Here is a 106,742-nt window from a genome sequence, read left to right as displayed (position 1 = left end):
ATTTCTGTTTGGCGGCTTTGACCCGCATAATGGAAGTTGGCGCATCGCGTAGCTAAAGTCTGCTTTGAGCCCAGAGTAACGGATGCTGCACCGTGCACGAATGTCTGCACTCGATGGTCAATCAGATTGGAACGGGCTAGCGTCGCGCAATGGCTAGCAGCTCTCACACTCACCGTCCCGACAACGTGCCTTTGGGTGTCGCCACGATCATCGGGACCGTGCTGGCATTGTCTTTGGGCGATGCTCTTATCAAGTCGCTCGGTGGCGCTGGAGGAATGGGTCTGTGGCAGCTGTTTGCCGTTCGTTCGCTGCTGGCTTTTCCCGTACTACTGGGCGGTGCGATTGTTTTTCTTAACAGAACCCGTTTGGCACCTCAGTCGGTTGGCTGGATCATCCTGCGGTCCCTTTTGCTGACCGCAATGTGGATCGCATATTATTTGGCATTGCCACTACTCCCCTTGGCCGTCGCCGCTGCTGCTTACTACACTCTGCCACTTTTCATTGTGGCGTTTGCCGCGTTGTTTGGTGGCGAGTCTGTTGGGCGCCCTCAATGGGTCGGTGTTGCGCTGGGATTCGTTGGTATTCTGCTTGTTTTGAGGCCGGGAGGAGAGGCCTTTGTCTGGGCTGCGTTGCTGCCCATCTTGTCGGCCATTCTCTATGCGTTGGCGATGATCCTGACCCGCACCAAGTGCCGTAATGAACATCCCGCAACACTCGCGCTTGGCTTGAATGCGACCTTTATTGTTGTGGGTGTCGCCGGGCTCGTTATCGGCTGGACCCTTTCCTTAGAAGCACCCGGATTCCTTTCACCAGAGTGGACTGCTATGGGGGCGGCGGAATGGCAAACGACGGCAATTCTGGCAAGCTTGATCCTCGTCGCCTCGGTCGGAACGGCTGTAGCCTACCAAGCTGCGCCCGCTTCGACCGTCGGCACTTTCGATTTTGCCTATGTAGGGTTTGCCTTGATCTGGGGAGCGTTGTTTTTCGCAGAGCGTCCCGACACCGTGGCGCTTTTTGGGATCATGCTCATCGTAGTTGCCGGGGTGCTAGCCGTTCGACGGACCTGAGATCAAATCGTTAGCAGACATTCGATTGAACAAAGGAAACGGCGGCTTCGTCCCACATAGCGGACCTACCCCGCTGCTTTTTCCTCAAGCTCCATCCATTCTTCTTCCGCCGCGTCCAGTTTCGCCTGACGGTCCAGCAACGCATCCGTCGCCTTCTGGAATTTCACCGGATGGTCGGTGAACAATGCGGGGTCGGCCATCAGCTCCCCCAATTTGCCAATCTCGGCCTCAAGGCGGGCAATCACGGCGGGCAATTCGTCAAGGCGGTGCTTTTCGGTGAAACTCAATTCCCCCGACGCGGCCTCTTTGACGGCCTCAACCTTGCCCTTTGATTTGGATTTCTTCGCCGCCACAGGTTCATCAATCGCCCGTTGGTTCTGATAATCCGTCCACCCGCCCGCGTAGGTCACGCAGCGCCCGTTGCCTTCCATCGCGATGGTCGTAGTCGCCACGCGGTCGATGAAATCACGGTCGTGGCTGACCAACAGCACCGTGCCCGGATAATCCCCCAACAGATCCTGCAACAAATCCATCGTTTCAATGTCCAAATCGTTGGTCGGTTCGTCCAGCACCAGCACATTGGATTCGCGCGCCATCAGTCGGGCCAACAACAGACGCGCCTTTTCACCACCCGACAAAGACCGCACGGGGGCACGCACCTGCGCCTCATCGAACAGAAATTCCTTGAGGTATCCAACCACGTGTTTGGGCTGGCCGCGCACCATGATCTGGTCGGCCTTGCCGCTCACCGCCATGCTCGGGTCCGTCGTCAGATTGTCCCACAACGTCGTGTGCGGGTTCAACTGCGCACGGGCCTGATCGAACACGGCGACATTCAGATTGGTGCCGGTCTTGATCGATCCATCGTCAGGTTCAACTTCGCCCAGCAACATCTTGATAAGTGTCGTTTTTCCCACGCCATTGGGGCCAACAAACGCAATGCGATCACCGCGATTTACCGTCAGATCAAACCCGCGCACGATGGTCTTGTCTTCGAATTCTTTGGTCAGCCCGAAGGCCTCAATCACCCGTTTGCCAGACGATTGCCCCGCATCCAACGCCATCGCCGCCGTGCCTTGGCGTTTGATCTGGCTCGACTTTTCGGCCCGCAAATCCTGCAGCGCGCGCAGGCGCCCCTGGTTGCGCGTGCGCCGTGCAGAAATGCCTTCAACCGCCCACCGCGCCTCTTCTTTGATTTTGCGATTCAGCTTGTGGCGCTGCATGTCTTCGTCTTCCCAGGTCTTGTCGCGCCATTCTTCAAAATGGGCGAATCCCTGTTCCTGACGGCGCACTTTGCCGCGATCAATCCACAGCGTCGCACGGGTCAACGCGTTCAAAAACGCGCGGTCGTGGGAAATCAGCACGAATCCGGTTTTCGTCTGGGACAATTCACGTTCCAGCCAGCGGATCGCCTCGATGTCCATGTGGTTCGTCGGCTCGTCCAGCAGCATCAGGCCCGGGGCCTCTGCCATTAGTTTGGCCAATGCGGCGCGGCGCCGTTCCCCGCCTGACGCGACGTTCACATCACGGGCGGGGTCAAATTTCAGCCCCTCGGCCACGGATTCAACGCGCCACATGTCGGATGCGTCCATATCGCTGGACGCATAATCGCCCAGTGTCGCAAACCCTTCCATGGTTGGGTCTTGTTCCATGTAACCCACGGACATGCCGGGCGCGACGGTCACACCACCGGTGTCGACCTCAACCAAACCGGCCATCACCTTGAGCAATGTCGATTTTCCCGATCCATTGCGCCCCACCAACGCGACACGGTCGCCCGGCTGAACGACCAAAGACAGGTCTTCGAAAACAGGATCACCGCCAAACGTCAGGGCGATATCGGTAAGTTGTAAAAGGGGTGCGCGTGCCATGGGGTCTGCTAACTTCGCACGCCGCGTTGTGCAAGTCCCTAGACGGACCTCAGCGCCTTTGCCCGCGCTGCCGGAATGGCCGAAATCTCGAGCCCTGTGAAAACATGCAGTGTGTTCATATCACGATCAATCACTGCATGGTCGCTGACCCAGCCCCCCATGCTCAGATATGTGCGCAGCAGCGATGGCAATTGGCCCAAGGCCGCAGCGTGATCGCGCACAGGTTTCGCCGCACGGCCAAACGCCACAACGTCGGGCGCACGCACGTCTGGCATCCAGGCATCCGGTGCCAAATGGCGCGCCGCCAGCAGATCAAACGCATCGCCGTAATGCGCCGCCTGCGTGCCTTCGAAGGATGCACACCCAAACAACAACCCCGCCGCTTGCGCATCCACATAGGCCGCCAACATCCCCCACGCGATGCGCAGTACATCACCGTCTTTCACATCCGGATGCACACAAAACCGCCCCAACTCGATCATCGGGTCGCGGTAGGACAAAAGTCGTTCTAAATCATAATATTGCGCGGAATAGCTCATGTTCAGTTCCGCACCGGACGCAAGGGCAAGAACGCGAAAACAGCACAGCACCCGCCCGCTGCTGTCTTCGACCAGAACATGATCACAGCGACCGTCAAACTGGTCGGTATCCAGCCCATCCGCCAGCGCAGGCCGCCCCGCAGATTCGACAAAACACAAATGACGCAACGCAGCCGCCGCCGCCAGATCCTCTGCCCCTTGGGCAAAGCGCGCGACATAGCCGCCACGATGCAGCGCGTCCGGCAGGTTGGGTTGGTTGTCTTTGGCCATGCGATCAGGCCTCAATCAAAAGGGTCAGGCCCCTCACCCGTCGCCCAAAAGATCACCGGCATTGATCTGGCCGATAGACCCGAACAACTGGCGAATGAACGTGGTGTCACGAATGTTGTCTTGCGTCACACGGCGCGACAGCGCGACAACATTGCCGTTCTCCAGCCCGAAACGTTCGACGTTTTCAACAACCCCGTCCGCGTCAAACGTAATCGCAACGACTTCGCGGTCGATTTCCTTGGGCTCAAGCGGGCCCAGCAGGCGGAACCGGCTTTGCACATAAAAGAACCCGCCCCCGTTTGACGCACCCCCCGCCGTGGGCGGCCCGACAACATCGGCAACAGTGTCACGCGTGTCCACGCCCACCAGCACTTCGGCCAGTTGATCATCCGTCGGGGCATACCCGTGATTGCGGTAAAGGGTCGTGCAACCGACCGACATCAATAAAACGCATCCTGCAAGAATGGCGCGTGATTTGCAGCCTGTGAACGTCATCCGTGTCCTCAACATCTTTTCTTGCCTTATTGCGTGGCGGCTTTAACGCATTTACAGCCATTGTGAGACGTTATTCAAGGGTGCCCGCACATGGCCGATCTGCCGACCCATCCCATCCGCCTTGCCGACCTCAACAATCGCAAGCGCGCACATTTCACGATTGAACCGGACAGCGACGGGCGCAAAGCCATCGCAACCGCGCTCGACGTGCTGCAAATCAAGAAGCTGAAATTCGACGGCGCGCTGATCCCCACGGGCCGGCGCGACTGGCGGATTGAGGCGCGACTGGGCGCCACCGTGTCCCAGGCCTGCGTTGTCACGCTCGATCCCGTCACCACCCGCATCGACGAAGACATCATGCGCAGCTACGTGTCCGATTGGGACGTTCCCGATGACGAAGAAGTCGAAATCGAAGCCGAAGACACCGACGATCCCCTCCCCGATACTCTTGATCTGATCGAAGTCATCATCGAGGCCCTCGCGCTGGCCCTGCCCGCCTATCCACGCAAAGACGGCATAGAGGCCACCGTGGTCGGCGTCACGGAACCGGGCAAAGCGGTGATGACAGATGAGGACGCACGCCCCTTTGCGGGTCTGGCTGCCCTGCGCGCAAACCTAGAAAACAAAGGCGACAGCGACGACTAAACCCTCGTCTGGAAAAAGGTTGCCAATCAGCAAAATCGCAGTATGTTCGCGCCTTCTCTGGAATGAGGTCTCGACAGGCTGGCGGTTATGTCCTACAGCCCCCCAAGAGCTCTGAGAGAGCACGAAATTCACACGGCCCGCGACGCACCGATGGGCCCACTATCCGAGGTTGTCACAATGGCTGTCCCACAGAATAAAATCTCCAAATCCCGCCGGAACAACCGTCGGTCCCATCACGCGCTTGGTGATGCGAACCCGAACGAATGCACATCCTGCGGTGAGCTGAAGCGCCCACACCACGTATGCCCGTCTTGCGGCAACTACGCGGACCGCGAAGTGATCGCACAGGCCGACGAAATCGATCTGGACGACGACGCAGCGTAAGCCGTAGGGTACGGTTATGACATCGTCTGACACCGCCCCTTCTTCGCTCGTATTATCTGTCGATGCCATGGGCGGCGACGAAGGACCCGCGCCAATTGTCGCGGGTCTTGCGCGTTTCCTGGCCAAGAATGCGGGCGCCCATGTGCTTCTCCACGGGCCCGAGGCTGAACTTAAGCCTCTGATCGAAAAGCGCAAAATCACCAAATCTGTCACAATCGTTGATGCGCCCGACGTCGTCGCGATGACAGACAAGCCATCGCACGTGATGCGCCACGGCAAATCCACATCCATGTGGTCCGCCATTGAATCAGTGCGCGCCAAAGACGCATCCGTCTGCGTGTCATGTGGCAACACAGGCGCGCTGATGGCCGTGTCCATGATCCGCCTGCGCAAAGCAGAAGGCGTGAACCGCCCCGCCATCGCCTGCCTTTGGCCGTCCCGGAACGCCGCAGGCTTCAACGTGATGCTCGATGCGGGCGCTGACATCCGCGCTGACGAAGAAGACCTTTTGACCTATGCTCTCATGGGCGCATCCTACGCGCGCAACGGTCTGGGCCTCGCTCATCCGCGTGTTGGTTTGCTCAATGTCGGGGTCGAAGAACACAAAGGCCGCGCCGAACTCAAGGTTGCCCATGACATGATCGCAAAGGCCGCCCCGCGCGGTGATTTCGATTATGTGGGATTCGTTGAAGGCGGCGATCTACCCTCCGCGCGCGTTGATGTGATCGTCACAGATGGTTTTACCGGCAATGTCGCGCTGAAAACCGGCGAAGGCACCGCGAACTTTATTTCAGAATCACTGCGCGCCGCCTTCAAGGCGACCCCGTTTTCACGCATCGCGGCCCTTCTTGCCGCGACGTCCCTTGGCCGTTTGAAGAAAAAGATCGACCCCCGCCGCGTCAACGGCGGCGTTTTTCTGGGCCTCAACGGCACCGTCATCAAAAGCCACGGCAGCGCGGATGCCACAGGCGTAGAAGCCGCGTTGGTGCTGGCCGCCCAGCTGGGCCGTTCCGGCTTTAGTGACAAGCTCGCCGCGCGGGTTGCATCAGCCGCCGTGCTTGCCCAAGATGGCGAAAATGACGCGACGGACCAAAACGGCGCGAACGACAAGGACGAGAAGAACACATGACCCTGCGCGCAATCGTTCGTGGCGTCGGCCACTACCTGCCCGACCGCGTCGTTCCCAATTCAGAATTCGAAGCCACGCTCGACACGACAGATGAATGGATCAAAACAAGATCCGGCATCGAACGCCGCCATTTTGCCGCCGATGATGAATTTACATCTGACCTCGGCACGAAGGCCGCGCAGGCCGCCTTGGACATGGCAGGCCTAACCGCGAATGACATCGATGCCGTCATCGTCGCGACCTCAACACCGGATATGACGTTCCCCTCGGCTGCGACGATGATCCAGCAAAAACTGGGGATGGAACGTGGTTTCGCCTATGACGTTCAGGCCGTGTGCGCCGGATTTGTCTACGCGCTGGCCAACGCCAACGGCATGATCCTGTCAGGTCAGGCCAACCGCGTGCTGGTGATCGGCGCCGAAACATTCAGCCGCATCCTTGATATGACAGACCGCGGCACCTGCGTTTTGTTCGGCGACGGCGCGGGCGCGCTGATCCTCGAAGGCCAAGACACAGACGATGATCGCGGCATCCTCGGCGTTGATCTGAATTCCGACGGACGCTACCGCGATATGCTTTATGTGGATGGCGGTATGACCAGCGGCCAGACCGGTTTCATCAAGATGCAAGGCAACGCATTGTTCCGCCAAGCCGTTGAAAAACTTGCCTCAACCGCCGACACCGCCCTGATAAAGGCCGGAAAATCCCACGACGACGTCGATTGGATCGTGCCCCATCAGGCCAACATCCGCATCATTCAAGGCACCGCCAAAAAGCTCGGCGTGAGCATGGATAAGGTCGTTGTCACCGTTCAGGACCACGGCAACACCTCCGCCGCCTCTATTCCGCTGGCTCTGTCTGTCGGCGTGGCACGCGGCCAGATCAAACGCGGCGATCTGCTCGTCACCGAGGCCATCGGCGGCGGGCTCGCATGGGGTGCCGTCGTTCTGCGTTGGTAAGCCCAAACAACGCCCGACAACCCCTTGTTATTGACTCTGTTTTTACCCATCGCCTAAGGTTGGTCCAATCAAGGGGGACACGATGACCAATAAGACACTGACGCGCATGGATTTGGCAGACGCCGTACACGAAGAAGTAGGCCTGTCGCGCAACGAAAGCGCCGACCTCGTCGAAAGCGTACTGGGGCAAATGTCCGATGCTCTCGCGGATGGCGACAGCGTTAAGATTTCGTCCTTCGGCACGTTCAGCATCCGTGACAAAGCGGCCCGCATCGGCCGCAACCCCAAGACAGGCGAAGAAGTGCCAATCACGCCCCGCCGCGTGCTGTCCTTCCGCCCAAGCCATCTGATGAAAGACCGCGTCGCTGCGGGCAACAAGGGCTAAGCGCCCGAAGGGTAAGGCCAAATGTCCAAATCACGCGACGCGTTTCGAACAATTTCCGAAGTCTCCGACGTACTGGACACGCCCGCACACGTGCTGCGGTTCTGGGAAAGCAAGTTCACACAAGTCAAACCCGTGAAACGCGCAGGCGGGCGGCGCTATTACCGCCCCGCCGATGTTGACCTGCTCGCCGGGATCAAACAGCTGTTGCACGACGACGGAATGACCATCAAAGGCGCGCAAAAACTGCTGCGCGAACAAGGCGTTAAACACGTATCGGCCCTTGGCGCGGAACACCTCAGCAATGACGCAGCCGATGCCCCCGTGGTCGAAGCCGCGCCCACGCCCCCAACACCTGAACCCGAATCCGCACCCGACGCTGACGTCGGCATCACAAACATCGTGCCGTTGCCCGCATCCCCTGCGCCGGGCCCGAAATTGTCGCTCAATCTAGGCGCAAAGCCGGAAACCGACACACCGCAACCCGCCGCCGCGTCCCATTCCGACATCCCCGCCGATCCATCCGATGCCGACAGCAAAGCCAACGCGCGCCTGTTTCATCTGTTGCACAAAACCCCGCACGACAAACTGGCCGCGCAGGCCGGCGCAATCGCCCCCCTTCTTCAGCGGATGCAGGTTTTGCGCGACCGGATCGACACCCGCTAACCCCGTGGGCGCAAAGATGCGTTTTACGCCTTGCCCCGCGCCCGATTTGCGGTATGACGTCCACCAAGTCGGGCCATGGCGCAGCCTGGTAGCGCGTCCGTCTGGGGGACGGAAGGTCGCAGGTTCGAGTCCTGCTGGCCCGACCATTTCAAAACCGCCCGCCGCGCACCTGCGCACGCGGGCGTTTTTGCATCTAAGACCAGAGGCATAACATGAAAAACGGCGTTCTTTCCGACACCCAGATCTCTGATTTGATCGAAGGCGGGGCCATCACCGCATCCCGCCCGTTTGATGCGGGTCAGGTGCAACCGGCCTCGCTTGATTTGCGATTGAGCCACCGCGCCTACCGGGTCCGTGCCTCGTTTCTGGCAGGGCGCGGGCAAACCGTGCGCGCCCGCCTCGATCAATTCACCATGCATGAAATTGACCTTAGCGATGGTGCTGTTCTCGAAAAGGGCTGCGTTTACGTCGTCCCCGTGATGGAACATCTGTCCCTGCCAGCGGGCATGACTGCGGCGGCCAGCGCAAAATCATCCATCGGGCGGCTGGATATGTTGACCCGCATCATCACCGACAACGGCGTTGAATTTGACCGCGTGCCAGACGGTTACGATGGGCCTTTGTTCGTGGAAATCTGCCCACGCTCCTTCTCGGTTCTGGTGCGGCCGGGCTTGATGCTGAACCAGATTATTTTTCGCCACGGCAAGACCTTCATCAATGATGACGACCTGACAGCCCTGCACGCCAAAACGCCGATTGTGAACGGGCCCGCCGTTATTTCCGACGGGCTTGGCTTTTCGGTTGATCTCAAACCTCAGGACGGTGATTTGGTCGGGTATCGTGCGAAACCCCACACAGGCGTGATCGATCTGTCCCAGATCGGTCATTACGATCCGGCCGATTTCTGGGAAGAAGTGCGCACAACAGACGGTCGTATCATCCTTGATCCGGGCGCGTTCTACATCCTCGTCAGCCGCGAAGCGATTGCGATCCCACCCGATTGTGCCGCCGAAATGGCCCCCTATCTTGCGATGGTGGGTGAATTTCGGGTGCATTACGCCGGTTTCTTTGATCCCGGCTTTGGTTGGGACAGCGCAGGCGGGTCCGGTTCTCGCGGTGTGTTAGAAGTCCGCTGCCACGAAGCCCCCTTTGTCCTTGAACATGGGCAAATCGTGGGGCGATTGGTCTATGAACATATGTCACAAACACCTGCTGCATTGTACGGACAAGACATCAAATCAAACTATCAGGGCCAAGGGTTGAAGCTGTCCAAACACTTCAAAGGTTAAGCCGCGATTTCATCCTTTTGGTCGCCCTCCTCCAGATCATCAAACAGCATCGGCCCCCGTTCATCGCCAAGCTCGTATTGGATCGGTGCCTGATCATGACCAGAGTTTTTGGTGATATGCAGCGCCATATCCGCGCGGGTCATCATCTCTGCGGGGCCGCGATCTTCTGATTGCATCTGCGCCATTCCAAACGGCGCAATGATATCCATAGGTTCGCCGTCCAGTCCCGCCGCAAAGGGGCTGTTGGCATCCTGAAGCGCTGCGCGCAAACGCCCCGCCACAACGTCCAGATCAGACCGCTCCTTGATCTTGAGAAGAATGATAAACTCCTCCCCGTTCCACCGGCCCAACGCGTCATGATCACGCAATTGCGGCTGGATCGTCGCGGCCACCCGTTCAAGCACGTTTTCGGCGGGGTCATGGCCAAAGGTCTCGTTGATGCGCAGGAAATACTCCACATCCAGCAGCAGTATCCCGAACATTGTGCCGGAACTTTTGAATTCCACCCACGAACTGTCCAACATTTCAGAAAGGCCAAACCGGTTCAGCGCCTTGGTTTGCGGATCAATCCGCGCAAGCATCGCAACTTCGCGTTCCGCCCGCCGCCGCGCAACATCCGTACTTTCAAGGTGGGACGCCGTGACCAACAAGATCATCAACATTGACCAGGAAATGATCGACACCATCCCGGCCTCATAGGGAATTGATGTCGCGCTGATGTTGCGCACGCTGTGCAAGAAAAACCCGCACGCCCACGGAACAGCAATGGCCGCCAACGCCATGATGCGGGTTTGATGGCCTATATTTCCCGCTAAAAAGCAAACCCGAACAAGCGGGCGGTGAATGTACAACGTAATCATACAAACCGCCGCGCACGTCAGCCCCAACAGCGTAAACGCACCAACATCACCGTTGAAAAACGTCAGCCCGTAACTGATTTCCAGCAAAGTGTTGAACACCGTCGCACAGCCAACCAGCAAAATCACGATGCCCCATCGCCCCAACCCCTGCCGTAAAACGGTCGCCAACCCGAACGCGCCCAATGCCAGGGCCGCTTCGACACTGAAACGCCCACTAAACCCGCCAATGGGCCCGAATATATCAAGCGACGGCGCGCCCGCAGCATAGGACACTTCGGCCTGCATCAATCGCGTCGCACACACAGCGATAACAACCGCCCCCAACATATGCCGCCATATCGGCGTGTGCCCGAACCTATCCATTTTCAGAACACCAAACCCGATCGCGAACAAACACAGCGCTGTAACGGGGTGCGTCGCCGATCTGTCGCCAAGCGGGCGCAGCAGCGGATCAACGCCAAAGTAATTGGCCGCAAGCCCCAACACCGCAAGGCACATGGTCGCCGCCGCCAAAGGCACGCGCAAACGCAGCACGAACCGAATATAGTTGAATTGGCCGTTGGCCCGCATGTTCGACTTCACAAATGCCATTCTCAACCTCCGCTTTGGGTTGGAACGACTTATCGCGCGCACGCCTTAACAAAAGCTGTAGTGCCGTGCCTCAGAACTTGCTGATACGGCGCAACATGCGGGTCGCTTGGCGCAATCCCTTACCATTTTGCTGCCCCTGTCGGTTCATCTTGCGCGCCTCGGGGCTTTCATCGCGGGTCTTACCGCCACGGTTTGTCGCCGCCTTGATGCCAGAGTTTACGCCCTTATTAACAAGGCGTCTCAGGATCATGCTCAACAGTCGTTCCATGGGGTAACCCTCCGGTTGGTTAGGCCATTATATAGGATGCATCGGCCTTAACCCAAGGATTACAGGCAAATTCTGACAAATTGAGGGCACATTTGCGAAAATCCCTCAGGTTTCGTCAAACATCTCGGACTGATCGCCGTCATCCTCGTCACCATCGTCGTCCTCAACCAGCGCACCGACACCGGGTGCGGGGCGGCTTTCAAGAAGTCCAGCAGAGCGCAATTCCTTCAGCCCCGGCAGATCGCGCGCGCCCTCAAGCCCGAAGTGATCAAGGAAATTCTGCGTCACCACGAACGTCACAGGGCGCCCGGGCGTCATGCGGCGGCGGCCAAATCGCACCCATTCCAGCTCAATCAGTTGATCAATCGTGCCGCGGCTCACGCTCACGCCGCGGATTTCTTCGATCTCGGCGCGGGTAACGGGCTGGTGATAGGCCACAATCGCCAAGGTCTCGACAGCCGCACGCGACAGTTTGCGCGTCTCAACCGTTTCTTTTTGCATCAAAAACCCAAGGTCAGGCGCTGTGCGCAACGCCCATGCATCCCCGACCTTCACCAAGGCCACGCCGCGCCCCTCGTAGCGTTTGCGCAGATACACCAGCGCCTCTGCGGGGTCGCACCCATGGGGCATCCGGCCCGCCAATTCGGCCACTGTTACGGGGTCTGCGGTGGCAAACAAAATCGCCTCGACCATGCGTTCCTGTTCCCCCATGGGGGGCGCTTCGAACAGGCTTTCTTCTTGTTCGATCTTGTCTGGCGCGTCGCTCATCGGTCTTTCTTTCTGATTTGTATGGGCGCGAAAACGTCGCCTTGGCGCAGCTCGATCTTACCCTCCTTGGCAAGTTCGAGCGAGGCTGCGAATGTCGATGCCGTCGCAGATCGCCGCTTTACGGGGTCCAGTTCCCAGCCTTCGGGCAGATAAGATAAAATATCCGTCCACTCACCTGCAAACCCGATCAGCCCGCGCAAACGGCCCAATGCTTCTTCCATGGTGAACACCTTTTCGCGGTCCATCACGAAGGGGCGGAATTCATCCTTGGTGCGGATGCGCGCATAGCCCTGCATCAGGTCCAGCAGCGTCGCCGTATAGGTGACACGCCGTGTGCGGGTGACGTCCTCGGTGATGCCACGGGCAAAGAAATCGCGCCCCAACTGGTCGCGCGCCATCAGTTTCGCCGCAGATTCCCGCATCGCCGACAACCGTTCCAGCTGAAACGCAAGATGCGCGGCAAGCTCCTCACCCGACGGCCCCTCTTCGGTGGGATCAGGGGGCAGCAGCAAACGCGATTTCAAAAACGCCAGCCATGCGGCCATCACCAGATAATCCGCCGCCAGTTCCAGCCGCAAATCACGGGCTTTGTGGATAAAGGCCAAATACTGCTCGGCCAGCGCCAACACGCTGATCTGGCGCAGATCAACCTTTTGGGTGCGCGACAGCGTCAGCAACAAATCCAACGGCCCTTCGAACCCGTCCACATCAACGATCAACGCTTCCGCGGCAAGGCGGTCGTTTACGTCACTTTGGAAACTCTCAAGATCAGACATCGCACCCTTCGTGGGGCGCGATTACGGGGCCGCCCTCATTAGGTCGTCAAATTCCTCTGACAGCGCGCCAATGTCAACGGGCGTAGGCGGTTTGCGCCAGCTCAGCGCGGCCTCTGCGCGGGCCTGTGCCGCGTCACTCATCACGCCGACAGCCTGCGCCACGGCAATGATTTCGCCCGGCTTGCCGTTAGAATGCAAAATCACATCACATCCGGCGGCAATCGATGCACGGCTGCGCTGCGCCACATCACCCGACAGCGCCTCCATTGAAATGTCGTCGGTCATCAAAAGCCCACCAAACCCGATGTCATTGCGGATCACATCCATCATGATGCGGCTGGTGGTGGCGGGGTTCTGATCGTCAATATCTTCAAACACAATATGCGCGGTCATCCCCATCGGCATATCTGCCAGCGCCTTATAGGGCACGAAATCCTGTTCATCGAGGAACGCCCGCGTCGCGCCGACCCGTGGCAAATCCTTGTGGCTGTCCACGCTCGCCAATCCGTGCCCAGGGATATGTTTGACGACGGGCAAAACACCCCCCGCCAAATGCGCCTGCGCCACCGTGCGCGCCGCGTCCATCACCGTAACCGCCGTGTCACCATAACAGCGATTGCGCAAAAACGGATGCGTCACCCGCCCCGCAATATCACCACAAGGCGCGCAGTTCGCATCAATCCCGACAGCGCGCAGTTCCGCCGCAATCAGGCGATACCGCAGCCACATGGCGCGGATCGGATCATCGGCCTGCGCCATCTGCTCCATCGGGGGCAGCCATTCGCGCCAATGCGGGCCGCGCATCCGCTGCACCCGCCCGCCTTCTTGATCAATCAAAATCGGCGCATCATGACCCGCCGCCGCACGCAGATCATCGCACAAACGGCGCACCTGATCGGGCGTGTCGATGTTGCGCGAAAACAGGATAAATCCGAACGGCGCAAATTCACGAAAATATGCGCGTTCCCAGTCGGTTATGTGGTGCCCTTCAGGCCCAAGAATGGCCGCGCCGAACCGCATTTAACGCACAACCACCGGAATACAATCAGACCCTTCGGCAGACAGCGCGGCACAGAACCGGCGCGCATCGCTCAGGTCTTCGAACCCCATGGCGCGCAGGCGAAAGAACGTGCGCCCGCCCGATGTGGCCTGCTGGATCACCTGATCCTTACCATCAAAGAAATCCGGGAAACGGGCGGTGAAACGCACCCATTCGGTCGCCGCAATATCAGGGCTGTCAAACGCACCCAATTGCACCAGCTTCGTGCCAACCGGAATAGCCGCCGTGGTCACTTCGCCCGTCACAGGCGTTGCAGCCGCCGTGGTAGTCGCCGCCACAGCAACAGGCACCGCGCGATTGGCAGGGCGCCCCGCAGGACGAATTGAGCGGCGCACACCGGGCACCGCATCAGGAATAATATCAGGATTAACGCTTACGCCGTTCACTGCGACCTCAATCGGGGCGGTCTCGCCCTCGGCCAGATCAGCCATCGGGGCCGCCCCTGCCGCAATCTGGTCCGCCAACGCCAAAACGTCTTCGGCCGTCAGCGGCGTGGATGGATCAACGGGCGTCGTCGTGGCGGCAGCCAAAACAGGCGCTTCGTCTGTGGTGTCCAATGTCGTGGCAACAGCCTCGGCAATCGCTTCGTTGGGGGTGGGCGCGACTTCGTTCGCCTCGGCCATGGACACAGTCGGTTCAACCTCCATGTCCTCGGCCTGCAAATTCACACTGCTCGGCGCCAGCACAAGGCGGTCCTCGGGTTCAGCGGCACCGCCATCTGCGGGCACGGAATTGACGGACAATCCAACATGGGTCGCGATCTCTCCACCGGGGTTTTCCGGCGCGATCCGCATTTCGCCTTCCATGGCGCGCACAACAGGCACCCCCGTCACATCGCGCATCAAAAGCTTGTACCCCCAAACTCCGACGCCCCCGATCAGCACAACTGAAATCGCGGCCGCTGCGATGTTTACGAATTTCCCTGCCCCGACTCCTGCTGGAATCCCTGCGTTGCCCGTGTTCGGGCCTGCGGTAAAGTCTGCCATGTGTCTGCCTCACTGGACGAAGTTTACCCCCGTCCCTGTTTTAACGCCTCTTGGCCCCAGACACGTGCGCTTTAGCGCATCTCTTCCGCTGGGGTTACGCCCAAAATACCCAAACCGTGGGAAATTACAACGCTTGCAGCACGGATAAGGGCGATTTTCGCCTGTGATGCCGGGATGTTGTCGTCTTGCAAGAACCGCAACGACGCATCGTCATTGCCACGGTTCCAAAGGCTGTGCACCTCTGACGCCAGATCATAAAGATACTGTGCCACGCGGTGGGGCTCATTGCTGCGCGCCGCGACTTCCACGACGCGCGGCCATTCGGCCATCTTCGCCGCCAGCGCATTTTCAGGTTCGGTTGCCGCCAGCGACATATCTGCCCCCGCAAGATCAGACAGATCAATTCCCGCATCCGCCGCCTTGCGCAACACGGAATGAACCCGCGCATGGGCGTATTGGACATAGAACACAGGGTTGTCTTTGGACTGCTCTGTGACCTTGTCGAAATCAAAATCAAACGGCGTGTCGTTCTTGCGCATCAGCATGATAAAACGCGCCACATCTTTGCCGACCTGATCCACCAGATCCTGCACGGTGATAAACGTGCCCGCCCGTTTGGACATCTTGAATTCGGACCCGTCTTTGAACAACCGCACGATCTGCGCCAGCTTGACGTCCAGCGGCACAGTGCCCCCGGACAAGGCCGCAACAGCCGCCTTCATCCGTTTGACATAGCCCGTGTGATCAGCCCCGAACACATCAACTAAGGCGTCGAAGCCTCTGGAAACCTTATCAAAATGATACGCGATGTCAGGCGCGAAATAGGTCCATGCCCCATCACCCTTTTGCACGGCCCGGTCTTCATCGTCGCCAAAATCTGTTGACTTGAACAACCATTGTTCGCGCGGCTGCCAATCATCTGGCATCTTCCCTTTGGGCGGCTTCAAGGTGCCCCAATAGATCAGGTCCTTGGATTTAAGATCGGCAATCGCTTCTTCGATCCGGCCCGTCCCGTACAAAGATTTCTCAGAGAAAAAATTGTCCATCTTGATGCCAAGGGACGCCAGATCTTCGCGCACAAGGTCCATCATGGCATCCGTGGCAAAGACGCGAACGTCGGCCAGCCAGACGTCTTCGGGTTGATCGACATAGGCATCACCAACCTTGTCTTTCAATGCCTCACCCGCCGCGATCAGATAGTGACCGGGATAGGTGCCATCCTCGAACGTCACCTCTTGGCCGTGGGCCTCAAGGTAGCGCAAATAAACAGACCGCGCGACAACATCGACCTGCCCGCCGCCATCATTGATGTAGTATTCCCGCGTGACATCAAAGCCCGCGTAATCCAACAAAGACGCCAAAGCATCGCCAAAAATCGCGCCGCGCGTGTGCCCTACATGCAACGGACCCGTCGGGTTGGCGGACACATATTCGACGTTTATCTTCTTGCCTGCGCCCAAATCGGACGTGCCGAAATCAGGTTGCGTCAGCGCGGCCTTCACGACACCCGCCCACACAGACGCATCCAGCCGCAGGTTCAAGAACCCCGGTCCCGCCACCTCTGCCGACACGATCCGCGCATCGCCCATCAGCTTGGCGGCCAGTGCATCCGCAATATCGCGTGGCTTTGATCCCGCAGGTTTGGCCAGAACCATCGCCGCATTGGTCGCCATATCGCCATGGCTCGCATCGCGCGGAGGTTCCACTGTCACGTTGTCAAAACCCAGCCCGTCGGGCAAAACGCCCTCGGTCGTCAGGTCAGTCAAACAATCGATCACAAGCGCGCGGATATCGGCGAACAGGTTCATAAGGCTTCCTTTCGGTGAATGGTCCGTTTAGCACCCCCATATCCCACGTCAACGAGGCTTGCATGACCCGCACCCTGTTCTTTTGCACCGCCATCATGGCATGTCTGGCCACCGTGGCCGCCGCGATGATCCGCTATGAACTGGCGTTCCCCGGCGTATCTGCATTGTTCATGGGCGCGAACGACGTGCCAGACGGTCGGAAATTCAACCTCGTCGCCAGCTTTCATGGTCTGTTTTCCTACCTCACCGTGATGTTGCTGGGCACCACCATGGCCGCCGCCGCCCGCGACAAAGGCGCCTTTTTCGCAGGGCCAATGGTGGCGATCGGCCTTGTGTTCGTCACCCTCCCCGCGCTCGTTTTCGCCGCCGCCTTCCTGCCCGCCTTTCCCGACGCATCCGGCACGGCCCTCAGCGTGACACTGTACCAATCGCCCGCGCCTGTGTCCCTTCTTGACCAGCTGTTGGGTTACGCGCCCGCTACATCATGGCTCACCATCCAGATGCACCAGTTGTTCCTGCTGCCTGCGGCGGGCCTTCTTTTCCTCGGGGCGTTCGCAATGCTGTCAACGCAACCGCGTTTCAAGTGGGTCGGGTTTGTGTGCCTCATCGCCATGGCCGGCACGTTCGGCTTTGTCGCCCCGGGTTTTCTAGACCTCAGATATCCTTTCGCCAGCGCGATGATCATTTTCGCCGCCCTGCCCCTGCTGATCTGCTGCGTGGTGTGCCTTTTCTTTGCACGCCCACCGTGGCTGGTCGTGATGACGATCGGCAACGCCGCGACCATCGCCGCCCTGTCCAGCTTTGCGTTTCGAACCGATCTTGGCGGATTGGCTGACACGATGTTTCAGGCCGCGGTCCTGTATGTCTTCCCCCTTGGCCTTACGTGGTTCGCCCTGCCCGCCGTGATGCTGTTCACCCACCCGACCCGCCTGCCCACATGGTCCATCTGGGCCATGCCTGTCGTGATCGCCGCAAACCTCAGCCTTTGGATTCTTCCGATGATGCAATTGGGCCGCATGGGGATGCCACGGCAGTATTCAGACTATCCAAGCGCCTTTGCAGCCCTGAACCTCACCATGTCGCTGGCCGTCGGCGTTTTCATCGCCCTTTACCTCGCGATCCTCATCACGATCCGCCGCGCACGCGCCTAACCAATCAGCCGCCCGTGGGTTTCCAGCGCAAACCGGTCCGTCATGCCCGAAATGTAATCCGACACAATCCGCGCCAGAGCCACTTCGCCGTGCGCCTGTTCAACGTCACGGCGCCACTGCTTTGGCAAATGTTCGGGCCGTGCCATGAACAACGGGAACAAATCATCGACAACCTGCGTCACATCTGCGCGCATCTTCACCACCGACGGCGCACGATACATCTGCGAAAACAAGAACTTGCGCACAACCTTCAGGTCCGTCCACAGGCTTGGCGAAAACTGCACCATCATGCGCCCCGCGACGCGAATATCACCGCAGCTTTGCGCATCAAGGCCCGCCAGATTCGCGCGGCTCACCGCGATCACATCTTCGACCAAGACCCCAAAGAACCGGCGCAACGCCTCATGACGGCGGCGATATTTATCAAGGTCGGGGTACTTCGCATCCACCTCGCGAAAACAATCGCCAACAATCGGCAGCGCCAGCAAATCATCGGTGCTGAACAATTCCGCGCGCAACCCGTCGTGGATGTCATGGTGGTTGTAGGCAATATCATCGGCCAATGCGGCAACCTGCGCCTCGCCGCTCGCATGGGTAGATAATTCCAGATCGTGGCGCGCGTTGTAGTCTTCTAACGCATAAGGCACGGGCGCACCCACGGGGCCATTGTGCTTGGCGATCCCTTCAAGCGTTTCCCACGTCAGGTTCAACCCGTCCCACTGCGCGTAATGCCGCTCAAGCGATGTCACAATCCGGATCGCCTGCGCATTATGATCAAACCCGCCAAACGGCGCCATCAGTTCGGCCAATGCCTCCTCGCCCGTGTGCCCGAACGGTGTGTGGCCAAGATCATGGGCCAGCGCCACGGCCTCCGTCAATTCGGCGTTCAGCCCCAAAACACCTGAAATCGTGCGCGCCACTTGCGCCACCTCAATCGAATGCGTCAGCCTCGTGCGAAAATAATCTCCCTCATGTTCCACGAACACTTGGGTTTTGTGTTTCAGACGGCGAAACGCGGACGAATGGATAATCCTGTCGCGGTCCCGCTGAAACGGCGATCTGAACTCGCTTTCGTCCTCTGCAAAAAGCCGCCCGCGCGTCTGCACGGGGCTGCACGCATAAACCGCTGCCATATCTGTCCCAATCATACTGTCGCGACTGCCTTGTCGCGTCTGCCCACCCCACCTATATTGAACCTGTCAGACAACCTAAAGGCTCCAATCATGTTGACCCTGCCCCCCAAAGTGACCCCACGCGCATTTGAACGCCTGTCAGAAATCGGCGCGAACGCGGATGGCAAAGCCCTGCGCGTCGGCGTGAAGGGCGGCGGCTGTTCGGGCTTTGAATATGAAATCGATCTGGACGCCCCCAAAGACGACGATCTTGTCCTCGAAGGTGCGGGCGAAAAAGTGATCATCGACACCGTGTCTCTGCCGTTTCTGGCCGACGCGACAATCGATTTCACCGAAGAACTGATCGGCGCGCGGTTCGTCATCGAAAACCCGAACGCAAGCTCATCCTGTGGCTGCGGCGTCAGCTTTTCGATGTAAATTCGGCCCTGTTTCGGCCAAATCAGCGATTTATTGATATCTGTCAACGGCTTGGCGTATTTTTGCACGTCTGGCCATATTTGCGCCCATACCAAACCCATACCGGACCCATACCAGAACCATACGCTTGTTTTTCCCGTCCAACCCCGCCAAAACGGATGTGATACATCCGGGGGCACATCATGAAAATCGCGACATTCAACATCAACGGCGTCAAGGCCCGCATCGGCGCGCTCACCGAATGGTTAGAGGGCTCAAACCCCGACGTCGCCCTGTTGCAAGAAATCAAATCCGTCGACGAAGGGTTCCCGCGCGAACACTTTGAAAACCTCGGCTATACCGTTGAAACCCATGGACAAAAAGGGTTCAACGGCGTCGCGATCCTGTCCAAACTCCCGCTTGAGGATGTCACGCGCGGCCTGCCCGGCGCGACAGGCACAGGCCGCGATGGCGAAGACGACATCGAAGCCCGCTACATCGAAGCCACCGTGATGGGTGAAAAAGCCATTAGAATCTGTGGCTTATACCTGCCCAACGGCAATCCAGCACCGGGGCCGAAGTACGACTACAAACTGCGCTGGATGGACCGCCTCAAGACCCGCGCTAAGGAACTGATGGCACTTGAAGAACCCTTCCTAATGGCCGGAGATTACAACATAATTCCCCAGCCCGAAGACGCCGCGCGCCCCAACGTGTGGACCGACGACGCCCTGTTTCGCCCCGACAGCCGCGCCGCCTTCCGCCGTCTTCTCAACCTCGGCCTGACAGAAGCCTTCCGCGCCTGTCACAGCGGCGCGGGCCACTATTCGTTCTGGGACTACCAAGCAGGCGCATGGGACAAAAACGACGGCATCCGCATCGATCATTTTTTGCTGTCAAATCAATGCGCCGACCTGCTCAAAGACTGCTGGATCGAATCCGAAGTCCGCGGCCGTGAAAAGCCGTCAGACCACGTGCCTGTCTGGGTTGAACTGGACGCGTAACCTATTCGGTGACGTCCAAACCATACAGCCAATCCATACGCTCCAGAAAGGCGTTTGGCGCAACATATCCGATTGTCTTCAATCCCGTATGCGCCACAGTTCGTGCAATCCCTGACAGGTGATATTTGCGTGCGTTGGCATTGGCCGCGGCAATCGCACGTTTCACACGCGGCTGGCGTTCGGCTTGATATTGGACCAACCCGGCATCAAGGTCGTGTTCACAACAGGCCGCCAGAACCCAGGCATCTTCAATCGCCAAATTCGCGCCCTGCGCCAGAAACGGCAACGTCGGATGTGCCGCATCGCCCAAGATACAAAGGCGATCCTTCGCCCAAACCTGCGCAACCGGATGGCGGAACAGCCCCCACAAATGCACCGTATCGACCTGCTGCAAAAGCCCGCTCAGCGGGGCGCCCACATCACGAAAGGCCTGCCGTAGATTTCCAGCATCATCGGTGTGATTCCAGCCCTCGCCCGCCCATTGCTGACGTTCTTGCACGGCGACGATGTTCATGCGCCCACCGGTCAGGGGATAGGTCACGATATGGCGGCGCGGGGCCATCCAGATTCGCGCCACAGGATCGGCGTCCGGCGCATCGACAATCGCGCGCCATGCCACTTGGCCCGTAAAAAAAGGATCCTCAGTACCATTTAGCACCGTGCGGGTTGGGGAATGTATCCCCTCGGCCCCGACGACAAGATCAGCGTCCATATCGGCGGCATCCACCTTAGAACCCAAGTGAATACTGACACCCGCCGCACCACAGGCGTCAGCCAAAATCGCGATCAAATCGGCGCGGTGCAAAAATCTGTAGGGCGGGCCATCCAGCTGGGACAGATCAAACCGCGTCACGCGACGCCCGGTCAGCGCATCCATTGGTTCGACCGCCTGTCCGCGAATGCCTGCACCCTCCAGCGCGGCCCCCAGCCCCAAGGCATCCAGCACCCGTGCACCGTTGGGCGTGATCTGTATCCCCGCCCCGACTTCGGTCAGTGCCGGAGCCTGTTCGTGGACGTCCACATCAAAACTGCGCTGCGCAAAGGCCAACGCGGCCGTCAGCCCACCAATACCGCCCCCCACGATACAAATACGGCGGCCCCTGTCAGGGCCGCCGCTTGTCGAATTCACGCTGTCAGACATCTCAGTCATCGCGGTGGATTTTCTCGCGCCGCTCATGACGTTCCTGTGCTTCAAGGCTCATGGTGGCGATGGGACGGGCGTCCAGACGTTTCAGGGAAATAGGTTCCCCCGTGACGCTGCAATACCCGAATTCGCCCTCATCGATGCGGCGCAGCGCGGCATCAATCTTGGACACCAGTTTGCGTTCGCGGTCCCGCGTGCGCAACTCCAGCGAACGATCCGTTTCTTCGGACGCACGGTCGGCCACATCAGGGATGTTGCGCGTGCCATCTTTCATGGCTTCGATGGTGTCGCGGCTGTCCTCAAGAATGTCAGAGCGCCAAGCGATCAACTTGCGACGAAAATACTCCGTCTGCATGTCATTCATAAAGGGTTCGTCTTCGGCCGGCGTGTAGTCATCCGGCAAGAAAGTTTCGGCTTTCATCTCTGCTCCCCTAGAGGCGGGCGATAAAGAAGTATCAGTAGAATTTGTCAGTGTCTTGGCCCCCGTTGCGCCTCCTTTAAACCGATCTTTCATCGCTGTCACCCCCTGTTCACAGTCAATTTTACAAGGTCGGATCACCCGCCTATCAGGGCTTGAAGGTGGATTTGCGCGTGATAGCGTGGCCCTCGAAATCGACCCAATAAGAAGGCAACGCACCCCATGCGATTTGAAGGCACTGATACTTATGTAGCAACTGATGATCTGACCGTGGCGGTGAACGCCGCCGTAACGCTGGAGCGTCCATTGCTTGTCAAAGGCGAACCCGGAACCGGCAAAACCGAGCTTGCGCGACAAGTCAGCGCAGCGCTGGGGCTGCCGATGATCGAATGGCACATCAAATCGACGACCAAGGCACAACAAGGCCTGTATGAATATGATGCCGTCAGCCGTTTGCGCGACAGCCAGCTGGGCGATGAAAAGGTCAACGATGTCGCCAACTACATCAAACGCGGCAAACTGTGGCAGGCGTTTGAGGCGGAGGGCCGTGTGGTGCTGCTGATCGACGAGATCGACAAAGCCGATATCGAATTCCCCAACGATCTGCTGCAAGAGCTCGATAAGATGGAATTCCACGTCTACGAGACTGGCGAAACCGTGCGTGCCAAGCAGCGCCCGATCATGATCATCACATCCAACAACGAAAAAGAACTGCCAGACGCGTTCCTGCGCCGCTGCTTTTTCCACTACATCCGGTTCCCCGACATCGACACGATGCGAAAAATCGTTGAGGTCCACCACCCCGGCATCAAAGACGCGCTGCTGACCACCGCACTGACGCAATTTTATGAGGTCCGCGAACAACAAGGCCTGAAGAAAAAGCCGAGCACGTCCGAAGTGCTGGATTGGCTGAAACTACTACTCGCCGAAGACCTCACGGCGGAAGACCTCAAACGCGACGGGGCGTCTGCGCTGCCCAAGCTGCATGGCGCATTGCTCAAGAACGAACAGGACGTGCATTTGTTTGAACGATTGGCGTTTATGGCCCGCAGCCAGCGCTGATGGACGATGTGACCCAAGACAAGCGATGGCAACAAATCGAAGGCGCTTTGGCCTGCATCGCGGGTATCGGGTTTTACCTTGCGGTCATCGCGATCTTTCCGTGGTGGGCGGCAATTGTTTTGTTCTTCGCCCCTGACCTGAGCTTTCTGGGTTACCTGTTCGGCCCACGGATCGGCGCGGTATGTTATAACACGGTGCACATCTACGGCTTTGGCGCGGTGCTGGCCTTGGCGGGCTACGTGATGGGCTGGCCTGTGGTGTTTGCTTTGGGTCTTTTGTGGGCCGCCCATTGCGGGTTTGACCGGATGCTTGGCTATGGGTTGAAACGCAGCACTGCATTTACCTCCACTCATATGGGCGAAATTGGTAAAAAATAGGCACCTGTTGCGGGCGCGGATCAGCCCCCACCACATCTAGTAGCCACCTTAACGACACCCACTAACCTATTGAGTCTTTTGGCACACACACCGCCGCGCATTCCATGACGCGTGAAGATTTTCGGTGAAATGACACCTCTATCTCCCCTTTAACTAAAGAGCCCGAGTGCTTGGTCGCGGAATTGCCCAATTTCGCACCAACTCGGGCCTCAGTCCGCTGGCAGGTACAGGGCTGAGTTTATAGGAGAGCAGAGTTGACCAAGGCAAAAATGCCGGTCGCAAAGCATCACACGTCACGGGCGAATAATGCTCGGGCGGGACAGGTGTGGACCGAAGAACTGACCTTTATCAAGGCCAGCGCAGATTGCGTTGACCCGTCTGGCTGTGATCCTTATGCGCCATCTGGCCGCAGATCGCGGGGGACGACATGAACCGCACGTTCCGTCGCCTTCTGGCCTTGTCGATCATGTTCATGACGGCCTGTACCCCTGTGCCCCAATCAAACCTTGGCCCGACCTTGCCGACCCGCACCATGGGTCTGACGACAGGCCTTGCCGATGCCCTGCCCCCAATGCGGTCCTTTGCTGGCAGCCGCGTGACCACACCGACACGGTCCAACCGCGAAATCGGCAAAGATTTCATGGATCTTGCGTTTCGTATGGAAAGCGGGCGCGCCGTTGCCCGCCTGACCCGATTTGAGGCCCCGATTTCTGTACGCGTCACAGGGGACCTTCCCCCCAGCCTGACCCCCGATCTGCGCGCCCTTCTTGGACGTCTGCGCAACGAGGCCGGCATCGATATCTTTATGACGGGTGCTGAATCCGCGTCCATCACCGTTGAGGCGATCCCGCGCAGTGTGCTGAACGCCGCTGTGCCACGTGCCGCGTGTTTCGTGGTGCCCCGCGTGTCGTCATGGGATGAATTCAAGGCCGTGCGCCGCACCCCGACCGTTGATTGGACAACCCTGCAACGCCGCGACCGCGCGGCGGTGTTTGTGCCATCCGACGTCGCCCCACAAGAAATCCGCGATTGTTTGCACGAAGAACTGGCACAGGCACTTGGCCCATTAAACGATCTGTACCGCTTGTCGGACTCCGTGTTCAACGATGACAACATCCATGCAGTATTGACGTCGTTCGATATGCTGATCCTGCGCGCCTACTACGATCCAGCCCTGCGCAATGGCATGTCGCGCGGCGAAGTGGCGGCGCGTCTTGGCCCGGTATTGTCCCGCCTGAACCCAGCCGGGGACACGCGTTCGGCCCGTCCACAAAACGACACGAGCCGCGATTGGATCAACAACATTGAAACGGCCCTGACCGCAGGATCATCCGCGACGCGCCGCCGCTCTGCTGCGTTGCAGGCTGTATCGATGGCCGGTGCTATGAACTGGAATGGCCCGCGCGATGGGTTTGCGCATTACGCGTTTGGCCGCCTGAACGTGGGCTACGACAGCGACATCGCGCTGGCGTCGTTCCGCGAAGCGATCAACATCTATAACCGATCACCTGAAACAAGACTGCACGCCGCGCACGTCTCTGTTCAACTGGCCGCCTTTGCGTTGTCGGCGGGTGACGGACAGGCCGTGCTGAACCTTGTCGAAGGGGCCCTGCCCGTCGCGGCTGCGCATGAAAACGCGGCCCTTCTGGCGACCTTGATGATGTTCAAAGCCGAAGCGCTGGACATGCTGGGCCGCGACGCTCAGGCGCAGTTGGTGCGTATGGACAGTCTGGGCTGGGCACGCTACGGATTTGGCGATGACAGAAACGTACGGGCGCGTTTGCGGGAAATCGCATCGCTCAACCCACTCAAAGGGATCTAACCCATGATTTACCCTCTCGGCGGTTTGTTTTTAGGAGCAGTGCTGGGGGCGTTTCGGGCGAAATCACGCGATGGTAAAATCGCCGACATGGCCCAATGGGCCGCCGTGTTCGCCATGATCTTTGGGATCATCGGCCTGTTCATCGCAGTGATCATCACCCGCAACACGATCTGATGTTTCTTCCGTTCTTCGATCAACTTCGAAGGGGCGGCGTTCCGGTATCATTGCGCGAATTTCTGACATTCCTTGAGGCGATGGACGCAGGCATCGCCACCTATGACATCGACGCATTCTATTTTCTGGCCCGCACCTGCATGGTCAAAGACGAACGCAACATCGACAAGTTCGATCGCGCCTTTGCCACCACCTTTGAGGGGTTAGAAGGCATCAGCGCTGATGACGTCCTAGAGGCCGTCGACATCCCGCAAGAGTGGCTTGAAAAGATGGCCGAAAAGCATCTAAGCGCGGAAGAAAAGGCCGAGATTGACGCGCTTGGCGGGTTCGACAAGCTGATGGAAACCCTGAAAAAGCGGCTTGAGGAACAAAAGGGACGCCACCAGGGCGGGTCCAAATGGGTCGGCACTGCGGGCACCTCGCCGTTTGGGGCCTACGGGTATAACCCCGAAGGTGTGCGCATTGGCCAAAACGAAAGCCGCCACCAGCGCGCCGTCAAAGTCTGGGACAAACGTGAATTCCGCAATTTGGATGACAGCGTTGAACTGGGCACCCGCAACATAAAAATCGCGCTGAAACGCCTGCGTAATTGGGCACGCGACGGGGCCGCAGAAGAACTTGATCTGGATGGAACGATCCGCGCGACGGCTGAAACCGGATATATTGACGTCAAAACCCGACCAGAACGGCGCAATGCCGTGAAGGTATTGCTGTTTTTAGACGTTGGCGGATCGATGGACCCGCATATCAAACTGGTCGAAGAACTGTTCAGCGCCGCAAAATCCGAATTTAAACATTTCGAACATTTCTATTTCCACAACTGCCTGTATGAAGGCGTGTGGCGCGACAACCGCCGCCGCTGGGACGCGCAGACGCCAACATGGGACGTGCTGCGCACCTATGGGCCGGACTACAAATGCATCTTTGTGGGTGACGCATCCATGTCCCCCTATGAGGTCGCCTACCCCGGTGGGGCCAACGAACATTGGAACGCAGAAAGCGGGCAAACCTGGCTGGAACGGGCGCGCGATCAATGGCCAAACCACATCTGGCTGAACCCGCTGGATGAAAGATATTGGAAATTCACGCAATCTGTTCAAATGATCGACGGAATTTTTGGCACCGGACGTATGGTACCCATGACACTCGACGGAATAACGCGAGGAATGAAGCTGCTGACATGATTAGACACCTTTGGCATAGCCATCGCATCGCGCTGATGGCTTTTTCTGTTGCCCTGTGCGCACTTGGATATTTTGGTTTCAAAACAATTTCTTCGACGATCTATTGGATGGACCCGGCCCATCAGGAACAACCCTTGGCGGGCTGGATGACACCGCGTTATGTAGGCCAATCCTACAAGCTCCCCCGCGAGATCGTGCTTGAGGCGTTGATGATGGACCCGTCGGCACCCCCGCGACGCATTTCAGTTGATGCGATTGCGGCGAAAAACAATGTCACGCTAGACACCCTGCAAGACCGCGTCGATGCCGCCGCCGCCATCTGGAGCGCACGTCGCAATGACTGATATTGTCCTAACACTTGTAACCGATTACGGCGTCATGATCGTGTTCTGCGTCACCTTCTTAAGCTGTCTGGCGTTGCCGGTTCCGTCGTCATTGCTGATGATCACGTCGGGCGGGTTTGCGGCGACGGGTGATCTTGTCTTGACCTCCGTCCTCGCTGCGGCGTTTTTGGGCGCGGTTTTGGGGGACAACACGGGCTACTGGATTGCGCGGGCCTTGGGCGACAAGTTGGGCGATTGGCTGGACAAACATCCCAAACGGTCAGCGTTAAAGGCAAAAGGCACGGCCTTTATGGAAAAACGCGGCGGATCATCTGTGTTTTTCTCGTGCTGGCTTGTGGCGCCGCTTGGCCCCTACATCAATTACATCAGTGGGATCACCAAATTCACCTGGCTGCGTTTTGCGATGTGGGGCGTGTTGGGCGAAATTGTCTGGGTCGGGCTTTATGTTGGTCTTGGTCATACCTTCGCGGACAATATTTCAGGCTTGGCCAGCGTTATGGGTAATGCCAGCGGGTTCATCACGGCCCTTGTCGCGGTTATCGCCTTGGGGTGGTGGTTGATGCGTGCGGCAAAGAAGTCCGCCGCGCAGACCGCCTAAACCTTGCCCGCACGCCCCTAACGCCCCATATCTAGGGTATGTTAAAATTCCTCCCTATTCTGCTGGCGATTGGGTACGGCGTCGTCATGTTCCGTTTGTCTGCATGGCGGCTCGCGCGTGAACTCGACAGTAAATCAACCGAACTGGCGGACCCTAAACTGCGCGCCCTAACGGCCGAGATGGCAAAGGTCGTCGATCTGCCCCGCATCAAAGTTCATATCTACGAAATCGAGCCTGTGAACGGGCTGGCCGCACCGGATGGCCGCATCTTCATCACCCGTGGTTTTTTCAACAAATACAAAGAGGGCGACGTCACCGCAGAAGAATTGGCCTCCGTGATTGCCCATGAACTTGGCCATGTCGCGCTAGGCCATTCGCGCCGCCGGATGATTGATTTTTCCGGCCAGAACGCGTTACGCACTGCCCTTGCGATGGTGTTGTCGCGGTTCATTCCCGGCATTGGCCCCCTTATCGCGAATGCCGCGATGAGCATGTTGATGGCGCGCCTGTCACGGTCCGACGAATACGAGGCAGACGCATACGCCAGCGCGTTGATGATCAAGGCGGGGATCGGAACCGACCCGCAAAAGACCTTGTTCACGAAACTGGAACACCTGACGGGTGCACGTGGTGCCAAACAACCTGCGTGGTTGCTAAGCCACCCCAAAACCCCCGAACGGATCGCCGCGATTGAAGCCAATGAAGTAAAGTGGAACGCCTAAGCCAGCAGTTTTCCAAGGCGTGGAAGACGGGCTTTGCGCATCAGTTTGCGCATCTCCCACGGCTCCCCCGACAGGCGCCGGGCCTCGTTCAACACGGCCTCCCCAACGGATTGCACAGCATCCGGGTGCCGCTGGGCCAGATCGATCAGAAATCCATCCGGATCAACACGTTGCAGGCCTTCATCGGCCAGCTCATTGCGGGGGAAATCCTTGGCGTTGACTGTCATGATCGCATCCGCAGAACAGCCCACGGCGGCGGCCAGAACGTGGATATCGTTGGGGTCAGGCAACCATAGACGCGCCTCGACCCCTTGCGGGATTTGAACCTCGGCGCGTGGAAACCTTGCCTGGATAGCTGCGATTTCGCCGCGTGCAATCGTTTCGCCTTCTGGCCCAATTTTGCGGGCAGCCCGCGCCCATTCTTCCAAGATACGCGGCGACCAGCGCGGATCGAACAGGCCATGCGCTGCGACGCCCAGCACGACTTCGCGCATCACCGTCGGATACAGAACACAGGCGTCGATCAGAACCCTCACAGGCGGAACACGAGCGCCTTGAGGTATCCGCTTTCAGCGAGTTGTGGCAGAAGTGGATGATCCGGCCCAGCTTGACCCGTATAAACCAACTGGCTGCGCCGTCCGCCACGGCCAATCCCGCGCGCTGACGCATCGCGGAACCGCTTTAGATCAGCGGCGTGCGAACACGAACACAGCACCAGATAGCCGCCGTCTTTGACCAACGGGGCCGCAAGGCGTGCAACACGTTCATAGGCGCGCAGGCCCTTTTCTGCGGTCGGTTTAGACGGCGCAAACGCGGGCGGATCACACACGACCACATCAAATGTTTCCCCTGCCTCGCCCAAGGATTCGAGCACATCGAACGCGTCCCCCTTGCGGGTTTCGAATTTGTCCGCGACGCCTGTCGCCTCAGCGCCCGCACGGGCAAGTTCTAACGCGGCTTCGGATCCGTCAACCGCCAAGGATGACGAAGCACCAGCGGCCAGCGCGGCCAAAGAAAACCCGCCGACGTGGCTGAACACATCCAGCATCCGGCCACCTTTTGCCAAACCAGCGGCAAACGCATGGTTAGGCCGCTGATCAAGGAACAATCCTGTTTTCTGCCCGCCCATCACATCAGCCATGTAGGTGGCATTATTCATTTTCACAGGCACTGGACCTTTCGGCGCTTCGCCGTGCACGACGATCATTTCCTCGTCCAACCCTTCAAGGCTGCGCGCGCGTCCTGTGCCGTTCTTGATGACTGTGCTGACGCCTGTCACATCAATCAGGGCCGCAACCAACATGTCCAACATAGCCTCAGCGTAGGCAGCATTGGGTTGGATCACGGCCACATCGCCAAAGCGGTCAATGATCACACCAGGCAATCCGTCTGCTTCTGCGTGGATCAAACGGTAGAACGGCTCAGAATAGATCGCGTCACGGTGCTGCAAGGCACGGGCGATCTTGGTCCTGAACCACGCCTCATCGATCACGGCATCGGGATCGAAATCCAGCATACGCACGGCGATCTTGGACGCAGGGTTGATGGTGCCAAGCCCAAGCGGGCGGCGCTCTGCATCTTCGAGCACCACAAGGCTGCCAGCGGTGGCGCCTTTGGTGCGCCGGTCTAATACCAATTCATTGGAAAAGACCCACGGAAACCCGTGGCGAATGACTTGCGGTTTTGCTTTGGGAAGCAGGCGAACAACGGAATAAGGGGACTGTGTCATAACAGCCCCCTTAAACGGTTCATCCTAGGTTGGAAAGGCGATCAGGTGCCTGCAGCAACAATCGTTTCCAGACCGCTGGTTCCAGTCAGTTCGCGAAAGAACAGCTGCGTCAGGTGCGAAGTAATACGAACCTTTTGTGTCTGCCCTTCGTTGTCAGCGGCCAAAGCGGCATATCCACCAAGCGCTGCGAAATCACCATTGATGCGGCGGCGCTCCTCAAGAACCTCACCCGTCAGCGCATTGCGCACTGTCAGGTCAAACTTGATCGAATGAACGCCACCCACGGAATAACGTGTGCGTTCTGTCAGCGAATGAAAGCGCGCCAGTTCAACATCAACCGTCACAGGAACAGACCCGGTCAGGCCCTCGCCTGCTGATTGGATCGCTGTCTGGAAAATGGATGAAATCTGCTGTGCACGATTGCCCAGCGGATCACCGCGCCAAACGATATCGGCGATCGGGTAATAAGAATTGGCCTCTGACACGGTCATGTCGGCAGGCACGGCAAAGCGCACGGAATGCAATTGATAATCACGCACGACTTGTGGTGCGGCTTGCACACCGATGCGCGGGGTTTCCAAAGGCGCGTTTCGCGACACCACGTCGGCGGCGGAACAGGCTGTCAGGGCGGCTGCGATTGCGCCGAATGCAACGATCTTAAGTAGTTTCATTATATCCTCCGGGGCTTTGCCCAGTTATCTGCCCCCCCACGAGGCACGTTTGATATGGCCTACAACTTGGGGCAGAAATGTGGTTAACAAGAGGTTATTGCGGGGAAGTTGCGTGTTAAGATTTTGCCGAACATCGCGACACTTCACCCGTTGTTAGCGCTAACCCTTTCTGGTAGGTACGCGTGACCCCGACACAAATAGGTGCATCATGGCCCTCAATCCGACCATCCAACGCGTAACCGACCGCATCATCGCAAGGTCCGAAGGTCCGCGCAGCCAATACCTTGAACGGATGGCCCGCGCCGCCGCAGAAGGCCCGCGCCGCGCCCACCTGACCTGCGGCAATCAGGCCCACGCCTATGCCCCGATGGGCGACGACAAGGCCGCATTGGTTGCGGAAAAGTCGGCCAATATCGGGATCATTACGGCCTACAACGATATGCTGTCAGCCCACCAACCGTTTGAAACATACCCCGACAAGATCCGCGCCGCGGCCCGCACGTTTGGCGGCACAGCCCAAGTGGCAGGCGGTGTCCCCGCGATGTGTGACGGTGTCACCCAAGGCCAAACCGGGATGGAACTGTCGCTGTTTTCGCGTGACGTGATCGCATTGGCCGCTGGTGTCGGCCTGTCCCACAACGTGTTTGACGCCGCCCTGTATCTCGGTGTGTGCGACAAGATCGTTCCGGGCTTAATTATGGCCGCCGCGACGTTTGGCTATATTCCCGGCCTGTTCGTGCCCGCAGGGCCCATGGTGTCTGGTCTGCCCAATGATGAAAAGGCCAAGGTCCGTCAGGAATTTGCCAAGGGCAACATCACCCGCGCCGAACTGATGAAGGCCGAAATGGCATCCTATCACGGTCCGGGCACATGCACATTTTACGGCACGGCCAACACCAACCAGATGCTGATGGAATTTATGGGCCTGCACCTGCCGGGCGCGTCTTTCGTCAACCCGCACACCGATCTGCGCGAAGAACTGACCATTCAGGCCACCAAACGCGCTCTGGAAATCACCGCCCTTGGCAACGATTACACACCGGTTTCCGACATCTTGGACGAAAAGGCGTTTGTGAACGGTCTTGTAGGTTTGATGGCGACAGGCGGGTCCACGAACCTCGTGCTGCACTTGCCCGCCATGGCGCGCGCAGCTGGTGTGATCCTTGATCTTGAGGATTTCAGCGATATTTCCGCTGTCACCCCGCTGATGGCTAAGGTCTATCCAAACGGTCTGGCTGATGTGAACCACTTCCACGCAGCGGGTGGTCTGCAATTCATGATCAACAACCTGCTGGATTCGGGGCTGATGCACGAAGACGTCAAAACTGTCGCCGGTGGCGGCATGGATAAATATGCCCAAGAACCGGTGATGACCGACGCGGGCTTTGCCTATCGCGATGGTCCGAAAACCACCCACAATGACCGTATCCTGCGCCCCGCATCTGATCCGTTTGCGCCCCAAGGCGGGCTGGTCCAGCTGAACGGCAACCTCGGGCGCGGCGTGATCAAAGTGTCGGCAGTCGCCCCCGAGCGTCACATCATCGAAGCACCTGTGCGCATTTTCCACGAACAACACGACTGCAAAGCGGCCTTTCAGGCGGGTGAGCTGACGCAAGACACGATTATCGTCGTCCGCTTCCAAGGCCCCAAATCCAACGGCATGCCTGAACTGCATTCCCTGACGCCAACCTTGGCCGTATTGCAAGATCGTGGTCTAAAAGTCGCGCTTGTCACGGATGGGCGCATGTCCGGCGCATCCGGTAAAGTGCCTGCCGCCATCCACGTCGCACCAGAGGCCGCAGATGGCGGCCCGATCAGCCTGCTGCGCGACGGCGACATCGTGCGCCTTGATGCCAAGAACGGCACCCTGGAATGTCTGACCGATTTGACGGACCGCACCCCTGCAATCGCTGACCTTACCGGCAATGGCACAGGCGTCGGGCGCGAATTATTCGAAATGTTCCGCCGAACGGTAGGCCCATCTACAGAAGGTGCGGGCGTAGTGCTCTAACCTTCATCTAGGCCAAAAAACTCCCGCCGGAGGCTCCCAAACGTGCCGCCGCCACACCATCCAAGGAAATGACTATGACACCCGAACATGCTTCTGAACTCGCCGCCAAGGTCTGCGCCCTCGCCCCTGTTGTCCCCGTTTTGGTGGTGGATGATGCAGATGTGGCTGGCGCGCTGGCAACAGCTTTGGTCGCAGGTGGTTTGCCCGCGCTCGAGGTCACGTTGCGCACGCCAGCGGCGCTGGATGTGATCCGCGAAATGGCAAAAATCGAAGGCGGAGTTGTTGGCGCAGGCACGTTGCTGACATCTAAAGACGTGGAAAACGCCAAAGCAGCGGGTGCAACATTCGGTGTATCACCAGGCGCAACGGATCGTTTGCTCGATGCATGCGAAGCCAACGATCTACCGCTGTTGCCCGGTGCGGCGACGTCCACTGAATCCATGGCGCTGCTTGAACGCGGCTACACGGTACAAAAATTCTTTCCAGCCGAGGCCAACGGCGGCGCATCTGCACTGAAGGGCATCGGCGGACCCTTGATGGCCGTAAAATGGTGCCCGACTGGCGGCGTGAGCCTTGCCAACGCGCCAACTTACCTCAGCCTGTCCAACACGCTGTGTGTGGGTGGATCATGGGTCGCACCGAAAAACCTTGTCGATGCACAGGACTGGGCCGGTATCACCGCACTTGCAGCGCAAGCGGCGGCATTGCCACGCTAAACCCCACAACACTGCGTCTTGTGATTCAATTATTCTGGAACCCGGGCGCGGCGGCCACCGCGCCGCTTCGGGGCATCTGGCACGGCCAATCCATCGCGCAAAGTCACGCTCATTGGGTGGTCTGCGGGTTGGTCAGTGTGGCGCGCCAGAAGTGCCGCAATGCCGATGGCCGCAACGCCTTGATAGCTCAACGCCCAATCCAGAAAGATCGAGCGACACTCAGGCGCTGCGATGCCTTCGATCTTGTAGGCCTCCTCGATCAACCCTTTGGGGTCCAGATCGTCACCCTTCGCCATGGCTCTCTCCTACCAATTGCGTGATGACAGCGTTTGCGGCACTGCACACCTTGTTCATTTCTGCGGCCAGCGCATCCAAGCCCTCAACGCCGGTTTCGCGCGCCATAAAACGCCGCCCACCTTCGCCCAAGACCGCATCACCGATACCCGCCCCGACCAGCAATTGTGCCGCTGCCTGCACGGACCAACACAGATCAGCCGCCACCATAAGCGCCTCGCCGTCCGCGACGCCTATTGCCCCACCAGCGACCCCGGCGGCAATTTGATCCGCGGTTGTGCGCCCGGTGTGGCCTGCCCGCAGCGCCATCGTCTGCCCGGCCAGTTCAATATCCTGTAGGCGACCCGCCCCGATTTTGGCATCCCACAGACCGTCCGGCTGTTTGGCCTGGCCAATCCGGCGGCGCATGTCGGACACGTCTGCGAGCACAGAAGCCCCCGTTGATTTGGCGTCCAGAACCCGTGCGCGGATCGTTTCAACGTCCCGCGCGAGGCTGTCGTCCCCCGCCACGACTTTGGCGCGCGTGAGGGCCAGATGTTCCCACGTCCATGCGTCCGCCATCTGGTAGCCTTCGAAACCGGAAAATGCTGTCGCCACCGGGCCCTTGCCACCAGACGGGCGCAGCCGCATGTCGACTTCGTACAACCGTCCTTCGGCCATGGGCGCGGTCACTGCTGTCACAAGGGCCTGCGTCAGGCGGGCGTAATAGGCGCGGGTTTGCAACGGGCGCGGGCCCGTGGATGCGTCTTGGTCCTGACCATCATAGATCACGATCAAATCCAGATCGGACGCCGCATGAAGCCGCCCTGCCCCAAGGCTGCCCATCGCCACGACAACTGCGCCGCGCCCCGGCGGCGGGCCATGTTTGCTGCTAAAGTGATCTGTAACGACAGGAAACAACGCCGCCAAAACGGCCTGCGGAAGGTCGCCATATTGCCGCCCTGCTTGCTGGGCATCAACAAGGCCGCGCAGGTGATGCACACCGATGCGAAAATGCCATTCCTTCATCCAGCGCCGCGCCGCATCAAGGCGCGTTTCATAATCTGACGCCCGTGCCAAAACGCCCGCCAGATCAGCGCGCAAGGCATCAGCACCCGGCCAATCCGCAAAGAAATCCCCGCCGATCACCGCGTCGAACACCGCCGAATTTCGCCCTAAATACTGCGCCAACGCCGGCGCGGTTGCGGCGATATCGACGATCAGTTGCGTCAATGGCGGGTTGGCTTCGAACAAGGAAAACACCTGCACCCCCGCCGGAAGCCCCGACAAGAACCCGTCAAACGCCAGCAGCGCCTCTTCGGGTTTGGCGGCGTCCTGCATCGCCTCAAGAAGGCGCGGTTTAAGGCGGTTAAAAATCTCAACCGCGCGGTCTGACCGCAGGGCCGGATAGGTCAACCAACGCGCAGTCACATCGTCGCCAAAACCCGCAGACACGTTAGACGATGCCCCGGCCCCGTCAGGTGCAAAAAAGCCCTCTGTCAGCGCATGAACGTCTTCGAGGCGTGCGTGCAAATCAGCGCGCAAGGTTGCATCTTCGATCCCCATTAACGCGGCCAGTCGCGCTATTCCTTCGTCCGAGGTGGGCAAATCGTGGGTTTGGGCGTCGTTGATCATCTGCAAGCGGTGCTCAACCTCGCGGTGATGGCGGTAATGATCCGTCAGAACGGCAGCATCCGTCGCGGGGACCCAGCCCGCTGCAGCAAGGGCGGCCAGCCCATCGACCGTACCACTGCACCGAAGGGCCGGATCGCGCCCACCGGCAATCAGCTGGCGGGTTTGCGTGAAAAATTCGATCTCGCGGATGCCACCACGCCCCAGTTTCATGTTGTGCCCGGGCAGGGAAATCTTGCCACCCAGGCCTTTGTGTTCGCGAATGCGAAGCCGCATGTCGTGGGCGTCCTGAATGGCCACAAAATCCAGATGCTTGCGCCACACAAACGGGGTGAGCGTCTTTAAAAATCGCTCCCCGGCGGCAATATCACCCGCCGATGCACGCGCCTTGATGTAGGCCGCACGTTCCCATGTGCGCCCGACACTTTCGTAATATCGCTCTGCCGCTTCCATGGACAGGCAGACAGGCGTCACGCTGGGATCGGGCCGCAGCCGCAGGTCCGTGCGAAACACATATCCATCCGCCGTCAAATCGCTCAGCAATGCGGCCATTTTCCGCGTGACCCGCACAAAGGACGACCGCGCGTCGTGGAAATCATCCGCGTCAAAACGGGTTTCGTCGAACAGGCAGATCAAGTCGATGTCGCTTGAATAGTTCAGTTCGAGCGCGCCGCCCTTTCCCATGGCGATGCTGACCATTCCGGCGGCGGTTTCTGCATCGTCCACCGTTTGCCCCGGTACTTTGCCGCGGGAAATCTCGGCGCCGACAAGACGTTTCAGCGCAACATCCACCGCCACATCCGCGAGCCGCGACAGGGCCATTGTCACATCCTCTAGCGCCCAGACGCCGCCGACGTCCGCGATCCCCGTCAGCAACGCGATGCGGCGTTTTGCCTGACGCAGCCCCGCTGCAAGATCGGGTAAATCCAAACGTGTCAGGCCTGATAGTTCGGCCTCAATCGCATCTTCGGGCGTGTCCAGAACACTGCGCAGCCATGCCCCGTCGCGCGCCAAAAGGCCGTTAAGATAGGGGCTGCACCCGGCCGCGCCCGCAATCACATTACGGACATCGGTGCTAAAATCACCGAAACGGTCTGCCGCTTCTGCCCCGCGTGCGGGATCAAAGGGAATAGGTGTTCTTGTCAGGCGGCTGGCAAATGTCATGATCCGACTTTGGGCCGTGCCTTGGGGCTGGTCAATGCAGCAATCCCTTGGCACCATCACGCCATGAGCAAGAGTTTAAAACGAGTCGTGCGCGCCCTGTCTGATGCGGGCCTGTCGATCACCCCGTTAGAGATGCCCGATCTGACACGCACAGCCGCGCAAGCCGCTGAGGCCGCAGGTTGCGCGTTGGATCAAATCGCCAAATCCATCATTTTTCACGGTGAAACATCAGGCACAGCGCTGTTGTTCATCACGGCGGGCGGCAATCAGGTTGATCCCACCAAGGCGAGCGACGTGGCCGGTGAACCCTTAGGCAAAGCCGACGCCGCGCTGATCCGCGCCCAAACCGGTTTCGCCATTGGCGGTGTGTCCCCCATCGGGCATCTTAACCCGATCCGCGCCTTCTGGGATCCGCGCCTGTCGGATTTTGACGAAGTCTTTGCTGCCGCTGGCACGCCGCGCCATATCTTCCCGATTGCGCCTGATGTCCTTCAAAATCTATCCGGTGCCGCCACTGCGACGTTCACCGCATGATCCGCCTTCTTGCAGTCCTCGGGTTTCTTGCGGGGCCTGCCTTTGCACAGGGTGCAGTTCTGCCGGACAGTGCCGCAATCCTTGCCATGCCAAATGTCGATCTATCCGATCCACCGCCCCAAACAGTGCGCGATGCGATTTTGGCGTCACAGGACATTAATTTCCTGTCAAATCCGCCGTCCTCGTCCACGATGGCGCAGCAAATCGTCAGAACCTATCTTAATCGCGCGGGTGATCCTGTGCCCGCGCAAGTTAACGATTTGCGCTTTGTCGCGCCGTTCGCGCTTGATCTGTCCCACACCGACATCATCACGATTTACAGCCAAAGCGTTGATTTAGGCGCGGGATGTTATGGTTTTGGCAGTGCCCTGTTTCATCGCATGGGCATTGACCTGAATGACGCGACGCTGAAACATGCCGCGACCATGGCCGCCCTGATCAACACACCTGAGGGGTTCTGGCAAAACCCTGAAGACGTCATCCCCAGATATGACCGCGTCGCGATGACCGGAGAGAACGCAGGACTTTGGGATAAAGACACCGCAAGTCTGCTGATTGCCGATGGTCCGGCGATGATTTTAGCCAATTCCACCTGCCCGCCCGACAGCTGATCACTCAATTTTCACAGTTTTTTCTATGCAATTTCAATGCGGTATAAAGTAAATGTAAAATACATTCACATTATATCTTGCGCAGCCCGCACTAACGCCCCATCTTGGTAATGTGAAAAGCATTCACATACACATAAACCAAATGGAGCACCCAGATGACCACCTCGTCCACCAACATTGACTACAACGCGCCGTATGCCCGTCCCGTTCATAACGGAAACTGGTTTCAACGCTCTGAGGCATGGCTTGACGAGCGCGGCAAAGGCGCATGGATCGCCGCCATGGTTCTCGGCTTTGTGTTCGTCTGGCCCGTTGGCCTTGCCCTTTTGGGCTACATGATTTGGAGCAAACGCATGTTTTCAGGAAACTGCGCATCAAAGCGCACCCGCCATTCCCACCGCCGCCACGCAATGCGCACGGCTATGTCATCTTCCGGCAACGCAGCCTTTGACGCCTATAAGGCCGACACACTGCGCCGCCTTGAAGAAGAACAGGGCAACTTCGAAGAGTTCCTGAAGCGTCTGCGCGATGCCAAGGACAAGGCAGAGTTCGACCAGTTCATGGACGATCGTGCCAGCCGCACAAGTGACGATGACGGCGACGATTCTTACGACGAGCCGACAAAAAACTAAGACCCTCAAGGCGTCCCCTAACTGGGGGCGCCTCAAGACATATAAACCGCGATAGGGACACAAAAGATGACCAACGACGACACTTCAAATAACCACCACCACCCCGCCCCCATGCCTGTTGCTGTGCAGGTGTTGTCGACACTCCTTTTTGCGGCTTTTGCGATCCCTGTGACCATCGTCGCGCTGAATGTTTTTTGGCCCGCTGGTGTGGTGATTGCCATTATCCTTGCATGGCGCGGCGGGTTTGCCCCCACGGGCCGCCCATCCCCCGCGCCGCGCGACATGGATGAGGCGCTGAAATCCCTCGTGCCGACGACCGCCCAACGCACCAGTGGCAACGCGAGCTTTGATGCCTATCGCCACGACATGATGGAACGTCTTGAGGTTGAACAGCAAAATTTCGAAGGCTTCCTGGCGCGTTTGCGCGCTGCCAAAGACCAGACCGAATTTGACACGTTTCTAGATGATCGCGCCGCTGATGCGGACCGCCCGTCCGACGCATAAACTCCGTTTGCCTTAGCCAAAGGATACCGCAATGTCCGCGACATACAGCCACCCGAACCCTGACACGCACTATGACTTTTACGAAGGCGTGCCCCCCAAACGCCTGATCGCATGGCTGATCGATATCTCCATAACCGCCGTGATCGCCCTGCCCTTGATGTTGCCTTTCTTGGCGACGGCCTTTCTGGTGGTGCCGCTTTTGGCGATCCCGATCATCTGGGCATTGGTCGGTTTCTTTTATCGCTGGAACACATTGGCCAACCGATCGGCGACGTGGGGCATGCGTCTTATGGCGATTGAGCTGCGCGACGCGCAAGGGGCCCGCCTGTCCGGTGGCATGGCGTTTATGCACACCCTGGGCACGACGCTCAGCTTTGCGTTTCCGCTGGTCCAGGCGATTTCTATTCTGTTCATGATGACCAGTGACCGCGGACAAGGCATAACTGACCTGGTGTTGAACACAGCCATGTTGAACAGAAGCATCTGATAATGTTTGATCCCACCGACATGCCGGTATTGGTGTGCGATTGGGGCTGGTCATCATGTTGATCGGCGCCCTTACAGCCGGACGGGGCCGTAGTTAACCTACTATTATTGCGGGGTTGTGGCGTCTTACCTCCTCTTGTTAAGCTGGGGGGAAGTCATCAACGCGAGTTTTCATGCGTCACACCCTGCCCATCGCTCCGCAGTTCTATGTGACTGCGCCACAGCCGTGCCCTTATCTTGAGGGCAGGATGGAAAGAAAGCTGTTCACGGCCCTGCAAGGCGATGGGGCCGAAAAGCTGAACAACGCATTGTCCAAACAGGGCTTTCGTCGATCCCAAAACGTGTTGTACCGCCCGTCATGTGCCGATTGCTCTGCGTGTTTAAGCGCGCGTATCCGTGTCGCCGATTTCGCCCCCTCCAAAAGCCAGAAACGGGTGATCAAGAAGAACGCGAACCTTGTACGCTCCGCGTCGTCCCCTTGGGCCACCGAAAGCCAATACGCCCTGTTTCGCGACTACCTTGATAGCCGCCACGCGACGGGTGGCATGGCGGATATGGATCTGTTCGAATTTGCCGCGATGGTCGAAGAAACACCGATCCGCACCCGCCTGATTGAATACCGTGACAAAGAACAGCCCGCGATTGCCGATCCTTATGACGGGTTGCGCGCGGTGTGTTTGACCGATGTCCTCGATGACGGGCTGTCGATGGTCTATTCGTTCTTTGCGCCCGAGTTGATGAAAAACTCGCTCGGGACGTACCTGATCCTCGATCATGTCCAAATCGCGCGCGAACTGGACCTTCCCTATGTCTATCTGGGGTACTGGGTGCCGGGGTCCGAAAAGATGGGCTATAAGGCCAACTTCAAAGGTGTTGAAATTTTCCGCGATGGCGCTTGGGAGGCCTTATCCCATCCTGATGACTACACGTCGGAAATTAACCCCCTGACAGTCTCCCCCATCGCCGAACAGGTTTCCCGGATCAAACTGCCCGAGAGCTAACCGCGCGCGCCAAACAAAACATCAAGCAAAAAGGGCGCCCCGCTTTGGGGCGCCCTTTTTTCAATGTCTTAACAATGCCGATCAGTTCAGCAGGTTCGGCACGATTGTCACGATCACGGGGAACATCGCAAGAATGCCGATGCCAACCACCTGGATCAACACGAACGGGATAACACCGCGATAGATGTGCCCTGTCGTGACTTCCTTGGGCGCCACACCGCGCAAGTAGAACAACGCGAAGCCGAATGGTGGTGTCAGGAACGACGTTTGCAGGTTTACCGCGATCATGATGGTCACCCATTTGGGGTCGAACGTGCCGCCGTAAATAACCGGCCCCACAATCGGGATCACGATGTAGATGATTTCAAGGAAATCGAGAACAAAGCCCAGCACGAACAGCACCAGCATCACGATCAGGAACACGGTCCATTCTTCGTCAAAGCTGCGCAGGAATTGCTGGATGTAATGTTCACCACCGAACGAGATCACGACGAGGTTCAACAACTGCGATCCGATCAGGATCGTGAACACCATCGACGTCACCTTAGCCGTTTCGCGCACGACCGGCGTCAGCACGCCGCCCAGCCACAACACCGAACAGGCGTAAAACAGGCCGAACATCGAAAACAGGAACATCGACAGTGCAAAGGCATAGGCAAGGTAGTCTTCGAAGGCGACGTTTTCCTGCCCGATCCGCATGTCAAAGTTCACGCCCACAATCAGCATCAAGCCGACGGCGGCCGTGGCAAGCAAAATGATCTTGCCCGATTTTTCCTGATCCGCGAGCTTACGATAGGCCGCAAGCATGATCGCGCCACCCGCACCAAGCGCCGCCGCAGGGGTCGGATTGGTGATACCACCCAGGATCGACCCCAGAACCGCGACGATCAGAACCAGCGGCGGAAAGACCACACGCAGCAGATCGTTTTTGGCCAACCGGGCAAAGGCATCGCGCATGGTCCATGCCACCAGCAACAGCGGCAGAATAATAACAAGCGTTGTCACGCCGGGGCTGGTCAGTGGCCCGATCAATGCGATGTCTGCCAGCAACATCAACCCGATGCCGACCCCACCGATGATCAACGGCATCGGAGTTGCAGAGGGTGCAACACCGCGTGCTGTCGTCAGGATCAGTGCCAGCAGAAGTGCCAGAATACCGATGCCCGTGCCAATCATGGGCGCTGCATCGACCTTTTCCATCACCAGTTCTGCGCGTTCTTCGTCAGACAATGCGCGGGCTGCGGTGACGCCACCCGCCTCATCGATCGCGGCCTGTTCCGCAAGGGCCGTTGCCCATGCTTCTTCGCCGTGCAGTTCCTGCATCGCGATGGCACATTCATCGGATACGTTGGTGCGCAGGCTCGATGTTTGGCCCGCGTCGGTAAAGCTGTCCACGATCACAGACTGGCTGCCCACAACGCCGAGGTTCATCAGGAACACCAACAGGATGATCAAACCACCCGGCACAGCCAAGAACCATGTCAGGCCTTCGTTGCGCGTGATTGGTTCTGAATTTGCAGCGCCCATTTCGACCGCAGGGGCCTTGGATGGGTTGAGCAAGGCAAATCCAAAAGCATAGGCCGCATATAGAAACGCCAACATGATACCGGGCAACAATGCCGCCTGAAACAAGGTGCCAACGGACACAACCGCGGGTTCACCCAAGTAGGTCAAAGCGTCCGAACATCCGACAAGTTGCGCACGTTCTTCTTGCGCGGCGGAATACAGATCTCCGGCCAGAGTACCGAGCAGAACGATCACGATTGAGGGAGGGATAATCTGCCCAAGCGTGCCTGACGCGGCGATAACACCCGTCGCCAGTTCTTTGGAATATCCAGCGCGCAACATTGTTGGCAGGGACAAAAGGCCCATGGTGACAACAGTTGCGCCCACGATCCCCGTCGACGCCGCCAAGAATGCGCCAACAACAACAACCGACACGGCCAGACCGCCCGGAAGGCCGCCAAACACGCGTGACATCGTTGTCAGTAAATCGTCCGCGATTTTGGATCGTTCCAGCGTGATGCCCATCAAGACAAACATCGCAACCGCCAGCAGCGTTTCGATAGACTGACCCGCCAATACACGTTCGTTCATGCGGTTCACAACAAAGGACAGGTTGCGATCAATCGCCGTTTCCCACCCACCGACAAACACGCTTTCGCCGATGCGCGGTAAGTCTGGGAAGCGGAAGATCGATATCGCATCAACCCTAACCCCTTCCGCAATCAATGCCGCATATTCAGCCGAGGATTTGTCAATCGCTTGGTGGATCAGGTAACCGCCCGAATCCAGCGCTGCGATGATCGTAAAGGAAATGATCGCCGATCCACCGATGGCAAACGCCACCGGAAAGCCCGACAAGATACCTGCGAACAAGCACAGGAATACAATGATGAGGCCAACCTCAACGCCGTCTAAACCGAAAAACATCAGTGTGTCCCCTCGTATGCTTCTTCGCCTTCACCGAGGCTGTCCTTGTCGAGGTTCTTGCCCACGCTGTCTTCGCCCTCAACCAATTCGAGGTAGGAGCGATAGAAGAACGCGACCGCCTGCAACAGCACCAATGCGGTGAACAAAACCAACAGGATTTTGAATAGGAAATAGGCGTTGAACCCGTTTGGGCTGAACCCGATGGTTTCAACATTCCAACGCAAGGCACGTGCCTTTGTGATCAACCGATCAAGGCTGTCGGATGCAGATGGTTTGGGAACGACCAGATGGCGCCACAAGAAGTACCAGCCATACATCCAAGTCAGGATCGCCGCTGGCACCATGAAGATGATCGATCCAACCATATCAATGATGCGTTTCGTGCGGTGGCCAACGGCCGAATAGACAAGATCAACACGCACGTGGCCGCCTTGTACGAACGTATAGGTAACGCACATACACACGATCATTGCGTTATATAATTTAAGGGATTCCGCCCACCAGCTGACATCATGGGTGACGACAATACCGAACCCCAGCGACAGTTCGGACACGGCAAACACACGCTGCATAAAGATGATCACAATTTGCAGCATGACCATCGCAAGACCAGCCCAAGCGAACGTGCGGCCCACCTTGTTGGCGATGCCTTCAAACACAATCACGCAGCCCCACATAAACGGGCGGTGCAAAAAGGCGATGATCGTCACAATCAAAAACAGGGTGAACACCGCAAAGAACAGCTCAACCGATCCGCCGTAATAAATCACGCGCATCAGGGATTCTTTGTCTTCGGTTGTGTTCGCCCAGCTAAGCCAATCAAGCCAGATGTTGGGATGGGACAGCGCAAAGATGATGTTGTAAAAGGCCTCAATGATATTGGACAAAACCCAGACAAGGCTGTTCCAAAGACCACCAAGGAAACTTTCGGCGGGTGCGATGGGATCGGCTCCTTCGGGCGCATTGCCCTGTAGCCGCTCAAACCAGCGCGTAAATCCGTTTTCGTAACTGGACCAGAAACCAACTGCGTCTGCCGCGTCTTCTTCCATGGTGCCTCGCCCCCTAGTATCTGAAAAGTAGGCCGCCCGTCTCCCATGAGGGCGGTGTCATAGGGCCCAACCTAACAAGGCTGGACCCTATTTTTATTGATCTGGATCAATGGCTTCCAGATAAACGGGCTTAGCCGCCCATTACGCGGTCACGCTGTGCACGGTACGCGCCTTCGGACTTGGAAATCCAAGAAGAAGAAGCCGCCATGGATGTGTTGTAGGACGAACGGATTTTGTCGTACATTTCGTCGCCGTTGTACTGATCCATGGTCTCAGAGGCAGCAACGCCCATCGCATCCCAAACCGTGTCAGGGAATTCCAGAACCTTAACACCACCGGCTTGCAGACGCTCAAGCGCTGCACCGTTGTTGTTCATGAACTGTGCAAGGTTCCACTGGTGTGCTTCGCCAGATGCGATCTCGATGATCTTCTGGTGCGCTGGGGACAGCTCGTTGAACACATCGAGGTTCGTCGCGAGGGACAGGCCTGCGCCCGGCTCGTGCATACCCGCTGTGTAGTAGAACTTCGTGATTTCCTGGAAACCGGCCTTCTCGTCAGCCCATGGGCCGATCCACTCTGTGCCGTCGATGGCGCCAGATGCGAGGGCTTGGTACACTTCAGCACCGGGAAGGTTCTGAATGGATGCACCCATGTTACCGAGCGCTTGGCCACCAAGGCCAGGCATACGGAACTTGAGACCCTGGAAGTCCTCTGGGCCTGTGATCTCCTGAGAGAACCAACCGCCAGCCTGTGGGCCAGTGTTACCCGCGAGGAAGGATTTGAGACCGAAGATCTCGCCCAGCTCGTTGTGCAGCTCGTTGCCGCCGCCGTGGTAGTACCAGTTGGACAGTTCCTGTGGGGACATGCCGAACGGTACGGATGTGAAGAACGCATAACCCGGGTGCTGACCAACAAAGTAGTAGTCTGCGCCGTGGTACATGTCAGCCTGACCGGATGTGACCGCGTCAAACACTTCGAACGCACCGACGAGTTCGCCAGCGGCCTTTAGATCGATTGTCAGCGTGCCATCAGACATTGCTGTGATTGTGTCAGCAGCGCGCTGTGCGGCGTCATGCACACCAGCAAGGCCGCGGCCCCACGTGGTCACAAGCGTCAGAGTGCGGTTGCCCTGTGCGTATGCAGGTGCTGCAAGAGTTGTTGCTGCGGCGGCTGTACCACCAAGTGCGGAATTCTTTAGAAAAGAACGACGATCCATATGTTATTTCCTCCCATGGAATTAGACGTCCTCCCCTCTCCCAAGGGTCGGACGGATCGTTTCAAGTATGCAGACGTTACATATTCGTTACCGCTTGCGAAATACCCACTGCCCCTTAGTTTTGGCTGTTTTGTCAGCAAACCTTACCAATACGGCGCATATGTTAGCGATCACAGGACGCACCTTGGCCCGTTTACGCAGAATCACGGACTAGGAAACCTACTGATTCCCCTTTATCGATTCGCAGTATGGGAGACTTCTGGCGAAAACTGACAATACAGCTGCGCCTGACGTATGGCCAAAAGCTGTTCCTGCTGGCGACGGTGCCTTTGTTGCTGTCGGTCGGCATCATCACGTTGATCGTGGCCAATCAGTCACGTCAGCTGGCCGACCGTGAAATTCGCGCGCTGGAAACCCAGTTGATCGACGCCAAGCGGGACGAGCTGCGCAATTACCTGTCGATCGCCAAAACCGCGTTTGTAAACATTTATGGCCGCGCCGCGCCGGATGACGAAAACGCGAAACTAGAGGTCACCCGCCTTCTTGCCGCGATGTTGTATGGTCAGGACGGATATTTCTTTGTGTTTGATTACGAAGGCACGAACCTTGTGGCGCCGCGTCAAACCAATCTGATCGGGCAAGACTGGTCCGGCCTTCAGGATCGCAATGGCATTCCCATAACGGATGAAATCATCCGCCTTGCGCGATCGGGTGGTGGCTATCACGAATTTGACTGGCTCAAACCCTCCACCCGCGAAACCGCGCCAATGATCATATTTGTCAATGGGTTACAGGATTGGCGGTGGGCCATCGGTACGGGTATTTTCATTGACGACGTGCTCGCCACCGTGGCCGCCGCGCGCGCTGACGTTGAGGCACGGATTCAGCAAACCACGTTCTACATCCTGCTGATCACGATCGCCGCTCTGATTGCTGTTTTCGCCACGGGCATTGTGCTGAACATCCGTGAACGCCGCCTTGCGGATGCCAAGCTCAAGGAACTGACCGAGCGCATTATTGACACCCAAGAAGAAGAACGCGGGCGTGTGGCGCGTGAACTTCATGATGGAATTAGCCAGATCCTTGTGTCTGTGCGTTACGCGCTTGAACTAGCCCGCCGCCGTCTCAGCACGGGTGATGCACGTGCAGGGCAAAGCCTTGATAAAGGTATCGACAGTCTGGGAACGGCCATCGGCGAAGTGCGCCGCATCAGCCGTGATCTGCGCCCCGGTGTGCTTGATGACCTCGGCCTCGCCCCTGCCATTCAAACCCTGATCGACGATTTCAGCCTGCGCACGGGAATCGTTGTCGATTTTGAAACCGTGGTGTTTCGCGGCCGATTGGACGAAGACGCCCGCATCGCGCTGTACCGCATCGCCCAAGAGGCGTTTACCAATATCGAACGCCATTCCGGCGCGACGGCCGTGACTGTGACGCTTAAGGGCAGCCGTTCCGGTGGGATATTGCGCATTGCCGACAATGGCAGCGGCATCAAACAGGGCCGATCCATCAACAGCGGCCTTGGCCTGCGCAATATGGCTGAACGGCTTGAACAGCTCGACGGGACGTTCCGTGTTATGTCCCAGCGTTCGGGGGCCAAATCCGGCACCGTTATCGAAGCACAGATACCGCTCAGCCATATGCTGCCACCAGAAGACACAGCCCCGCGCAAAAACGCACCATCCCAAAAGGAAAGCGCATGACAGCCACACGCATCGTCATCGTCGATGATCACCCCATGGTCGCAGAAGGCATTGAGGCCATTCTGGAAACCTACGACGATCTAGACATCGTCGCCGTTCTGACCAACGGGCAAGAAGTCATTGATCAGGTCGAAACCCTACAGCCCGACGTGATCCTGCTGGATTTGAACATGCCCGGCGTCAGCGGCTTATCAGCCACAGAAATCATCCTTGAGCGTCGCCCCGAAACCCGCATTCTGATCCTGTCGATGCACGACAGCCCTGAATATATCTCAACCGCGCTAAACCACGGTGCGAAGGGATACATTTTGAAAGACGTGCCCACGGAAGAAATCAAAACCGCCATCGACACGGTGATGACGGGCGGTGAATACCTGTGTACTGGCGCGCGCCGATCGCTGAAACCGCGCACAACGGACGGGCGCGAACCGCTGACGTCGCGTGAACAACAAATCCTGCTGCAACTGGCCCAAGGCAAATCCAACAAAGACGTGGGCGCGGCATTGGAAATATCTGTTCGTACGGTCGAAACGCACCGCAAGAACATCAAACGAAAGCTCGGTATTTCCAGCACGGCAGGCCTGACGCGCTACGCCATGGAACACGGGGTCCTGCAAGGCACCGGGCGAGTCGGTTAAAGGATAAAGTCGTCCGCGTCTAAATCTTCCGCATCGACGTTTTCCAACCGGATCACCGCATCGCCTGCACTGATCACCGCGGCACTGTCATCTTGGCTCAAGAACAGGTCGTCAAATTCAAGACTACCGAACGCGATCAGTTCGATCACATCCTTGCCCGAGGTAAAATCAGTCACGACGTCCGTGCTGCCGTCATTGCCAAAGCCGAAGGTGTCATCGCCCTCGTCCCCTGTCAGGACATCGTCGTCGTGACCGCCACGGATAAAATCATCGCCACGCCCGCCAAAAACCACATCGCGCCCGTCGCCACCGTTCAGGCTGTCGTTGTTCTGACCACCGTCCAAAACATCGTTACCCGATCCGCCGTCAACTATGTCATCCCCGCGCCCAGCGCTGAGGGTGTCATTGCCCTTACCGCCAAAAAGGTGGTCAGTGGTGCGCCCGCCGTCCAATACATCGCGGCCAGAACCACCATAGGCAGTGCCCCCGTCATCATCGCTGCCAAAGTCGTCTTCGTTGGTGTGCAGGTAGTCATTGCCGTTGCCGCCGAACAACGTATCAAGCCCACGACCACCCAAAAGCGTGTCGCGCCCGTCCCCACCGAGAATTTCGTCGTTATCCAGACCGCCCTTGGCTGTGTCGTTGCCTGATCCGCCGCGGATCGTATCATCACCGGTCCAGCCACGCAGTTCATCGCTGCCGGTTCCGCCGAAAAGGTAATCCCCGGCGGACCCGCCGCTTACGAAATCATCACTTTTGCCGCCATACAGGTAATCCCCGTCCGCGGTATCGGACGCGCTGCGCCAGCTGCCAGATAGGCTGTCTGCACCATCCCCACCAAACAGGGTCGATTCAAATTTATCTGCGTTTAACCGGTCCTCACCGCGACCACCGTAGGCCTCACCGCCGCCGATCTCGATACGATCATTGCCTTGCCCGCCACGTGCGATGCCCAGCTCACCAAGGATAATTTTGTCGTCCCCGGTTCCGCCATCGACGTTGTCAAAACCTTTGCCAGAATACAGCTGATCATCGTTCTGGTTGCCAAAAAGGACATCGTTGCCGCTGTGCGTCTGAATGATGTCGTCGCCCGACCCCCCGTAAATCGTGGCCGCCTCGCGCGACAAGATGGTGTCTTCGCCCTTAAAACCGCGATAGGTTCCGACATTGTCCAGTTCAACCTTGTCAACGCCGGGCGTGCCTTGGGGGTCAGTGACGTCTTCTTGAATGACGATGATGTCATTGGCGTGGACTTCGTCACGTGGCCCGCCGCGATAATCGGTCACGTTGGACCCGACGCTGGTGTAAATCGACAGCTCTTGGGTGCCATCATTGCTTTCGAAAATCATCTTGAACGACTTGTCATAACCCAGACCAAAGACGTTCTTTGACGCCTCTGTTTGAACAGTGTCGAGGGTGCCCGCAATCGCATTGCTGCTTAATTCAACGGGGCCGATTTTCTGATAGGGGCTGTATTGCTGCGCGGCCTCATAACTGGCGCTGACGACATACAGGTCCCAGGTCGCAATCCCGGCCTCGTTTGTTGTTTCGAGGAGGTAATGATCACCGCTCAGAAAGTAACCTTCGGGCTTTTCCAAAAAAACATGGTCGGTCGCACCTGTCGTTTCGAGCAAGGTGGCAAGTGCATCTGCGCGGGCTTCTTCACGGGTATCAAACAACAAAACAACTCTTCCTTACAAAAAGGGGGCGGAGGTTTCCCCCCACCCCAGATCGATTTTTTACATCAAGAATGATGCTTCTTCGATGTCTTCCACATCAGTATTTTCCAAACGGATTGTGACGTCGCCCGCTTCGATTACAGCGGCGCTTTCGTCTTGGCTCAGGAAGATGTCGTCGAATTCAAGCTCCATCGAGGACAGATCGATGATGTCCGCGCCATTGCCAAAGTCCTTGATCACGTCAGACCCGTCACCAGCGTCAAAGGCGAACGTATCCGCGCCCTCCCCACCCTTAAGCGCATCCGCATCCACACCGCCTTTTATGTAGTCGTCACCGGTGCCGCCATAGATGCGATCATCGTCATCCGCGCCAAACAGGCTGTCATTGCCGCTGTTGCCATAAATGATGTCATCACCGTTGTCGGTCACAGGATCGCCCTGATCGTCAGGCACGTTCAGTGTATCGGGGAACGACGGATCGAGCCCACCATACACAACATCATCGCCGCTTCCGCCGTTAATGCTGTCGTTGCCTTCGCCGGCATAGATCGTGTCGTCGCCCTGATTTCCCCAGATGCTGTCATCATCAAAGCCACCATTGATGATGTCATTGCCGCGACCCGCATAGATCACGTCATTGTCGTCACCTGTGGTGATGTTGTCGTTGCCACGTCCGCCGTACACAGTGTCCGTATCATCGGACGGATCGGCATCCGCGGGAAGGAACGGAGGCACCGCGCGGTCCGTGCCGCCAGAAATGCCGGTGACATCATCGATGTTGCCGGACGTGTTGATGGTGTCATTGCCCCATCCACCCCAAGCAGTATCGGACCCGTCACCGCCATAAATGTGGTCCCAACCGCCGTCACCGCGCAATTCGTCGTCACCTGTGTCGCCGTACATGGTGTCGCCGTCATTGCCGCCACGCATTGTGTCGTCGCGCTCTCCGCCATACATCAGGTCCTTGCCGGTGCCGCCATACATGCGGTCCTCGCCGTCGTCCCCGTGCATCTCGTCGTTGGATTTGCCACCGTAAAGAACATCAGCGCCCTTATTGCCGTGCAATTCATCACTGCCATCGCCGCCATACAGCTTATCGCGCCCGTCGCCGCCATGCAGCGTGTCTTCGCCACGAAAGCCGCGCAGGATGTCGTTGTTCTTGTCGCCGTAGATTTCGTCGTTGCCGTAACCGCCATCAAGGAAATCATTGCCCTCGCCGCCTTGCAGGTAATCGTCCTGCGCGCCGCCGCGGATCATGTCATCGCCCTTGTTGCCAAAGATGCTGTCCGCGCCTGTGTTGCCGCGCAGCGCATCGCCGCCCGCACCACCACGGATCACATCCGCACCAGAGCCACCGGAAATGAAATCATGGCCATCTTTGCCATAGATTTCATCGTTACCGTCACGGCCATAGATCGTGTCTTTGAAATTCGTCCCAACGATCAATTCAAAATCGGGATCTTCATCGTCGGGGATATCATCCTCGATCACCTCTTCGTCTTCGCTAAAGGCATCAATGGACAGAACACTGATATCAACCAGTACGCCCGCGTCCACACCAATGACCAAGCGTTCAAGCCCGCCATCCGCGCTTGCGTATTCCACCGCAACGCCCGCAGGATCATCAATGACGTCATCCGCCACATAATTAACAAAGCGCAATTCGCTATCGATCGTGCTGCCCGGGCCTGCGGCATTGAAATCCATACCGTTTTGCGGAACGATATGCCCGTCTTCGCCGACAATCGCGACGTTGATATCATAGGTTTGCGGCATCGCCGCGTTCTGTTCTTGCCAGACGAACACCATTGTTCCGTCAGCCGTTTCCACCAGCGAGGACGCTCCAAGTTGCGCAATCGCGGCACGAGATTCGACAAAATCTGCGAGTAAAGTCATTGGTCAGCCCCCCCAGGCTTCTAATTTGCGTGTCATTTCCCCGTCAAATATGGGGCAATCTGGTGTTATGGTGCACGTTTCACCCTAAAGTAACAAGCCCATCCGACTTGGCCTTTAGGTTAGGTGCGGCACTGTTTCCCGAATGGAAACAACGAGGTACTTGAAAAAGATGATGCCATCTTCGGCCAATTCGTCTGCCGTGACGCCGTTCAAGTGGATCGTCGTGTCGCCCATTTTGTTGATGGCGATGCTATCCCGACATCTTAGTCAATTGTCCGTTAACATCACCAGAACGCATGCAGATCGGACCATCCCCCGCATCGCTGACTTTCACATGTCGCGATCCAGCAGCGTTGATCATGTTACTGCCACCAAAGCTGGTTAATTGTTTCGTCCGATGAAACAACGACAACCATAGTCGGCCGCGCTGTTAACCAAGCCCCAGGCGACCCCAGAAAGAAAGTTGCGAAAAAACACCTCCAAACGACATTTTCGCGATTCTGACTGTTGACCCCTTCGACCCGTCTAGGCATAAACCCTTCAACGCTAAAGGAGCCATGAGATGCTACGCATTCTTGTACTTGTAGGAAGACCGCGCATGGGCCTGTAAAGGTTGACCATATTGGTTCCCATGCGCCTCCGAAACTTCGGGGGCTTTTTTATGCGACAGAACAACGACGAAACAAACACTTGCTGACACACACGTAGAACTAGGGAAAAAACAATGTCTGCTAAAACGATGACCGGCGCGAAAATGGTGGTTCAGGCTCTGATTGATCAGGGCGTGGACACAGTCTTTGGCTATCCCGGTGGTGCGGTCCTCCCGATCTATGATGAGATTTTTCAGCAAAATTCGATCAAGCATATTCTGGTGCGCCACGAACAGGGCGCGGTTCACGCCGCCGAAGGATATGCGCGCAGCACAGGTAAACCCGGTGTTGCCCTTGTGACATCCGGCCCCGGCGCGACAAACGCCGTGACAGGCCTGACGGATGCCTTGATGGACAGCATCCCGATTATCGTTTTCACCGGTCAGGTTCCGACCTTCATGATTGGTTCTGATGCGTTCCAAGAAGCCGACACAGTGGGCATCACGCGCCCGTGCACGAAACATAACTGGCTGGTGAAAGAGACCGACAAACTGTCCGGCGTCATTCATGAGGCGTTCCACGTTGCAATGTCCGGTCGCCCCGGCCCCGTTCTGGTGGACATCCCTAAGGACGTTCAGTTTGCATCCGGCACCTACACCAAGGCGCAGCCGTCCAAATCGTATTACCAGCCACAAGTCAAAGGCGACATCGAAGGTATCAACGATCTGGTGTCCGCCATCGAAAAGGCTAAAAAACCGCTGTTTTACACAGGTGGCGGTGTGATCAATTCCGGCCCTGCGGCGTCCCAGCTGTTGCGCGAATTGGTTGAGGCCACTGGCTTTCCGATCACATCAACCCTGATGGGTCTTGGCGCCTATCCTGCATCTGGCGAAAAATGGATCGGGATGCTGGGAATGCATGGTCTTTATGAGGCCAACATGGCGATGCACGACTGCGATCTGATGATCAACATCGGTGCCCGTTTTGACGACCGCATCACCGGCATTCTGGATAAATTCGCGCCCCATTCGATCAAGGCGCACATCGACATTGATCCGTCTTCCATCAACAAAGTCATCCAGACAGATATCCCGATCATCGGCGACGTGGCCCATGTTCTCGAAGATATACTGAAAGTCTGGAAATCACGTGGTCGCAAGACCAGTGCGGACAACGTCACCAAGTGGTGGGGCGAGATCAATGATTGGAAGAAGATCAACTGCTTGGCCTACACACAAGAAGGCAAAACGATCAAACCCCAGCACGCCCTGACCCGTCTTGAGGAACTGACCAAACACCGCAAGACGGACCGCTACATCACCACCGAGGTCGGCCAGCACCAGATGTGGGCGGCGCAGTACCTCGGGTTTGAAAACCCCAACCAGTGGATGACGTCCGGCGGTTTGGGCACGATGGGCTATGGTCATCCGGCATCTATCGGCGTGCAAATGGCGCACCCTGACGCGCTGGTCATCAACATCGCCGGCGAAGCGAGCTGGCTGATGAACATGCAGGAAATGGGAACAGCCGTTCAATACCGCCTGCCCGTCAAACAGTTCATCCTGAACAACGAACGCCTTGGCATGGTGCGCCAGTGGCAGGAATTGCTGCACGGCGAACGCTATTCAAGCAGTTGGTCTGAATCCCTGCCCGATTTTGTAAAGTTGGCAGAGGCGTTTGGCGCGAAGGGCATCTTGTGTTCTGATCCTGCCGATCTGGACGACGCGATCATGGAAATGCTGAACCACGACGGCCCCGTCTTGTTCGATTGTCTGGTCGAAAAGCACGAAAACTGTTTCCCCATGATCCCGTCAGGCAAAGCCCACAACGACATGCTGCTGGGCGATGCGGATACGCAAGGTGTGATTGATGCGAAAGGAAGTGTGCTGGTGTAAATTCCTGCCAAAGGAATTTGCCCAAACTCTTTGAAAGAGTTTGCCCCACAGCCCTATAGGAAAATCAAAATGTCCCCACTCAAGATCAAACAAGGCTCCACGAGCCATTCTGCCTACAACCTTCGCCCCAACTTTAGCGATGTCGAAGAACGCCACACGCTGGCTGTTCTTGTCGAAAACGAACCAGGGGTTCTGGCCCGTGTCATCGGACTGTTTGCAGGGCGCGGCTACAACATCGAAAGCCTGACCGTCGCTGAGGTGGATCATACCGGCCACCAGTCGCGCATTACAGTTGTAACCATCGGCACGCCGCAGACGATCAACCAGATTTGCGCCCAGCTGGGTCGAATCGTGACGGTCCACGAAGTCCATGACCTGACGGTCGAAGGCCGCGCGGTGGAACGCGAACTGGCTTTGTTCAAGGTCGCAGGAAAAGGCGATGACCGCATGGAAATGCTGCGCCTTGCTGATGTGTTTCGCGCCAACGTGGTCGACAGCACGCTTGAATCCTTCACGTTCGAGATCACGGGCACGAGCGAGAAAATCGATGCTTTCGCAGACCTCATGCGCCCCATCGGACTGGTTGAAATGGCCCGCACAGGTGTTGCGGCCCTGTCACGCGGCGAAGTCTAGGCCAATCACCCAACACCGCCATACCGGAAATATGTGCCCCGCCAGATCGCTGGTGGGGCCATGTACGTTACCCTGCGTCAAATGCGCATTTGCTTAACCTGTGGTTTGCTATAGCAACATCGCAATGAACAAACGGCAGGCCCTTTACATTATATGACACACATCATCAGCCCCCCCGACACGCCCAACACCAACATGGCCGCGCGGGACTGGGTCCGTATCCTTGCCAAATACCGGGAACCGAATGCGGCGCGTTCAAACTTCGAACTCGCCGTGAGTGCCATTCCGTTTATCGGCCTTTGGGTCGTTGCCTGCTGGGTTGCACAATACAGCTACCTCGGCGCATTCGCGATTTCTGTGGTGAACGGCATGTTTCTGCTGCGTCTGTTTTGCATCCAACACGATTGCGGGCACGGATCGTTTTATGACAATCGAAACGTATCAGATTGGGTTGGCCGCGTTTTGGGCGTAGTTACCCTGACACCTTATGACGTGTGGCGACGGACCCATTCGATCCATCACAGCCACGCCGGAGACCTTGGTTTTCGCGGCATCGGCGATGTGATGACCCTTACAATCGAAGAATACCACCAGCGCACACCGTTTGGCCGCCTTCTTTATCGCGCTTATCGCCACCCGCTGGTGATGTTCGGCCTTGGCCCGACCTATTTGTTTTTGCTGCAACACCGCCTGCCTTTGTCGTGCATGGATCAGGGACGCAAATACTGGGTGTCGGCCATGGGCACGAATGCCGCGCTTTTGGCATTGCTTACAATCATCGTCTATTTAGGTGACTGGTCCGCGCTGTTCTTGGTGTTTTTGCCCTCTACCCTGATCGCGGCGTCCGTGGGCGTATGGCTGTTTTACGTCCAGCACCAGTTTGAACAGACCCAATGGGACGAAACCGAAGACTGGCAGCTTCATGATGCGGCTTTGCACGGGTCATCCCACTATGACCTCCCCCCGATCCTGCGGTGGTTTTCGGCCAATATCGGCATCCATCATGTGCATCACCTGTATTCGCGTATTCCGTTCTATCGTCTGAAGGACGTGCTGGACGATCACGAGGAACTGATCGATTGCGGACGCATGACATTGGGCGAGTCGTTCAAATGCGCACGCCTGAACCTGTGGGACACGACATCACGTACATTGGTGTCGTTCAAAACGGCCCGATCCCTCAAGACAGCCTGAATTTAGAAACCCTCAAACAAAAAAGCCCCCCGATCCTGTAACGGACCGGGGGAACAGCACCCCATACGCTTGGGGGACGCATAAGGTGCGCAGAACGGCAGAGTGAAGGCCATCCTGATTCTAGGGAGTGGTCGTAGGGGTCTTCTTGGGAGGTATTATTCAGCCGCAGGCATCATGCCCGCATCCTGCGCAGCGGCCACTTCGGCCATATCCAGCAGGCCATCGCCTGTGCTGTCCATCGCCGTGAAATCTGCATCTGTCAGGTCAGGGTAAATTGTGCTCACCTCGGGAAAGCTATAAAACCCGTCCCCGTTCACATCAATGTTCGGATCGGCCTCTTGCGCCGAAGCGGCTCCTGCAATGAGGATGAACGCAAGGGTGCTCAGTTTGGTCAATTTCAACATTTGTTAGTGTCTCCTTTGGGCATGAAGGGGTGCGCATCGGCACCCCGTGAAACAGATTTAGAACGCCTGATAGCAACCTGCGACAGCGACGAGCCGCACCGCCGATTTTGCGCGAAGGAATGCGCGATACCTCGGGTTGGTTCGGCGGACCAACGCCACTACTTGGCGATGGGCAAATCCCAGCGCACGCAGATCCTGTGATCGGGCAAGCCGCCGCCAACATGGTGCCAGAAAGCAGCGCGCCATGTCGTGGTGAGAAACGTGAATGTCGCGCACGGCCCTCACACACGACGGACTGACCACTTAGACTTTGTACATCTCAGGAAAGGATTGGTCATGGCCAAGGATCACACAGACAGCGACCTGACATCGGTACGCAACCCTGTCGCGACAGCCAATGGCCTGCCCAACGCCCACTATATAGACGACGCCACATTCAAGGCCGAGGCGAAGGCCGTTTTGCACACATCATGGGCGGGGCTTGCCGTGGGGGCGGATGTGCCGGATGCGGGTGACGCCAAGCCGATCGATTTCATGGGTATTCCCCTATTGCTGCTGTGCGATAAAGACGGTGATGTGAGGGTATTCCAAAATATCTGCCGTCACCGTGGCATGATCCTTGTGGATGCACCCCGAAAGATCGAAGGCGCGATCCGCTGCCCCTACCATTCATGGTGCTATTCCACCAAAGGCGCGCTGGTTTCGACCCCGCATGTGGGCGGCGCGGGCCACAACACGCATGACGCCATCGTCAAAGACGACCTTGGCCTGATTGAGGTACGCAGCCACATCTGGCGCGATATCGTGTTTATCAATCTGGACGGCACCGCAGACCCGTTTGAGGTTGTTCATGCAGACCTGTTGCAGCGTTGGAAAGAACACGACGCCCCGCTACACCACGGCGGAGCGACCTCTGCCTTTACGTTGAATGTGAAGACCAACTGGAAACTGGCCGTCGAAAATTACTGTGAAAGCTATCATTTGCCGTGGGTTCATCCGGGCCTGAACAGCTATTCACGACTGGAAGATCATTATCACATTGAACAGCCCGGCCAGTTTTCCGGCCAAGGGACGTTGGTTTATCGACAGCTCAAAGGGGCCGACGGGCAAACATTCCCGGATTTTGCAGGTTTGGGACCGTTCTGGGATGAAGGCGCGGAATACATTTCCCTTTATCCAAATGTCCTTTTGGGTGCGCAGCGTGATCATGCCTTTGCCATCATCCTGCAACCCTTGGCCACCGACCAAACGGCAGAACATATCCACCTTTACTACGCGACCCCGACAACTGACCAAACCATGCGGGACGAAAACGCGGTGCTGTGGAAGGGCGTGTTCGAAGAAGACATCGGCGTGGTTGAAGGCATGCAAAAGGGGCGCAATGCACCGGGGTTTGATGGCGGGCGGTTTTCACCTGCTATGGATAGCCCCACCCATTGTTTTCACGATTGGGTCGCAGGCAAGATGGGCGCGCCTGCCGCGTCATGACGACGCTCGATGATGATTTGATCGCCGCCCATGCCGTTGGGGATCGTGCGGCCCTTGTGCGGCTTTATACATATGCCGCAGACCAAACCGACACCACAGACGCCGCGTGTTTTTATCTGACACATGCCTATATCTTTGCGCTGGAACTTGGCCATGAAGATACAGCAAAACTGCACGCACGGCTTGCGCGCCATGGCCGTGTCTGAAACTCTTTTCTTTGCCTTCATCGTTAGGGCGGCTAACCTATTACAGCGGGATGAACCTGCGCTAGATGCAGGACCCCCATGACCCGAAATATCATTATCGATACTGACCCCGGCCAAGACGACGCCGTTGCCATACTGCTCGCCCTCTCCTCGCCCGAGGTAAACGTGCTGGGCATTACTGCCGTGGCAGGCAACGTCCCACTTGCCCTGACCCAGAAAAACGCGCGCATCGTGTGTGAATTGGCGGGCAGGCCCGATACGTTGGTGTTTGCAGGCTGCGATGCCCCGCTCAACCGGCCATTGGTCACTGCGGAACACGTGCATGGCAAAACCGGGCTTGATGGCCCCCAACTTGCGGCCCCGACCATGCCGCTGCAAGACCAGCACGCGGTCGACTGGATTATTGAAACCCTGCGCGCAGCCCCTGCCAATTCCGTCACGCTCTGTCCTCTAGGTCCGCTGACCAACATCGCCACGGCCATCACCCGCGCGCCAGACATCAAATCCGCGATCGAGGAAATCGTCTTGATGGGCGGTGGTTTTTTTGAAGGCGGGAACATTACCCCCACGGCTGAATTTAACATCTACGTTGATCCCGACGCCGCAGACATCGTTTTCACATCCGGCCTGCCGCTGACTGTGATGCCGCTTGATGTGACGCATAAGGCTCTCACCACCAAACCACGCATTGACGCCTTTCGCGCCATGGGCACCGAAGTGGGCCACATGACCGCTGAGTGGACCGACTTTTTCGAACGCTTCGATATGGAAAAATATGGATCGGAAGGCGCGCCATTGCATGACCCCTGCGTCATCGCCTACCTGATCCGCCCGGACCTGTTCACAGGCCGCCACATCAATGTGGAGATCGAAACGAAATCCGAACTGACCCTCGGTATGACCGTCGCGGATTGGTGGCGCGTTACCGATCGTGCCCCCAACTGCACCTTCATGGGGGACATCGACGCCGACGGCTTTTTCGCCCTACTGGCCGAACGGCTGGCGCGACTAGGATAAGTCCGTCAATGCAGACAAATCCTATGCGCGCCAACCAAGATCAAATCGTCTAGCACGTCCAGATTGAACGCAACGACTGGTTTCAGCCGTTGTCAGGCGGTGGGGTTGGGCCCCCGCGCCCACCTATGAAATCGCTCGACACCGTTCCTTTGAAACAACGTGGAAAGAACGGGAAGGTATCGGTTGCGAAATAGACATATTCCCCGTCCAGCATTGTCCCGTTGCATTCATCCAAGGTGCCGGACCCTTCGACAAATTCATAATCCTGCACATAGGTGCCGTCATGCGCGCCACCAGGCCCGCTTTCGCGCTCTCCACTTTTCAACTGCCACGACGATTGCATCTGATCGCCAACATAGCGGATTTCAAACCCGTCTGCGGCGTAGGCAAACAGCGCGTCATCAAGGTCACTGACCACCTCTGAGGGGATACCGTGATAGTGATACATGCCGCTGCCATCCACATGGCCGCTTTGTGCGTCCATGATCAGCCCGCCCATGCCTTCAACATTCCAACCTGACGCGCGATCACGTGAATACCCGCGTTCGGTTGACCCGTCATAGTATTCAGCCGTGCCCGGACGCAGTGGAATCCCTGTCATCGTGATGCCGGATACATGGACGTTACGGGTAACGGTGTCCGTAATTTCTGGTGTCGCGTCCATGCAAAACGCATGGTCCTGTTCCTCAACGGTGGCACCTTCCCGCCATGGACCGGTTTCGTGTTCGGGCACGCCATCGGACGTGATACAGCGCTGGTCATTTTCCACGACCATGGTGATGTGTGCTTGAACCGCACTGCCGGTCAAAAGCGTAAGAGCGAGAGTGGTGACGAGTGTCTTCATTGGTCCTGTCCTCTAAATACTTGATACTTGATCGTTAGTATAACGGGTGGGAATGATATTTCCGTCGTTTTTGGTCAACGATGAAGACACGCCAGGCCCAAAAACGGCGATTATTGGCTGTTGTCCGCATTTACAGGGCCAGATCTTGAAACCTATCCCTGCTGCCCAACAATGCCCTCACATCATTTGTTCTTTCCCGTCCAACTCCCTATGTACGGCCCAACCCCAGATCAAAGGCCGCGCCATGACCACTGCAATTCACCTCGCTACGCCCGAAGATGCACCGCGCGTTCTGCCCCTTATCAAAGCATTCCACGAAGAATACGGGTTGGAGCGTAATGACGCCGAACGGGAAGCGGCATTGATGCCCTTGCTGCAAGGCTCCCCTCTTGGGGCAGTGTGGTTATTGGGTTTGGCCAAGGCACCAACTGGATATGTGATCATTACCTTCGGCTGGTCCATGGAGTTGGGCGGCATGGACGCCTTTGTCGATGAGCTTTATATTCGGCCGAAAGTGCGCAAACGCGGCATCGCGAGCGAGGCGTTGATGACAATCGCCCACAGCCTTTCAGATGTCGGGGTAAAAGCGCTGCACCTCGAAGTCGACCGCGCCGACCTTGACACGCAACGGCTGTATACCCGCGCGCGATTTGAACTTCGCGACCGCTACAGCCTTATGACACGGATGCTTTGATATGCCGCTGACCCTATCGTTTGACACAACTTACCTGTCCTTGCCGGATCGGTTCTATTCCAGACAACCTGCTGACCCCGTCAGCGCGCCCCAGCTGATTGTTTTCAATCACGCATTGGCCGCAGACCTCGGCCTCGACACATCCGGGATGAGCGACGAGGAAGCCGCAAGCATCTTTTCAGGCAATGATATCCCCGACGGCGCCGACCCATTTGCGCAAGTCTATGCAGGCCATCAGTTTGGCGGGTTTTCTGCCCAGCTTGGCGATGGCCGCGCATTGCATCTGGGCGAAGTGAGTGGCCCCACAGGGCGGTACGATATTCAGCTCAAGGGATCCGGTCCGACGCCGTATTCGCGAAATGGTGACGGGCGCGCTTGGGTCGGTCCGGTCTTGCGCGAATACCTGATGAGCTGCGCAATGGACGCGCTTGATATCCCCACCACCAAAGCACTGGCCGCCGTGACGACGGGCGACAAAATTTTACGCGAACAAGGCCTATTGCCCGGTGCAATCGTTACCCGCGTGGCGGCGTCCCACATCCGTGTGGGAACATTTCAGTATTTTGCCGCCCGCGCAGACGTCGAAGCCCTGCAAAAGCTGACCGATTACGTCATCGCCCGCCATTATCCAGACGCCAAAGACCCGCTTGAGCTGTTTGAAATGGTCATGCAGCGCCACGCGACGCTGGTCGCGAAATGGATGGCCGTCGGGTTTATTCACGGTGTGATGAACACTGATAACGTGCAGATTGCGGGCGAAACTATTGATTACGGCCCTTGCGCATTCATGGATACCTATCACCCCGACACGGTGTTCAGTTCAATTGATCGGCAGGGGCGCTATGCCTATTCCAATCAAGGCCCGATCACCCATTGGAACCTTGCGCAGTTTGCAACCGCATTGGTGGCAATCATGCCCGACACCGACAAAGCCATTGCGGATTTCACGGCTATTCTAAACCGCTTTCCCGCGCTTTATGACGCAGAATGGGCCAAAGCATTCGCGCCGAAACTTGGCCTTGCGCATAGCGACGACGCAACCGCCCTCGCCAAAGATTTGCTGGCACAGATGGCCAACATCCCTATGGATTTCACCAACACCTTCGCCGATCTTGATCGCGCAACCGCGCAATTCCTGCCGGACTGGCATGCAAAATGGTGCGCCCTTGGTCCTGATGATGATATGTGGCGGCAGACCAACCCGCTGGTGATCCCGCGCACCCATAAGATCGAAGACGTTATCACCGCTGCAACAGGCGGCGATTACGCGCCGTTTCACGCGATGCTTGCCGCTATCAGCGCACCGTTTGAAATGTCGCCAGATTTCATGCTTCCACCAGATGACGATCAGAAAGTCTTGCAAACGTTCTGCGGAACCTAGCGCGCAATCATCCACGCCCCGTCAGGCCAGAACGCATGGAACGCAAATGCAAACATGACATCATGCGCAAGGTTGTTGCCATCTGCATCGCGCACGCGCACGGTACCGACATCCCTGCCCTCCCCGATGGTGTTCGTATCAAGCGCTGAGGCCTGCCCTGCGGCCCATGTGAATATCACGCCATTTTCGGTGATTTCTCCGGCTTCGGCGATCCGTATCATCGGCCATGCGGCATCCCCAACCCGCACCACGCGGGCCAGTGCGGGAATATCGTGAGGCGGCAATTCACCGGAATACAGAAACGGGCGGTTTGAACTGTCATAGCGCACGTACGGATTGGCCCCGTAATTGCGCGAAAACGGCGGTTGATCCATCACCAGCCCGTCAGGATTGCGCGCCTGAAATTCAGACCAGCTTTCCATCCATGACGGCAGAGTAACCAATTCAAATGACGTCAATTCGCCAACAATCGCCTCGCCTATGGCCTGTTGCCACCAGCTTTGGGTTTCGCGATCAAACATGATCATATCCGAATTGCGCAGCTTTCCCGACACACCGAACGTCAACACCCCGTAGGCCGTGCGTCGGCTGAACGTGATGCCTGAATTGCACAAAGGGCAGAACGTCACTGCGACGGGAAAACCGTTCACCTCATCGTTCACGATTTCATGCCACATCAGGTAGCGGATCGGGTATGCGCGCGGAATTTCCCCCGCTAATTCCAGCGTAATGACAGGTTCACGCGGGGTTAAACGATCCTCATCGGATACATTCAAAAATGTCGGATCATCAATTGCGGGAATGCCATCTTTGGGTGGGCCACCGGATAGGATTTCCACCCAATTGTCGACGGTCGTGACAGTGAAATCCGTGTCAGGCCATTCAAATTTCCAGAAATCCGGATCGGCAAAGGCCGTGTTGGCCATAAGGGCGAAGGCAGCGGCGAGGCGTAGCATATCAAGGCTCCTGCAAAGATACCCAAACGCTAAGGGGGCCACGCATCGCTGCATAGCCCCCCTACTAAGTTGTGATCAGGACGAACCTTATTCAGTTACGCGCACTGCACTCATGACATCAGCATCGCCAATGACGGCACCGTTTGCGCCTTCGCCAAGTTTGATCGCATCAACCACATCCATGCCGTCGGTCACTTCGCCAACAATGGTGTATTGGCCATCCAGAAACGGGCCATCCTGGAACATGATGAAAAACTGGCTATTGGCCGAATTCGGGTTCTGGGACCGCGCCATGCCGACCATGCCACGCGTAAAAGAGATTTCGCTGCTTGCCTCGAGCGGAATATCACCCAAAGAGGACCCGCCCGTACCAGCGCGACGCATATCGAACTGACCATCAGACGTGTCGCCAAATTCAACGTCACCTGTTTGCGCCATAAAGCCATCAATCACGCGGTGAAAGACAACACCATCATAAGACCCGTCCGCGGCAAGCGCGCTGATCTGGGCTGCGTGCAGCGGCGCGATATCTTCGAATAGATCGATGGTGATCGTGCCATTGGCCTGACCTTCGACGTCAATCTCGATCCCACCGGCAGAGGCTGTGCCCGCCGCCAAAATCGCAGCAATCGCCAGCTTACGCATCTGCGGCCACTTTCATGGAAATCATACGATCCGGGTTCATCGGCGGTTCACCACGGGTAATCGCATCAACGTGTTCCATGCCAGAAGAAACCATGCCGTAAACGGTATATTGGCCATTCAGGAAATCATTGTCGTTGAAGTTGATGAAGAACTGGCTGTTGGCCGAATTCGGGTTGGCGGAACGTGCAGCGCCGATGGACCCACGCGCGTGCGGGATTTTTGAAAATTCGGACGGCAGATCAGGCATGTCAGACCCGCCTGTACCAGCGCGGCCAATATTGAAATCTTTTTCCATGTTGCCGTTGGCCACATCACCCGTCTGGGCCATGAACCCGTCGATCACGCGGTGGAACGCCACGTTGTCATAGGCACCCGCCCGCACGAGCTCTTTCATGCGCTCAACGTGCTTTGGGGCAACGTCTGGCAGCAGTTCAATGGTGACGGTCCCGTCCTTGAGTTCCATCAGGATCGTGTTTTCTGGGTCTTTGATATCAGCCATCTGTCGGCTCCTTGATTGAATACGTTGCGGTTTACCTAATCTGCGCACGCGGGAATTCCAAGACGCGGTTGACCGGATGGGCGGGATTGCCCATGAACGGACCAACAAACAGGAGAAGATCATGGGCTGGAACACACTCGACGATATGGATTTGGCGGGCAAAGTGGTGCTGACACGGGTTGATATCAACGTCCCCGTTGAAGTTGGCGTCGTGACAGATGCCACACGGATTGAACGCATCAAACCGACGATCCTGGATATTGTCGCGGCGGGCGGCAAACCTGTGATGCTGGCCCACTTTGGCCGCCCCAAGGGGGAATATGTGCCAGAAATGTCTTTGAAGGTAACCGTTCCGACCCTCGAAAAGGTGCTGGGACGTCCGGTGACGTTTATCGAACGGCCAGACCGCGCCACGATTGATGCCGCCCCCGCCGATGCCGTGATCCTGATCGAAAACACACGGTTTTCCGCAATGGAAGAAGCCAACGATCCCAAAATGGCGGGTTTCCTCGCGTCCCTTGGCGATGTGTTTTGCAATGATGCCTTTTCTGCGGCCCACCGCGCCCATGCGTCCACCACGGGCGTGGCCGAGTTGCTGCCAAACTGTGCAGGCCGTCTGATGGCAGAAGAACTCGGCGCGCTGGAAAAGGCGCTGGGTGCGCCGCAGCGGCCTGTTATGGCCGTGGTTGGCGGCGCAAAGGTTTCAACGAAACTGGATTTGCTGGGCAACCTGATCGAAAAGGTCGATGCGATTGTAATCGGTGGCGGTATGGCCAACACATTCCTCGCGGCGCAAGGCATCAACGTTGGCAAATCGCTGTGTGAACACGATCTGGCGGACACAGCCCGTGACATCATGGCCAAGGCAGACGCGGCCAAGTGTGAATTGATCCTGCCGGTCGATATTGTCGTTGCGCGCGAATTCAAGGCCAATGCAGCCAACGAAACCCTGCCCGTCGACGCCTGCCCTGACGATGCAATGATATTCGACGTCGGCCCTGAAACGATCGCAAAGATCAAAGCAGCGATTGAACCTGCCAAGACCTTGATCATGAACGGTCCTCTCGGGGTGTTCGAACTTGAACCGTTCAATGCCGGCACCTTCGCCCTTCTGGGTGAGATCGCCGCGCAGACCAATGCGGGCACATTGATTTCTGTTGGCGGTGGTGGTGATACCGTTGCCGCGATCAATCAATCGGGCCACGATGACGATTTCACCTACATCTCATCCGCGGGCGGCGCATTTCTGGAATGGATGGAGGGCAAAACCCTGCCCGGTGTCGCCGCACTCGGTGGATAAGCCACATCAAAAAAACTGTTAGCGCCACCCGTTAGCGTAACCAGAATTGTCGCCCCGCCGGGCGTCCCGTAAGACGCGGATAACTTCGCATCGAAAGGACGCCCCAGATGAGCAATGCCAAGACAGCGATGGCCGAACAAATCCGCAACGGCCAAGGTTTTATCGCAGCGCTGGATCAATCGGGGGGATCAACACCCAAAGCACTCAAGGCCTACGGCGTGTCCGAAGATGCCTATGCTAACGATGATCAAATGTTCGACCTAATCCATGACATGCGTGCGCGCATCGTCAACGCGCCTACATTCAGCGGTGAAAAGGTTATCGGCGCAATCCTGTTTGAAATGACGATGGAACGCCAGATCGGTGGTAAACCTTCGGCAGCCGCGCTGTGGGATGACAATGGCGTCGTGCCATTTTTGAAGATCGATAAGGGCCTTGAGGATGAAGCGAACGGCGTTCAATTGCTGAAATCTATCCCGGCGCTTGATAACCTTCTTGAACGGGCCGTGGCGCATGGCATTTTCGGGACAAAGGAACGTTCGGTCATTCATGCCGCAAATCAGACAGGCATTGATGCCGTCGTCGCACAGCAATTTGAACTTGGCGCGCAGGTCACAGCCCACGGCCTGATGCCGATCCTGGAGCCCGAGATCAACATCACCATCGCGGACAAAGCGCAGGCCGAAGACATGCTGCGCGACGCCCTGCTGCGCCACCTTGATGCACTGCCAGATGGCACACAGGTGATGTTGAAACTGTCCCTGCCCGAGGTCGCAGGCCAGTACCAAACCCTCGTGGATCATCCAAAGTGTCTGAAAGTTGTCGCCCTGTCGGGTGGATATGACCGCGACGAGGCCAACGAACGCCTGTCCAAGAACGCAGGCATCGTGGCAAGTTTCAGCCGCGCGCTGACCGAAGGGTTATTCGCCCATCAGTCCGACACCGAGTTCAACGCGACCCTTGGGCGGACCATCGATGCAATCCACGCAGCGTCCATCGCATAAACCTCGTGTTCGCGAATGTGGTGCCCCCTAAATAAAGGGGATTCCCAAGACGAATCAGATGTGCGATTCTAAGGATCAGCGGTTCACAAGAAATCGCGCGATGAGGCACAGACATGATCCGAAGCAAACGCGCGCCTATGGGCGTCCTTCTATATTTTGCAGGCACCTTGATGCTTGGCCTCTATTTTACGTTTGCTGCCGTGCAAGGCGATTACGGTGTGTTCAAACGCGCCGAAATTGATGCAGAAAGCCGCGCGTTGACGCAGGAACTGGCCGTGCTTCAGGCCGAGGTGGACCGGATGGAAAACCTCACCCGCCGTTTGTCCGACACCTATCTTGATCTGGATTTACTGGATGAACAGGCCCGCGATGTCCTTGGCATGGTGCGCGCAGACGAGATCGTTATTCGCTGAACGCCGAATGGAATGTAGCGTCGCCTGACGGCGTGTCTTCAAAACCAAGGATCTGGAGGTGTTTGGACGGCTTGCCATTGTACGTGGTGCCACCTTCCGAAACGAAGCCCAAACGTCCATAGAACGCCGGATCGCCCATTAGCACTACGCCACCACGGCCATAGGCCCCTGCGACCGCAACCGCGTGATTGACCAACGCCGATCCGATCCCCTTCCCCTGCACGTCCGGCTTTACGGACACAGGCCCAAGACCAAGGCATTTGGTTCCACCGATGCGCGCGGGCGACAGTGCCACATGGCCGATCACCTTCGTCCCTTGAACCGCGACAAGCGACAGCACCAACGCACCTGTGTCTCGCAGTTTGGCGGGCAATTCATCCTCATCGCCGTCTGCATAGGCTTTGCCTGCGAACGCCGCGCGGGTGACTTCGGCAATCGCGGCCTCATCCCCCGCCTTTTCCTGTCTGATATTCCATTTCATCGTCGCAGTCTTGCGCCCCTATGCGCCCAGTGCAAGGCAGGAATTCATACACCAACTGACCTCACGTCACATTGCGTGTCGATTTTTACTGTGTAGTGTTGTAGGAGATAGTTTAACACTAAACTATATTTTCGAAGCCCCTAGGGAGGACTCATGGCCGCCAAGAAAACGTCAAAGAAACCAAACGTTTCTGCAGAAGAATTGCTCGGGTATTACCGTGAAATGCTTCTTATTCGTCGATTCGAAGAGAAAGCCGGCCAGTTATACGGCATGGGCCTCATCGGCGGTTTCTGTCACCTTTATATCGGCCAAGAGGCCGTTGTTGTCGGCCTAGAAGCCGCGACAAAAGAAGGCGACAAGCGCATCACATCATACCGCGACCACGGCCACATGCTGGCCTGCGGGATGGACCCAAAGGGCGTGATGGCAGAATTGACGGGCCGCGAGGGCGGTTATTCGGGCGGCAAAGGCGGCTCAATGCACATGTTTTCCGCGGAAAAGCATTTTTATGGCGGTCACGGCATCGTCGCGGCACAGGTCCCCCTTGGTGCGGGCCTCGCGTTTAGTGACAAATACAAAGGCAATGACAATGTGACGTTCGCCTACTTCGGCGACGGTGCTGCAAACCAGGGCCAGATCTACGAGACATTCAACATGGCCGCCCTTTGGGATCTGCCCGTGATCTTCGTGATCGAGAACAACCAATACGCCATGGGCACATCCCAAGCGCGATCCACCTCAACCCCCGATCTTTACACCCGCGGCGAAGCCTTCGGCATCCCCGGTGAAATCGTTGACGGGATGAACGTGCTGGCCGTCAAAGAAGCATCTGAAAAGGCCGTCGCACACTGCCGTGCGGGCAACGGACCATATGTTTTGGAGGTCAAAACATATCGCTACCGTGGGCATTCAATGTCGGACCCTGCGAAATATCGCACCCGCGAAGAAGTGCAGAAAATGCGTGAGGAACGTGATCCGATTGAACAGGTCCGCGCCATGCTGCTCACCGGGAAGCACGCCACAGAAGACGATCTGAAGGCCATCGACAAAGACATCAAAGCGACCGTTAACGAGTCCGCCGAATTCGCCAAAGAAAGCCCGGAACCCAATCTGGACGAGCTTTGGACAGACATTTACGCAGAAACACTTCCGCAGGAGACAGCATAATGGCTACTGAACTTCTTATGCCCGCGCTTTCCCCGACGATGGAAGAAGGCACGCTTGCAAAATGGCTCGTTAAAGAAGGTGACACCGTTAAATCCGGCGACATCATCGCAGAGATTGAAACTGACAAAGCCACGATGGAATTTGAAGCCGTCGACGAAGGCATCATCGGTAAAATTCTGATCGAAGAAGGCACCGAAGGCGTCAAAGTGAACACCGCCATCGCCATCATCGGTGAAGAAGGCGAAGACATGTCCGCCGCCCCTGCACCCGTCGCGACCGCAGAGGCATCCCCAACCGCAGAGGCACCCGCAGCCCCTGCCGTTACAGCATCCGCTGTTGAATTCACCCCATCCGATACCTCCCCTGACTGGCCCGCTGGCACAGAGATGAAATCGATGACGGTGCGTGAAGCGCTGAACGAAGCCATGATCGAAGAGATGGAACGCGATGAAAACGTGTTCCTGATGGGTGAGGAAGTTGGCGAATATCAAGGTGCCTATAAGATTTCCCAAGGGATGCTGGAGAAATTCGGCGAAAAGCGTGTGATTGACACGCCGATTACCGAACACGGCTTTACGGGTATCGCCGTCGGTGCTGCCTTTGGTGGCCTGCGCCCTATTGTGGAATTCATGACGTTCAACTTCGCTATGCAGGCGATTGACCAGATCATCAACTCGGCGGCGAAGACATTGTATATGTCTGGCGGTCAGATGGGCGCGCCCATGGTATTTCGTGGTGCCAACGGTGCCGCCGCCCGCGTCGGTGCCCAGCACTCTCAGGATTACGCGGCGTGGTACGCGATGGTGCCCGGCCTTAAGGTTGTGATGCCCTATTCCGCGGCTGACGCCAAAGGTCTGTTGAAAACCGCCATCCGCGACAACAACCCGATCATCTTCCTGGAAAACGAAATCATGTATGGCCGTTCGTTCGACGTGCCTGTCATGGACGATTTCACCATTCCGTTCGGCAAGGCCAAGATCGAGGTTGAAGGCAGCGATGTGACCATCGTCTCTTTCGGCATCGGCATGACATACGCCATGCAAGCCGCTGAAAAGTTGGCCGAGGACGGCATTTCAGCCGAGGTCATCAACCTGCGCACATTGCGCCCGATCGACTATGCCACGATCCTAGAAAGCGTAAAGAAAACAAATCGTTGCGTGACCGTCGAAGAAGGCTGGCCTGTCGGATCAATCGGCAATCACCTTGGTGCCACGATCATGCAAGAAGCGTTTGATTACCTCGACGCGCCGGTGATCAATTGCGCAGGCAAAGACGTGCCGATGCCCTATGCCGCGAACCTTGAAAAACACGCACTGATCACCACCGACGAAGTGATCGCCGCCGTGAAAAAAGTCACCTACCGTTAAGGAGAACAGACAATGGCTATCGAAATCTTAATGCCCGCGCTGTCCCCCACGATGGAGGAAGGCACGCTGGCAAAATGGCTCGTCAAGGAGGGCGACACCGTTCAATCGGGCGACCTGTTGGCTGAAATTGAAACCGACAAGGCAACGATGGAATTTGAGGCCGTGGACGAAGGCGTCATCGGCAAAATTCTGGTGGCTGAGGGCACGGAAGGTGTGAAAGTAAACACCGCCATCGCCGTGATCGGTGAAGAAGGCGAAGACATGTCCGCACCAGCTGCGGCCCCTGCATCGCCAGAACCTGCCGCCAAGGCGGAAGCAGGCACACCCGCCGCCACAGCTGCGGCGGCCCCTGCCCCTACAGCAGCACCTTCAAAGGACGGGTCGCGCTTATTTGCGACGCCATTGGCGCGCCGCATCGCAAGAGACAAAGGCCTCGATCTGGCTTCCATCACAGGCTCAGGCCCGCATGGTCGCATCATCAAGGCTGACGTGGAAAATGCTACGGCCCAACCTGCCGCCGCAGCCGCCCCGGCCACGGCCACGTCAGATACACCTGCCGCGGCATTGGCCACTGGCCCAAGCACCGCACAGGTCACGGCCATGTATGAAGGTCGCACGTTCGAAGAGGTCAAGCTTGACGGGATGCGCAAAATCATCGCCGCCCGCCTGACAGAAGCCAAACAAACCGTGCCGCACTTCTACCTACGCCGCGATATCCAGTTGGATGCTTTGTTGAAATTCCGCAGCCAGTTGAACAAAACGTTGGAACCGCGTGGCGTTAAGCTCTCGGTCAACGATTTCATCATCAAGGCCTGCGCATTGGCATTGCAAGAAGTGCCTGACGCCAACGCCGTCTGGGCTGGTGATCGTGTGCTCAAGATGAAGGCATCCGATGTGGCCGTCGCTGTGGCCATCGAGGGTGGATTGTTCACACCCGTGCTGCAAGACGCTGATATGAAATCGCTTTCTGCATTGTCAACGCAGATGAAGGACCTGGCCAGCCGCGCCCGTGACCGCAAACTTGCGCCGCAGGAATATCAAGGTGGCAGTTTCGCGATCTCCAACCTCGGCATGTTCGGGATCGACAATTTCGACGCGATCATCAATCCACCCCACTCCGGCATCCTTGCCGTCGGCGCGGGCGCGAAAAAGCCGACTGTCGGTGCGGACGGTGAATTGGCCGTGGCAACAGTGATGTCTGTCACCTTGTCTGTTGATCACCGCGTGATCGATGGTGCAATGGGCGCGGACCTGCTCAACGCAATCAAAGCAAACCTCGAAAACCCGATGGGAATGCTTGCCTAACCAGAAACGTCACTAACGAAACTAAAAAGGGCCGCCGGATCACACCGCGCGGCCCCTTTTTCGTTCCAATTTCACCTGGCCAATAAACTCTAGGGGGTCTGGGGGGACTAGTCCCCCAGACGATCGGATTTACGCAGTAAATTCGATCCTACCCGTGGGTGCGCAACAACTGGTCCATGGTGCGCGACGGTTGCGAACAGCCTGCTTCACCGACGACCTTGGCCGGAACCCCTGCCACCGTCTTCATCGGTTCGATGTCCTCAAGAACAACAGACCCCGCAGCAATGCGCGAACAATGCCCGACCTTGATGTTGCCCAGCACCTTCGCACCGGCCCCGATCAGCACACCGTCGCCAATCTTGGGGTGACGGTCTTCTTCTTCCTTACCCGTTCCGCCCAGTGTCACGGAATGCAGCATCGACACGTTGTCACCGACAACTGCCGTTTCACCGATCACAATCGAATGGGCGTGATCAATCATCAGACCTTTACCGATGGTCGCACCGGGGTGGACGTCGACACCGAAAATTTCGGACACGCGCATTTGCACATAGTAGGCGAGATCACGGCGGCCCTCTTTCCACAAGAAATTGCCCAAACGGAACGCCTGAATGGCTTGGAATCCTTTGAAAAACAACAAGGGTTGCAAGAAACGTAGGCAGGCTGGATCGCGGTCAAAAATCGCCACGATGTCCGCGCGGGCTGCATCGGCCAGCGATGGATCAGCGCTGTAGGCGCGATCTGCGATCTCGCGCAGCATTTGGTCCGACATCTCTGACGTGGCCAGCTTCATTGAAATCCGGTAGGCCAACGCGTTTTCAAGCGATGTGTGGTGCAAGACGGAGCTGTGCACAAAGCCACCGATAAGTGGTTCTTCACGGATTGCGGCCTCTGCCTCATCGCAAATGCGCTGCCAAACGGGATCAACAGTTGTTAATTTTGGATTGGTCTGGGCCATGGCGCACCTCTCTTTCGGGATTGTCCTACCTTACATAGGCATGATTTTCCAAGAACAAACCCGTGAAATGTATCATCACAATTAGAGATTGGTCCGCCCGCGCCATACCAGAAGGGCCTCCAACAAGACCGACAACGCTGCACAATATCGCGCACTGCACATCGACGTCGCAGCGCGAGGATAAAGCGCGGCCTGCGCATAAAGTGACCCGGTGCCACCGCCCGGATGTGCCACTCCATGCCGTTTACGCCAAAGATCAGCGGCATGTGCATCAACAATAAGGCTGGACGCAAAGACCGCCCAAGTATCGCGAGGCACCGCCAACAGCGCGCGCGTCGCAAGATCCAGATCACTCAACCCGACTTCGCGCATTTATGCCACGAGCGTAACGGATGACGCCGGGCCTTCGCCATAAACGTCAGACACCTGCGCCACATCAATGCGTGTTTCACCCGCGCCATCCGCAGATTGCATTGCGCTTGTGTAACTCCAGTTTGGGGATGACACGCTGACTTGACGTACCTGAACGTCGTCTTTGAAAACGCGCACGGCGTAACGCTCAAAGCTCTCGGACAAGGGCACATCTTCACCGTCCCAGCTGTCGCCGCCCATGCGCGCACGTCGTATCCACGTAACATCCAGATCAGAACCTGCGGGCGATGCGCGAAGATGTGCAACCGAATAGGGCCGCAATCCGACACCTGAAAATGCATCTGTGCGATATTGATAGCTTGGGTCGGTCAGTGGACGGGTGCCCGGACCGTAGCGATAATGCTGTGTGACGCCACGCGCAGAACTGGCAAGGTCAATCTGTTGGGGTTGACCATCAAGCAGCACAAAGATTGATCCCTCAGGCCACTGCGACGGCGTCACACCATCAGATCCCGCCTGTCCGCGTAGCCGCATGCTGATCTCGAATGTGTCCTCGCTCACGATTTCTGCATCGGCAAACTGGAAGACTTCCCAATTTTCCGCAGATCCATCCCCGATAACCGCGAGGTTCGCGCCGCCCAAGACCTGATCAACCGAAACGCTTTGCAGATCACCGCGAATAAGCTGCACACGCAGCGCGGGGCCACGATCAAACAGACCCGCGCAGGCCTTTGGCAACACAGTTTGCGTCTGGCCAATCATCGATGCCGACGTCAGCAACCGGTTCAGCCCATAACCCGCGTCCTGCCCTGATGAATACAGCGCAACACTGCCAGGCCACGGCACACCGGACGCCGCCACATAAGGCGCGACAGGGTCCTCGTCACCGGTGAACAACGGCAGATCCATCAACATCAATTCAACCGGAACAGGGGGGGGGAAACTGCGCAAACCAAATGTCTTTTCGGTCACATCTTGAGGCTCGTAAATCGCTGGCTCTATGCGCACCGCTTCTAGCGCTTGGCGATCGGTTTGTTCGGATTGATCAATGCGGAACAATCCGTCGCCGTGCAGATCGGGCAGCCTGATTACATCCCCCGCCCCGACATTCATCAATGACGGAGGTAGCGTAAAGCGTGCGCTATCACGGGCCACACGGGCTTCTGCCAGCCAGCGTTCCGCAATGCGTTGGCCTTCGGCACTGGTGAGGACCAAGGGCAATTCAGACGCAGATGTCGTTTGCCCTCGATCATCGGGGAAAATCGCCTCAGAGGTGCGCACTTCGTAATCCGCATCCGCCTCCACGAAGCCCACCCGATGTCACGTCTGAGCTGCTCGAAATCGATGTCCCCATCGCCGAGCCCGTCTCCGTATTTCCCGTCAAAATCAGCCTCCCTTTTCTGGCTCTCGGCAATGACGGCATTCAGCTGCGCCATTTGTTTGGGCAGCAAAGCGACGTCCTTGAAATCCCCGGACTCGACAAGCTCGAGAACCGTTTTGAGAGTCTGGTTAATGTTTCTGTAAAGCTGCCTAGCCTCCTCGATACGTTCGGCAGCCGGTTTCTGCTCGGTGGTCTTCCCACCGCTTTGGTTGATCATTGCGAAATCCCCTCTCTGGGGTTGCTCCGACCGATTGCGAAACGAAAAAGGGCCTCGGGATTACGCCCAAGACCCTTCAACAGGTTTCGCCCAGCGTGGGACATGTTTACGCCTACGGCCAGATTTCTCCAAATCTTACCAGTAGGTTAGCGCGCGGCACTTGCACGTTTCGTTAACGCCTCAGTTGTCCTGAGACGCCGCAGCCTCCGCTTCGAGACGGCGATAAATCGCCACATTCGCGTTGTGCTCATCCAGTGTCACCGCAAAATTGTGCCCGTCGCGCGGGTCCAGCGTTTTGGCAACAAAAAAGATGAAATCGGTGTCAGCAGGGTTCAGCGCCGCTTCGATCGTGGCAGCACCAGGGTTGGCAATCGGCGTCGCAGGCAATCCGGAAATCACATAAGTATTCCAAGGGTTTTCAGCGCGAAGTTCACTCTGGCGCAGCCCACGCCCCAACACGCCTTGGCCCTGCGTAACGCCATAGATCACCGTGGGGTCCGTTTGAAGACGCATCCCTTGGTTCAAGCGGTTCACAAACACCGAAGCGACGTCATACCGCTCGTCGCTCGTGGATGCCTCTTTCTCAATGATCGACGCCAGAATCAGCGCTTCTTCGGGGGACGCCAAAGGCAGCCCATCGGCCCGCTCCGCCCATGCACGCGCCAAAATCCGTTCCTGCGCGCTTTGCATATCCGCCAGCAATTCCGCCACCGAATCCTGCGGGCGTACCTCATACGAATTGGGGGCCAGCATCCCCTCGGGTGGAATATCCGTCACTTCGCCCGACATAAACTCAAGCGAATTGAGCGCTTGGACAACCTGCCAGCTGGTCACACCTTCGGCCATCACAACACGGTACTGCGTGTCCTCGGCCTCGCGTTTTTCCTGATAGGCCTCGGGTGGGTCGACTTCGGCGGGATTAAAACTCGCCAATTCGATGAAACGGCCAGACGCAGGTTCAAGCTCGCGCACCTGCGCGACAACACGGGCAACGCCAATGCGATACACGATCTCTGTGCCGCAGGTCGATTGCCCGCCGCGCGTGACGATATCGGCAATATCTTCCATCGACGTGCCCGCAGGCACCAGAAAACTGCCCGCCTTAAGCTGCGACGCAAGATTGGCATAATCGACCCCGATACGGAAAATCGACGCCGACGAAATCGCGTTCTGCGCGGCCAGATCTTCACTGACGATACGCATATTGCTGCCCGGGCGCACCTGAACACAGATCGCCTGATCCAATGGCCCTTCGGCGCTATATTCCTTGGTTCCCCAAACAACAACACCGCCCAAAAGGAACATTGCGACAATCAGAAATGTCAGCGCATTGGCCGCAATGTGTTTCCACATTTACTTAACTTTCCCGAACAACACAGACGCATTCGTGCCACCAAATCCAAACGAATTGGACAGCGCGACATCGATCTTACGCTCGACCTTGGCATTCGCGGCCAGATCGACCTTCGTTTCAACCGCAGGATTATCAAGATTGATCGTTGGCGGGGCCACCTGATCGCGGATCGCCAGAACCGAGAAAATCGCCTCAATCGCGCCAGCGGCCCCCAAAAGGTGCCCTGTCGCAGACTTCGTGGACGACATCGTTACCTTAGATGCCGCATCCCCCATCATCCGCTCAACCGCGCCCAGTTCGATGGTGTCTGCCATTGTCGATGTGCCGTGCGCGTTGATGTAATCGATGTCCGCAGGCTCAAGCCCCGCATCCTTCAACGCCATCCGCATGGACCGCTCACCGCCCTCACCGTTCTCGGACGGGGCCGTGATGTGGTAGGCATCGCCCGTCAGGCCATAGCCCAGCACTTCGGCGTAAATCTTGGCGCCACGCGCAATCGCGTGATCATAGTCCTCAAGCACCACCATGCCCGCGCCTTCGCCCATCACGAACCCGTCGCGGTCCGCATCATAGGGTCGGCTCGCCGCCTTTGGGTCATCCGCACGCTTGGTCGACAGCGCTTTACAGGCGTTGAAACCCGCGATGCCGATTTCACAGATCGTGGCCTCTGCGCCGCCTGCAATCATCACATCCGCACGGCCCGATTTGATCAGCTGTGTCGCATCACCAATCGCGTGCGCACCCGTAGAACAGGCCGTCACAACCGCATGGTTGGGGCCCTTGAACCCGTATTTGATCGCGATCTGGCCTGAAATCAGGTTGATCAACGCCCCCGGCACAAAGAACGGGGAAACCCGCTTGGGGCCCTTTTCTTTCATCATAACAGCCGTTTCGGCGATGGAATTCAGCCCCCCGATGCCCGATCCGGTCAACACGCCCGTCCGCTCAAGGGCCTCTTGGTCCTCAGGCTGCCAATCTGCGTCTTCAACGGCCTGCTTTGCGGCGGCCATAGCGAACAGAATAAACGTGTCGACCTTCCGGCGGTCTTTCGCAGCCATGTAGGTATCAGGGTTGAACGTCCCGTCGCTGCCATCACCATATGGCACTTCGCAGGCGTAGGTCGTCCCGAACCCTTCAGGGTCAAAATGCGTGATCGGCCCCGCGCCAGATTGCGCATCCAAAATCCGTTCCCAGCTTTTTTCGACCCCATCGGCGAGCGGGGTGACCAACCCCAGTCCGGTTACAACTACTCGACGCATGCCTCAGCCCTTTTCATTCAATTCCTTAGGTTCCATGTACCGCGCATTCCCTAGGAGGGGCAAGCCTTGTAGCAAAGGCCGAATTGGCATGAAAACGCCCATTAACCATTCCGCAATTTCGCTACCGGATAAGCGGCCTGCAAAAGGAATGGAAAATATCGTGTCTGGGATCTTACGAACGTGCTGGTACGTTCTCAACATTGTAATGATGATGTCTGCGGCGCCTGTAATGGCAAGCGTATGTTCCCAGATTTATGACCTGGAACGCCTCGAGGCACGGGCAGGTCTGCTTATCGAAAGGCTTTCATCCACCCAAGCCGCCCCCAACGTCCAAGCCACGCTTGATGATATCTTCGCACGCACACGCGCCTTGCAGGCCACATCGTTTCGCTCACAAGACCTCATCACCGTCGTCGAAGACTATGCAGCAAGCATCACCACCATACGCCAGCAACGTAATTTTCGAAGCACCGTCGGCACCGCCGAATTGCTCACCGCACCAGCGCACAGACGGCTTTTGCGGCGCATGGTCGCCATAAGCCATGACGCATGTACCTTTGAAAACACACCGACGTCCGCAACAGACGACAGTCAAGACACCGCCAGCCGCGGATTTACAAACCTGCCCGCGATCACGGCAAACGTCGCAATCGTCGGGATCAGTGTTTTTTCAGTGGTTATCGCGGTTGTCGGTTACTTCGCCTTCCACCAGATGAAGCTGCGCAAAGAACGCCGTAAACGGTATTTGTGCAATTATACCGTGGCCGTCACAGACGGAAATCGCGCGCCCGTCGATATGCAAATGCTGGACGTCAGTGCAATGGGTGCAAAAATCAGGTTGATCGACAGTCAACACCTCATGGGAACCCTAAAAGTCAAAATCGGGAAACGATCCTTAAGGGCCAAAGTCGCGTGGCAAAACCCGCACTTTGTCGGATTGTTGTTCCACCGCCCGCTCTCTCTCAAATTCGTCAAGAAACTGTCCACCCGTCTGGCAGAGCGTGGGAAACCACCCAAAAAGCCTTAAAACGAACGCACTTGTCAGGCCTTACAACACGACATCACCAACGAAAAAGGGCGCCGCCATCTCTGGCGCCGCCCCTAAACCAAAGTCTCGAACTGCTTAAGACGCAGAAGAGATGAACTTAACAGCATCGCCGAAGCTCTGGATTGTCTCAGCTGCGTCGTCAGGGATTTCGATACCGAATTCCTCTTCGAACGCCATCACGAGCTCAACAGTGTCGAGGCTGTCAGCGCCCAGATCGTCGATGAAGGACGCGCCTTCAACAACTTTGTCTTCTTCAACACCAAGGTGCTCTACAACGATCTTACGTACGCGGTCTGCGACATCGCTCATGTTAAATTCCTTACATAGTTCGGGGCCAGAGGCCCGTTGGTAACCGTCACTGCCCCCAATCGTTGCGGGCGGATCTGGCCGTTGCCTGGCCCTGCTCAGGACCTCCGAAATCTGCGACGTAGGGTCACAAACCTCAATTCTGCGCCGCCTATACCAGAGATTCCCAGCTTGGCAAACGCTTTCGCGAAACCCTCATATAGGGGCTACAACATCGCCATACCACCATTGACATGCAAAGTCGTCCCCGTGACGTAGGCCGCCTGATCAGACGCAAGATACAGCGCAGCGGCTGCAATCTCTTCTGGTGTGCCCATGCGACCGGCAGGAATTTGTTGATTAATCTTGCCTTTTTGATCGTCTGTCAGCTTATCGGTCATGGCTGTCGCAATGAAACCCGGCGCCACGCAGTTCACCGTAATCCCACGCGATGCGACCTCATATGCAATGGATTTGGACATCCCGACCATACCGGCCTTGGATGCAGCATAATTCGCCTGCCCGGGGTTTCCTGTCGCACCCACGATCGAGGACACATTCACAATCCGCCCCCAACGCGCCTTCATCATGCCGCGAATAACGCCTTTGCACAGACGCATGGTGGACGTCAGGTTCACGTTGATCACATCGCCCCATTCATCATCAGACATCCGCATGAAAATCTGGTCGCGGGTAATTCCGGCATTGTTCACCAGAATATCAACCGACCCCATGGCCTCTGCGGCAGCCTTGGGCAGCGCATCAACCGCCGCCCCGTCTGACAGATTGCAAGGCAACACATGGGCGCGCTCGCCCAGCTCAGCGGCCAATGCCTCAAGCGGTTCAACCCGCGTGCCCGACAGCCCCACAGTTGCGCCCGCCGCATGCAGCGTCTTGGCGATTTCGCCACCGATACCGCCCGACGCACCCGTGATCAGCGCATTTTTTCCAGTCAAATCAAACATATCTTATCCTTCATTCAGCGCGGCAACCGCCGCCTTAACATCATCCGGCGTCCCGATTGCGCGGGTCGCAATGCTGCGATCCACCCGCTTGATCATACCCGATAGCGCCTTACCGGCACCAATTTCCCACGCCTCAGTGACACCGGCACCTGCCATCCACATCACGCTTTCGCGCCAGCGCACGGATCCGGTAACCTGTTCAACCAACAGCGTCTTGATATCATCGGCGTCCACAGCCTGCGCGCGCACGTTTGCGATCAACGGAACAGACGGCGCATTCATCGCCACATCCGCCAAAGCCGCCGCCATGATATCACCCGCAGGGGCCATCAGGGATGAATGGAACGGCGCGCTGACAGGCAGCAACATCGCCCGCTTGGCCCCGTTCGCCTTTGCAATCTCAACCGCGCGTTCCACGGCCGCCTTATGACCGGACACCACCACTTGGGATGGATCATTGTCGTTGGCGGCTTGGCACACCTCGCCCTGTGCGGCCTCTGCTGCAACGGCCTGCGCGCCTTCAAAATCCATGCCCAACAGCACGGCCATCGCGCCAATGCCAACAGGCACCGCCAATTGCATGGCTTCGCCGCGAATGCGCAACAAACGAGCGGTATCTGCGATGGAAAACGCGCCCGCCGCTGCCAGCGCCGAATATTCACCCAAAGAATGGCCTGCAACGTAGGATGCGGCGTCAATGGTCACGCCCTCGGTCTCTAGGGCGCGCATCGCCGCCAGCGATGTTGCCATCAATGCGGGTTGTGCGTTCTTGGTCAGCGTTAGATCGGCAATGTCGCCCGTCCAAATCAAATCGGACAGCTTTTCACCCAAAGCATCGTCCACTTCTTCAAACACAGCCCGCGCGGCGGGATACGCTTCGGCCAACGCCTGCCCCATCCCGATTGTCTGTGCACCCTGCCCTGGAAATACAAACGCCTTCATTTTCGCCCCCTATTTAAGTTGGAGACAGGCGTAACGGAGCCCAAGTGCGCACACAAGTGGTGCCGCGCCCTCGCACGAAAAACGGCCCCGAAACTTCTGGGGCCGCACATCCTTGCAATCAGTAAAGTTCAGGCCGCCAAAGGCCCACCCCAAACGGCAACCCGTGCACTGTCGCCTTGATCAACTCCGCAGTCTTGCGCCAACCGGTCCCGCAACGGGTGCAGTGTCAAAATCGCACCGTCCCCCACTGGAATTGGGCCCAAACCGCTGATCTGCACGTGGATTTGCCCGAACGATGGTTCCGTGCGCGACGATACGATGTCCACCGATTGCACAGCATCAATGCCGTAATTGGCCAACGTGATAACGGATCCGAACGGGCCATCCACGACCTCGCGCAGCTCTCCCGTGGTCATATCAACCTGCACGCGCACCTGTGTTCCACGCGCAGCAATGCGGGCCAAAACGACCATCACAGCCAAAAGCATCACAGACACCACAAGTTTCGACACAAACGCAGAACCGACAAAAGCCATCGCAGGCACCAACCAAACGCCAATTGCTGCACCAAACGTGGCGACCGTCAGCAACCCGCACATCGCCCGCATCAACACGGCAGCGCTTATGACGTGTTCATTGGACGCGACCTCATAACCCCAGTAATGTTCAACGACCTTGGGGCGCATAACAACTGTTTCAGGTCCCGCGGCGGTCCGTGTGCTAAAGTCTGTATGGTCTGGTTGCGCCGTCATGAATGTCTCCTTGTGCGATCAAACACAACTTCACGGCGAACTGGGGCACAATCAGGGCAACCAAATGGTTAATACGTGGAATCTGTTAACCTATTGGTAACCTTTGCGCGGCGATGCGCGATTGCATGACTGTTTCGCTTGCCCTTCGCTGCGTCCTTTGTATAAGGCCCGAGTTGTCCCGCAGCTTTTTATAAACTGCGCAGTCTCTCGTGGGCGAGAGCGGGATGATTAACCCTCGCCCTATGAAATGCGCTGAGATCAATGAACGGAGTACTCATGCCTTTATACGAGCATGTGATGATTGCGCGTCAGGACTTGTCCAACACGCAAGCAGAAAGCCTCATCGAACATTTCTCCACAGTTCTCGCTGACAACGACGGCAAAGTCGTCATGTCCGAGTACTGGGGCGTTAAGACGATGGCCTACAAGATCAACAAGAACCGCAAAGGCCACTATGCCTTTATCCGGTCCGATGCACCGGCAACAGCCGTGCAGGAGATGGAGCGTCTGATGCGTTTGCACGAAGACGTCATGCGCGTTCTCACGATTAAAGTTGATGCACACGAAGAAGGTCCTTCCGTGCAGATGCAAAAGCGTGACGAACGTCCAGACCGCCGCGAACGCCGCTAATCCATCAGATTAAGAAAGGACCATAAGTCATGGCTACTAAACCATTTTTCCGCCGTCGTAAGTCCGATCCGTTCGAGGGCGACAACGCTCCGAAGATCGACTACAAAGACACACGTACACTGCAGCGCTACATCTCTGAGCGCGGCAAAATCGTACCTTCCCGTATCACCGCTGTCGGTGCAAAAAACCAACGTGCTTTGGCACGCGCCATCAAACGCGCACGGTTTTTGGCCCTGCTGCCTTACGCCGTTAAGTAAAGGAAAATTCCAATGGATGTTATCCTTCTAGAACGTGTCGCAAAGCTGGGTCAGATGGGCGAAGTCGTCTCTGTGAAACCAGGTTACGCACGCAACTTCTTGTTGCCGCTGGGCAAAGCCCTGCGCGTCAACGACCACAACATGGCAGCTTTTGAGGCCCAGAAAGCGCAACTCGAAGCGCAAAACCTGGAAACCAAAAAAGAAGCCGACGCAATGCTGGCCAAACTCGACGGCGAGACATTTGTCGTGATTCGCTCTGCGTCCGATGGTGGCAACTTGTACGGCTCTGTCACAACACGTGACGCCGCAGAAGCAGCAACCGCCGCTGGCTTTACGGTTGACCGCAAGCAGGTCGCGCTGATCGAACCGATCAAAGAACTGGGCATCCACGATGTGTCCGTCGTTCTGCACCCGGAAGTCACAGCAACGATCAAGCTGAACGTCGCCCGTTCCGCCGAAGAAGCTGAACTTCAGGCCGCTGGCAAATCTGTCGCCGAACTGGCCGCAGAAGCAGAGGCAGAAGCTGAGTTCGAAATCCAGGAGCTGTTCGATGATATCGGCGCTGCTGGTATGGACGACTTTGGTGATGACGACGCACCAGCGCCTGCCGCTGACGACGCATCTGACGAAGACTAAACAGTCTTTCAGGTTCAAAGATTTAAGGCCGCTCCTTTTTGGGGCGGCCTTTTTCGTTAGCGATCAAACGTCTCTAACGTAAATGCGCCCTCGCACTGGGCCAAGGTGGTTGATCCAACCCAAACCCGCAGCGGCCCATCCGGTGCACCCCACAACGTCACCGCCTGCCCTGCATCACTAAATTCGCCGAAATACCATTGCCCGTCTGATGCGTGGACCGTCAGGACAGGACCACATTCAGCGCGCGCAGATACGGTCAGGATATGGGGGGCCATGCCCTCCAGCTCGATCACGGCGGTCGGTTCACCTGACATGAACCCGACCAATTCTTCGCGCAGCAGGCTCGGGTCCGCATCAACAAAATCCACACACGGAACCGGCAGCCCGCCCCCGGCCGTGACAGCAAATGTGCGTGGCGCCAACAGCTCAGCCCCGGTTGCATTGTAAACAGCCCCCTCCTGTCGTGTCGGATCAGGGCAAGACGCGAAGGCGGGCGCGACCAAAATGGCAAACAAAGCGGACAACTTAATCATGACCCCAACGGTAACGCCAACCCGCGCAAACGCACCAACACAAATGCGTTAGCAGACACAAAAGGCCGCCCCGATGTACGGGACGGCCTTTGCCAGAACAGTCGATTGTCTTAGCGCGCCTGCAACGCCAGAACCGCGTCACACACAGCACCGTCGTACGTACCGACCCAAACATCAATCTGGCCACTGCGCGGGCGCGTCAAAACGATCTGCGGGTCCAGATTGCCCGCGTCATCATCATCGTAGTACCACGTCGCCGTGCCTGTATTGATCAACAGCGCGCTGTCACAATTGCTGTGCACTGAAATCACCAAGCGGTTTCCTTCGATGCCGCTGATGAAAAACCGCGCATTCGGCTGAGACGTAAAGTAACCGGCGCCCTGATCTGTCTGCGGGTTCACATTGCTGCAATCCCAAACATAGTTGTTACCCCTCGCCTGCAAGGACAAGGTTTGCGGTGATCGCATTTGCCCCGCGCTCAGGTTATAGCTGCCGTAGGTCGGGTTCAGGTTCCAGTTCGGGCAGGCCTGCGCCGCCCCTGCGAATCCCACCATCCCCAATACTGTTAAAAACAAAGCCTTCATATTGTTCCCCAATGTAATCGTCTTAAAATGTGACGTAAGGGTAAGCGAAGCTCGCACGATCCGCCCAGACCAAAATCCTGTCTTTTAGGTCAGGTTTTCCATAGGTTTTTGCATCTTTTCGATCACAAACGAAAAAAGCCGCCCCAATGGGGGCGGCTTTCCAATGCGTTTGGTCTGTCAGACTTATTCGTCTTCGAGGGCCTCAACAGCCTTTTGCAGATCGTCCTTGGACACTTCTTTTTCTGTCAAAGACGCTCCATCAATGATGTGATCGACGACCTTGTCTTCAAACAAAGGTGCGCGGATCTGCTGCTGCATCTGTGGGTTCTGCTGAACAAATTCAAAGAACTGACGCGCTTGGTTGCCGTATTGGCGCGCTTGGTTCATGACCGCTTGGGTGAATTCAGCGTCGGACACCTGAATCTCAGCCTTCTGGCCGATCTCAGCCAAGAACAGGCCCAGCTTCACGCGACGCTCGGCCAGCTTTGTGTGCTCTGGCGTTGTGTCGATCTCTGGGTGATCGTGGCCTTCAACCTCTGGGTTGTCTTCGTGCCACAGTTGGTGGGCAATCTGGCCGGCTTCTGCTTCAACCAAGGACGGTGGCAGCTCAAACGATACCTTCTTGTCCAAAGCATCCAGAAGGCCACGCTTGGTGACCGCACGGGCCGCGCCAGCATATTCTTCCTGCAGCTTTTCAGTGATCTGGCCTTTCAGACCTGCAAGGTCTTCGGCGCCGAACTGCTTTGCCATCTCATCATCGATCTCGGCCGTCTTAGGCTCCTGAACGTTGTGGATTTTGCATTCGAACACTGCCGCTTTGCCCGCAAGGTGCTCGGCGTTGTATTCTTCCGGGAATGTCACATCGACGTTGATCTCATCGCCAGCTTTGACGCCAACAAGACCTTCTTCGAAACCGGGGATAAACTGGTTGGACCCCAGAACAAGCGCGTGACCTTCTGCGGCACCACCTTCAAACGCTTCGCCGTCGACTTTACCAAGGAAATCAAAGATCACCTGATCGCCGTCTTTCGCCTTTGAACCTTTTTTGCGGTCTTCAAAGTTCTGTGCGGTCTCAGCCAAAGACGCGAGCGCCTCTTCCACGGACGCGTCGTCAGGCTTCACAACCATTTTTTCCAGTTTGATACCGGAAAAATCGACCTCAGGAACATCAGGCAACGCTTCGTAAGAAACAGATACGACAACATCGTCGCCCTCTTTCCAGTCTTCGTTGGTCATCTTCATCTCGGGCTGCATCGCGGGGCGATCGCCGGATTCTTCGAGGTGCTTGTTCATCGCGCCGTCGACGGATTCTTGCATCGCTTCGCCCAGAACCTTTGGGCCAAACTGCTTTTTCATCATCGCCATCGGGACTTTGCCCTTGCGAAAGCCCTTCATTTCGACTTCTGGCTGGGCTTCTTTCAGCTTGTCCATAACAGTCGCGTCCAATTCGGCCGCTGTCACGGTGATCTCATAGCCGCGCTTCAATCCGTCGTTCAGTGTCTCTGTGACCTGCATGTCGTCCTTGTCCATCGCATAGGGGCCGCAGAGGCGTCCGCGGCGGTCAAAATCAACGGCCCTTCTAGTGCCCACCCCCACATGGCGCAAGGCGAAAAGCCCTTAACGCGCGCGGCGATCCTTAGCGGGCCAGACGGGCCAGCAAAATATCTGCCGCGCGCGCTGCGCCGTCCATGTTTTTCAGCCCCTCTGCGTGGGTCTGTGCGGTGCGTGAAATGGCCGGATCATCCAGAACGCGGTGCAGCGCCGCCGTCAGATTTGCGACGTTCACAGTGGCCGCAGGCAGGCCGACCCCAACGCCCATGTCACGGGTGCGCGCGGCATTGTCCGGCTGGTCCGTTCCAAACGGCACAACAACCTGTGGGAACCCTGCGCGCAGCGCCTCCCCCCATGTGCCGACACCGCCGTGGTGCACAACAGCACACGCCCCCGCAAAGGCGGTTTCATGATTAAGATACTCGGCCACAAACACATCATCACCCTGCACGCTGCCGTCCCAATCAGCGCCCGTCAGCAAAACCACCCGCTTGCCCACCGCGCGTGCAGCTTCAAGCGCGGTTTCATAAAATCGCCCTCGCACCTGCTGGGCAATCGACCCCAGCGTGACAACGACAGGCGCGTCCCCCGCCGCCATAAAGGCCGCGAACCGTGTTTCTTCAGCAGAATGCAACGCCTTGGGGGCCTTTCCGAAACAGAACCCGGTAAAATCCAAATGCAATGTATGTTCAGGGTCAGCGCGATGCAGGGCCCTTGGGTACAAACACAACGCCTGATCAATAAAGGGCTCATACCCGAAATAGGGCGCGGACTGTGCGGCGGGCAAACCCAGATCAGCCCGCACGGCGTTAAATGCACGCCCATAATGCAGCTTGAAATGCATGTTGAAAACGCGCCGCATCGCACGGTTCCACGTCACCCCAACACCCGACGGCGACTGGCGAAACATCCACAGCCCCCGCCCGACAGGCGGATCATTGGGTGCCATCAGCGCAAGGGGCTGCAAAAACAGCGGCACAAACGGAACATTCATCTGTTCGGCAATCAACGGGCCCGCCGCCGTCTGGAACGTGCCCGCGATCAGATCACTGCCAACGGCCATGGCGCGCACGGCCTCGACCGTCTGTTGAAGGTAGGGAATCCAGATGTTGCGGAAAAGGTATTCAGGCTTGTTCATCAACGGGCCGATCAATTCGGGCACAGTAATGCCGAGGCCTGCGCAAATCTCGTCCATACCTGGCAAAATTCGCGTGGCCTCAAACCCCGCCGCTTGGATCAATGGAACATGACCGGCCTGTACCCCGAACCGCACCTGCGCGCCGCGCCCCTGCAAGGCCTGCCCGACCGCCAAAAGCGGCAAGATATCCCCGTAGGTTCCGGTGCTTGTGAACGTAATGATCGGGCTGGCCATATCGGGCACTCAATCAGAACGCTCAACGAATGGGAATGGTGCGGGTGAAGGGACTCGAACCCCCACGCCTTGCGGCGCCAGAACCTAAATCTGGTGCGTCTACCAATTCCGCCACACCCGCATCTCATTATAAAGGGAAGGCCAAGCCCTCCCTTCAGATGCGCACGTCCTAACAAAGACATTTACCGGATGCGAGAGGAAAATGACGCCAATTGCCCAATGTTTTCTGGCCATTTCAACGGTCTGTCCGGCGTGACCCAAAAGACTCACCTTTGGGATGACATGCAATGGCACCAGAATTGCCCTGTCAGTAACGCTTTGTTGCCATATTCTAGGGCAAAACACTGAGGCAGATAAAAATCATGATAGCGAGAACCGCCATGCACCTGGGAAAAACAAAAGAATTTTTGGACGGCACTGTAGTTGCCATGCCGTCAGCGACCGTCGCCGGCCTTGCCACAGGCACGACAGTTATGACACTGGACGGCGAATTGCCGGTCGAACACCTGAACGCCGGTGACCGCATTATCACCCGTGACAGCGGCATGGCTGTTTTGCGCGATGTGCGCAGCGCAGACGTTCGCGTCGCGTCTATCCAGATCAAAGCCGGATCCTTGGGCCATACCCGTCCACAAGACGACATGATCGTCGGGCCTGACACCCTTGTTCACATCCGCGACTGGCGCGCAAAGGCGCTGTTTGGTGCCGATGTCGCCACCGTAAAGGCCAAGCGCCTGATCGACGGTGAATTCGTATCCGAGCAAGACGCGACAACAATGACCGTTTATGAACTGGTGTTTGACAAGCAGCACATCCTTTACGCTGACGGCCTCGAAGTGGCGAGCGCGTCCGTTTGATCAAAACGATTGATCCGAAGGGGCGCTGACGCGCACACGATTTTTTGTGATTTCTATCGGCACGGCCTTGAGCCATGTCTGAGCGCAGTCCTTCGGGGCTGCGTTCCGCGTAAGGGGCTTTGCCCCTCGCGCCCCCAAGGGGCTCTCACCCCAGAATATTTGAGAACCAAAGACGGGGCACGGCGCGTAAGTTTTCAAAACGCATTATATCGCGCCACTATGCCTAATATTTAGGCAATTAAGTTCCATTCGCCCTGTCCCGCCCCTTGCCTGGCCGCTCAGGAATTGAGGCAGGCGGGCAGAATTGGTCATACCCCAAGGGAATACACACCGTGCAAGGGGGAGTCGGCTCGTGAAGAAGATTGAAGCGATCATTAAACCGTTCAAACTGGACGAAGTGAAAGAGGCGCTGCAAGACGCTGGCATTCAAGGCCTGAGCGTTGTGGAAGTCAAAGGCTTCGGCCGCCAGAAAGGCCACACAGAGCTGTACCGCGGTGCCGAATACGTTGTCGATTTCCTACCGAAGGTGAAAATCGAGGTCGTTTTGGCCGACGATCAGGTTGATGGCGCAATCGAAGCCATTATTGCTGCGGCAAAGACCGACAAAATCGGCGATGGCAAGATTTTCGTCAGCGACGTGTCCCACGCCATCCGCATCCGCACCGGTGAAGAAGGCGACGAAGCCCTATAATCCGCGGCGCATCCAGCGCACATTATTCTATTTCCACCCTATCAAGCGAAAGACAGAACATGACAAACAAAGACGTCGTCAAAATGATCAAAGACGAGGACATCGATTACGTCGATATCCGTTTCACAGACCCACGCGGTAAGTTGCAGCACGTCACGCTGATGTCCGATCAGGTCGACGAAGACTTCCTTGAGGAAGGCTTCATGTTTGACGGATCCTCCATCGCCGGTTGGAAAGCCATCAACGAATCCGACATGAAATTGATGCCAGACGCCGCCAGCGCCTACATCGACCCCTTCTATGCGGAAAAAACCATGTGTCTGCACTGCTCCATTGTTGAGCCCGACACAGGCGAAGGCTACGAACGCGACCCACGCGGCACAGCCGAGCGCGCAGAAGCCTACCTGAAATCCACAGGCATCGGCGACACATCCTTTTGGGGCCCAGAGGCCGAATTCTTCCTGTTTGACGACGTGCGTTACCAGGTCGGCATCAACAAAGTGTCCTACCAGGTCGACGCAATCGACGCGTCTTGGAACACAGACACAGAATACGAAATGGGCAACACAGGCCACCGTCCCGGCGTTAAGGGCGGTTATTTCCCTGTGAACCCAATCGACGACGCACAGGACATCCGTTCTGAAATGCTGTCCACGATGAAGCGCCTTGGCATGAAGGTCGACAAGCACCACCACGAAGTGGCGTCGTGCCAGCACGAGCTGGGCCTCATCTTCGGCACGCTGACAACACAGGCTGATGAACTTCAGAAATACAAATACGTCGTGCACAACGTCGCACAGGCTTACGGCAAAACGGCGACGTTCATGCCAAAGCCGATCGCAGGCGACAACGGCACCGGCATGCACGTGAACATGTCCATCTGGAAAGACGGCAAGCCGTTGTTTGCAGGCGACAAATACGCGGATCTGTCCCAAGAGGCGCTGTATTTCATCGGTGGTATCCTCAAGCACGCGAAAGCGCTGAACGCGATCACCAACCCGTCCACAAACTCCTACAAGCGTCTGATCCCGGGTTTTGAAGCTCCTGTTCTGCGTGCGTATTCCGCATCAAACCGTTCCGGTTGTGTGCGTATTCCGTGGACAGAAAGCCCGAAAGCCAAGCGCGTTGAGGCTCGTTTCCCTGATCCCGCAGCCAACCCCTACCTGTGCTTTGCAGCGCTGTTGATGGCTGGCCTTGACGGCATCAAGAACAAGATCGATCCCGGCCCTGCGTCTGACAAAGACCTCTATGATCTGCCACCAGAAGAATTGGCGGAAATCCCGACTGTTTGTGGCTCCCTGCGCGAAGCGCTGGACGCTTTGGAAGACGACATGGACTTCTTGCTTCAGGGCGACGTGTTTACCAAAGATCAGCTTCAGGGCTACATGGATCTGAAGTGGGAAGAAGTGTACGAATACGAACACACACCACACCCCGTTGAATTCAAGCTGTATTACAGCTGCTAATTCAAACGCTTAACATCATACAGAGGGCGCCCCACAGGGCGCCCTTTTGCATTTCCAGAACCAAATTGGCGCAATTTTGCCATAAATAGATCTGCAAAATGCCCTTACGTTAACCTGATGTTGACCCAGTCATGGTTGACGTTGGCGTCATGAGTAGTGTGAACAAATATACCCCCGTACGAGTCCAATCCCCTCAAACCATGAGCTTTGGGTCCCATCGTCAGTCCGACCGCCCTGCATCCGCAGTGCGTGCCGGCGCGTCCACAATGCCTGCCGCCTGGCAGACCCGTGGCGTCCCCTCCCACGATGGGCATCTGCAACACGGCGCGACTGTGCGCAGTTTTGGTGACATCCTTCTTGATCCACTGCGTTGGACCATGTCGAGCATGCTGCACAAGATTGCCTCGGTCTCAATCGCCTGTGCTGTGGTGGTGACCTTTATTTTCTAATCAACCTGCACGACGGACGTGTGGATCATGAAGGCAACTGCGCCCGGATGGGCCAGTCGCAGCACGGTCTGGCGTTCACTGCGAATATACGGCGCATCGGGCGTTCCGATGGGCCGTGGATCGTTTTCAGGACGTGGTTGATACAGCGTCGGATCGCTGTAGCGCAGCGCATTGGCCCGCCACATGGGCCGCCCTGTTTGCACACCGTCAAACAGGCGTTGAACCCGCGCCGCGATTGCATCGCTGTATTCACTGACAGGATGATGAATACGGATTAGCGGCTTGCCAATCTTCTGGGCCAAGGTCCAGCTGGCGGGAAAACACAGGACTGCTCCGCTCAAGACATGCTCATCGCCGCTGCGGTCCAAAATGCAGACGTCTTGTTGCAACATTTCGCCAACACTGCGCAGCGGCGCGTCCCAATCAAGCGCCACGATATGCCCGTCCGGGCAGGCCACCCTGTCATCTTGGTGCGCAAACCCGGCTGGTAAAGCCCGCAAAGCCGCCTCAAGAAAGGCCCGCGCCCCTGCCACCCCCTCGGGCGTCTGCGCCAGAACGTCCTCGGGGCGCTCAGCCAGCAACCGCCGCCGTTCTCCCATCTGCGCGCCGTACGCCCCATCACAAAACAGCCACGGCCCCACGACAGGGCGCATGGACGGCAACCGCGCGGCCGCCACATCAAGCTGCCCGTCTGGCAGATAATCTTGCAAAATCGGGTGTTCCAGCGTGCGCACTTTCATGTCGTTTTTTGACCTGACAAGGCGAAATACCCCCGTCACGCTCACCTTAGGTCAACGGAGAGCCGCCATGAACACCCATTATCGAGACACGCGCAAAATTAACCCCAACCAAGGCGCGACGCTTGGGGACGGTTCGCCCAACGACAATGACCGCGTTGAAATCGGGCCCACACAGCTGGCTTTCGCAGAATGGCAATCCGCGGGCCTGACCCTGCCCAACCTTGAAACCATGCGTGAATATCGCTGGAAACGCCTGACCCAGCACATTGTGGATCGCGGGCTGGGGGGCCTGCTGATGTTTGACCCGCTGAACATCCGCTATGCCACTGACAGCACCAACATGCAGCTTTGGAATACCCACAATCCGTTCCGCGCGGTGCTGGTGTGCGCTGATGGTTACATGGTGATGTGGGATTATAAAAACGCGCCCTTCTTAAGCGAATTCAATCCCTTGGTGCGCGAACGGCGATCCGGCGCGTCGATGTTCTACTTCGCCACAGGCGATAAAACGGACGACGCCGCAGACAGCTATATCAATCAGATCAAAGACGTGATGCGTGACCACGCGGGCGGCAACATGCGCCTTGCCGTCGACAAGATAATGGTGCCGGGTTACCGCTCCCTCGTTGCGGCAGGTTTTGATGTGATGGAGGGTGAAGAAGTCACTGAAAAGGCCCGGTCCATCAAAGGCCCTGACGAAATCCATGCCATGCGTTGCGCCAATCATGCCTGCGAAACATCTGTCAAAGCGATGGAGGATTTCGCGCGCGCACAATCGGGCAACGGCATCACGTCCGAGGATGACATATGGGCCATCATGCACGCCGAAAATGTGCGGCGCGGCGGTGAATGGATCGAAACGCGCCTACTGGCGTCCGGCCCACGTACCAACCCGTGGTTTCAAGAATGTGGCCCCCGCATCACCAAACCCAACGAAATCCTCGCTTTTGATACGGACCTGATCGGATCTTATGGCATCTGCATCGACATCTCTCGCACGTGGTGGATCGGCGATGAAAAGCCGCGCCAAGACATGATCGACGCGATGAAACACGGCGTGGAACATATTGAAACCAATATGCAAATGCTGCGCCCCGGGGTGAACATCCAGGATTTGTCCCGCGACACACACGTTCTGGACGACAAGTATCAGGCCGGCAAATATGGCTGCCTGATGCATGGCGTTGGCCTGTGCGATGAATGGCCCCTCGTGGCCTACCCCGACAAAATGGTTGAAGGCGCGTTCGATCACGAACTTCAGGCGGGCATGGTGCTGTGCGTTGAGGCGCTGATCTCCCCCGAGGGCGGTGATTTTTCAATCAAGCTCGAAGATCAGGTGTTGATCACCGAAGATGGGTTCGAAAACCTCACGACTTATCCGCACTGTGACGCGCTTATGGGGCGTTAAACACGACCCGCCCGATAATGCCAAAATGGTCGGATCCCATCCGGTCGCGCACATCAATGGACCCCATGGCATTCGGCCCCGCCAGTACGTGATCGATCGTCAGCGGCCAGCCGAACACCTCATAGGTGCGTTCAACATGGCCAACGCGCACAACGTCAAACGCATCCGCGACGCGGTCCAACGCATGGCCCCACGGCACCATATTGAAATCACCGCCGAGGATCGTGGGCATCGCCTCCAACCCTTCTAAATCTGGCAAAGTGCGGTCAAGCGCCCGCGCTTGCGTCTTTGGCCAAGGCCAATACAGATGCACAGACACCGCCCGCATCCTGACGTCGCTGTCCTGTACCGAGATCTCGGCGACGGCCAGCCGCGAACGGTCATAACAATCCCGTTTTACAATCGGATCAGTCGATAAAACGGCGACACCCCCAAGAAATACCCCGCGACACATAAATTGATGAGGATGGGTGTCTTTCAATGCATCCAGCAGATCATCATGGTCCGCGCTGACCTCTTGCAAGGTAATGACACGCGCACCGGACGCCAAAATATCCTGCAACAGATCGCTGTGATCATAATCCAGATACAAAAGGTTCTTTTGATAAATCACGACATCGGGGTCCGACACGTCCTGCCCCGACGCAAGAAGGGCGCGATCGGCCAGCAGCACAGCACATACGACAATAATTCCGCGAAACGCCCAGCCGCGTGCGCCAAACAACGCTACCAAAAGCAACGCGACAATCATCGGGATGCGCACGACGGCAAAACTGTCACCCGCCGGATGCAATGCCCCGGCAAAGCTGAATGTGATCAACCCGATCAGGCAGATTGCAACAATCCCTAACAATACCCGCATTTCCCTCACCTTCCCGTGACGCCCGCGTCACACACCTTGCGGCAACGCCATCTGTGCGCCACGTCTAATTCAACCAACGAACAAAAGGCCACGCCTATGCCCACGCAACGTTTTACTTTTCCAGGCCATGATGGCCAACAGCTCGCCGCGCGCTTTGATATGCCCGACGGTCCGCATTTGGCCACGGCCCTGTTTGCCCATTGTTTCACCTGTTCCAAAGACATTCCCGCCGCCCGTCGCATCGCCGCACGCCTCGCATCCATGGGCATCGCGGTGCTGCGGTTTGATTTCACCGGGCTTGGCCATTCCGAGGGCGAGTTCGAGAACACTAATTTCACCACAAATGTGCAGGATTTGGTCGCGGCTGGTGCAGAACTTGCGCGCCGCAACATGGCACCGTCGTTGATGATCGGCCATTCCCTTGGCGGGGCGGCCGTTCTGAAGGCCGCGGCTGAGATGGACAACATCAAAGCGGTCGTCACCCTTGGCGCGCCCTTTGATCCCGAACATGTCACCCATAACTTCGCCGACAGCCTGCCCCAAATCATCCGCGATGGCGTCGCAGAAGTATCGCTTGGCGGCCGTCCCTTCCGCATTTCCAACGATTTCCTAGAAGACGTCGCAAAGGGCCAACTGACCCCCGCCATCGCAAACCTGAACGCCGCCCTTCTGGTGCTTCATGCCCCGCGTGATGAAACGGTTTCGATTGATAATGCGTCGGAAATTTTCCTCGCGGCGAAGCATCCGAAATCCTTTATCACGCTGGATGACGCCGACCACCTGCTGACCCGCGCCGAAGATGCAGAATACGCCGCAGACGTGATCGCCACATGGGCCACCCGCTATATCGACCTTGCGCGCCCTGCCCCGCCCATCGGCATCCCCGAAGGCGTACTGCGCGTGTCCGAAGGTGATCCAAACGGGTTCTTGCAAGATGTCCAATCCGGGCCCCATCACGTGCTCGCGGACGAACCTGCGGCCTATGGTGGCACGAACAAGGGTCTGACGCCTTATGGGTTTTTGTCCGCGGGCCTTGGGGCGTGTACGTCAATGACCATCCGCATGTATGCGCGCCGCAAAGGGTGGCCGCTGGACCACGTCAGCGTTGATGTCACCCATGATAAAGTCCACGGCCAAGACGCTGAAACCCAAAGCAAATCAAAGATCGACAGCTTTGTGCGCACCATCACTCTGCGCGGTGATCTTGATGATGTCCAACGGGCCCGCCTTTTGGAAATCGCGGACCGCTGCCCGGTGCATCAAACGCTCGAGCGGTCCAACCACATCGACACCAAACTCGCATAACAAAAGGGGCGCCCTGCAAACCAGCGCGCCCCTCAATTCTTTCGCAATACCGGCGGTTTAGCCGCGTGCGTTGCCAATCATTTTCCAGATCGCTGGAACCAGAAGCGCGGCCAAGGCCAGCTTCAGAACGTCGCCGACCAAGAACGGTGTCAGACCCCACGCAAGGATCGGCTGATCCCAACCGTAAAGCGTGCCAAGCCACAGCAGACCAGGCACATAGATCAACGCATTACCAACCAGCATCGCCAGCGCCATCATCCCGATGGAACGATCCCAGCCCTTCGTCGCAGCAACACCCAGCGCCAATGTCGCCAGAACGTAACCGACAAGGTAGCCGCCTGTGCCGCCCATCATGTAAGTCAGGCCGTTGGCTTCGGCGGTTGATCCCGCGAACACGTCAAAACCGGCCGCGCCGATAATCATATATCCAAGGATCGTCACAAGGCCCAAACGCGGGCCGTAAGCCGCGCCCACTGTCAGCACAGCAAATGTGCCCATTGTGATTGGAACAGGGATCATCGGGATAGAAATCTTTGCGGCCACAGCCAGCAAAGTAATTCCCAAAACCACCAGAACGGCCTGTTTGATGCGCAATGCGCTGCCTGTGACCGGGCCAAAGACCTCTGCCAAGACGGGTTTATTCATCGTTGTTGCCATTGTTTCGGCTCCCATTTGTGTCCCTTTGGCCATTTGATGCCCTAGCGGCACTCTTTCTGCAAGTGCGAAGGCGCGCATCAGTCGCTGCGCACATACCATGTGACAGACCGATAGTCCTTGCGCGGCCCCTGCACGTCCCACGTGACGGCCCAACATGACCATTCCGAAAAATCATACCCGCCGCGATACATATCTTCCCCGCACAAATGCTCAGCGGCGTGCCCACCCGCCTGTGGGTCAAAATCATGAAAGGCGCGGCCATCGGCGAACAACACGTCAACGCGCGGCCCGTTTTCACGCCACAGATACGACCGTTCCGCCTGAAACCGCTGCGCGTTCACGATCAGGTGGCCCGTTTCGGTGTAAACCGCGCCTGCGTCGTCCGGCGCAATCACCGCCCGCCCCTCAAACCGTGACTGCCCGCCCGCGTGGGCGTCATCGATCACGCGGGACACATCATAAGCCCCGATAAAATCTGCCAGCGTCCGCATCACGACCAATCGCTCCCTTGTCCCTCATCCGTGGGCACCTTATGACGCCATCATCTGCTTTTGAACCACCAGAAAAGGCCACCCATTATGATCCCTCGCTACTCCCGCCCCGTGATGACCGACATTTGGGAACCCGCCACCAAATTCAAAATCTGGTACGAGATCGAAGCACACGCCTGTGACGCCATGGCAGACATCGGTGTGATCCCGCGCGAAAACGCCGATGCGGTCTGGAAAGCCAAAGACGTTGAATTTGACGTGGCCCGCATCGACGAAATCGAAGCCGTCACAAAACACGACGTCATCGCATTTCTCACGCACTTGGCCGAACACGTCGGATCAGACGAAGCGCGCTTCGTGCACCAAGGCATGACATCCTCGGATGTTCTCGACACCTGCTTGAACGTCCAACTTGTCCGTGCCGCTGACATTCTGATTGACGATGTGGACAAGCTCCTCGCGGCGTTGAAAAAGCGCGCGATGGAACACAAAATGACCATTCGTGTGGGCCGCTCACACGGCATCCACGCCGAACCCACGACCATGGGCCTGACGTTCGCACGCTTTTATGCCGAAATGGATCGCAACCGCGCCCGCCTCGTGACCGCGCGCGAAGAAATCGCCACAGGCGCGATTTCCGGTGCTGTCGGCACCTTTGCCAATATTGACCCTGCCGTCGAAGAACACGTCTGCGCCAAACTCGGCCTGACACCGGAACCGATCAGCACCCAGGTTATTCCACGTGACCGCCACGCGATGTTCTTTGCCACCCTTGGCGTCATCGCGTCCAGCATCGAAAACGTCGCCACAGAAATCCGCCACATGCAGCGCACCGAAGTTCTTGAAGGCGCTGAGTTTTTCTCAATGGGCCAAAAGGGATCTTCGGCGATGCCGCACAAAAAGAACCCTGTTCTGACAGAGAACCTCACCGGTCTTGCGCGTCTTGTGCGCATGACAGTGATCCCCGCGATGGAAAACGTCGCCCTCTGGCACGAACGCGATATTTCACATTCCTCTGTTGAACGCGGCATCGGCCCCGACGCCACAGTCACTCTCGATTTTGCGCTGAACCGCCTGACTGGCGTTGTCGACAAGATGTTGATCTTCCCTGAAAATATGCTCGACAACATGAACAAATACCCCGGCCTCGTGATGTCCCAGCGCGTGTTGCTGGCCCTGACACAGGCAGGTGTGTCACGCGAAGACGCCTATTCAATGGTGCAACGCAATGCGCTGAAAGTTTGGGAAGACCGCACAGATTTCCGCGGAGAACTCCTCGCGGATCAGGCCGTTGTAGACGCTCTCGGCGTTGAAGCCATCAACGAAAAATTCGACATCAGCTATCACACCAAGCACGTGGACACGATTTTTGCCCGTGTGTTCGGCGTATCTGACTAAATGAAATGCGAAGGCAGGGCGCCCCATCCATGCGCCCTGTCGTTGCAATACCGTTCACTCAAGTCTTACTTTCATGCCTCCCCAAAAGGCAAACCGCGCCCTTAGTTAGGCCGCCGTCAACTGTTCAAGATGCTTGTGACGCGCAGCAATCGCCATCACAGCATATTTGTGTCCGTCATCATCGTTGGTGTAGGGGTCGCCCATCAATTCGGCGCCATATCCCAACCGTTTCAACGCGCGCAGAAGCCACAGATTTGACAGCGAAATCAACGTGTCAGCACCTTCGGCATTGGCCATATCGATCAAGCCCTCCACAATCAGATCAAGGCATTGGGTCCGCTGGCGCATGGATTTCACCTCCGGCGAAATCACCAGTCGCGTGCATTCCCAGACCTTCGGACTGTCGATGACTTCATCCAGCAAGTTGGACGGAATAGACGACAATTTTCCCGTCATCGCATCCTTCAACATGTAGGTGTGATCCCCCCATGATGCAGACGTAGACATCGCCCGCGATCCGGCCAAAACGCGGCCGTCATCATCCAGAACCAACGAATACCGCGCCATCGGGTTATCGTACTGGTCCATTTCGACATCCGCATTATGCGGGATTTGCCATTTTAGTGTGTCCACAAAAAACTGTTTTCGCAGCGCAAGGTAGTCGTAAAACGACGACCCGTGCTGGTGGACATTAGACAATTCAAACGTGACATTTTTCATTAGTACTCTCCTTTTTGGAGAGTCCATTTAGCGCCGGAGTGAAAGACTTGTTAACCAGTAAACCAATTTCGTTGCAAAAAACCGCCGCAATCCGATTGGTCAGAAAATATTAACCTTTTGTTAACGTTTTCAAACAGTTCAGATGAGGCCGAATTCTCCAACCATTGCAGCAGCTTGGGCTGACGTCTGCGCGCCCAACTTGGTCTTTGCGTTCTTAAGGCGCTGTTTCACTGCCCCTTCGGACACGCCTAACGTGTGTGCAATTTGCTTAAGCCGCTGGCCTTCTTTCACCATCTTGAGCGCCTCGAGCTCTGCTTTGGTTAGATTCGTTGGCGGCGCTTTGGCATGGTGCAGCTTGACAACATAGGCGTGCAGCGCATCGATTTCTGCACGCTCGAATTCCCGATCAGACCGCGCGAACGTCCCAAAGGATCGCTGCCCTTCACGGTTTCCATCAAAACACGCCACAGCAACCCCGTAGCGCAACCCGAACGTCTGCGCCTGATCCAGAACCCGCATCGGATCTGGCAAATCAATCCCGCTCCAGGCGATGGCACCCGTGTTGGCATAAATCCAGCGGATCACCGGATCATGCAGCATAAAGCGATGTGTGGTGTAGTGATCGACCCAAGCCGCCGGAAGCGCATTCACCTCCTCAAGCGGAAACGCAAAACCGACACGCAAAGCGATGTAGTAGCCGTTTTTGGCCAGCAATTGAACGTCGTCAGATGATTTGAGTTCGGTCAAGCGGGGCCCCTTTGACGGCCTTTTGAAACAAAAGTCCCTGTCATTTAGCAGCGACATAACCTATTATTCCACATATAAATCTCCTGTGCATACTAATCGGCAAGGTCCGGCACAGGCAACCACAAAGCGAGTGAGGCCCAAGACATGGCGGATATCAACAAGGTCAAAGACCTCCTCAAAACTGTCGAGAACCTGTCGCCCTCGGGCTTTGCAATTGCCTTTCATATTCGCCTGACCTCCCCCGACTTTCTGTTCCAAACCTACCCGAAGAACTGGATCGATATATACTCGGAAAAAGGTTACGTGATGGTTGATCCCATTGTGCGTTGGGGATTCACCGAAATAGGCGCAATTCGCTGGTCCCAGCTGGGCGATTTGGACGATCAAGGCATTCTAGAACAATCGCTTACCTACGGAATGGCATACGGCGTCGCGATCGCGACTGAAACCCAAGGCAGCCGCAGCGTTGCAGGTTTTGCACGCAATGATCGCGAATATAGCGACGCCGAAATCGCGGCGCTGACACAACACGTTCAGGACCTGCACGAACATACCGCCTCCAAGACCGGAATGTCAGAAGCCCTGCGGACTCAATTGCATGATCTCTCCATCGAAATGACGCATCCGCCCGCAACCGCAGGCTGAACGCCCCCGTTTTCGCACGGCGCGAAATGGGGAATCTATTTGCGATCAAACCCAATTTGACGCGACGTATTTCACCCGCGACATTCGCATTTCGGGTTCGCTGATCGCAATCTGCCGCAGAATTATAGCTATAATTGGCCATAAATTAGCGACACCCGTTAAGCCTCCATTCACCTTAACGCCCTATGCCCTGTGCAACCTCACAGGAGCCTTCCCATGTCAGCGGCGATGTCCCCCAATCGAAAGCACGTATCGCAATCCAGCAAGGCGGCCATGGTCGTGCAATTGCTGCTGCGCGACGGCGGCGACCTGCCCCTTTCACAACTGCCAGAAGCTGCACAAGCACGGCTGACCCGCGAACTTGGCGCGCTCAACATCATTGATCGCGAAACCCTCAAAAGCGTCGCCGAAGAATTCGCGCGCGAATTGTCAGACGTGGCCCTGACCGCGCCGGGCAGCTTCGAAGCCGCGCTAAAATCACTCGATGGGCGCATATCCGCGGGTACAGTTGCACGCCTGCGCGAAGAAGCGGCCGCAAAATCGGGAAGCGATCCATGGTCTCTCGTGCTTGAACTGTCGCCCGAAGACATGATCGTGATCACCCAATCCGAAAGCCCCGAAGTCTGCGCCATTCTGCTGTCCAAATTACCCACCTCAAAGGCCGCGACCCTGCTGGGTCTGATGCCCGGCGAAAACGCGCGCCGCGTGGCCTATGCCATGTCGAAAACCACCAACGTGCGCCCGGACGCAATCGCGCGGATCGGCACGGGACTGGCGCAAAACTACTGCGGCGCGGCCCTGCCTGCCTTCACCGACACCGCCGAATCCCGCATCGGCGCGATCCTCAATTCCAGCCCCGCGTCCACACGCGATCAAGTCCTCGAAGGGCTGTTGTCGCAAGATCGCACCTTTGGCGAAGGCGTGCGCAAGGCGATCTTTACCTTCGCGGATATTCCCGCCCGCGTGGCCGTCCCCGACGTGCCCAAAGTGCTGCGTGACATTGACCCCGCCGACCTTGTCCGCGCCCTGGCCTCGGCCACCGAAGGGGGCAGTGATCTAGCCACCGCCGCCGCGTTCATCCTCGACAATATGTCGACCCGCATGGCCGACAATCTGCGCGAAGAAATGGGCGAAGCTGGCAAAATCAAACAATCCGACGGCGAAGCGGCGCAAACAGCAGTCGTGTCCGCCATTCGCGCCGCGGCAGACGCTGGCACAATCGTTTTGGTGGTGGAAGACGAGGACGAAGAATAGGGTCTGGATTTGCAACCGCACCACGCCTAGCATCACCCTATGTTTGATCCCGAAAACCCCGCCCGCCGCTGGCACGACATGGGTGGCAATGCCGCCGGTCCCGTGCCAACCGACCAACATGATTTTTCCATGTGGGAAAAACGCGTGGATGCCTTGATGATCATCGGATCTGCCAAAGGGTACTTTACCGTTGATGGTCTGCGCCGCGTTCTCGAAGACATGGGCGAAGATGCCTTTGAAAAGATGACCTATTACGAACGCTGGATTGCGTCCGTAAACCAGAACCTCATCGAAGGCGGCGCCTATACCACGGCGCAGCTCGCTGAAAAGATGGCGCAGGTTGCAGCGCGCGGTGACACCTACGGCGATGCGGCCAAACCGACATGACCCAAACCGTGCGCGTCAAAACCCTGATGCCCCCCGGCCACGTGCGCACCCCTGCGTATTTGCGCGGCAAAATCGGGGTGATCGAACGATCCCTTGGTGCGTTCCCTAACCCAGAAGACCTCGCCTATGGACACTCAGCCGCCGCAAAACCACTGCACCGCGTACGTTTTACCATGGCCGAAGTCTGGGGCGACGCGGCCGAAAACCCTGACGACACGCTAGACGCTGAAATCTACGAACACTGGTTGGACCCCTGCGATGCCCCATGACCACCACGACCACCTCAGCCCGTCCGGCCACCCCTACCGCGCCGATGATGACACCTCCCTCAGCTACTGGCAGACGATGGAAATCGCGGTGCGTGAATTGCTGGTTGAAAACGGCGTCACCACCGCCGCTGAAATCGCCGTCCAGATCGAAACCATGGATGCGCGCAACCCCAGCAACGGCGCCAAAGTCGTCGCCCGCGCGTGGGCTGACCCCGCCTTTCACGCGGCCCTGATGGACAACGCAGGTGATGCGACCCGCGACATGGGGTTTGACATCGGCCCGCTGAAATTGATCGCCGTGGAAAACACCGCTGACGTGCACAACATGATCGTGTGCACGCTGTGTTCCTGCTATCCGCGCAATCTGCTTGGCCTGCCGCCCGATTGGTACAAATCCCGCGCTTACCGCAGCCGCACCGTGCGCGAACCGCGTTCGGTTTTGGCTGAATTCGGGGTTAATTTGGCGGACACAACCCAAGTGCGCGTCCATGACAGCACCGCAGATATGCGCTACATCGTCATTCCCGCACGCCCGCAAGGCACTGAAAATATGTCACAAACCGAACTGGCCGCCCTCGTGACCCGCGACAGCATGATCGGCACGGGCGTGGCGAAAACGCCCTAGCGTAAAACGGCCGTCGCCATCACCGCACCGGGCCCCGGTTGCTGAACAATCACCACGACGGGCGATGCGCCGGTCAGGCCGACAGTCATATCAAGCGCCCCGCGCCCGGACCACTGGCCCACGGTATTCCATTCGGTGACGATGTTGGCATAGCTCAGCGTGCGGCCCGCGTTTTCACCACGGCGAATATCAACAGTTTCTTGCGGGCTGAACCGCACCACCTGAACAACAGTGCCAGACGGCAGCGCTTGCGCCGTTTGGCCCGTTATCTGCAACCGATCACCGGAACGGCGCAACGCAATCTGCGTGCCCGTCTGCACCCCGTTGTGGCGCTGGATCAAATCCGCGACGTCCATGGGTTTTGTGCCAATCACATGGTCCTGTCCGCCGATGATCATTTGCGGCGTATAAATCGAACTGGCCCCTGCAACATGGGCATACTGGTTTTGACGGCGGGTATGTGCGGGGTCGGCAAAACTATCCGCCCATCCGATGTAATCCCAGTAATCCACATGCAACGCCAAAGGAATCACATCAGATCGCTGCGCCAGACTGTGCATCATTTCATCTGCGGGCGGGCAGCTGGAACACCCCTGAGAGGTGTAAAGTTCAACCACCACAGGGCCATCCGCAACAGCGGGCGTGGCGATGGCACAAAGGGTGGCAAGTGCAGCGAGTGTTTGGCGCATGGGAATTCCTGTGTTTGCCTGATATGCCTATCCCACGACGCAGCACCTGACCAATCAACCGTTTGCGAGCCTTCGTTACAGTCCCGCCTACCCCGTTTACCTGCGTCACTCAAACGCATCAAATTCAGGGCAAACAGGGGTTGGCAGGCATTGTGTGCAATTGTATACCGCAACCAGAATCACGCCCGTATTCCCCCAGTAGGAGAGACGAACATGCCCATCACAGTTGGCCACGACACCGCAAAAACCCGCAAAACCCTTAAGGTCGGCGCACAGTCCATCGATTATTACTCAATCCCCGCCGCGACCGCCGCAGGACTTGGCGATTTTGACAAACTGCCCGCCGCGTTGAAGGTCGTGCTGGAAAACATGCTGCGTTTTGAAGACGGGAAAACAGTCAGCGTTGATGACATCAAGGCATTTGCCGAATGGGGCGCCAAGGGCGGCAAGAACCCCCGCGAAATCGCCTACCGCCCTGCCCGCGTGCTGATGCAGGATTTCACAGGTGTTCCGGCTGTTGTTGACCTCGCCGCGATGCGCGACGGGATTGTGGCCCTTGGTGGCGACGCCCAGCAGATCAACCCGCTGAACCCTGTTGATCTGGTGATCGACCACTCTGTGATGATCGACGAATTCGGCAACCCGCGCGCGTTCCAGATGAACGTGGACCGCGAATACGAACGCAACCTCGAACGCTATACCTTTCTGAAATGGGGCCAGTCCGCGTTTTCCAACTTCCGCGTTGTGCCCCCCGGCACAGGCATCTGCCACCAGGTGAACCTCGAATACCTCAGCCAAACTGTCTGGACGGACAAAGACCAAAACGGTGTTGAGGTTGCTTATCCTGACACGCTCGTCGGTACGGACTCCCACACAACTATGGTCAATGGCGCAGCTGTTCTCGGTTGGGGCGTCGGCGGGATCGAGGCCGAGGCATCCATGCTCGGCCAGCCGATTTCCATGCTGATCCCCGAAGTTGTCGGGTTCAAACTGACAGGCGCGATGATGGAAGGCACGACAGGCACCGACCTCGTGCTGAAAGTCGTTGAAATGCTGCGCGCCCATGGCGTTGTGTCCAAGTTTGTTGAATTCTACGGCGAAGGCCTCGACACGCTGCCATTGGCAGACCGTGCAACCATCGCCAACATGGCACCGGAATACGGCGCGACATGTGGCTTCTTCCCGATTGACGGCGAAACCCTGCGCTACCTGCGCAACACGGGCCGCGACGAAGACCGCATTGCGCTCGTCGAAGCCTACGCCAAGGAAAACGGGTTCTGGCGCGGCGCGGATTACGATCCGGTTTACACCTCCACTCTTGAACTCGACATGGGGACAATTGTTCCTGCGATTTCCGGCCCCAAACGCCCACAGGACTACGTGGCACTGACAGGCGCGAAATCCGCCTTCACCAAGGAAATGGAAAACACCTTCAAACGCCCGATGGGCAAAGAAGTGGCCGTCGCAGGCGAAGATTACACGATGGAATCCGGCAAGGTTGTCATCGCGTCCATCACGTCGTGCACCAACACATCCAACCCCTACGTCATGATCGGCGCAGGTCTGGTGGCCCGCAAAGCCGCGGCCCTTGGCCTTGATCGCAAACCTTGGGTCAAAACCTCCCTCGCGCCCGGCTCCCAAGTTGTCTCGGCTTACCTGGAGGCCGCTGGCCTGCAAACAGACCTCGACGCGCTCGGTTTCAACCTTGTGGGCTACGGCTGCACGACGTGCATCGGCAACTCCGGCCCGCTGCAAAAGGAAATCTCTGAGGCGATCCACGAAGGTGACCTCGTGGCGACCTCCGTTCTGTCGGGCAACCGCAACTTCGAAGGCCGTATTTCACCAGATGTGCGCGCGAACTACCTCGCCTCGCCGCCCCTCGTGGTGGCCTATGCGATTGCGGGTACGATGGACATCAACCTCGCGACAGACCCGATTGCCCAAACGGCTGACGGCAAAGACGTGTATCTGAAAGACATCTGGCCCACATCTGACGAAGTCGCAGAAATGGTCGAAGCCACCGTAACCCGCGAGGCGTTCCAATCCAAATACGCGGACGTCTTTAAGGGCGACGAAAAATGGCAGGGCGTGGAAACCACCAACGCGGAAACCTACGACTGGCCGCCGCAATCCACCTACATCCAGAACCCACCCTATTTCCAAGGCATGTCCAAGGACCCCGGCGTCATCACAAACATCAACGATGCCAAAGTGTTGGCCGTCTTGGGTGACATGATCACAACCGATCATATCTCGCCCGCCGGTTCGTTCGCAGACACCAGCCCCGCTGGCCAATACCTGACCGAACGTCAGGTGCCCGTGCGCGAATTCAACTCCTACGGCTCGCGTCGCGGCAACCACGAAGTCATGATGCGCGGCACATTTGCCAACATCCGCATCAAGAACGAAATGCTCGATGGTGTCGAAGGTGGCTACACCAAAGGCCCCGATGGTCAGCAAACGTCGATCTTTGATGCGGCCATGGCCTATCAGGCGGCAGGCACACCGACGGTCATTTTCGGAGGCGAGCAATACGGTGCCGGATCATCGCGCGACTGGGCTGCGAAGGGCACCAACCTGCTGGGCGTCAAAGCCGTTATCGCCGAAAGCTTCGAGCGTATCCACCGCTCAAACCTCGTTGGCATGGGCGTTATCCCGTTTGAATTTACAGGCGGGGATTCACGCAAGACGCTGGGCCTGACGGGCGAAGAAACCGTATCCATCAGCGGTTTGGACAGCGTCACACCTCTGCAGGAGGTTCCGGCGACCATCACGATGGCGGACGGTACGGTGAAAAACGTACAGCTCAAATGCCGCATCGATACCGCGATTGAGATTGAATACATCGAACACGGCGGCGTACTGCACTACGTGCTGCGCAATTTGGCGAGCCAAACGGCAATCGCTGCCGAGTAAACGTCGCGTTAGTATTATCTAAAGGTCGCGCCCTTCGGGGCGCGGCTTTTTTGTTCTAGAAATGCCTCCGGCGGGGATATTTTGGAACCAAAGAAGCTGGACGTGCGCGCGTGACGCGGTAGGTTGAGCCATGACACATCCATCTTTTGAATTTACCCATGCGCTCTGTCGCTTACCCGCCAAATCCGTAACCGACGGACTGCGCGCCACCGATCAAGGGGACCCGGATCCGCTTACTTTTGTTGCCGAACACGCGGCCTATGTCAGCGCGCTGCGCGATGCGGGCTGTGATGTCACCGTGCTGCCCGCCGACGACGCCTTTCCGGATTCCGTGTTCATCGAAGACCCTGCTTTGGCGCTGAATGGCACCGCTATCGTGTTGCGCCCCGGTGCTGAAACCCGGCTGGGCGAAGCCGCAGCCCTGCGCCCCGCGTTGGTTGAAAACATGAACGATGTCATTGACTTACGCACGGACGGCTACGTCGATGGCGGCGACATCTTGTGCACCGACACCCGTGTGTTGCTGGGCCTGTCTGCGCGCACAAACCAGCGTGGCGCCGAGGATTTGCGCCCCATCGTAGAAGCGTTGGGGTACACTTTGGAGGTTCTCCAAACGCCCCCCGAAATCCTGCATTTCAAAACCGAAAGTTCATTGCTGGATGCGACCACTGTGCTGGCCACACCCACGCTCGCGGGCTCTGGGGCGTTTAAGGGGCTGAACGTGATTGAGACGGCCCCCAAAGAAGAGGCCGCGGCAAATGCAATCCGCGTCAACGGCTATGTATTCCTGTCTGCGGGTTACCCGAAAACAGCGCAACGATTGCAGGATGCGGGTTACAATTTGAAAATCCTGAACACGAGCCAGGCCGCGTTGGTAGATGGCGGGCTGAGCTGTATGTCGTTGCGTTACAGCCGTTAGATCCGCGCCAAAAGCGCCGAAATCTCTGTAACTTTGACGTCCAACAGAGCACAATCCCCACGCGTCTCGACGTTCAACCGCACCACAGGTTCGGTATTGGACGCGCGCACATTCACCCGCCAATCGCCCATGTCAAAACTTATCCCGTCCAGGCGATCCGTGGCGCGCGCCAGGGGGGCATAGGTCGTTTCAAACGCCGCAATCGCGACCGCCCGGTCAGACACGGTGAAATTAATCTCCCCCGATGATGGGAAATCCCGCCGCATTTGCGCGACCATTTCAGACAGCGGCGCGCCGGATCGCGATACCAATTCAGCCACCAAAAGCCACGGGATCATGCCGCTGTCGCAATACATGAAATTGCGGAAATAGTGATGCGCCGACATTTCCCCGCCGTAAGCTGCATCCATATCCCGCATGATCTTTTTGATGTGGCTGTGCCCGACGCGGGATGCAACCGCCTGCCCGCCAGCCTGTTCAACCTCGTGCATCGTCGACCAGATCACACGGGCATCATACACAATTCTGGCACCGAGTTCCTTGGCGCAAAACGCGCGCCCCAACAGCGCGACGACGTATTCGCCATCCAGAAACGCCCCCGTTTCGTCAAAAAAGAAACAGCGGTCAAAATCACCGTCCCATGCAACCCCAAGATCAGCACCATGGGCGATCACGGCATCCCCCGTCGCGCTGCGGTTTTCTGGCAGCAGCGGGTTGGGAATGCCATTAGGAAACGTGCTGTCCGGTTCATGATTTACGCGTGCAAACGTCCACGGCACATCAAGTCGTGCAGCGAGGGCATCAAACGTCGGCCCCGCCGCACCGTTGCCGGCGTTTACCACAATCTTCAGCGGTTTCAGGCCGTCGCGTGCCACATAATCACACAGATGTTTAACGTAATCGCCACGCGGGTCGCGCCGTTCAACCGACCCACCACCGCGCGGGTCGCCAAACGCACCCGCCTCGGCCATGTCTTGGATATCGGCCAATCCTGTTTCAGCCGCAATCGGCCGCGCGCCGCTGCGCACCATCTTTATACCGTTGTAATCAATCGGATTATGGGACGCAGTGACCATCAGACCACCGCCTGCCCCCAGATGATCTGTGGCGAAATATACCTCTTCGGTGCCGCACAATCCGATGTCGTAAACGGTGATACCTTCGGCGATCAATCCACGGTGCAATGCGGCTTGCAGCCCTTCGCTGCTGGCCCGAATATCGCGCCCCGTCACAACGATTTCGGGTTTCATCACGCGGGCAAACGCACGGCCAATCCGTTCGCAAACCTCTTCGTTCAGGTCCTCACCCAGTTTGCCGCGCACATCGTAGCTTTTGAAACAGTTGATCTTCATCGCGCCAATGCCGCGTCCAGCGCCGGACGCAAACGGTTTTCCAATTCCCGCGATGTCACGGGCGCAGCCATTCGCAAAAGGATTTTGCCATCACCATCAAGTAAAAAGGTTTCCGGCACACCGTAGACGCCCCAATCAATCGCGTGAAATCCGCTTGGGTCCGATCCGACAGCCACATATGGATCGCCAAGTTCTTGTAAGAACGCGACTGCATTGGGATCAAAGTCTTTGTAATTGATGCCATAAATTGGCACCCCTTCTTCCGCCAGCAGCGTCAGATTAGGGTGTTCAACCCGGCATGGCGCGCACCAGCTGGCCCAAAAATTCACGATTTTGACCTCACCGTCGCGCAACATCGCATCCGTCATGGGCGGCAGGTTTTCAATGTCCGTCACG

The 106,742-nt window shown here is 57.4% G+C and carries 112 protein-coding genes and 2 tRNA genes (1 of these 114 cut by a window edge); 62 read left to right on the top strand and 52 right to left on the bottom strand.

Features of this window, described 5'->3' with window-relative positions:
- Positions 1 to 149 precede the first annotated feature (149 nt).
- Positions 150 to 1,067 (top strand): DMT family transporter, encoded by a 918-nt coding sequence (locus L0664_RS14610; protein ID WP_235226621.1) that lies wholly within the window; start codon positions 150 to 152, stop codon positions 1,065 to 1,067.
- 65 nt (positions 1,068 to 1,132) lie between these two features.
- Here the strand turns inward: L0664_RS14610 and L0664_RS14605 are convergent, their stop codons facing one another.
- Genes L0664_RS14605 through L0664_RS14595 form a run of 3 tightly spaced genes read right to left on the bottom strand, consistent with a single transcriptional unit; the run spans position 1,133 to position 4,257 of the window.
- Positions 1,133 to 2,938, bottom strand: a complete 1,806-nt coding sequence (locus tag L0664_RS14605; protein WP_235226620.1) for an ABC-F family ATP-binding cassette domain-containing protein — start codon at positions 2,936 to 2,938, stop codon at positions 1,133 to 1,135.
- Between the two features lie 38 nt (positions 2,939 to 2,976).
- Entirely contained in the window at positions 2,977 to 3,747 is a 771-nt protein-coding gene (locus L0664_RS14600; protein WP_235226619.1) for a GNAT family N-acetyltransferase, read from the bottom strand.
- A gap of 33 nt (positions 3,748 to 3,780) precedes the next feature.
- Entirely contained in the window at positions 3,781 to 4,257 is a 477-nt protein-coding gene (locus L0664_RS14595) for an outer membrane protein assembly factor BamE (protein ID WP_235226618.1), read from the bottom strand.
- 75 nt (positions 4,258 to 4,332) lie between these two features.
- Here L0664_RS14595 and L0664_RS14590 point away from each other — a divergent pair, with 75 nt between their 5' ends.
- The 8 genes from L0664_RS14590 (at position 4,333) to L0664_RS14555 (ending at position 9,696) form a co-directional block, all read left to right on the top strand.
- Positions 4,333 to 4,887, top strand: coding sequence for a YceD family protein (locus L0664_RS14590; protein ID WP_235226617.1), 555 nt, complete (start codon positions 4,333 to 4,335; stop codon positions 4,885 to 4,887).
- Positions 4,888 to 5,064: 177 nt separating this feature from the next.
- Positions 5,065 to 5,271 carry a 50S ribosomal protein L32 gene (gene rpmF / locus L0664_RS14585; protein WP_235226616.1) on the top strand — a complete coding sequence of 69 codons (207 nt, stop codon included), beginning with the start codon at positions 5,065 to 5,067 and terminating at the stop codon, positions 5,269 to 5,271.
- Between the two features lie 16 nt (positions 5,272 to 5,287).
- Entirely contained in the window at positions 5,288 to 6,400 is a 1,113-nt protein-coding gene (gene plsX / locus L0664_RS14580) for a phosphate acyltransferase PlsX (protein WP_235226615.1), read from the top strand.
- A complete protein-coding gene (locus L0664_RS14575) occupies positions 6,397 to 7,359 on the top strand; it encodes a beta-ketoacyl-ACP synthase III (protein ID WP_235226614.1) in 963 nt (320 codons plus the stop codon). Before plsX ends, L0664_RS14575 begins: the two co-directional genes overlap by 4 nt.
- 82 nt (positions 7,360 to 7,441) lie before the next feature.
- Positions 7,442 to 7,744: an integration host factor subunit alpha gene (gene ihfA / locus L0664_RS14570; protein WP_235226613.1), complete on the top strand. Its 303-nt coding sequence runs from the start codon at positions 7,442 to 7,444 to the stop codon at positions 7,742 to 7,744.
- A 21-nt stretch (positions 7,745 to 7,765) separates the two neighbouring features.
- Entirely contained in the window at positions 7,766 to 8,407 is a 642-nt protein-coding gene (locus L0664_RS14565) for a MerR family transcriptional regulator (protein WP_235226612.1), read from the top strand.
- Positions 8,408 to 8,476: 69 nt separating this feature from the next.
- Positions 8,477 to 8,553 (top strand) — tRNA-Pro (locus L0664_RS14560).
- Between the two features lie 66 nt (positions 8,554 to 8,619).
- Positions 8,620 to 9,696: a 2'-deoxycytidine 5'-triphosphate deaminase gene (locus L0664_RS14555; protein ID WP_235226611.1), complete on the top strand. Its 1,077-nt coding sequence runs from the start codon at positions 8,620 to 8,622 to the stop codon at positions 9,694 to 9,696.
- On the opposite strand, the gene L0664_RS14550 is transcribed toward L0664_RS14555, so the two are convergent.
- The 7 genes from L0664_RS14550 to argS all read right to left on the bottom strand — a co-directional run bounded on the left by L0664_RS14550 (position 9,693) and on the right by argS (position 16,813).
- Positions 9,693 to 11,147 carry a GGDEF domain-containing protein gene (locus L0664_RS14550; protein ID WP_235226610.1) on the bottom strand — a complete coding sequence of 485 codons (1,455 nt, stop codon included), beginning with the start codon at positions 11,145 to 11,147 and terminating at the stop codon, positions 9,693 to 9,695. The genes L0664_RS14555 and L0664_RS14550 overlap by 4 nt on opposite strands.
- 70 nt (positions 11,148 to 11,217) lie before the next feature.
- Positions 11,218 to 11,415: a hypothetical protein gene (locus L0664_RS14545; RefSeq protein ID WP_235226609.1), complete on the bottom strand. Its 198-nt coding sequence runs from the start codon at positions 11,413 to 11,415 to the stop codon at positions 11,218 to 11,220.
- A gap of 105 nt (positions 11,416 to 11,520) precedes the next feature.
- Positions 11,521 to 12,183, bottom strand: coding sequence for an SMC-Scp complex subunit ScpB (gene scpB / locus L0664_RS14540; protein ID WP_235226608.1), 663 nt, complete (start codon positions 12,181 to 12,183; stop codon positions 11,521 to 11,523).
- Positions 12,180 to 12,959: a segregation and condensation protein A gene (locus L0664_RS14535; RefSeq protein WP_235226607.1), complete on the bottom strand. Its 780-nt coding sequence runs from the start codon at positions 12,957 to 12,959 to the stop codon at positions 12,180 to 12,182. Before L0664_RS14535 ends, scpB begins: the two co-directional genes overlap by 4 nt.
- A 21-nt stretch (positions 12,960 to 12,980) precedes the next feature.
- Positions 12,981 to 13,979: a glycoside hydrolase family 3 N-terminal domain-containing protein gene (locus L0664_RS14530; protein ID WP_235226606.1), complete on the bottom strand. Its 999-nt coding sequence runs from the start codon at positions 13,977 to 13,979 to the stop codon at positions 12,981 to 12,983.
- On the bottom strand, positions 13,980 to 15,005 hold the full coding sequence (locus L0664_RS14525; protein WP_235226605.1) for an SPOR domain-containing protein: 1,026 nt from the start codon (positions 15,003 to 15,005) through the stop codon (positions 13,980 to 13,982).
- A 71-nt stretch (positions 15,006 to 15,076) separates the two neighbouring features.
- Complete coding sequence (argS, locus tag L0664_RS14520; RefSeq protein WP_235226604.1) at positions 15,077 to 16,813, bottom strand: arginine--tRNA ligase; 1,737 nt, start codon at positions 16,811 to 16,813, stop codon at positions 15,077 to 15,079.
- Between the two features lie 62 nt (positions 16,814 to 16,875).
- On the opposite strand from argS, the gene L0664_RS14515 reads away from it, so the two are divergent.
- Positions 16,876 to 17,964: a hypothetical protein gene (locus L0664_RS14515; RefSeq protein ID WP_235226603.1), complete on the top strand. Its 1,089-nt coding sequence runs from the start codon at positions 16,876 to 16,878 to the stop codon at positions 17,962 to 17,964.
- Here the strand turns inward: L0664_RS14515 and L0664_RS14510 are convergent.
- Complete coding sequence (locus L0664_RS14510) at positions 17,961 to 19,097, bottom strand: deoxyguanosinetriphosphate triphosphohydrolase (protein ID WP_235226635.1); 1,137 nt, start codon at positions 19,095 to 19,097, stop codon at positions 17,961 to 17,963. The genes L0664_RS14515 and L0664_RS14510 overlap by 4 nt on opposite strands.
- Before the next feature lie 90 nt (positions 19,098 to 19,187).
- Here L0664_RS14510 and L0664_RS14505 point away from each other — a divergent pair, with 90 nt between their 5' ends.
- Both L0664_RS14505 and xth read left to right on the top strand, forming a co-directional pair.
- Positions 19,188 to 19,514, top strand: a complete 327-nt coding sequence (locus tag L0664_RS14505) for a HesB/IscA family protein (RefSeq protein WP_235226602.1) — start codon at positions 19,188 to 19,190, stop codon at positions 19,512 to 19,514.
- Between the two features lie 182 nt (positions 19,515 to 19,696).
- A complete protein-coding gene (xth, locus tag L0664_RS14500; RefSeq protein ID WP_235226601.1) occupies positions 19,697 to 20,497 on the top strand; it encodes an exodeoxyribonuclease III in 801 nt (266 codons plus the stop codon).
- 1 nt (position 20,498) lies between these two features.
- Here the strand turns inward: xth and L0664_RS14495 are convergent, their stop codons facing one another.
- Entirely contained in the window at positions 20,499 to 21,638 is a 1,140-nt protein-coding gene (locus L0664_RS14495) for an FAD-dependent monooxygenase (RefSeq protein ID WP_235226634.1), read from the bottom strand.
- A gap of 1 nt (position 21,639) precedes the next feature.
- Positions 21,640 to 22,062: an RNA polymerase-binding protein DksA gene (dksA, locus tag L0664_RS14490; RefSeq protein ID WP_235226600.1), complete on the bottom strand. Its 423-nt coding sequence runs from the start codon at positions 22,060 to 22,062 to the stop codon at positions 21,640 to 21,642.
- Between the two features lie 219 nt (positions 22,063 to 22,281).
- Between dksA and L0664_RS14485 the strand changes: the two genes are divergently transcribed.
- The 8 genes from L0664_RS14485 (at position 22,282) to L0664_RS14450 (ending at position 28,342) form a co-directional block, all read left to right on the top strand.
- Positions 22,282 to 23,121, top strand: a complete 840-nt coding sequence (locus L0664_RS14485; RefSeq protein ID WP_235226599.1) for an AAA family ATPase — start codon at positions 22,282 to 22,284, stop codon at positions 23,119 to 23,121.
- The gene (locus tag L0664_RS14480) at positions 23,121 to 23,498 is read left to right on the top strand and encodes a DUF4260 domain-containing protein (RefSeq protein ID WP_235226598.1); all 378 of its coding nucleotides are present in this window, start codon (positions 23,121 to 23,123) and stop codon (positions 23,496 to 23,498) included. Before L0664_RS14485 ends, L0664_RS14480 begins: the two co-directional genes overlap by 1 nt.
- A gap of 427 nt (positions 23,499 to 23,925) precedes the next feature.
- Positions 23,926 to 25,320 (top strand): DUF2927 domain-containing protein, encoded by a 1,395-nt coding sequence (locus tag L0664_RS14475; protein ID WP_235226597.1) that lies wholly within the window; start codon positions 23,926 to 23,928, stop codon positions 25,318 to 25,320.
- A 3-nt stretch (positions 25,321 to 25,323) separates the two neighbouring features.
- Entirely contained in the window at positions 25,324 to 25,494 is a 171-nt protein-coding gene (locus L0664_RS14470) for a hypothetical protein (protein WP_235226596.1), read from the top strand.
- A complete protein-coding gene (locus tag L0664_RS14465) occupies positions 25,494 to 26,678 on the top strand; it encodes a vWA domain-containing protein (RefSeq protein WP_235226595.1) in 1,185 nt (394 codons plus the stop codon). Before L0664_RS14470 ends, L0664_RS14465 begins: the two co-directional genes overlap by 1 nt.
- A 35-nt stretch (positions 26,679 to 26,713) precedes the next feature.
- Entirely contained in the window at positions 26,714 to 27,022 is a 309-nt protein-coding gene (locus L0664_RS14460) for a hypothetical protein (protein WP_235226594.1), read from the top strand.
- Positions 27,015 to 27,620, top strand: coding sequence for a DedA family protein (locus tag L0664_RS14455; protein ID WP_235226593.1), 606 nt, complete (start codon positions 27,015 to 27,017; stop codon positions 27,618 to 27,620). The genes L0664_RS14460 and L0664_RS14455 overlap by 8 nt, the downstream gene beginning before the upstream one ends.
- 38 nt (positions 27,621 to 27,658) lie before the next feature.
- Positions 27,659 to 28,342 (top strand): M48 family metallopeptidase, encoded by a 684-nt coding sequence (locus tag L0664_RS14450; protein WP_235226592.1) that lies wholly within the window; start codon positions 27,659 to 27,661, stop codon positions 28,340 to 28,342.
- On the opposite strand, the gene L0664_RS14445 is transcribed toward L0664_RS14450, so the two are convergent.
- The 3 genes from L0664_RS14445 to L0664_RS14435 are packed head-to-tail and all read right to left on the bottom strand — an operon-like array spanning position 28,339 to position 30,742.
- Positions 28,339 to 28,878, bottom strand: a complete 540-nt coding sequence (locus tag L0664_RS14445; protein ID WP_235226591.1) for an RSP_2648 family PIN domain-containing protein — start codon at positions 28,876 to 28,878, stop codon at positions 28,339 to 28,341. The two genes, L0664_RS14450 and L0664_RS14445, sit on opposite strands and share 4 nt — an antisense overlap.
- Positions 28,875 to 30,071: an RSP_2647 family RNA methyltransferase gene (locus L0664_RS14440; protein WP_235226590.1), complete on the bottom strand. Its 1,197-nt coding sequence runs from the start codon at positions 30,069 to 30,071 to the stop codon at positions 28,875 to 28,877. The genes L0664_RS14445 and L0664_RS14440 overlap by 4 nt, the downstream gene beginning before the upstream one ends.
- Positions 30,072 to 30,112: 41 nt before the next feature.
- A complete protein-coding gene (locus L0664_RS14435; protein ID WP_235226589.1) occupies positions 30,113 to 30,742 on the bottom strand; it encodes a DUF6778 family protein in 630 nt (209 codons plus the stop codon).
- A 208-nt stretch (positions 30,743 to 30,950) separates the two neighbouring features.
- Between L0664_RS14435 and edd the strand changes: the two genes are divergently transcribed.
- Both edd and eda read left to right on the top strand, forming a co-directional pair.
- Positions 30,951 to 32,753: a phosphogluconate dehydratase gene (gene edd / locus L0664_RS14430; protein ID WP_235226588.1), complete on the top strand. Its 1,803-nt coding sequence runs from the start codon at positions 30,951 to 30,953 to the stop codon at positions 32,751 to 32,753.
- A gap of 74 nt (positions 32,754 to 32,827) precedes the next feature.
- The gene (gene eda / locus L0664_RS14425; protein WP_235226587.1) at positions 32,828 to 33,469 is read left to right on the top strand and encodes a bifunctional 4-hydroxy-2-oxoglutarate aldolase/2-dehydro-3-deoxy-phosphogluconate aldolase; all 642 of its coding nucleotides are present in this window, start codon (positions 32,828 to 32,830) and stop codon (positions 33,467 to 33,469) included.
- A gap of 29 nt (positions 33,470 to 33,498) precedes the next feature.
- Here the strand turns inward: eda and L0664_RS14420 are convergent, their stop codons facing one another.
- Positions 33,499 to 33,765 carry a hypothetical protein gene (locus tag L0664_RS14420; RefSeq protein ID WP_235226586.1) on the bottom strand — a complete coding sequence of 89 codons (267 nt, stop codon included), beginning with the start codon at positions 33,763 to 33,765 and terminating at the stop codon, positions 33,499 to 33,501.
- Complete coding sequence (locus L0664_RS14415; protein WP_235226585.1) at positions 33,752 to 36,538, bottom strand: [protein-PII] uridylyltransferase family protein; 2,787 nt, start codon at positions 36,536 to 36,538, stop codon at positions 33,752 to 33,754. The genes L0664_RS14420 and L0664_RS14415 overlap by 14 nt, the downstream gene beginning before the upstream one ends.
- 63 nt (positions 36,539 to 36,601) lie before the next feature.
- Here L0664_RS14415 and L0664_RS14410 point away from each other — a divergent pair, with 63 nt between their 5' ends.
- From L0664_RS14410 to L0664_RS14385, 6 genes are all read left to right on the top strand, one after another.
- On the top strand, positions 36,602 to 37,072 hold the full coding sequence (locus L0664_RS14410; protein ID WP_235226584.1) for a YbaK/EbsC family protein: 471 nt from the start codon (positions 36,602 to 36,604) through the stop codon (positions 37,070 to 37,072).
- Positions 37,069 to 37,683: a transglycosylase domain-containing protein gene (locus tag L0664_RS14405; RefSeq protein WP_235226583.1), complete on the top strand. Its 615-nt coding sequence runs from the start codon at positions 37,069 to 37,071 to the stop codon at positions 37,681 to 37,683. Before L0664_RS14410 ends, L0664_RS14405 begins: the two co-directional genes overlap by 4 nt.
- A 155-nt stretch (positions 37,684 to 37,838) precedes the next feature.
- Entirely contained in the window at positions 37,839 to 38,315 is a 477-nt protein-coding gene (locus tag L0664_RS14400; RefSeq protein ID WP_235226582.1) for a DUF2852 domain-containing protein, read from the top strand.
- 66 nt (positions 38,316 to 38,381) lie between these two features.
- The gene (locus L0664_RS14395; protein WP_235226581.1) at positions 38,382 to 38,819 is read left to right on the top strand and encodes a DUF2852 domain-containing protein; all 438 of its coding nucleotides are present in this window, start codon (positions 38,382 to 38,384) and stop codon (positions 38,817 to 38,819) included.
- A 31-nt stretch (positions 38,820 to 38,850) separates the two neighbouring features.
- On the top strand, positions 38,851 to 39,306 hold the full coding sequence (locus L0664_RS14390) for an RDD family protein (RefSeq protein WP_235226580.1): 456 nt from the start codon (positions 38,851 to 38,853) through the stop codon (positions 39,304 to 39,306).
- Positions 39,307 to 39,478: 172 nt separating this feature from the next.
- On the top strand, positions 39,479 to 40,306 hold the full coding sequence (locus L0664_RS14385) for an arginyltransferase (protein ID WP_235226579.1): 828 nt from the start codon (positions 39,479 to 39,481) through the stop codon (positions 40,304 to 40,306).
- A gap of 81 nt (positions 40,307 to 40,387) precedes the next feature.
- Here L0664_RS14385 and L0664_RS14380 read toward each other — a convergent pair whose 3' ends face one another.
- From L0664_RS14380 to L0664_RS14370, 3 genes are all read right to left on the bottom strand, one after another.
- Positions 40,388 to 42,739: a TRAP transporter large permease gene (locus L0664_RS14380; protein ID WP_235226578.1), complete on the bottom strand. Its 2,352-nt coding sequence runs from the start codon at positions 42,737 to 42,739 to the stop codon at positions 40,388 to 40,390.
- Positions 42,739 to 43,788, bottom strand: a complete 1,050-nt coding sequence (locus L0664_RS14375; protein WP_235226577.1) for a TRAP transporter small permease subunit — start codon at positions 43,786 to 43,788, stop codon at positions 42,739 to 42,741. The genes L0664_RS14380 and L0664_RS14375 overlap by 1 nt, the downstream gene beginning before the upstream one ends.
- A 130-nt stretch (positions 43,789 to 43,918) precedes the next feature.
- Complete coding sequence (locus L0664_RS14370; RefSeq protein WP_235226576.1) at positions 43,919 to 45,004, bottom strand: TRAP transporter substrate-binding protein; 1,086 nt, start codon at positions 45,002 to 45,004, stop codon at positions 43,919 to 43,921.
- 248 nt (positions 45,005 to 45,252) lie between these two features.
- On the opposite strand from L0664_RS14370, the gene L0664_RS14365 reads away from it, so the two are divergent.
- Both L0664_RS14365 and L0664_RS14360 read left to right on the top strand, forming a co-directional pair.
- A complete protein-coding gene (locus L0664_RS14365) occupies positions 45,253 to 46,707 on the top strand; it encodes a cache domain-containing protein (protein WP_235226575.1) in 1,455 nt (484 codons plus the stop codon).
- Positions 46,704 to 47,345: a response regulator transcription factor gene (locus tag L0664_RS14360; protein WP_235226574.1), complete on the top strand. Its 642-nt coding sequence runs from the start codon at positions 46,704 to 46,706 to the stop codon at positions 47,343 to 47,345. Before L0664_RS14365 ends, L0664_RS14360 begins: the two co-directional genes overlap by 4 nt.
- Here L0664_RS14360 and L0664_RS14355 read toward each other — a convergent pair.
- Both L0664_RS14355 and L0664_RS14350 read right to left on the bottom strand, forming a co-directional pair.
- Positions 47,342 to 49,027 (bottom strand): calcium-binding protein, encoded by a 1,686-nt coding sequence (locus L0664_RS14355; RefSeq protein ID WP_235226573.1) that lies wholly within the window; start codon positions 49,025 to 49,027, stop codon positions 47,342 to 47,344. The genes L0664_RS14360 and L0664_RS14355 overlap by 4 nt on opposite strands.
- A 57-nt stretch (positions 49,028 to 49,084) precedes the next feature.
- Positions 49,085 to 50,920: a calcium-binding protein gene (locus tag L0664_RS14350; protein WP_235226572.1), complete on the bottom strand. Its 1,836-nt coding sequence runs from the start codon at positions 50,918 to 50,920 to the stop codon at positions 49,085 to 49,087.
- A 724-nt stretch (positions 50,921 to 51,644) separates the two neighbouring features.
- On the opposite strand from L0664_RS14350, the gene L0664_RS14345 reads away from it, so the two are divergent.
- From L0664_RS14345 to L0664_RS14335, 3 genes are all read left to right on the top strand, one after another.
- A complete protein-coding gene (locus L0664_RS14345) occupies positions 51,645 to 53,405 on the top strand; it encodes an acetolactate synthase 3 large subunit (RefSeq protein ID WP_235226571.1) in 1,761 nt (586 codons plus the stop codon).
- A 69-nt stretch (positions 53,406 to 53,474) separates the two neighbouring features.
- Positions 53,475 to 54,038 (top strand): acetolactate synthase small subunit, encoded by a 564-nt coding sequence (gene ilvN / locus L0664_RS14340; protein WP_235226570.1) that lies wholly within the window; start codon positions 53,475 to 53,477, stop codon positions 54,036 to 54,038.
- A gap of 153 nt (positions 54,039 to 54,191) precedes the next feature.
- A complete protein-coding gene (locus tag L0664_RS14335; RefSeq protein WP_235226569.1) occupies positions 54,192 to 55,232 on the top strand; it encodes a fatty acid desaturase in 1,041 nt (346 codons plus the stop codon).
- Positions 55,233 to 55,387: 155 nt separating this feature from the next.
- On the opposite strand, the gene L0664_RS14330 is transcribed toward L0664_RS14335, so the two are convergent.
- Positions 55,388 to 55,636, bottom strand: coding sequence for an EF-hand domain-containing protein (locus tag L0664_RS14330; RefSeq protein WP_235226568.1), 249 nt, complete (start codon positions 55,634 to 55,636; stop codon positions 55,388 to 55,390).
- A gap of 336 nt (positions 55,637 to 55,972) precedes the next feature.
- On the opposite strand from L0664_RS14330, the gene L0664_RS14325 reads away from it, so the two are divergent.
- The 3 genes from L0664_RS14325 (at position 55,973) to L0664_RS14315 (ending at position 58,347) form a co-directional block, all read left to right on the top strand.
- Positions 55,973 to 57,124, top strand: coding sequence for an aromatic ring-hydroxylating oxygenase subunit alpha (locus tag L0664_RS14325; protein WP_235226567.1), 1,152 nt, complete (start codon positions 55,973 to 55,975; stop codon positions 57,122 to 57,124).
- Positions 57,121 to 57,330, top strand: a complete 210-nt coding sequence (locus tag L0664_RS14320) for a hypothetical protein (RefSeq protein ID WP_235226566.1) — start codon at positions 57,121 to 57,123, stop codon at positions 57,328 to 57,330. Before L0664_RS14325 ends, L0664_RS14320 begins: the two co-directional genes overlap by 4 nt.
- 78 nt (positions 57,331 to 57,408) lie before the next feature.
- Positions 57,409 to 58,347, top strand: coding sequence for a nucleoside hydrolase (locus tag L0664_RS14315; protein WP_235226565.1), 939 nt, complete (start codon positions 57,409 to 57,411; stop codon positions 58,345 to 58,347).
- A gap of 82 nt (positions 58,348 to 58,429) precedes the next feature.
- On the opposite strand, the gene L0664_RS14310 is transcribed toward L0664_RS14315, so the two are convergent.
- The gene (locus L0664_RS14310) at positions 58,430 to 59,191 is read right to left on the bottom strand and encodes a YHYH protein (protein WP_235226564.1); all 762 of its coding nucleotides are present in this window, start codon (positions 59,189 to 59,191) and stop codon (positions 58,430 to 58,432) included.
- Positions 59,192 to 59,435: 244 nt separating this feature from the next.
- On the opposite strand from L0664_RS14310, the gene L0664_RS14305 reads away from it, so the two are divergent.
- The gene (locus tag L0664_RS14305) at positions 59,436 to 59,885 is read left to right on the top strand and encodes a GNAT family N-acetyltransferase (protein WP_235226563.1); all 450 of its coding nucleotides are present in this window, start codon (positions 59,436 to 59,438) and stop codon (positions 59,883 to 59,885) included.
- A gap of 1 nt (position 59,886) precedes the next feature.
- The gene (locus L0664_RS14300) at positions 59,887 to 61,266 is read left to right on the top strand and encodes a protein adenylyltransferase SelO (protein WP_235226562.1); all 1,380 of its coding nucleotides are present in this window, start codon (positions 59,887 to 59,889) and stop codon (positions 61,264 to 61,266) included.
- On the opposite strand, the gene L0664_RS14295 is transcribed toward L0664_RS14300, so the two are convergent.
- From L0664_RS14295 to L0664_RS14285, 3 genes are all read right to left on the bottom strand, one after another.
- Positions 61,263 to 62,222, bottom strand: a complete 960-nt coding sequence (locus L0664_RS14295; RefSeq protein ID WP_235226561.1) for a DUF3179 domain-containing protein — start codon at positions 62,220 to 62,222, stop codon at positions 61,263 to 61,265. The two genes, L0664_RS14300 and L0664_RS14295, sit on opposite strands and share 4 nt — an antisense overlap.
- Positions 62,223 to 62,309: 87 nt before the next feature.
- Complete coding sequence (locus tag L0664_RS14290; protein ID WP_235226560.1) at positions 62,310 to 62,867, bottom strand: peptidylprolyl isomerase; 558 nt, start codon at positions 62,865 to 62,867, stop codon at positions 62,310 to 62,312.
- Positions 62,860 to 63,366, bottom strand: a complete 507-nt coding sequence (locus L0664_RS14285; RefSeq protein WP_235226559.1) for a peptidylprolyl isomerase — start codon at positions 63,364 to 63,366, stop codon at positions 62,860 to 62,862. The genes L0664_RS14290 and L0664_RS14285 overlap by 8 nt, the downstream gene beginning before the upstream one ends.
- A 121-nt stretch (positions 63,367 to 63,487) precedes the next feature.
- Between L0664_RS14285 and L0664_RS14280 the strand changes: the two genes are divergently transcribed.
- The 3 genes from L0664_RS14280 (at position 63,488) to L0664_RS14270 (ending at position 66,083) form a co-directional block, all read left to right on the top strand.
- On the top strand, positions 63,488 to 64,666 hold the full coding sequence (locus L0664_RS14280) for a phosphoglycerate kinase (RefSeq protein WP_235226558.1): 1,179 nt from the start codon (positions 63,488 to 63,490) through the stop codon (positions 64,664 to 64,666).
- Between the two features lie 107 nt (positions 64,667 to 64,773).
- The gene (locus L0664_RS14275; RefSeq protein ID WP_235226557.1) at positions 64,774 to 65,670 is read left to right on the top strand and encodes a fructose bisphosphate aldolase; all 897 of its coding nucleotides are present in this window, start codon (positions 64,774 to 64,776) and stop codon (positions 65,668 to 65,670) included.
- 113 nt (positions 65,671 to 65,783) lie between these two features.
- Positions 65,784 to 66,083, top strand: a complete 300-nt coding sequence (locus L0664_RS14270; RefSeq protein ID WP_235226556.1) for an FtsB family cell division protein — start codon at positions 65,784 to 65,786, stop codon at positions 66,081 to 66,083.
- Here the strand turns inward: L0664_RS14270 and L0664_RS14265 are convergent.
- Positions 66,073 to 66,564, bottom strand: a complete 492-nt coding sequence (locus L0664_RS14265; RefSeq protein WP_235226555.1) for a GNAT family N-acetyltransferase — start codon at positions 66,562 to 66,564, stop codon at positions 66,073 to 66,075. The genes L0664_RS14270 and L0664_RS14265 overlap by 11 nt on opposite strands.
- Before the next feature lie 153 nt (positions 66,565 to 66,717).
- Between L0664_RS14265 and pdhA the strand changes: the two genes are divergently transcribed.
- From pdhA to L0664_RS14250, 3 genes are read left to right on the top strand one after another with little or no spacing between them, the layout of a single operon-like run.
- Positions 66,718 to 67,731 carry a pyruvate dehydrogenase (acetyl-transferring) E1 component subunit alpha gene (gene pdhA, locus L0664_RS14260; protein WP_235226554.1) on the top strand — a complete coding sequence of 338 codons (1,014 nt, stop codon included), beginning with the start codon at positions 66,718 to 66,720 and terminating at the stop codon, positions 67,729 to 67,731.
- The gene (locus L0664_RS14255) at positions 67,731 to 69,098 is read left to right on the top strand and encodes a pyruvate dehydrogenase complex E1 component subunit beta (protein ID WP_235226553.1); all 1,368 of its coding nucleotides are present in this window, start codon (positions 67,731 to 67,733) and stop codon (positions 69,096 to 69,098) included. Before pdhA ends, L0664_RS14255 begins: the two co-directional genes overlap by 1 nt.
- Before the next feature lie 12 nt (positions 69,099 to 69,110).
- Positions 69,111 to 70,403: a pyruvate dehydrogenase complex dihydrolipoamide acetyltransferase gene (locus L0664_RS14250; protein WP_235226552.1), complete on the top strand. Its 1,293-nt coding sequence runs from the start codon at positions 69,111 to 69,113 to the stop codon at positions 70,401 to 70,403.
- 148 nt (positions 70,404 to 70,551) lie between these two features.
- Here the strand turns inward: L0664_RS14250 and cysE are convergent, their stop codons facing one another.
- The 5 genes from cysE to fabF all read right to left on the bottom strand — a co-directional run bounded on the left by cysE (position 70,552) and on the right by fabF (position 75,944).
- Complete coding sequence (gene cysE / locus L0664_RS14245; protein ID WP_235226551.1) at positions 70,552 to 71,361, bottom strand: serine O-acetyltransferase; 810 nt, start codon at positions 71,359 to 71,361, stop codon at positions 70,552 to 70,554.
- A gap of 81 nt (positions 71,362 to 71,442) precedes the next feature.
- Complete coding sequence (locus L0664_RS14240; protein WP_235226550.1) at positions 71,443 to 71,733, bottom strand: DUF7742 family protein; 291 nt, start codon at positions 71,731 to 71,733, stop codon at positions 71,443 to 71,445.
- Entirely contained in the window at positions 71,734 to 73,047 is a 1,314-nt protein-coding gene (locus L0664_RS14235) for a GTA baseplate fiber-binding domain-containing protein (protein WP_235226549.1), read from the bottom strand.
- Positions 73,048 to 73,511: 464 nt separating this feature from the next.
- Positions 73,512 to 74,684, bottom strand: a complete 1,173-nt coding sequence (gene mltG, locus L0664_RS14230) for an endolytic transglycosylase MltG (protein WP_235226548.1) — start codon at positions 74,682 to 74,684, stop codon at positions 73,512 to 73,514.
- Entirely contained in the window at positions 74,685 to 75,944 is a 1,260-nt protein-coding gene (fabF, locus tag L0664_RS14225) for a beta-ketoacyl-ACP synthase II (RefSeq protein WP_235226547.1), read from the bottom strand. It abuts the gene before it with no gap.
- Positions 75,945 to 76,173: 229 nt separating this feature from the next.
- Between fabF and L0664_RS14220 the strand changes: the two genes are divergently transcribed.
- Complete coding sequence (locus tag L0664_RS14220) at positions 76,174 to 76,971, top strand: hypothetical protein (RefSeq protein ID WP_235226546.1); 798 nt, start codon at positions 76,174 to 76,176, stop codon at positions 76,969 to 76,971.
- Positions 76,972 to 77,067: 96 nt separating this feature from the next.
- On the opposite strand, the gene L0664_RS14215 is transcribed toward L0664_RS14220, so the two are convergent.
- From L0664_RS14215 to L0664_RS14200, 4 genes are all read right to left on the bottom strand, one after another.
- Positions 77,068 to 77,301 carry an acyl carrier protein gene (locus L0664_RS14215; protein WP_235226545.1) on the bottom strand — a complete coding sequence of 78 codons (234 nt, stop codon included), beginning with the start codon at positions 77,299 to 77,301 and terminating at the stop codon, positions 77,068 to 77,070.
- Between the two features lie 203 nt (positions 77,302 to 77,504).
- Entirely contained in the window at positions 77,505 to 78,242 is a 738-nt protein-coding gene (gene fabG, locus L0664_RS14210) for a 3-oxoacyl-[acyl-carrier-protein] reductase (protein WP_235226544.1), read from the bottom strand.
- Between the two features lie 3 nt (positions 78,243 to 78,245).
- The gene (gene fabD / locus L0664_RS14205) at positions 78,246 to 79,184 is read right to left on the bottom strand and encodes an ACP S-malonyltransferase (RefSeq protein WP_235226543.1); all 939 of its coding nucleotides are present in this window, start codon (positions 79,182 to 79,184) and stop codon (positions 78,246 to 78,248) included.
- Between the two features lie 128 nt (positions 79,185 to 79,312).
- Positions 79,313 to 79,936: a hypothetical protein gene (locus L0664_RS14200; RefSeq protein ID WP_235226542.1), complete on the bottom strand. Its 624-nt coding sequence runs from the start codon at positions 79,934 to 79,936 to the stop codon at positions 79,313 to 79,315.
- A gap of 276 nt (positions 79,937 to 80,212) precedes the next feature.
- Between L0664_RS14200 and rpsF the strand changes: the two genes are divergently transcribed.
- From rpsF to rplI, 3 genes are read left to right on the top strand one after another with little or no spacing between them, the layout of a single operon-like run.
- Positions 80,213 to 80,566, top strand: a complete 354-nt coding sequence (gene rpsF / locus L0664_RS14195; RefSeq protein ID WP_235226541.1) for a 30S ribosomal protein S6 — start codon at positions 80,213 to 80,215, stop codon at positions 80,564 to 80,566.
- Between the two features lie 29 nt (positions 80,567 to 80,595).
- The gene (gene rpsR / locus L0664_RS14190; protein WP_093993249.1) at positions 80,596 to 80,823 is read left to right on the top strand and encodes a 30S ribosomal protein S18; all 228 of its coding nucleotides are present in this window, start codon (positions 80,596 to 80,598) and stop codon (positions 80,821 to 80,823) included.
- Between the two features lie 12 nt (positions 80,824 to 80,835).
- The gene (gene rplI, locus L0664_RS14185) at positions 80,836 to 81,459 is read left to right on the top strand and encodes a 50S ribosomal protein L9 (RefSeq protein WP_235226540.1); all 624 of its coding nucleotides are present in this window, start codon (positions 80,836 to 80,838) and stop codon (positions 81,457 to 81,459) included.
- 56 nt (positions 81,460 to 81,515) lie between these two features.
- Here rplI and L0664_RS14180 read toward each other — a convergent pair whose 3' ends face one another.
- The 5 genes from L0664_RS14180 to L0664_RS14160 form a co-directional block, all read right to left on the bottom strand.
- Positions 81,516 to 81,992: a hypothetical protein gene (locus L0664_RS14180; RefSeq protein WP_235226539.1), complete on the bottom strand. Its 477-nt coding sequence runs from the start codon at positions 81,990 to 81,992 to the stop codon at positions 81,516 to 81,518.
- A 110-nt stretch (positions 81,993 to 82,102) separates the two neighbouring features.
- Positions 82,103 to 82,546, bottom strand: a complete 444-nt coding sequence (locus tag L0664_RS14175) for a hypothetical protein (protein WP_235226538.1) — start codon at positions 82,544 to 82,546, stop codon at positions 82,103 to 82,105.
- 213 nt (positions 82,547 to 82,759) lie between these two features.
- Positions 82,760 to 84,091 carry a trigger factor gene (tig, locus tag L0664_RS14170; RefSeq protein WP_235226633.1) on the bottom strand — a complete coding sequence of 444 codons (1,332 nt, stop codon included), beginning with the start codon at positions 84,089 to 84,091 and terminating at the stop codon, positions 82,760 to 82,762.
- Between the two features lie 121 nt (positions 84,092 to 84,212).
- Positions 84,213 to 85,499 carry a glycosyltransferase gene (locus L0664_RS14165; RefSeq protein ID WP_235226537.1) on the bottom strand — a complete coding sequence of 429 codons (1,287 nt, stop codon included), beginning with the start codon at positions 85,497 to 85,499 and terminating at the stop codon, positions 84,213 to 84,215.
- 36 nt (positions 85,500 to 85,535) lie between these two features.
- Positions 85,536 to 85,620, bottom strand: a tRNA-Leu gene (locus L0664_RS14160).
- 259 nt (positions 85,621 to 85,879) lie between these two features.
- Here L0664_RS14160 and L0664_RS14155 point away from each other — a divergent pair.
- The 4 genes from L0664_RS14155 to L0664_RS14140 all read left to right on the top strand — a co-directional run bounded on the left by L0664_RS14155 (position 85,880) and on the right by L0664_RS14140 (position 88,962).
- On the top strand, positions 85,880 to 86,356 hold the full coding sequence (locus L0664_RS14155; protein ID WP_235226536.1) for a Hint domain-containing protein: 477 nt from the start codon (positions 85,880 to 85,882) through the stop codon (positions 86,354 to 86,356).
- Positions 86,357 to 86,708: 352 nt separating this feature from the next.
- Positions 86,709 to 87,047: a P-II family nitrogen regulator gene (locus tag L0664_RS14150; protein ID WP_235226535.1), complete on the top strand. Its 339-nt coding sequence runs from the start codon at positions 86,709 to 86,711 to the stop codon at positions 87,045 to 87,047.
- A gap of 59 nt (positions 87,048 to 87,106) precedes the next feature.
- The gene (glnA, locus tag L0664_RS14145; RefSeq protein ID WP_235226534.1) at positions 87,107 to 88,513 is read left to right on the top strand and encodes a type I glutamate--ammonia ligase; all 1,407 of its coding nucleotides are present in this window, start codon (positions 87,107 to 87,109) and stop codon (positions 88,511 to 88,513) included.
- A 149-nt stretch (positions 88,514 to 88,662) separates the two neighbouring features.
- Positions 88,663 to 88,962, top strand: a complete 300-nt coding sequence (locus L0664_RS14140) for a hypothetical protein (RefSeq protein ID WP_235226533.1) — start codon at positions 88,663 to 88,665, stop codon at positions 88,960 to 88,962.
- On the opposite strand, the gene L0664_RS14135 is transcribed toward L0664_RS14140, so the two are convergent.
- The gene (locus L0664_RS14135) at positions 88,959 to 89,702 is read right to left on the bottom strand and encodes a heme-dependent oxidative N-demethylase family protein (protein WP_235226532.1); all 744 of its coding nucleotides are present in this window, start codon (positions 89,700 to 89,702) and stop codon (positions 88,959 to 88,961) included. The two genes, L0664_RS14140 and L0664_RS14135, sit on opposite strands and share 4 nt — an antisense overlap.
- A 67-nt stretch (positions 89,703 to 89,769) precedes the next feature.
- Here L0664_RS14135 and dddP point away from each other — a divergent pair, with 67 nt between their 5' ends.
- The gene (dddP, locus tag L0664_RS14130) at positions 89,770 to 91,110 is read left to right on the top strand and encodes a dimethylsulfonioproprionate lyase DddP (RefSeq protein ID WP_235226531.1); all 1,341 of its coding nucleotides are present in this window, start codon (positions 89,770 to 89,772) and stop codon (positions 91,108 to 91,110) included.
- Here dddP and L0664_RS14125 read toward each other — a convergent pair.
- The gene (locus tag L0664_RS14125; protein WP_235226530.1) at positions 91,097 to 91,972 is read right to left on the bottom strand and encodes an endonuclease/exonuclease/phosphatase family protein; all 876 of its coding nucleotides are present in this window, start codon (positions 91,970 to 91,972) and stop codon (positions 91,097 to 91,099) included. The genes dddP and L0664_RS14125 overlap by 14 nt on opposite strands.
- Positions 91,973 to 92,068: 96 nt before the next feature.
- Between L0664_RS14125 and L0664_RS14120 the strand changes: the two genes are divergently transcribed.
- Positions 92,069 to 93,277, top strand: coding sequence for a bifunctional alpha/beta hydrolase/OsmC family protein (locus L0664_RS14120; protein ID WP_235226529.1), 1,209 nt, complete (start codon positions 92,069 to 92,071; stop codon positions 93,275 to 93,277).
- Between the two features lie 57 nt (positions 93,278 to 93,334).
- Here the strand turns inward: L0664_RS14120 and L0664_RS14115 are convergent, their stop codons facing one another.
- Together L0664_RS14115 and L0664_RS14110 are read right to left on the bottom strand one after the other, a co-directional pair.
- On the bottom strand, positions 93,335 to 93,934 hold the full coding sequence (locus tag L0664_RS14115; RefSeq protein ID WP_235226632.1) for a biotin transporter BioY: 600 nt from the start codon (positions 93,932 to 93,934) through the stop codon (positions 93,335 to 93,337).
- Positions 93,935 to 94,011: 77 nt separating this feature from the next.
- Positions 94,012 to 94,425, bottom strand: a complete 414-nt coding sequence (locus L0664_RS14110) for a DUF6314 family protein (protein WP_235226528.1) — start codon at positions 94,423 to 94,425, stop codon at positions 94,012 to 94,014.
- Between the two features lie 87 nt (positions 94,426 to 94,512).
- Here L0664_RS14110 and purB point away from each other — a divergent pair, with 87 nt between their 5' ends.
- The gene (purB, locus tag L0664_RS14105; protein ID WP_235226527.1) at positions 94,513 to 95,823 is read left to right on the top strand and encodes an adenylosuccinate lyase; all 1,311 of its coding nucleotides are present in this window, start codon (positions 94,513 to 94,515) and stop codon (positions 95,821 to 95,823) included.
- 105 nt (positions 95,824 to 95,928) lie between these two features.
- Here the strand turns inward: purB and L0664_RS14100 are convergent, their stop codons facing one another.
- Both L0664_RS14100 and L0664_RS14095 read right to left on the bottom strand, forming a co-directional pair.
- Positions 95,929 to 96,543: an acyl-homoserine-lactone synthase gene (locus tag L0664_RS14100; protein ID WP_235226526.1), complete on the bottom strand. Its 615-nt coding sequence runs from the start codon at positions 96,541 to 96,543 to the stop codon at positions 95,929 to 95,931.
- 138 nt (positions 96,544 to 96,681) lie between these two features.
- A complete protein-coding gene (locus tag L0664_RS14095) occupies positions 96,682 to 97,290 on the bottom strand; it encodes an autoinducer binding domain-containing protein (protein ID WP_235226525.1) in 609 nt (202 codons plus the stop codon).
- Between the two features lie 144 nt (positions 97,291 to 97,434).
- Here L0664_RS14095 and L0664_RS14090 point away from each other — a divergent pair, with 144 nt between their 5' ends.
- The 5 genes from L0664_RS14090 (at position 97,435) to L0664_RS14075 (ending at position 100,470) form a co-directional block, all read left to right on the top strand.
- Positions 97,435 to 97,935: an autoinducer binding domain-containing protein gene (locus tag L0664_RS14090; RefSeq protein ID WP_235226524.1), complete on the top strand. Its 501-nt coding sequence runs from the start codon at positions 97,435 to 97,437 to the stop codon at positions 97,933 to 97,935.
- 216 nt (positions 97,936 to 98,151) lie between these two features.
- Positions 98,152 to 99,189, top strand: a complete 1,038-nt coding sequence (locus L0664_RS14085) for a FliG C-terminal domain-containing protein (RefSeq protein WP_235226523.1) — start codon at positions 98,152 to 98,154, stop codon at positions 99,187 to 99,189.
- Between the two features lie 39 nt (positions 99,190 to 99,228).
- A complete protein-coding gene (locus tag L0664_RS18580; protein WP_268821701.1) occupies positions 99,229 to 99,576 on the top strand; it encodes an SH3-like domain-containing protein in 348 nt (115 codons plus the stop codon).
- Positions 99,573 to 99,845, top strand: coding sequence for an SH3-like domain-containing protein (locus L0664_RS18575; RefSeq protein ID WP_268821700.1), 273 nt, complete (start codon positions 99,573 to 99,575; stop codon positions 99,843 to 99,845). The genes L0664_RS18580 and L0664_RS18575 overlap by 4 nt, the downstream gene beginning before the upstream one ends.
- Positions 99,835 to 100,470, top strand: coding sequence for a nitrile hydratase subunit alpha (locus L0664_RS14075; protein WP_235226522.1), 636 nt, complete (start codon positions 99,835 to 99,837; stop codon positions 100,468 to 100,470). Before L0664_RS18575 ends, L0664_RS14075 begins: the two co-directional genes overlap by 11 nt.
- Here the strand turns inward: L0664_RS14075 and L0664_RS14070 are convergent.
- Positions 100,467 to 101,159 (bottom strand): DUF1223 domain-containing protein, encoded by a 693-nt coding sequence (locus tag L0664_RS14070; protein ID WP_235226521.1) that lies wholly within the window; start codon positions 101,157 to 101,159, stop codon positions 100,467 to 100,469. The genes L0664_RS14075 and L0664_RS14070 overlap by 4 nt on opposite strands.
- A 213-nt stretch (positions 101,160 to 101,372) precedes the next feature.
- Between L0664_RS14070 and acnA the strand changes: the two genes are divergently transcribed.
- Together acnA and L0664_RS14060 are read left to right on the top strand one after the other, a co-directional pair.
- Entirely contained in the window at positions 101,373 to 104,075 is a 2,703-nt protein-coding gene (gene acnA / locus L0664_RS14065) for an aconitate hydratase AcnA (RefSeq protein ID WP_235226520.1), read from the top strand.
- Between the two features lie 130 nt (positions 104,076 to 104,205).
- Complete coding sequence (locus tag L0664_RS14060) at positions 104,206 to 104,994, top strand: dimethylarginine dimethylaminohydrolase family protein (RefSeq protein WP_235226519.1); 789 nt, start codon at positions 104,206 to 104,208, stop codon at positions 104,992 to 104,994.
- On the opposite strand, the gene L0664_RS14055 is transcribed toward L0664_RS14060, so the two are convergent.
- The gene (locus tag L0664_RS14055) at positions 104,991 to 106,346 is read right to left on the bottom strand and encodes a phosphohexomutase domain-containing protein (protein WP_235226518.1); all 1,356 of its coding nucleotides are present in this window, start codon (positions 106,344 to 106,346) and stop codon (positions 104,991 to 104,993) included. The two genes, L0664_RS14060 and L0664_RS14055, sit on opposite strands and share 4 nt — an antisense overlap.
- Positions 106,343 to 106,742, bottom strand: the 3' portion of a protein-coding gene (locus tag L0664_RS14050; protein ID WP_235226517.1) for a DsbE family thiol:disulfide interchange protein. The gene runs 131 nt beyond the window's last position; the window shows 400 of its 531 coding nt (coding positions 132-531); its start codon lies beyond the right edge, outside the window; its stop codon occupies positions 106,343 to 106,345. Before L0664_RS14050 ends, L0664_RS14055 begins: the two co-directional genes overlap by 4 nt.

The sequence above is a fragment of the Octadecabacter dasysiphoniae genome, assembly GCF_021532615.1.
GTDB lineage: Bacteria > Pseudomonadota > Alphaproteobacteria > Rhodobacterales > Rhodobacteraceae > Octadecabacter > Octadecabacter dasysiphoniae.
Note: the sequence above shows the minus strand (reverse complement) of the source record. Positions and strands in the feature narration are given on the sequence as shown.

Excerpts from the sequence above, each read along its gene's own strand:
- L0664_RS14610 (WP_235226621.1), top strand. The coding sequence starts at position 150 with ATGGCTAGCAGCTCTCACACTCACCGTCCCGACAACGTGCCTTTGGGT.
- L0664_RS14605 (WP_235226620.1), bottom strand. The coding sequence starts at position 2,938 with ATGGCACGCGCACCCCTTTTACAACTTACCGATATCGCCCTGACGTTT.
- L0664_RS14600 (WP_235226619.1), bottom strand. The coding sequence starts at position 3,747 with ATGGCCAAAGACAACCAACCCAACCTGCCGGACGCGCTGCATCGTGGC.
- L0664_RS14595 (WP_235226618.1), bottom strand. The coding sequence starts at position 4,257 with ATGTTGAGGACACGGATGACGTTCACAGGCTGCAAATCACGCGCCATT.
- L0664_RS14590 (WP_235226617.1), top strand. The coding sequence starts at position 4,333 with ATGGCCGATCTGCCGACCCATCCCATCCGCCTTGCCGACCTCAACAAT.
- rpmF (WP_235226616.1), top strand. The coding sequence starts at position 5,065 with ATGGCTGTCCCACAGAATAAAATCTCCAAATCCCGCCGGAACAACCGT.
- plsX (WP_235226615.1), top strand. The coding sequence starts at position 5,288 with ATGACATCGTCTGACACCGCCCCTTCTTCGCTCGTATTATCTGTCGAT.
- L0664_RS14575 (WP_235226614.1), top strand. The coding sequence starts at position 6,397 with ATGACCCTGCGCGCAATCGTTCGTGGCGTCGGCCACTACCTGCCCGAC.
- ihfA (WP_235226613.1), top strand. The coding sequence starts at position 7,442 with ATGACCAATAAGACACTGACGCGCATGGATTTGGCAGACGCCGTACAC.
- L0664_RS14565 (WP_235226612.1), top strand. The coding sequence starts at position 7,766 with ATGTCCAAATCACGCGACGCGTTTCGAACAATTTCCGAAGTCTCCGAC.
- L0664_RS14555 (WP_235226611.1), top strand. The coding sequence starts at position 8,620 with ATGAAAAACGGCGTTCTTTCCGACACCCAGATCTCTGATTTGATCGAA.
- L0664_RS14550 (WP_235226610.1), bottom strand. The coding sequence starts at position 11,147 with ATGGCATTTGTGAAGTCGAACATGCGGGCCAACGGCCAATTCAACTAT.
- L0664_RS14545 (WP_235226609.1), bottom strand. The coding sequence starts at position 11,415 with ATGGAACGACTGTTGAGCATGATCCTGAGACGCCTTGTTAATAAGGGC.
- scpB (WP_235226608.1), bottom strand. The coding sequence starts at position 12,183 with ATGAGCGACGCGCCAGACAAGATCGAACAAGAAGAAAGCCTGTTCGAA.
- L0664_RS14535 (WP_235226607.1), bottom strand. The coding sequence starts at position 12,959 with ATGTCTGATCTTGAGAGTTTCCAAAGTGACGTAAACGACCGCCTTGCC.
- L0664_RS14530 (WP_235226606.1), bottom strand. The coding sequence starts at position 13,979 with ATGCGGTTCGGCGCGGCCATTCTTGGGCCTGAAGGGCACCACATAACC.
- L0664_RS14525 (WP_235226605.1), bottom strand. The coding sequence starts at position 15,005 with ATGGCAGACTTTACCGCAGGCCCGAACACGGGCAACGCAGGGATTCCA.
- argS (WP_235226604.1), bottom strand. The coding sequence starts at position 16,813 with ATGAACCTGTTCGCCGATATCCGCGCGCTTGTGATCGATTGTTTGACT.
- L0664_RS14515 (WP_235226603.1), top strand. The coding sequence starts at position 16,876 with ATGACCCGCACCCTGTTCTTTTGCACCGCCATCATGGCATGTCTGGCC.
- L0664_RS14510 (WP_235226635.1), bottom strand. The coding sequence starts at position 19,097 with ATGGCAGCGGTTTATGCGTGCAGCCCCGTGCAGACGCGCGGGCGGCTT.
- L0664_RS14505 (WP_235226602.1), top strand. The coding sequence starts at position 19,188 with ATGTTGACCCTGCCCCCCAAAGTGACCCCACGCGCATTTGAACGCCTG.
- xth (WP_235226601.1), top strand. The coding sequence starts at position 19,697 with ATGAAAATCGCGACATTCAACATCAACGGCGTCAAGGCCCGCATCGGC.
- L0664_RS14495 (WP_235226634.1), bottom strand. The coding sequence starts at position 21,638 with ATGTCTGACAGCGTGAATTCGACAAGCGGCGGCCCTGACAGGGGCCGC.
- dksA (WP_235226600.1), bottom strand. The coding sequence starts at position 22,062 with ATGAAAGCCGAAACTTTCTTGCCGGATGACTACACGCCGGCCGAAGAC.
- L0664_RS14485 (WP_235226599.1), top strand. The coding sequence starts at position 22,282 with ATGCGATTTGAAGGCACTGATACTTATGTAGCAACTGATGATCTGACC.
- L0664_RS14480 (WP_235226598.1), top strand. The coding sequence starts at position 23,121 with ATGGACGATGTGACCCAAGACAAGCGATGGCAACAAATCGAAGGCGCT.
- L0664_RS14475 (WP_235226597.1), top strand. The coding sequence starts at position 23,926 with ATGAACCGCACGTTCCGTCGCCTTCTGGCCTTGTCGATCATGTTCATG.
- L0664_RS14470 (WP_235226596.1), top strand. The coding sequence starts at position 25,324 with ATGATTTACCCTCTCGGCGGTTTGTTTTTAGGAGCAGTGCTGGGGGCG.
- L0664_RS14465 (WP_235226595.1), top strand. The coding sequence starts at position 25,494 with ATGTTTCTTCCGTTCTTCGATCAACTTCGAAGGGGCGGCGTTCCGGTA.
- L0664_RS14460 (WP_235226594.1), top strand. The coding sequence starts at position 26,714 with ATGGCTTTTTCTGTTGCCCTGTGCGCACTTGGATATTTTGGTTTCAAA.
- L0664_RS14455 (WP_235226593.1), top strand. The coding sequence starts at position 27,015 with ATGACTGATATTGTCCTAACACTTGTAACCGATTACGGCGTCATGATC.
- L0664_RS14450 (WP_235226592.1), top strand. The coding sequence starts at position 27,659 with ATGTTAAAATTCCTCCCTATTCTGCTGGCGATTGGGTACGGCGTCGTC.
- L0664_RS14440 (WP_235226590.1), bottom strand. The coding sequence starts at position 30,071 with ATGACACAGTCCCCTTATTCCGTTGTTCGCCTGCTTCCCAAAGCAAAA.
- L0664_RS14435 (WP_235226589.1), bottom strand. The coding sequence starts at position 30,742 with ATGAAACTACTTAAGATCGTTGCATTCGGCGCAATCGCAGCCGCCCTG.
- edd (WP_235226588.1), top strand. The coding sequence starts at position 30,951 with ATGGCCCTCAATCCGACCATCCAACGCGTAACCGACCGCATCATCGCA.
- eda (WP_235226587.1), top strand. The coding sequence starts at position 32,828 with ATGACACCCGAACATGCTTCTGAACTCGCCGCCAAGGTCTGCGCCCTC.
- L0664_RS14420 (WP_235226586.1), bottom strand. The coding sequence starts at position 33,765 with ATGGCGAAGGGTGACGATCTGGACCCCAAAGGGTTGATCGAGGAGGCC.
- L0664_RS14415 (WP_235226585.1), bottom strand. The coding sequence starts at position 36,538 with ATGACATTTGCCAGCCGCCTGACAAGAACACCTATTCCCTTTGATCCC.
- L0664_RS14410 (WP_235226584.1), top strand. The coding sequence starts at position 36,602 with ATGAGCAAGAGTTTAAAACGAGTCGTGCGCGCCCTGTCTGATGCGGGC.
- L0664_RS14405 (WP_235226583.1), top strand. The coding sequence starts at position 37,069 with ATGATCCGCCTTCTTGCAGTCCTCGGGTTTCTTGCGGGGCCTGCCTTT.
- L0664_RS14400 (WP_235226582.1), top strand. The coding sequence starts at position 37,839 with ATGACCACCTCGTCCACCAACATTGACTACAACGCGCCGTATGCCCGT.
- L0664_RS14395 (WP_235226581.1), top strand. The coding sequence starts at position 38,382 with ATGACCAACGACGACACTTCAAATAACCACCACCACCCCGCCCCCATG.
- L0664_RS14390 (WP_235226580.1), top strand. The coding sequence starts at position 38,851 with ATGTCCGCGACATACAGCCACCCGAACCCTGACACGCACTATGACTTT.
- L0664_RS14385 (WP_235226579.1), top strand. The coding sequence starts at position 39,479 with ATGCGTCACACCCTGCCCATCGCTCCGCAGTTCTATGTGACTGCGCCA.
- L0664_RS14380 (WP_235226578.1), bottom strand. The coding sequence starts at position 42,739 with ATGTTTTTCGGTTTAGACGGCGTTGAGGTTGGCCTCATCATTGTATTC.
- L0664_RS14375 (WP_235226577.1), bottom strand. The coding sequence starts at position 43,788 with ATGGAAGAAGACGCGGCAGACGCAGTTGGTTTCTGGTCCAGTTACGAA.
- L0664_RS14370 (WP_235226576.1), bottom strand. The coding sequence starts at position 45,004 with ATGGATCGTCGTTCTTTTCTAAAGAATTCCGCACTTGGTGGTACAGCC.
- L0664_RS14365 (WP_235226575.1), top strand. The coding sequence starts at position 45,253 with ATGGGAGACTTCTGGCGAAAACTGACAATACAGCTGCGCCTGACGTAT.
- L0664_RS14360 (WP_235226574.1), top strand. The coding sequence starts at position 46,704 with ATGACAGCCACACGCATCGTCATCGTCGATGATCACCCCATGGTCGCA.
- L0664_RS14350 (WP_235226572.1), bottom strand. The coding sequence starts at position 50,920 with ATGACTTTACTCGCAGATTTTGTCGAATCTCGTGCCGCGATTGCGCAA.
- L0664_RS14345 (WP_235226571.1), top strand. The coding sequence starts at position 51,645 with ATGTCTGCTAAAACGATGACCGGCGCGAAAATGGTGGTTCAGGCTCTG.
- ilvN (WP_235226570.1), top strand. The coding sequence starts at position 53,475 with ATGTCCCCACTCAAGATCAAACAAGGCTCCACGAGCCATTCTGCCTAC.
- L0664_RS14335 (WP_235226569.1), top strand. The coding sequence starts at position 54,192 with ATGACACACATCATCAGCCCCCCCGACACGCCCAACACCAACATGGCC.
- L0664_RS14330 (WP_235226568.1), bottom strand. The coding sequence starts at position 55,636 with ATGTTGAAATTGACCAAACTGAGCACCCTTGCGTTCATCCTCATTGCA.
- L0664_RS14325 (WP_235226567.1), top strand. The coding sequence starts at position 55,973 with ATGGCCAAGGATCACACAGACAGCGACCTGACATCGGTACGCAACCCT.
- L0664_RS14320 (WP_235226566.1), top strand. The coding sequence starts at position 57,121 with ATGACGACGCTCGATGATGATTTGATCGCCGCCCATGCCGTTGGGGAT.
- L0664_RS14315 (WP_235226565.1), top strand. The coding sequence starts at position 57,409 with ATGACCCGAAATATCATTATCGATACTGACCCCGGCCAAGACGACGCC.
- L0664_RS14310 (WP_235226564.1), bottom strand. The coding sequence starts at position 59,191 with ATGAAGACACTCGTCACCACTCTCGCTCTTACGCTTTTGACCGGCAGT.
- L0664_RS14305 (WP_235226563.1), top strand. The coding sequence starts at position 59,436 with ATGACCACTGCAATTCACCTCGCTACGCCCGAAGATGCACCGCGCGTT.
- L0664_RS14300 (WP_235226562.1), top strand. The coding sequence starts at position 59,887 with ATGCCGCTGACCCTATCGTTTGACACAACTTACCTGTCCTTGCCGGAT.
- L0664_RS14295 (WP_235226561.1), bottom strand. The coding sequence starts at position 62,222 with ATGCTACGCCTCGCCGCTGCCTTCGCCCTTATGGCCAACACGGCCTTT.
- L0664_RS14290 (WP_235226560.1), bottom strand. The coding sequence starts at position 62,867 with ATGCGTAAGCTGGCGATTGCTGCGATTTTGGCGGCGGGCACAGCCTCT.
- L0664_RS14285 (WP_235226559.1), bottom strand. The coding sequence starts at position 63,366 with ATGGCTGATATCAAAGACCCAGAAAACACGATCCTGATGGAACTCAAG.
- L0664_RS14280 (WP_235226558.1), top strand. The coding sequence starts at position 63,488 with ATGGGCTGGAACACACTCGACGATATGGATTTGGCGGGCAAAGTGGTG.
- L0664_RS14275 (WP_235226557.1), top strand. The coding sequence starts at position 64,774 with ATGAGCAATGCCAAGACAGCGATGGCCGAACAAATCCGCAACGGCCAA.
- L0664_RS14270 (WP_235226556.1), top strand. The coding sequence starts at position 65,784 with ATGATCCGAAGCAAACGCGCGCCTATGGGCGTCCTTCTATATTTTGCA.
- L0664_RS14265 (WP_235226555.1), bottom strand. The coding sequence starts at position 66,564 with ATGAAATGGAATATCAGACAGGAAAAGGCGGGGGATGAGGCCGCGATT.
- pdhA (WP_235226554.1), top strand. The coding sequence starts at position 66,718 with ATGGCCGCCAAGAAAACGTCAAAGAAACCAAACGTTTCTGCAGAAGAA.
- L0664_RS14255 (WP_235226553.1), top strand. The coding sequence starts at position 67,731 with ATGGCTACTGAACTTCTTATGCCCGCGCTTTCCCCGACGATGGAAGAA.
- L0664_RS14250 (WP_235226552.1), top strand. The coding sequence starts at position 69,111 with ATGGCTATCGAAATCTTAATGCCCGCGCTGTCCCCCACGATGGAGGAA.
- cysE (WP_235226551.1), bottom strand. The coding sequence starts at position 71,361 with ATGGCCCAGACCAATCCAAAATTAACAACTGTTGATCCCGTTTGGCAG.
- L0664_RS14240 (WP_235226550.1), bottom strand. The coding sequence starts at position 71,733 with ATGCGCGAAGTCGGGTTGAGTGATCTGGATCTTGCGACGCGCGCGCTG.
- mltG (WP_235226548.1), bottom strand. The coding sequence starts at position 74,684 with ATGTGGAAACACATTGCGGCCAATGCGCTGACATTTCTGATTGTCGCA.
- fabF (WP_235226547.1), bottom strand. The coding sequence starts at position 75,944 with ATGCGTCGAGTAGTTGTAACCGGACTGGGGTTGGTCACCCCGCTCGCC.
- L0664_RS14220 (WP_235226546.1), top strand. The coding sequence starts at position 76,174 with ATGGCAAGCGTATGTTCCCAGATTTATGACCTGGAACGCCTCGAGGCA.
- L0664_RS14215 (WP_235226545.1), bottom strand. The coding sequence starts at position 77,301 with ATGAGCGATGTCGCAGACCGCGTACGTAAGATCGTTGTAGAGCACCTT.
- fabG (WP_235226544.1), bottom strand. The coding sequence starts at position 78,242 with ATGTTTGATTTGACTGGAAAAAATGCGCTGATCACGGGTGCGTCGGGC.
- fabD (WP_235226543.1), bottom strand. The coding sequence starts at position 79,184 with ATGAAGGCGTTTGTATTTCCAGGGCAGGGTGCACAGACAATCGGGATG.
- L0664_RS14200 (WP_235226542.1), bottom strand. The coding sequence starts at position 79,936 with ATGACGGCGCAACCAGACCATACAGACTTTAGCACACGGACCGCCGCG.
- rpsF (WP_235226541.1), top strand. The coding sequence starts at position 80,213 with ATGCCTTTATACGAGCATGTGATGATTGCGCGTCAGGACTTGTCCAAC.
- rpsR (WP_093993249.1), top strand. The coding sequence starts at position 80,596 with ATGGCTACTAAACCATTTTTCCGCCGTCGTAAGTCCGATCCGTTCGAG.
- rplI (WP_235226540.1), top strand. The coding sequence starts at position 80,836 with ATGGATGTTATCCTTCTAGAACGTGTCGCAAAGCTGGGTCAGATGGGC.
- L0664_RS14180 (WP_235226539.1), bottom strand. The coding sequence starts at position 81,992 with ATGATTAAGTTGTCCGCTTTGTTTGCCATTTTGGTCGCGCCCGCCTTC.
- L0664_RS14175 (WP_235226538.1), bottom strand. The coding sequence starts at position 82,546 with ATGGTGGGATTCGCAGGGGCGGCGCAGGCCTGCCCGAACTGGAACCTG.
- tig (WP_235226633.1), bottom strand. The coding sequence starts at position 84,091 with ATGCAGGTCACAGAGACACTGAACGACGGATTGAAGCGCGGCTATGAG.
- L0664_RS14165 (WP_235226537.1), bottom strand. The coding sequence starts at position 85,499 with ATGGCCAGCCCGATCATTACGTTCACAAGCACCGGAACCTACGGGGAT.
- L0664_RS14155 (WP_235226536.1), top strand. The coding sequence starts at position 85,880 with ATGCACCTGGGAAAAACAAAAGAATTTTTGGACGGCACTGTAGTTGCC.
- glnA (WP_235226534.1), top strand. The coding sequence starts at position 87,107 with ATGACAAACAAAGACGTCGTCAAAATGATCAAAGACGAGGACATCGAT.
- L0664_RS14140 (WP_235226533.1), top strand. The coding sequence starts at position 88,663 with ATGAGTAGTGTGAACAAATATACCCCCGTACGAGTCCAATCCCCTCAA.
- L0664_RS14135 (WP_235226532.1), bottom strand. The coding sequence starts at position 89,702 with ATGAAAGTGCGCACGCTGGAACACCCGATTTTGCAAGATTATCTGCCA.
- dddP (WP_235226531.1), top strand. The coding sequence starts at position 89,770 with ATGAACACCCATTATCGAGACACGCGCAAAATTAACCCCAACCAAGGC.
- L0664_RS14125 (WP_235226530.1), bottom strand. The coding sequence starts at position 91,972 with ATGCGGGTATTGTTAGGGATTGTTGCAATCTGCCTGATCGGGTTGATC.
- L0664_RS14120 (WP_235226529.1), top strand. The coding sequence starts at position 92,069 with ATGCCCACGCAACGTTTTACTTTTCCAGGCCATGATGGCCAACAGCTC.
- L0664_RS14115 (WP_235226632.1), bottom strand. The coding sequence starts at position 93,934 with ATGGCAACAACGATGAATAAACCCGTCTTGGCAGAGGTCTTTGGCCCG.
- L0664_RS14110 (WP_235226528.1), bottom strand. The coding sequence starts at position 94,425 with ATGCGGACGCTGGCAGATTTTATCGGGGCTTATGATGTGTCCCGCGTG.
- purB (WP_235226527.1), top strand. The coding sequence starts at position 94,513 with ATGATCCCTCGCTACTCCCGCCCCGTGATGACCGACATTTGGGAACCC.
- L0664_RS14100 (WP_235226526.1), bottom strand. The coding sequence starts at position 96,543 with ATGAAAAATGTCACGTTTGAATTGTCTAATGTCCACCAGCACGGGTCG.
- L0664_RS14090 (WP_235226524.1), top strand. The coding sequence starts at position 97,435 with ATGGCGGATATCAACAAGGTCAAAGACCTCCTCAAAACTGTCGAGAAC.
- L0664_RS14085 (WP_235226523.1), top strand. The coding sequence starts at position 98,152 with ATGTCAGCGGCGATGTCCCCCAATCGAAAGCACGTATCGCAATCCAGC.
- L0664_RS18580 (WP_268821701.1), top strand. The coding sequence starts at position 99,229 with ATGTTTGATCCCGAAAACCCCGCCCGCCGCTGGCACGACATGGGTGGC.
- L0664_RS18575 (WP_268821700.1), top strand. The coding sequence starts at position 99,573 with ATGACCCAAACCGTGCGCGTCAAAACCCTGATGCCCCCCGGCCACGTG.
- L0664_RS14075 (WP_235226522.1), top strand. The coding sequence starts at position 99,835 with ATGCCCCATGACCACCACGACCACCTCAGCCCGTCCGGCCACCCCTAC.
- L0664_RS14070 (WP_235226521.1), bottom strand. The coding sequence starts at position 101,159 with ATGCGCCAAACACTCGCTGCACTTGCCACCCTTTGTGCCATCGCCACG.
- acnA (WP_235226520.1), top strand. The coding sequence starts at position 101,373 with ATGCCCATCACAGTTGGCCACGACACCGCAAAAACCCGCAAAACCCTT.
- L0664_RS14060 (WP_235226519.1), top strand. The coding sequence starts at position 104,206 with ATGACACATCCATCTTTTGAATTTACCCATGCGCTCTGTCGCTTACCC.
- L0664_RS14055 (WP_235226518.1), bottom strand. The coding sequence starts at position 106,346 with ATGAAGATCAACTGTTTCAAAAGCTACGATGTGCGCGGCAAACTGGGT.